Source organism: Anaerocolumna xylanovorans DSM 12503 (genome assembly GCF_900143645.1).
GTDB classification, from domain to species: Bacteria; Bacillota; Clostridia; order Lachnospirales; family Lachnospiraceae; genus Anaerocolumna; species Anaerocolumna xylanovorans.
Window position 1 is genome coordinate 230,686 of the sequence record NZ_FRFD01000006.1, and the last position, 112,565, is coordinate 343,250.

General features: G+C 41.0%; 103 protein-coding genes, 2 tRNA genes, 1 rRNA gene, 2 pseudogenes, 1 riboswitch and 1 other annotated feature (1 of these 110 running past the window's edge). Of the genes and pseudogenes, 101 read left to right on the forward strand and 7 right to left on the reverse strand.

Features of this window, described 5'->3' with window-relative positions; translation table 11 throughout:
• The 6 genes and pseudogenes from spoIIID to BUF11_RS11510 form a co-directional block, all read left to right on the forward strand.
• A protein-coding gene (spoIIID, locus tag BUF11_RS11485) for a sporulation transcriptional regulator SpoIIID (protein ID WP_073588993.1) crosses the window boundary here: on the forward strand, positions 1-50 show its 3' portion. Its footprint begins 220 nt before the window's first position; only the last 50 of its 270 coding nucleotides appear in the window; its start codon lies off the left edge, out of view; its stop codon occupies positions 48-50.
• Between the two features lie 75 nt (positions 51-125).
• A complete protein-coding gene (locus BUF11_RS11490; RefSeq protein ID WP_242952363.1) occupies positions 126-509 on the forward strand; it encodes a NusG domain II-containing protein in 384 nt (127 codons plus the stop codon).
• Between the two features lie 147 nt (positions 510-656).
• A pseudogene (locus tag BUF11_RS11495) lies at positions 657-782 on the forward strand (sporulation transcriptional regulator SpoIIID); the annotation flags it as partial.
• Positions 783-882: 100 nt separating this feature from the next.
• Positions 883-1,146, forward strand: a complete 264-nt coding sequence (locus tag BUF11_RS11500; protein ID WP_242952364.1) for a DUF3791 domain-containing protein — start codon at positions 883-885, stop codon at positions 1,144-1,146.
• Positions 1,136-1,651, forward strand: a complete 516-nt coding sequence (locus BUF11_RS11505; protein WP_073588994.1) for a DUF3990 domain-containing protein — start codon at positions 1,136-1,138, stop codon at positions 1,649-1,651. Before BUF11_RS11500 ends, BUF11_RS11505 begins: the two co-directional genes overlap by 11 nt.
• A gap of 199 nt (positions 1,652-1,850) precedes the next feature.
• A complete protein-coding gene (locus tag BUF11_RS11510; RefSeq protein ID WP_242952365.1) occupies positions 1,851-2,087 on the forward strand; it encodes a hypothetical protein in 237 nt (78 codons plus the stop codon).
• Here BUF11_RS11510 and BUF11_RS11515 read toward each other — a convergent pair.
• Positions 2,082-3,035, reverse strand: a complete 954-nt coding sequence (locus BUF11_RS11515) for a magnesium transporter CorA family protein (protein ID WP_073588995.1) — start codon at positions 3,033-3,035, stop codon at positions 2,082-2,084. The two genes, BUF11_RS11510 and BUF11_RS11515, sit on opposite strands and share 6 nt — an antisense overlap.
• A gap of 220 nt (positions 3,036-3,255) precedes the next feature.
• Here BUF11_RS11515 and BUF11_RS11520 point away from each other — a divergent pair, with 220 nt between their 5' ends.
• The 3 genes from BUF11_RS11520 (at position 3,256) to BUF11_RS11530 (ending at position 6,499) form a co-directional block, all read left to right on the forward strand.
• Complete coding sequence (locus tag BUF11_RS11520) at positions 3,256-4,680, forward strand: NCS2 family permease (protein ID WP_073588996.1); 1,425 nt, start codon at positions 3,256-3,258, stop codon at positions 4,678-4,680.
• A 164-nt stretch (positions 4,681-4,844) separates the two neighbouring features.
• Positions 4,845-5,012 (forward strand): hypothetical protein, encoded by a 168-nt coding sequence (locus BUF11_RS24345; protein ID WP_175562043.1) that lies wholly within the window; start codon positions 4,845-4,847, stop codon positions 5,010-5,012.
• Positions 5,009-6,499: a recombinase family protein gene (locus BUF11_RS11530; protein WP_073588998.1), complete on the forward strand. Its 1,491-nt coding sequence runs from the start codon at positions 5,009-5,011 to the stop codon at positions 6,497-6,499. Before BUF11_RS24345 ends, BUF11_RS11530 begins: the two co-directional genes overlap by 4 nt.
• A gap of 65 nt (positions 6,500-6,564) precedes the next feature.
• Here the strand turns inward: BUF11_RS11530 and BUF11_RS11535 are convergent, their stop codons facing one another.
• On the reverse strand, positions 6,565-6,789 hold the full coding sequence (locus BUF11_RS11535; RefSeq protein ID WP_073588999.1) for a helix-turn-helix domain-containing protein: 225 nt from the start codon (positions 6,787-6,789) through the stop codon (positions 6,565-6,567).
• Between the two features lie 177 nt (positions 6,790-6,966).
• On the opposite strand from BUF11_RS11535, the pseudogene BUF11_RS11540 reads away from it, so the two are divergent.
• From BUF11_RS11540 to BUF11_RS11575, 8 genes and pseudogenes are all read left to right on the forward strand, one after another.
• Positions 6,967-7,131, forward strand: a pseudogene (locus BUF11_RS11540) (sporulation transcriptional regulator SpoIIID); the annotation flags it as partial.
• A 320-nt stretch (positions 7,132-7,451) separates the two neighbouring features.
• Positions 7,452-9,443: an NAD(P)/FAD-dependent oxidoreductase gene (locus BUF11_RS11545; RefSeq protein ID WP_073589000.1), complete on the forward strand. Its 1,992-nt coding sequence runs from the start codon at positions 7,452-7,454 to the stop codon at positions 9,441-9,443.
• A complete protein-coding gene (locus BUF11_RS11550) occupies positions 9,436-10,416 on the forward strand; it encodes a polyprenyl synthetase family protein (protein ID WP_073589001.1) in 981 nt (326 codons plus the stop codon). The genes BUF11_RS11545 and BUF11_RS11550 overlap by 8 nt, the downstream gene beginning before the upstream one ends.
• A 13-nt stretch (positions 10,417-10,429) precedes the next feature.
• The gene (locus BUF11_RS11555) at positions 10,430-11,332 is read left to right on the forward strand and encodes a UbiA family prenyltransferase (RefSeq protein ID WP_073589002.1); all 903 of its coding nucleotides are present in this window, start codon (positions 10,430-10,432) and stop codon (positions 11,330-11,332) included.
• Positions 11,333-11,418: 86 nt separating this feature from the next.
• A complete protein-coding gene (locus tag BUF11_RS11560; RefSeq protein ID WP_073589003.1) occupies positions 11,419-12,432 on the forward strand; it encodes a hypothetical protein in 1,014 nt (337 codons plus the stop codon).
• Between the two features lie 214 nt (positions 12,433-12,646).
• Entirely contained in the window at positions 12,647-13,693 is a 1,047-nt protein-coding gene (locus BUF11_RS11565) for an FAD:protein FMN transferase (protein ID WP_330393876.1), read from the forward strand.
• Positions 13,694-13,772: 79 nt separating this feature from the next.
• Positions 13,773-14,285, forward strand: coding sequence for a Gx transporter family protein (locus BUF11_RS11570; protein WP_073589005.1), 513 nt, complete (start codon positions 13,773-13,775; stop codon positions 14,283-14,285).
• 29 nt (positions 14,286-14,314) lie between these two features.
• On the forward strand, positions 14,315-15,322 hold the full coding sequence (locus BUF11_RS11575) for a LacI family DNA-binding transcriptional regulator (RefSeq protein WP_073589006.1): 1,008 nt from the start codon (positions 14,315-14,317) through the stop codon (positions 15,320-15,322).
• 196 nt (positions 15,323-15,518) lie between these two features.
• Here the strand turns inward: BUF11_RS11575 and BUF11_RS11580 are convergent, their stop codons facing one another.
• The gene (locus tag BUF11_RS11580; RefSeq protein ID WP_073589007.1) at positions 15,519-16,091 is read right to left on the reverse strand and encodes a hypothetical protein; all 573 of its coding nucleotides are present in this window, start codon (positions 16,089-16,091) and stop codon (positions 15,519-15,521) included.
• Positions 16,092-16,172: 81 nt separating this feature from the next.
• Complete coding sequence (locus BUF11_RS11585) at positions 16,173-19,889, reverse strand: cellulose binding domain-containing protein (RefSeq protein WP_073589008.1); 3,717 nt, start codon at positions 19,887-19,889, stop codon at positions 16,173-16,175.
• 309 nt (positions 19,890-20,198) lie between these two features.
• Here BUF11_RS11585 and rpmG point away from each other — a divergent pair, with 309 nt between their 5' ends.
• From rpmG to BUF11_RS11745, 32 genes are all read left to right on the forward strand, one after another.
• Positions 20,199-20,348 carry a 50S ribosomal protein L33 gene (gene rpmG, locus BUF11_RS11590; protein ID WP_084558626.1) on the forward strand — a complete coding sequence of 50 codons (150 nt, stop codon included), beginning with the start codon at positions 20,199-20,201 and terminating at the stop codon, positions 20,346-20,348.
• A gap of 74 nt (positions 20,349-20,422) precedes the next feature.
• Positions 20,423-20,632, forward strand: coding sequence for a preprotein translocase subunit SecE (gene secE / locus BUF11_RS11595; protein WP_073589009.1), 210 nt, complete (start codon positions 20,423-20,425; stop codon positions 20,630-20,632).
• Positions 20,633-20,647: 15 nt separating this feature from the next.
• A complete protein-coding gene (gene nusG, locus BUF11_RS11600; RefSeq protein ID WP_073589010.1) occupies positions 20,648-21,163 on the forward strand; it encodes a transcription termination/antitermination protein NusG in 516 nt (171 codons plus the stop codon).
• 103 nt (positions 21,164-21,266) lie between these two features.
• Positions 21,267-21,692: a 50S ribosomal protein L11 gene (rplK, locus tag BUF11_RS11605; RefSeq protein ID WP_073589011.1), complete on the forward strand. Its 426-nt coding sequence runs from the start codon at positions 21,267-21,269 to the stop codon at positions 21,690-21,692.
• 98 nt (positions 21,693-21,790) lie between these two features.
• The gene (rplA, locus tag BUF11_RS11610; protein WP_073589012.1) at positions 21,791-22,486 is read left to right on the forward strand and encodes a 50S ribosomal protein L1; all 696 of its coding nucleotides are present in this window, start codon (positions 21,791-21,793) and stop codon (positions 22,484-22,486) included.
• A 55-nt stretch (positions 22,487-22,541) separates the two neighbouring features.
• Positions 22,542-22,682, forward strand: a sequence feature (ribosomal protein L10 leader region).
• 20 nt (positions 22,683-22,702) lie between these two features.
• Positions 22,703-23,197, forward strand: coding sequence for a 50S ribosomal protein L10 (rplJ, locus tag BUF11_RS11615; RefSeq protein ID WP_073589013.1), 495 nt, complete (start codon positions 22,703-22,705; stop codon positions 23,195-23,197).
• 76 nt (positions 23,198-23,273) lie between these two features.
• Positions 23,274-23,636 (forward strand): 50S ribosomal protein L7/L12, encoded by a 363-nt coding sequence (gene rplL / locus BUF11_RS11620; RefSeq protein WP_073589014.1) that lies wholly within the window; start codon positions 23,274-23,276, stop codon positions 23,634-23,636.
• Between the two features lie 418 nt (positions 23,637-24,054).
• Positions 24,055-27,888 carry a DNA-directed RNA polymerase subunit beta gene (rpoB, locus tag BUF11_RS11625; protein WP_073589015.1) on the forward strand — a complete coding sequence of 1,278 codons (3,834 nt, stop codon included), beginning with the start codon at positions 24,055-24,057 and terminating at the stop codon, positions 27,886-27,888.
• Between the two features lie 58 nt (positions 27,889-27,946).
• Positions 27,947-31,669, forward strand: coding sequence for a DNA-directed RNA polymerase subunit beta' (gene rpoC / locus BUF11_RS11630; RefSeq protein ID WP_073589016.1), 3,723 nt, complete (start codon positions 27,947-27,949; stop codon positions 31,667-31,669).
• 854 nt (positions 31,670-32,523) lie between these two features.
• Positions 32,524-34,602, forward strand: coding sequence for a ribonucleoside-triphosphate reductase, adenosylcobalamin-dependent (nrdJ, locus tag BUF11_RS11635; RefSeq protein WP_073589017.1), 2,079 nt, complete (start codon positions 32,524-32,526; stop codon positions 34,600-34,602).
• A 219-nt stretch (positions 34,603-34,821) separates the two neighbouring features.
• Positions 34,822-35,241, forward strand: a complete 420-nt coding sequence (gene rpsL, locus BUF11_RS11640) for a 30S ribosomal protein S12 (protein ID WP_073279882.1) — start codon at positions 34,822-34,824, stop codon at positions 35,239-35,241.
• 293 nt (positions 35,242-35,534) lie between these two features.
• A complete protein-coding gene (gene rpsG, locus BUF11_RS11645) occupies positions 35,535-36,005 on the forward strand; it encodes a 30S ribosomal protein S7 (protein ID WP_175562044.1) in 471 nt (156 codons plus the stop codon).
• A 153-nt stretch (positions 36,006-36,158) separates the two neighbouring features.
• Positions 36,159-38,279: an elongation factor G gene (gene fusA / locus BUF11_RS11650; RefSeq protein ID WP_073589019.1), complete on the forward strand. Its 2,121-nt coding sequence runs from the start codon at positions 36,159-36,161 to the stop codon at positions 38,277-38,279.
• Positions 38,280-38,455: 176 nt separating this feature from the next.
• Positions 38,456-39,649 (forward strand): elongation factor Tu, encoded by a 1,194-nt coding sequence (gene tuf, locus BUF11_RS11655; RefSeq protein ID WP_073589020.1) that lies wholly within the window; start codon positions 38,456-38,458, stop codon positions 39,647-39,649.
• Positions 39,650-39,861: 212 nt separating this feature from the next.
• Positions 39,862-41,025 (forward strand): PucR family transcriptional regulator, encoded by a 1,164-nt coding sequence (locus tag BUF11_RS11660; protein ID WP_073589021.1) that lies wholly within the window; start codon positions 39,862-39,864, stop codon positions 41,023-41,025.
• A gap of 216 nt (positions 41,026-41,241) precedes the next feature.
• A complete protein-coding gene (locus BUF11_RS11665; protein WP_278277144.1) occupies positions 41,242-42,657 on the forward strand; it encodes an aminotransferase class III-fold pyridoxal phosphate-dependent enzyme in 1,416 nt (471 codons plus the stop codon).
• A 181-nt stretch (positions 42,658-42,838) separates the two neighbouring features.
• Positions 42,839-43,990, forward strand: a complete 1,152-nt coding sequence (locus tag BUF11_RS11670) for an iron-containing alcohol dehydrogenase (protein ID WP_073589023.1) — start codon at positions 42,839-42,841, stop codon at positions 43,988-43,990.
• A gap of 117 nt (positions 43,991-44,107) precedes the next feature.
• A complete protein-coding gene (locus BUF11_RS11675) occupies positions 44,108-44,956 on the forward strand; it encodes an ABC transporter ATP-binding protein (RefSeq protein WP_084558615.1) in 849 nt (282 codons plus the stop codon).
• Positions 44,957-44,998: 42 nt separating this feature from the next.
• On the forward strand, positions 44,999-45,850 hold the full coding sequence (locus BUF11_RS11680; protein ID WP_175562045.1) for an ABC transporter permease: 852 nt from the start codon (positions 44,999-45,001) through the stop codon (positions 45,848-45,850).
• The gene (locus tag BUF11_RS11685; RefSeq protein ID WP_073589102.1) at positions 45,834-46,640 is read left to right on the forward strand and encodes an ABC transporter permease; all 807 of its coding nucleotides are present in this window, start codon (positions 45,834-45,836) and stop codon (positions 46,638-46,640) included. Before BUF11_RS11680 ends, BUF11_RS11685 begins: the two co-directional genes overlap by 17 nt.
• Positions 46,641-46,722: 82 nt before the next feature.
• Positions 46,723-47,907 carry an ABC transporter substrate-binding protein gene (locus BUF11_RS11690; protein ID WP_073589024.1) on the forward strand — a complete coding sequence of 395 codons (1,185 nt, stop codon included), beginning with the start codon at positions 46,723-46,725 and terminating at the stop codon, positions 47,905-47,907.
• 176 nt (positions 47,908-48,083) lie between these two features.
• Complete coding sequence (gene hydA / locus BUF11_RS11695; protein ID WP_073589104.1) at positions 48,084-49,454, forward strand: dihydropyrimidinase; 1,371 nt, start codon at positions 48,084-48,086, stop codon at positions 49,452-49,454.
• Positions 49,455-49,481: 27 nt separating this feature from the next.
• Positions 49,482-50,999, forward strand: a complete 1,518-nt coding sequence (gene preA / locus BUF11_RS11700) for an NAD-dependent dihydropyrimidine dehydrogenase subunit PreA (RefSeq protein ID WP_073589025.1) — start codon at positions 49,482-49,484, stop codon at positions 50,997-50,999.
• Positions 51,000-51,074: 75 nt separating this feature from the next.
• Positions 51,075-52,301 carry a Zn-dependent hydrolase gene (locus BUF11_RS11705; RefSeq protein WP_073589026.1) on the forward strand — a complete coding sequence of 409 codons (1,227 nt, stop codon included), beginning with the start codon at positions 51,075-51,077 and terminating at the stop codon, positions 52,299-52,301.
• 385 nt (positions 52,302-52,686) lie between these two features.
• Complete coding sequence (gene mreB / locus BUF11_RS11710) at positions 52,687-53,676, forward strand: rod shape-determining protein (RefSeq protein WP_073589027.1); 990 nt, start codon at positions 52,687-52,689, stop codon at positions 53,674-53,676.
• Positions 53,677-53,749: 73 nt separating this feature from the next.
• Positions 53,750-54,523, forward strand: coding sequence for a flagellar basal-body rod protein FlgF (flgF, locus tag BUF11_RS11715; RefSeq protein ID WP_073589028.1), 774 nt, complete (start codon positions 53,750-53,752; stop codon positions 54,521-54,523).
• 24 nt (positions 54,524-54,547) lie between these two features.
• The gene (locus BUF11_RS11720) at positions 54,548-55,360 is read left to right on the forward strand and encodes a flagellar hook-basal body protein (RefSeq protein ID WP_073589029.1); all 813 of its coding nucleotides are present in this window, start codon (positions 54,548-54,550) and stop codon (positions 55,358-55,360) included.
• Between the two features lie 17 nt (positions 55,361-55,377).
• Positions 55,378-55,713, forward strand: coding sequence for a rod-binding protein (locus tag BUF11_RS11725; RefSeq protein ID WP_073589030.1), 336 nt, complete (start codon positions 55,378-55,380; stop codon positions 55,711-55,713).
• 105 nt (positions 55,714-55,818) lie between these two features.
• Positions 55,819-58,107 carry an SF1B family DNA helicase RecD2 gene (recD2, locus tag BUF11_RS11730; RefSeq protein WP_084558616.1) on the forward strand — a complete coding sequence of 763 codons (2,289 nt, stop codon included), beginning with the start codon at positions 55,819-55,821 and terminating at the stop codon, positions 58,105-58,107.
• Positions 58,108-58,209: 102 nt separating this feature from the next.
• The gene (locus tag BUF11_RS11735) at positions 58,210-59,115 is read left to right on the forward strand and encodes a nucleotidyltransferase family protein (RefSeq protein ID WP_073589031.1); all 906 of its coding nucleotides are present in this window, start codon (positions 58,210-58,212) and stop codon (positions 59,113-59,115) included.
• 10 nt (positions 59,116-59,125) lie between these two features.
• The gene (locus BUF11_RS11740) at positions 59,126-59,848 is read left to right on the forward strand and encodes a ComF family protein (RefSeq protein ID WP_073589032.1); all 723 of its coding nucleotides are present in this window, start codon (positions 59,126-59,128) and stop codon (positions 59,846-59,848) included.
• Positions 59,849-59,860: 12 nt separating this feature from the next.
• Positions 59,861-60,292, forward strand: a complete 432-nt coding sequence (locus BUF11_RS11745) for a flagellar protein (RefSeq protein WP_073589033.1) — start codon at positions 59,861-59,863, stop codon at positions 60,290-60,292.
• A gap of 95 nt (positions 60,293-60,387) precedes the next feature.
• Here the strand turns inward: BUF11_RS11745 and BUF11_RS11750 are convergent, their stop codons facing one another.
• A complete protein-coding gene (locus tag BUF11_RS11750) occupies positions 60,388-61,227 on the reverse strand; it encodes a CvfB family protein (RefSeq protein ID WP_175562046.1) in 840 nt (279 codons plus the stop codon).
• A gap of 64 nt (positions 61,228-61,291) precedes the next feature.
• Positions 61,292-61,996 (reverse strand): acyl-[acyl-carrier-protein] thioesterase, encoded by a 705-nt coding sequence (locus BUF11_RS11755; RefSeq protein WP_073589034.1) that lies wholly within the window; start codon positions 61,994-61,996, stop codon positions 61,292-61,294.
• A 205-nt stretch (positions 61,997-62,201) separates the two neighbouring features.
• Here BUF11_RS11755 and BUF11_RS11760 point away from each other — a divergent pair, with 205 nt between their 5' ends.
• From BUF11_RS11760 to BUF11_RS11945, 39 genes are all read left to right on the forward strand, one after another.
• Entirely contained in the window at positions 62,202-62,579 is a 378-nt protein-coding gene (locus BUF11_RS11760) for a RidA family protein (protein WP_073589035.1), read from the forward strand.
• A 34-nt stretch (positions 62,580-62,613) separates the two neighbouring features.
• On the forward strand, positions 62,614-63,213 hold the full coding sequence (locus tag BUF11_RS11765; RefSeq protein ID WP_073589107.1) for a class I SAM-dependent methyltransferase: 600 nt from the start codon (positions 62,614-62,616) through the stop codon (positions 63,211-63,213).
• A 2-nt stretch (positions 63,214-63,215) separates the two neighbouring features.
• The gene (locus BUF11_RS11770) at positions 63,216-64,208 is read left to right on the forward strand and encodes a CPBP family intramembrane glutamic endopeptidase (RefSeq protein WP_073589036.1); all 993 of its coding nucleotides are present in this window, start codon (positions 63,216-63,218) and stop codon (positions 64,206-64,208) included.
• A gap of 136 nt (positions 64,209-64,344) precedes the next feature.
• Positions 64,345-65,268: a thioredoxin-disulfide reductase gene (gene trxB, locus BUF11_RS11775; protein WP_073589037.1), complete on the forward strand. Its 924-nt coding sequence runs from the start codon at positions 64,345-64,347 to the stop codon at positions 65,266-65,268.
• A 229-nt stretch (positions 65,269-65,497) separates the two neighbouring features.
• Positions 65,498-66,784 (forward strand): C40 family peptidase, encoded by a 1,287-nt coding sequence (locus BUF11_RS11780; protein ID WP_073589038.1) that lies wholly within the window; start codon positions 65,498-65,500, stop codon positions 66,782-66,784.
• Positions 66,785-67,467: 683 nt separating this feature from the next.
• Positions 67,468-67,995 carry a ribosome hibernation-promoting factor, HPF/YfiA family gene (gene hpf, locus BUF11_RS11785; protein WP_073589039.1) on the forward strand — a complete coding sequence of 176 codons (528 nt, stop codon included), beginning with the start codon at positions 67,468-67,470 and terminating at the stop codon, positions 67,993-67,995.
• 259 nt (positions 67,996-68,254) lie between these two features.
• Positions 68,255-70,825: a preprotein translocase subunit SecA gene (gene secA / locus BUF11_RS11790; RefSeq protein WP_073589040.1), complete on the forward strand. Its 2,571-nt coding sequence runs from the start codon at positions 68,255-68,257 to the stop codon at positions 70,823-70,825.
• A gap of 30 nt (positions 70,826-70,855) precedes the next feature.
• Positions 70,856-71,975, forward strand: a protein-coding gene (prfB, locus tag BUF11_RS11795; RefSeq protein ID WP_139243394.1) for a peptide chain release factor 2 whose coding sequence is annotated in 2 segments (ribosomal slippage) — positions 70,856-70,930 and positions 70,932-71,975 — 1,119 coding nt in all. Because the reading frame shifts where the segments join, the coding sequence is not laid out codon by codon here.
• A 38-nt stretch (positions 71,976-72,013) separates the two neighbouring features.
• Positions 72,014-72,487 (forward strand): chemotaxis protein CheW, encoded by a 474-nt coding sequence (locus BUF11_RS11800; RefSeq protein WP_073589042.1) that lies wholly within the window; start codon positions 72,014-72,016, stop codon positions 72,485-72,487.
• 294 nt (positions 72,488-72,781) lie between these two features.
• Positions 72,782-73,222 (forward strand): ACT domain-containing protein, encoded by a 441-nt coding sequence (locus BUF11_RS11805; protein ID WP_073589043.1) that lies wholly within the window; start codon positions 72,782-72,784, stop codon positions 73,220-73,222.
• 32 nt (positions 73,223-73,254) lie between these two features.
• Positions 73,255-74,472, forward strand: a complete 1,218-nt coding sequence (locus BUF11_RS11810) for a homoserine dehydrogenase (protein ID WP_073589044.1) — start codon at positions 73,255-73,257, stop codon at positions 74,470-74,472.
• A 56-nt stretch (positions 74,473-74,528) separates the two neighbouring features.
• Positions 74,529-75,734, forward strand: coding sequence for a cofactor-independent phosphoglycerate mutase (locus tag BUF11_RS11815; protein WP_073589045.1), 1,206 nt, complete (start codon positions 74,529-74,531; stop codon positions 75,732-75,734).
• 55 nt (positions 75,735-75,789) lie between these two features.
• Positions 75,790-77,076 (forward strand): aspartate kinase, encoded by a 1,287-nt coding sequence (locus tag BUF11_RS11820; RefSeq protein WP_073589046.1) that lies wholly within the window; start codon positions 75,790-75,792, stop codon positions 77,074-77,076.
• Positions 77,077-77,290: 214 nt separating this feature from the next.
• On the forward strand, positions 77,291-77,935 hold the full coding sequence (locus tag BUF11_RS11825; RefSeq protein WP_073589047.1) for a formate/nitrite transporter family protein: 645 nt from the start codon (positions 77,291-77,293) through the stop codon (positions 77,933-77,935).
• Positions 77,936-78,433: 498 nt separating this feature from the next.
• The gene (locus tag BUF11_RS11830) at positions 78,434-79,186 is read left to right on the forward strand and encodes a WecB/TagA/CpsF family glycosyltransferase (protein ID WP_073589108.1); all 753 of its coding nucleotides are present in this window, start codon (positions 78,434-78,436) and stop codon (positions 79,184-79,186) included.
• Positions 79,183-80,262 carry a glycosyltransferase family 4 protein gene (locus tag BUF11_RS11835; RefSeq protein WP_073589048.1) on the forward strand — a complete coding sequence of 360 codons (1,080 nt, stop codon included), beginning with the start codon at positions 79,183-79,185 and terminating at the stop codon, positions 80,260-80,262. Before BUF11_RS11830 ends, BUF11_RS11835 begins: the two co-directional genes overlap by 4 nt.
• A 152-nt stretch (positions 80,263-80,414) precedes the next feature.
• A complete protein-coding gene (locus tag BUF11_RS24935) occupies positions 80,415-80,762 on the forward strand; it encodes an acyltransferase (protein WP_175562048.1) in 348 nt (115 codons plus the stop codon).
• Positions 80,763-80,779: 17 nt separating this feature from the next.
• The gene (wecB, locus tag BUF11_RS11845) at positions 80,780-81,886 is read left to right on the forward strand and encodes a non-hydrolyzing UDP-N-acetylglucosamine 2-epimerase (RefSeq protein WP_073589050.1); all 1,107 of its coding nucleotides are present in this window, start codon (positions 80,780-80,782) and stop codon (positions 81,884-81,886) included.
• Positions 81,887-81,901: 15 nt separating this feature from the next.
• On the forward strand, positions 81,902-82,657 hold the full coding sequence (locus BUF11_RS11850) for a glycosyltransferase family 32 protein (protein WP_073589051.1): 756 nt from the start codon (positions 81,902-81,904) through the stop codon (positions 82,655-82,657).
• Positions 82,658-82,682: 25 nt separating this feature from the next.
• Positions 82,683-83,882 carry a polysaccharide pyruvyl transferase family protein gene (locus tag BUF11_RS11855; protein WP_073589052.1) on the forward strand — a complete coding sequence of 400 codons (1,200 nt, stop codon included), beginning with the start codon at positions 82,683-82,685 and terminating at the stop codon, positions 83,880-83,882.
• Between the two features lie 218 nt (positions 83,883-84,100).
• On the forward strand, positions 84,101-85,180 hold the full coding sequence (locus BUF11_RS11860; RefSeq protein WP_175562049.1) for an O-antigen ligase family protein: 1,080 nt from the start codon (positions 84,101-84,103) through the stop codon (positions 85,178-85,180).
• Between the two features lie 48 nt (positions 85,181-85,228).
• A complete protein-coding gene (locus BUF11_RS11865) occupies positions 85,229-86,740 on the forward strand; it encodes a lipopolysaccharide biosynthesis protein (protein WP_073589054.1) in 1,512 nt (503 codons plus the stop codon).
• 13 nt (positions 86,741-86,753) lie between these two features.
• The gene (locus tag BUF11_RS11870; protein WP_073589055.1) at positions 86,754-87,890 is read left to right on the forward strand and encodes a Coenzyme F420 hydrogenase/dehydrogenase, beta subunit C-terminal domain; all 1,137 of its coding nucleotides are present in this window, start codon (positions 86,754-86,756) and stop codon (positions 87,888-87,890) included.
• 75 nt (positions 87,891-87,965) lie between these two features.
• Complete coding sequence (locus tag BUF11_RS11875; RefSeq protein WP_073589056.1) at positions 87,966-90,110, forward strand: Tex family protein; 2,145 nt, start codon at positions 87,966-87,968, stop codon at positions 90,108-90,110.
• Between the two features lie 455 nt (positions 90,111-90,565).
• A complete protein-coding gene (locus tag BUF11_RS11880) occupies positions 90,566-91,222 on the forward strand; it encodes a hypothetical protein (protein ID WP_073589057.1) in 657 nt (218 codons plus the stop codon).
• Positions 91,191-92,609 carry a sugar transferase gene (locus BUF11_RS11885; protein ID WP_073589058.1) on the forward strand — a complete coding sequence of 473 codons (1,419 nt, stop codon included), beginning with the start codon at positions 91,191-91,193 and terminating at the stop codon, positions 92,607-92,609. The genes BUF11_RS11880 and BUF11_RS11885 overlap by 32 nt, the downstream gene beginning before the upstream one ends.
• A gap of 14 nt (positions 92,610-92,623) precedes the next feature.
• Positions 92,624-93,370 (forward strand): CpsB/CapC family capsule biosynthesis tyrosine phosphatase, encoded by a 747-nt coding sequence (locus BUF11_RS11890; protein WP_073589059.1) that lies wholly within the window; start codon positions 92,624-92,626, stop codon positions 93,368-93,370.
• A 39-nt stretch (positions 93,371-93,409) separates the two neighbouring features.
• Positions 93,410-94,183, forward strand: coding sequence for a YveK family protein (locus tag BUF11_RS11895; protein ID WP_073589060.1), 774 nt, complete (start codon positions 93,410-93,412; stop codon positions 94,181-94,183).
• Positions 94,170-94,871, forward strand: a complete 702-nt coding sequence (locus tag BUF11_RS11900) for a CpsD/CapB family tyrosine-protein kinase (protein WP_073589061.1) — start codon at positions 94,170-94,172, stop codon at positions 94,869-94,871. Before BUF11_RS11895 ends, BUF11_RS11900 begins: the two co-directional genes overlap by 14 nt.
• A gap of 68 nt (positions 94,872-94,939) precedes the next feature.
• A complete protein-coding gene (locus BUF11_RS11905; RefSeq protein WP_073589062.1) occupies positions 94,940-95,554 on the forward strand; it encodes a hypothetical protein in 615 nt (204 codons plus the stop codon).
• Between the two features lie 42 nt (positions 95,555-95,596).
• Entirely contained in the window at positions 95,597-96,322 is a 726-nt protein-coding gene (locus BUF11_RS11910) for a CpsB/CapC family capsule biosynthesis tyrosine phosphatase (protein WP_073589063.1), read from the forward strand.
• Entirely contained in the window at positions 96,288-96,872 is a 585-nt protein-coding gene (locus tag BUF11_RS11915) for a VanZ family protein (protein WP_073589064.1), read from the forward strand. The genes BUF11_RS11910 and BUF11_RS11915 overlap by 35 nt, the downstream gene beginning before the upstream one ends.
• Before the next feature lie 171 nt (positions 96,873-97,043).
• Positions 97,044-97,703, forward strand: a complete 660-nt coding sequence (locus BUF11_RS11920; RefSeq protein WP_073589065.1) for a YveK family protein — start codon at positions 97,044-97,046, stop codon at positions 97,701-97,703.
• A complete protein-coding gene (locus BUF11_RS11925) occupies positions 97,693-98,010 on the forward strand; it encodes a PqqD family protein (RefSeq protein ID WP_073589066.1) in 318 nt (105 codons plus the stop codon). Before BUF11_RS11920 ends, BUF11_RS11925 begins: the two co-directional genes overlap by 11 nt.
• Entirely contained in the window at positions 97,964-99,091 is a 1,128-nt protein-coding gene (locus tag BUF11_RS11930) for a radical SAM protein (RefSeq protein WP_175562050.1), read from the forward strand. Before BUF11_RS11925 ends, BUF11_RS11930 begins: the two co-directional genes overlap by 47 nt.
• Complete coding sequence (locus BUF11_RS24350) at positions 99,063-99,239, forward strand: hypothetical protein (RefSeq protein WP_175562051.1); 177 nt, start codon at positions 99,063-99,065, stop codon at positions 99,237-99,239. Before BUF11_RS11930 ends, BUF11_RS24350 begins: the two co-directional genes overlap by 29 nt.
• A gap of 15 nt (positions 99,240-99,254) precedes the next feature.
• The gene (locus tag BUF11_RS11935) at positions 99,255-100,085 is read left to right on the forward strand and encodes a phosphoenolpyruvate carboxykinase (ATP) (RefSeq protein ID WP_073589068.1); all 831 of its coding nucleotides are present in this window, start codon (positions 99,255-99,257) and stop codon (positions 100,083-100,085) included.
• Positions 100,073-100,528, forward strand: coding sequence for a S26 family signal peptidase (locus BUF11_RS11940; protein ID WP_073589069.1), 456 nt, complete (start codon positions 100,073-100,075; stop codon positions 100,526-100,528). Before BUF11_RS11935 ends, BUF11_RS11940 begins: the two co-directional genes overlap by 13 nt.
• 17 nt (positions 100,529-100,545) lie before the next feature.
• Positions 100,546-102,273 (forward strand): ABC transporter ATP-binding protein, encoded by a 1,728-nt coding sequence (locus tag BUF11_RS11945; RefSeq protein ID WP_073589070.1) that lies wholly within the window; start codon positions 100,546-100,548, stop codon positions 102,271-102,273.
• On the opposite strand, the gene BUF11_RS11950 is transcribed toward BUF11_RS11945, so the two are convergent.
• On the reverse strand, positions 102,260-103,492 hold the full coding sequence (locus BUF11_RS11950; protein ID WP_073589071.1) for a nucleotidyltransferase domain-containing protein: 1,233 nt from the start codon (positions 103,490-103,492) through the stop codon (positions 102,260-102,262). The genes BUF11_RS11945 and BUF11_RS11950 overlap by 14 nt on opposite strands.
• 211 nt (positions 103,493-103,703) lie before the next feature.
• Between BUF11_RS11950 and BUF11_RS11955 the strand changes: the two genes are divergently transcribed.
• The 13 genes from BUF11_RS11955 to BUF11_RS12015 all read left to right on the forward strand — a co-directional run.
• A complete protein-coding gene (locus BUF11_RS11955) occupies positions 103,704-104,822 on the forward strand; it encodes an LCP family protein (protein WP_073589072.1) in 1,119 nt (372 codons plus the stop codon).
• Positions 104,823-104,895: 73 nt separating this feature from the next.
• Positions 104,896-105,408 (forward strand): VanZ family protein, encoded by a 513-nt coding sequence (locus BUF11_RS11960; RefSeq protein ID WP_084558621.1) that lies wholly within the window; start codon positions 104,896-104,898, stop codon positions 105,406-105,408.
• 22 nt (positions 105,409-105,430) lie between these two features.
• Positions 105,431-105,579: riboswitch (FMN riboswitch) on the forward strand.
• Positions 105,580-105,746: 167 nt separating this feature from the next.
• A complete protein-coding gene (locus tag BUF11_RS11965; protein ID WP_084558622.1) occupies positions 105,747-106,367 on the forward strand; it encodes an ECF transporter S component in 621 nt (206 codons plus the stop codon).
• A 154-nt stretch (positions 106,368-106,521) separates the two neighbouring features.
• Positions 106,522-106,959, forward strand: a complete 438-nt coding sequence (tsaE, locus tag BUF11_RS11970; protein WP_073589073.1) for a tRNA (adenosine(37)-N6)-threonylcarbamoyltransferase complex ATPase subunit type 1 TsaE — start codon at positions 106,522-106,524, stop codon at positions 106,957-106,959.
• 23 nt (positions 106,960-106,982) lie between these two features.
• On the forward strand, positions 106,983-107,696 hold the full coding sequence (tsaB, locus tag BUF11_RS11975; RefSeq protein WP_073589074.1) for a tRNA (adenosine(37)-N6)-threonylcarbamoyltransferase complex dimerization subunit type 1 TsaB: 714 nt from the start codon (positions 106,983-106,985) through the stop codon (positions 107,694-107,696).
• A 167-nt stretch (positions 107,697-107,863) separates the two neighbouring features.
• Positions 107,864-108,292 (forward strand): ribosomal protein S18-alanine N-acetyltransferase, encoded by a 429-nt coding sequence (gene rimI / locus BUF11_RS11980; protein ID WP_073589075.1) that lies wholly within the window; start codon positions 107,864-107,866, stop codon positions 108,290-108,292.
• Between the two features lie 74 nt (positions 108,293-108,366).
• Positions 108,367-108,612: a hypothetical protein gene (locus BUF11_RS11985; RefSeq protein ID WP_073589076.1), complete on the forward strand. Its 246-nt coding sequence runs from the start codon at positions 108,367-108,369 to the stop codon at positions 108,610-108,612.
• A 271-nt stretch (positions 108,613-108,883) separates the two neighbouring features.
• Positions 108,884-109,798 carry a ribonuclease Z gene (locus BUF11_RS11990; protein ID WP_073589077.1) on the forward strand — a complete coding sequence of 305 codons (915 nt, stop codon included), beginning with the start codon at positions 108,884-108,886 and terminating at the stop codon, positions 109,796-109,798.
• Positions 109,799-109,847: 49 nt separating this feature from the next.
• Entirely contained in the window at positions 109,848-110,870 is a 1,023-nt protein-coding gene (tsaD, locus tag BUF11_RS11995) for a tRNA (adenosine(37)-N6)-threonylcarbamoyltransferase complex transferase subunit TsaD (protein WP_073589078.1), read from the forward strand.
• A gap of 20 nt (positions 110,871-110,890) precedes the next feature.
• The gene (gene ispD, locus BUF11_RS12000) at positions 110,891-111,610 is read left to right on the forward strand and encodes a 2-C-methyl-D-erythritol 4-phosphate cytidylyltransferase (protein WP_073589079.1); all 720 of its coding nucleotides are present in this window, start codon (positions 110,891-110,893) and stop codon (positions 111,608-111,610) included.
• Between the two features lie 114 nt (positions 111,611-111,724).
• A tRNA-Ser gene (locus tag BUF11_RS12005) sits at positions 111,725-111,810 on the forward strand.
• 81 nt (positions 111,811-111,891) lie between these two features.
• Positions 111,892-111,980: transfer RNA gene (locus BUF11_RS12010), tRNA-Ser, on the forward strand.
• Between the two features lie 395 nt (positions 111,981-112,375).
• Positions 112,376-112,565, forward strand: a 16S ribosomal RNA gene (locus tag BUF11_RS12015); the annotation flags it as partial.

Genomic DNA, 112,565 nt, shown 5'->3' on the forward strand with positions numbered 1-112,565 from the left:
CTACAAGAAGGAAATACAAGAAATTAAGCGGCACTTCTATTCTTGCATAAAACGGATTGCCAAGGTATAATAAAACTCTGCTATGCAATAATAATTACAAAAGTATATGGATAAGGAGCTGCATTTTGGATAAGAACACTTATGTGAAAAAGAAGGATATCATTTTATTGCTTATTATTCTCTTTATAGCGCTTGCCAGCCTGCTGATTTTTAAGATAACACAAAAGGACGGGAATATGGTAGTGGTAACGATAGACGGAGCGGTATATAAGGAATATCCTTTAAATAAAGATATTTCGGTTGACATACAAGGAGTAAAGGGCGGAACAAATCATCTTGTGATAAAGGATGGTTATGCGGATGTTACAGAAGCAAGCTGTCCTGATAAAATATGCGTAAAATCCAGAAAGATCAGCAAGACGGGAGAAAGTATAATTTGTCTGCCTAATAAGGTTGTGGTAAAAATCGAAGGGAAGGATTCTCCGGAGGTGGATGGTTCCACCAATTGAAAATAAAAACAGGAGGTAATATTTACATATTTATGGGGGCTGCCAAAAGCAGCTCCTTTTTCCTGTCTTTCATGCAAAGGAACAGGATATAATTTGCAGCAGTCATGCATACAATTATAGAAACAAGTACAATAGGGGGATATCCTTTTGAAAGGCTATATAGAAGAAAGGGCAGTAGAAATAGCCAACTACATAATTGATAATAATGCGACAGTAAGACAGACAGCAAAACAGTTTGGCATTTCAAAATCAACGGTACATAAAGACGTTACAAAGATGAACGGTTAGTTTGAAAAATAAAAGGCACTTCCAAATTTCTATTTAAGCAGTATCGCAGGAGGACCTGCGATATGCATGGAGGTTAGTTTAAAAAATGTGTGGAGTTAGTATATATCTTCAGAAAGGTGTGGTATGGATGGAAGAGTCGGAAAACGACAAGAATTTGATGGTGGTTGAAGCAATTGAAGGTTATGCCTGGAATCACGGGATGCAGCCATGGGAAGTCGTCCTGCTGTTTCGGAAGAACGGAATCTTAGATCTTTTGCGGACCCAGTATAAGACATTGCATACACAAAGTATGGAAGAAAGCATATACTTTGTTGAGGACATATTAAGGAGAGTGCTGGATGCAAAATGAAATTTATCTTTATCATGGAACAAATGTAAAGTTCGAAGAGGTAGATTTGAGCTTTTCAAAGGACAAAAGAGACTTTGGAAAAGGGTTTTATACGACAACCTTTAGGGAACAGGCAGAGGGCTGGGCAGAAAACATGTATATCAGGTATGGCGGAGAGGGCAGGTATGTCATGGAGTTTAAGCTGGAATTATCGGATGAGCTGTCGGTGATGAATTACCCCGGGCTTACCAGTGAATGGCTGACTATGATAAAGAACAACAGACTCTATGGCGGAATCCAGCATACATATGATGTGGTAATCGGACCTGTTGCAGATGATAATATCATGCGGACAATTGCTTTATATGTAGCAGGAATATACAGCCAGGAAACAGCACTCTCGCAGCTTCGCCCATACAAAGCCCATGACCAGATCTCACTGCACACTCAAAAAGCCCTAAACCATCTCACTTATTTGGGAAGAAAAGAACTTCCGCCTTTAAAAACCCTGTCATTGGCTGTATAGGATATCCAGGAAAGGAATTAGTTTGAAAAATGCATTGCATTTTTTAAATTTCTTATTTGGGCAGTATCGCAGGCAGGCCTGCGATATGTATGGGGATTAGTTTGAAAAATAAAGACATTTTTTAAATTTCTATTTAAGCAGTATCGTGTAGATTGCAAGCAATCTACTGGAAGACCTGCGATATGCATGGAGGATTAATATGATGAAGAACCAATATGTTTACAGAAATCAGGATATAACCCTTGATATTATGTTGAAAATTGAGCATGTTGTACGCTTGATATCAATAGAAACAGGAAAATCCTTTGACGATTGCCTTTATGACTTCTACCGGTCAAAGGCTTATGCCATGCTGCAAAAAACAAGCTCTCTGATGTGGGCAGAGAGCGCTGAATTTATCACAGATGAATTTTTCAGGGAAAACAAAGTGCTATAAGAACTTCTTTCTCTTAAAATACAAGATATTAACAATTACAACTACAATGCTTAAGATAATAACAAAGGGATAGCCAAACTGCCAGCTAAGTTCGGGCATATTATTAAAATTCATACCATACCATCCCACAATAAGAGTAAGGGGCAGGAAGATGGTAGTAATTACAGTAAAGAGCTTCATTATATTGTTCAAATTATAATCCATTCTGGCATGATAAGCATCTCTTACATGGATACTGTAATCGTCAAGCTTTTTGACATTGTTGCTTAGCCTTATAACACGGTCGGTAAAAAGCTTAAAATAGCGAAGGCGCCCTTCCTCAAAAATACCAATGGAATTATCCCTTAACTCTTCACCTATTAGAATAAGCTGTTCATAGTAATTATCCAAAAGCAGAAGTCTTTTTCTTACCTTTGTAATCTCATGGTAAAAATCTTTTGATAACCTGTTATCGTCAATACTGTCCTCAAATTCACTGATACTATCTTCAATCTCCTCTAACAGAGTGTAATTATTTAAAAGCAGGCGTTCCAGAAAACCGTATATAAGGCGTTCCAAAGAAATCTTAGTGAAATTAATCTGGTCCAGAGATTCAAATAAGTCCATATGGATACTGTTGTCCTGATCCTTAATAATAACGATAAGAAATAAATTTTCTTTTGTATAAATACCAATTCTATCCTCCAGATGGATAAAATACTTCGTATCAATAGCTGTTATAATACCAAAGTGGTAATCATCATAGATACCCATGATGCCATGAAGTTTTCTTGTTATATCCTGACATTCCATAACAGTTGTCTGTGAGAAGCCAAATACGGTATAACATTCCGTCAGCTCTTTTAAGCTGATAATACCAAGCGTCAGAATGGAAGGATCGTATTCCTTTATTGTAATTGGGCAGAGTCTGTCCTTAAGCTGGTAAAACATAAGTTTTTCCTTTCCCATAATCTTTTCTTTCAGTATAGCATAAAAATATGCAGTGTAAATATTTACAAAGTAAATATGAAAACTTTCCGTATATATAAGCTGATTATATTAATAATATTATTAAAAGTAATAAACGAAGAGTAAAACAGAACTTTTAAAAGTTGATAGAATCCATTATAATAAACTGTGTTCGCTTGTGTTGAAGCAGTTTTATATTATACAAAAAAAGGAGAAAGTTATGGAAAAGTTTTTTAAACTAAAAGAAAATGGTACCACAGTTTCTACGGAAATTATGGCGGGGATTACAACCTTCTTTGCAATGGCGTACATAATATTTGTAAATCCGCAGATTTTAAGCCAGACAGGAATACCTTTCGGAGCGGTATTTTTAGCAACAATTATTTCATCTGTTGTAGGCACTCTGGTTATGGGACTGTTTGCCAATGTACCTTATGCGCAGGCTCCCGGCATGGGGTTAAATGCTTTCTTTACCTATACAGTTGTATTTCTTCTGGGATTCTCCTGGAAAGAAGCTTTGGCAATGGTATTTTTATGCGGACTCATCAATATCCTTATCACAGTTACAAAAATACGTAAGTTGATTATAAAGGCGATTCCTTCCGGCCTTCAAAGCGCAATCGGAGGCGGTATCGGTATCTTTATTGCTTATATCGGAATAAAGAATGCAGGCTTAATCAAGTTCACATTAAATCCTGAAACTTATACCGATGTAGGCGGCGGAACAATTGTTGGAAACAGCAGTGCAGTTCCCGGATTGGTGGACTTTAATAATAAGGCGGTAATCCTTGCCTTGATCGGTATTGTTATTCTCTTTGTTTTACTAATTCTTAAAGTAAAAGGTGCCATTCTGATTGGTATTGCAGTTACAACGATTATCGGTATCCCTATGGGTGTTGTTAATGTTTCGGATTTACAAAACACCAAAGGATTGGGTGAATCATTTAAACATTTAGGAGAAGTATTCGGAGCCGCTCTCGGAGCAGAAGGAATCGGTTCACTGTTTAAAGATGCGTCCAGAATACCTCTTGTATTAATGACTATTTTTGCTTTCAGTTTATCCGATACCTTTGATACCATCGGAACCTTTATCGGAACCGGTAAGAGAAGCGGTATCTTTGATGCAGAGGATGAGAAGGCACTCCAGGAAGGAAATGGATTTAAGTCCAAGATGGACAAGGCATTATTTGCAGATTCCATCGCAACCTCCATCGGAGCAATTTTTGGTACTTCCAATACTACGACCTATGTAGAGAGTGCTGCGGGAATCGGAGCCGGCGGACGTACCGGTCTTACAAGTGTTGTAACGGCGATTTTATTTCTTCTTAGTATTTTCCTTGGACCTATCGTTAATATCGTACCTACCCAGGCTACCGCACCTGCTCTGATTGCAGTCGGTATCATGATGATGTCCTCCTTTAAGGAAATTGACTGGACTGACTTAGATATTGCTATTCCTGCTTTCTTTGCTTCCATCTTTATGGCGTTCAGCTACAGCATTTCCTATGGTATTGCTGCGGGATTTATCTTCTACTGCATCGTAAAGGTTTGCAAGGGAAAAGCAAAAGAGGTTCATCCCATTATGTGGGTTGCAAGTGCGTTATTTGTTTTGAACTTTGTTGTGTTGGCGCTTATCCAGCACTAAAGAGGATCTGTAAAATATAGTTTGCCCCGCAAGGGGGACAGAAGAAACCCTATGACTTTCCATTCACACTGTATGATGGAAAGTTATAGGGTTTCTTCTATACAAAACAATCATATCATAAGGAGGGGTGTCATAAGATTAAATAAAAACAATTGGTCGGAAAAATGAAACAATTAAAACAAGACAAGCAATTTTCAAATAAGCAAAAATTAAAGGTCAGCATACAAAATCCCAACCCGCCTTTACAAACTGCAAAATACCTGGCTGCAATCATTCTGGAAGAGCTTAAGGAGGGGGAGAGGCCCCATAGCGGGAAGGATGAAGAATATTGAAAGCGGCAGCATACTGCAGGGTCTCTACTAAAAGCGAAGAACAGCTTGACAGTCTGGCTAGCCAGCAGAAATTCTTTTTGGATTATGCGGGAAAATATGAGTTTGAGCTGGTACATATTTATGCGGATGAGGGAAAGAGCGGCACCAAAATGAAAAACCGGACAGAACTGCTAAGGATGTTAAAGGATGCGGGAGAAGGAGAGTTTGAAGTCGTCCTCATAAAAGACATTTCAAGGCTTGCAAGGAATACGGTAGATTTTCTTACCAGTATACGAAAATTAAAAGCATGGGGAATAAAGGTTGTCTTTGTAAATTACGATCAGACCTCTTCTGAAAGTTCAGAATTTATGCTGACTATGCTAAGCGCTATTGCCCAGGAGGAAAGTGCCAATACTTCAAAGCGTGTAAAGTTTGGCAAAAAACAAAATGCCCGGCTTGGCCGTGTGCCCAACCTGGTATATGGTTATGATAAGGTACCCGGGGAGTATTTTGATTTACGGATAAACGAACAGGAAGCAGGAACGGTAAAAAGGATCTTTTCATTATATACCAAAAGCGGGAAAGGTGCTTTCCAGATAGCGAATATTTTAAACAGTGAAAGGATAAGAACCAAGAGAGGATGCTTGTGGAACCAGGCAAGTATATGCAGGATACTTGACAATGAAATTTATACCGGAAAGGTTATTAACGGAAAAGAAGAAATAGAAGATTTCCTTACGGGAAAAAGGAAGAAGAATACAAAGAATGACTGGTACATAACCGATAAACCGGAATTAAGAATTATAGAAGAAGAAACTTTTAAAGCAGCTCAAAAGATTAAGCAAAAACGCAGGAAAGATGAAAAGGAATTAAAGTTTCGGGAATCCTATAAGCATCCTTTCAGTAAGCTGATAGTGTGCTCTCACTGCAAGGGCTATTTTAGAAGGATTACAAGAACATACAAAAACACTGTCAATTCATGGGTATGCGGTACCAGAAACCAAAATGGAGCGCAAAGCTGCCAGAATGCTCTTTCAGTGAAAGAGGAAGAACTTTTAAGTATTCTATATCAATATTTTAAAGAAATATTAGAAGCATATCCGTCTACAGCAGCAGCGTTGCTAAAGGAAGGGGAGGCCGTTACGGCAAGTGAATTCCTTTTCTACATACAGGAATTAGAAAGAGAAAAAGTAAAAAGAGAAAAAGAACGGGACCGGTACATAGAGCTCTACACCCATGAGGTAATAAGCCTTGAAGAGCTGAAGTTACATACGGACAGAATAACCGAAGCTCTTGATAAGCTGAAAGAACAGCTGAAAAAAGAAACAAATTTAAAAAGAGACAGCAGCATTTCCAAAGAAGCCACAGAAAATTCAGAGGAAAATAAAAGGCTTGAGTCTTATATAACGCAAACCTTTTCAAAGAATATGAACTTAAAACGGATACTAAAGAAAGTTGAGGCAGACAAGGAGGGGAATATTGTAGTTTACATAAAGAATATCGGGTGACTTGTTCGTACGCTGCACATACCAGCCAGGTATTGTATGTGCAGCTTTTGGTTGGATACCGGTATTCATTCTCTGTTTAAGAGCCATAATATACTGACATTTAAAGAATCGGCCAATGCTACCAGTTCGACATCCGTAACCGGTCTTTTGTAGGACTCAATTTTAGATATGGAGGTACTTTCCATATAAACACCTCTTATGGCTAATCTGGCAAGTAAGTCAACCTGCGTAATTTTCGGGCTTTTTTTATATCTGGCCTCTCTGACCCGGTCTCCTATTAGATTTTTCATACTATCACTCCGTTTAAGTTTATTTGGCAACAACTTGATTATAAAAGATGTAAACGATAATATATTGCTCGAAGAGCAAATCATTCGACAAAAAATAATAAAATAACTATAAAAAGCGTTACTATTATAACCTAAAGTATGAGACTTATCTCCTGGAAATAGTTCTTTCTTGTTTTTACTGTACATAAAGATGTAACAGAACGTTTGGGGCAGATCAATCCTTCTCTGGCCAACAGAGCCAGAGTTGTGCTGGACTTAAACAAGTCTGAAAGGCATATCAGAGGCGGATTAGCCACAAAGGAGAAATATTTACATAAAACCAAGTATAGTCAGGTATACTAAGGTTGAATGGAGAATAAAGTTATAATCATGCATAAGGAAAAGGCTCTTCTAATATCCGGAAGAGCTTTTTTTATTCCAATGGTTCTTTACTGGAAGATATCATCTATGTATTTGATTTTTCACACATATCTGGTATAATCTAAATAAATATAAGATGTACAGTCGGAAACTTTTTATTTGGGCTGTTTCGCAGGTAAGCTTGCGAAGTGCATGGGTATTATTGAAAAACTTTATTAATTAATTAACGATATTACAAACATAGTTGACGAATCAAGTTTTATTTGATACAATGCATCTGTAAATCAGCAAAGGAGAAGAAAATGGAGAAAAATATTGTTATCGTCGGTGCCGGATATTCAGGTATTCTGACAGCGAAAAAACTTGCGAAAAGATTTAAAAAAAATCCTGAAGTAGCCATTACCATTATAGATAAGAACCCTTTCCATACAATGCTTACGGAGCTTCATGAAGTTGCGGCAAGCCGCGTAGATGAAGATAGTATCAAGATAAGCTTAAAGAAAGTTTTTGCCGGAAGAAGGGTGAAAGTAGTACATGATACCGTAACATCCATTGACTATACGGATAAGAAGGTTGTTGGAAATTTAGGCGAATATCAATATGATTTCTTAGTTCTTGCTGCAGGTTCCAAACCAACCTTTTATGGAGTACCGGGAGCGGATGAACACTCCTACAAGTTATGGTCTTATGAAGATGCAGTGAAGTTAAAAGACCGTATTCATAACGTTTTCAGACAGGCTGCTTGTGAAACAAATGTCGAGGAAAGAAAGAAGCTTTTAAGCTTCTATGTTGTGGGAGCAGGCTTTACAGGCGTTGAAATGGTGGGAGAACTGGCAGAATATGTTCCTATCCTTTGCGAGAAGTATGAAATTGACAGAAGAGAAGTAACTCTTTTTGATGTAGATGGTTTAAGCCGGGTAATTCCGAATCTGACAGAAAAACTTTCTGCCAAAGTAGCAAGACGCCTTGACAAAATGGGCGTATCTCTTATCTTAAATGCTACTGTTTCAGCGGTTGGAAACGATTTCATAGAATTAAAACAGGGTGATAAAGTGAATCACTATACCGCGGGAACTATTGTCTGGGCAGCCGGTATCCAAAGTGCCGATATTACCCAGGAAGCCGGTAAGAACTTAGAGCTTACCCGAGGAGCCCGTGTACAGGTAGACAGCTATTTGCGTTCAACAAAAGATGAGAAGGTTTATATCGCCGGAGATAATATGTACTATGTACCGGAGGGAGAAGAACGTCCTGTTCCCCAGATGGTAGAAAACTGTGAACAGTGTGCGGATACCATTGCCCACAATATTGTATGTGCAGTAAATGGACAGGGTGAAATGGAGTCTTATAAACCATCCTTCCACGGCGTTATGGTCAGCATCGGAGGCAGGTACGGAGTAGCTTATGTAGGAACTCCAAAGCATATGTTCAGCCTGGCATCCTTCTTTGCAATGTTTACAAAACACTTTATCAATATTATATATTTTATCCAAGTGCTCGGATGGAACAAAGTGTTCAGCTACATTAAGCATGAGTTCTTTACCATAAGAAACTGCAGAAGTTTTGTAGGAGGACATTTCTCCAACAGAACACCAAGTTTCCTTTTAATCTTTTTAAGAATATGGCTTGGTGCCGTATGGGTGTATGAAGGCGTTATGAAGATCGTAGAGGGCTGGTTTAATTCTCCCAAGCTCAATGATTTCTTTGGCGGAGCCAATACCTGGTACAATAGTATTTTAAATGCAGCAACAAACGTAGCAACAAAAGCGGTGGAATCCGGAGCTGCTGATGCGACCTCCTCTGCAACGGCAAGCGGCGGCGGTGAAGGTGCTGCCCAGGCAGCAGGTCAGGTATTGATGAATTTTAATTTTCTTGGATTAGTAAAATTTATCTTTGTAAGCGGTAAGAAACTGTCGGAATCCACACTGAATGATTTAGCGTTCAAATTAGATATTCCTCTTATGAACTGGTTTGTAAATCACTTAATTCTGCCTTACAATGGAATGCAGATGTTTATGCAGATATTTATTGTAATTGCAGAGGTTCTTATAGGACTTGCATTAATAGGAGGACTTATTACAGGTCCGGCAGCTGCCGTATCCTTAGTGCTTCAATTCATGTTTGTCTGCACAACCGGCTTGTACTTAAATACCTTCTGGATGATATTTGCAGGAATTGCTATGTTAATTGGCGCAGGAAGAACCTTTGGCATAGATTATTACGCTATGCCGGGACTTAAAAAATGGTGGAAGAAATTACCTTTTGTAAGAAAGTTGTATATCTATAATGATTAAAGAAAAGATAAACAGTAAGAATGAAACTGTTCTGATACCGGCTGACGAAGCTTTTGAAATGACAGTAAAAGAAATGGAAGAGGCTATTGCGAAAGCACCAAGGGTGGTTCGCCAATACACGACCCACCTGCTCTCTTCCAGAGGCAAAAATATCCGCGCTGGCGCTCTGATTACCTGCAGCCAGAATGAAGAAGGATTTGTGCATCCTAATACTGTTAAAATCGCGGCGGCAATTGAAGTCCTGCATCTGGCTACACTGGTCCATGACGATGTAATAGATGATGCGGATTTACGCCGCGGCGAGATGACTCTGCAAAAAAAGTACGGCAAGAAAACAGCTGTAATATGCGGTGATTATTTGCTGTGTACAGCCCTTGTCCTTGCAGCTTCCATATCAGAAAAAGAAAAATACCTTAATCTGACCTTGCCGGATTATGCCGGAAAGATATGTATGGGTGAACTAGAGCAGCATATTAATAATTTCAATTTGAATTTAACAATATATCAGTACCTTAAGATTATATCCGGAAAGACAGCTGCATTATTTGAAGCATCTTTCTATGCAGGAGCTGTTTTGGCGGGATATGATAAGAAGGAGTGTAACCGTTACAAGCAATTGGGTTTTTATGTAGGAATGATATTCCAGCTTACGGATGATTTGATGGATTTCGAATCTACCAAAGAAATAAGCTTAAAACCCGTACAATCTGATTATGAACAAGGAGTAATAACGCTTCCTTTAATCCATACGCTAAAGAGTGCGGTAGATTTTAAGCAAAAGGCAGAGAAAAAAGACATCACCAGGCAGGAAATAAACACGGCTGTTAAACACTCCGGAGGACTTTTCTTTACGAAGCAGATTGTTGACAAATACTATAAAAAAGCAGTAAAAACGATGGATGAGCTGTCTCTTGACTCTGTAAAAAAAGCAAAGCTTACAGAAGTATTAAATAAAGCATCCCGGTTAAATTAAAGGAGCAGCGGGTATGATAAAACGGTTTTTGGATTATGTAGAAATCCGGACTAAGATTACCAGCCTCTTTGCGTTTGTGATGTCTCTTGGACTTTTGCTGTATAAAGGGCATACAATAAGCTTGGTGAATACATTGGTATTCTTTTGCTCCATGTTTCTGATAGACTTAGCAACTACGGCTGTTAATAATTATATTGATACCAAAGATGGCAGTCAGGCACTGCCTTTTGAGCGGAAAACGGCATTGTTTATTATTTATGCACTGCTGTCTGCCGGGGGGATGCTGGGAATTTATTTGGCTTACCGCACGGATTTGATCGTTTTGTTTGTTGGAGGACTTTGCTTCCTGTGTGGTGTTTTTTATACTTACGGTCCGGTGCCGATATCAAGACAGCCTTTGGGAGAAATCCTTTCCGGAGTATTTTATGGTTTATTTATTCCGTTTTTAATGTTTTATATTAATACACCGGCAGGAACTTTTTTAGAATACCATTTAAGTTTTGAAGAAATTGATTTAAAGCTTAAAATTGTGCCGATATTTGCATTATTGTTATTTGCTGTGATACCTTTTTGCTGTACGGCAAATATCATGCTGGCAAATAATATTTGCGATGTAGAGAAGGACATTCAGGTAAAAAGACATACATTGCCTTATTATATTGGTAAAAGATCCATACACCTGTTTGCCGGTCTTTATTATTTATGCTATATAGCAATTATTATAATGTGCATTGTTAAAATATTGTCACCCTTGTGCCTGCTTTCTTTGCTGACGGTATATCCGGTAGAGAAAAATATACGTACATTCAAGAAAAAACAGGTAAAGAGCGAAACCTTTGCAGTTTCCATAAAAAATTATATCACAATTATGGGAAGTGTAACTCTACTTATATTAATAAGCGCATTTCTTTCCTGATTAAGTTTTAAAAATTAGTTTTAACGTTTATTTTTATCAGCAAATGCTGGTATTAAAATAAAAATAATTATATGGAGGATAGAATTATGAAAAAAGGTTTAGCACTTGTATTAATTTTCGTTTTAGCGTTTGCCACTTTAACAGCTTGCGGCAAGAGCGGCGGTTCTAATGGCAAAGCAATCAAAACAGGTCTTGGGGTGGTTACATCCGTAGCAAGTTCCAAGAACGTAGAGGACAAAGATGGTGTTGCAGAGACAGATTCCTATGTTGCTGCCGTAACAGTAGGCTCTGACGGAAAGATTATTGACTGTAAGCTTGATGCTGCCCAGACACAGATTAATTTCTCAAAAGAAGGAAAGATTACTAGTGACAAAACAGCTGCTGTTCAGACAAAGCAGGAGAAAAAGGAAGCTTATGGCATGAAATCACAGTCTGGTATTGGAAAAGAGTGGTATGAGCAGGCTGATTCATTTGCAAAATACTGCGTTGGCAAAACATTAGACCAGATTAAAGGCATTGCCGTAACAGAGGAAGGCACAGCAAAGGATGCTGACCTTGCTTCTTCCGTAACCGTACATATCGGTGACTTTATCTCTGTTGTAGCAAAAGCTGTAGAAAATGCACAGGATTTAGGTGCAAAGTCCGGAGACAAATTAGGTCTTGGAATTGGCACAACGATTGACAAGTCCACAGATGCAGCAGCAGACACTGACGGTTTAGCAGAGGCTTATTCCTATTATACCGCTGTGACAGTTGATTCTTCCAGTAAGATTTCAAGCTGTGCTATCGATGCATCCATTTCTGATATAAACTTCAATGCAACAGGCGCTATTACTTCTGACCTTACAGCTGCTGTTCAGACAAAGCAGGAAAAAAAGGATGCCTATGGCATGAAATCACAGTCTGCTATTGGAAAAGAATGGTATGAACAGGCAAATTCCTTTGCAAAATATGTAACGGGCAAGACAGTTGAACAGGTTAAGGGTATTGCTGTAAGTGATGAAGGAACTCCTTCTGATTCAGATCTTTCAAGCTCTGTAACCGTTCATATTGCACCTTTCACCGGTGTAATCGAAAAAGCTGTAACAAACGCTAAATAATTTAGGAAAACGGCTTAACTTTCAGACGGGTGTCCTAAAAGTCCGTTTAATCAGTTATGAGGTACCGGATATTGAAATTAGAATATAGCTATTTTCAATATCTGGTATATACTCATAGGATTAGGAGACTTTTGAGGCACCCTCTATTTTAAACAGAGAATATATGAGATAGAACAGATTTAAGAATAATTCGTTCTATAGAATGGAGACTAACGTGGGGAAGCGGCTATTGGCTATCGTACTGATTTTTATTAATGTAATTTCTCTCACCTCCTGCGCTTTTTCAAAGCCAAAAAGATATGAAGCAGAATTTCTGGTTTTATTTGATACCGTAACAAAAATCGTCGGATACGCCGACAATAAAGAAGAATTCGATAAATACGCCCATATGATCTATGATGAGCTTAAAACATACCATGAGCTATATGATATTTATAATGATTATGATGGGGTTAATAATATAAAGACAATTAATGATAATGCCGGTATCAAGCCGGTAAAGGTAGATAAAAAGTTATTAGATATGCTTTTATATGCGAAAACAGCCTACACAGAAACAGACGGCAAGTTGAACATAGCATTGGGGGCAGTTTTACAGGTATGGCATCAATACAGGGAAGAAGGTATCAATGACCCTGAAAATGCGAAAGTACCCCCTATGGAACTCTTGGAGGAAAAAAATAAACATACGGATATTAATAATCTTATTATTGACGAAAAGGCTTCTACCGTATATCTCAAAGATTCGGAGATGTCACTTGATGTCGGCGGAGTAGGCAAGGGATACGCTACCGAACAGGTGTGCCAGTATGCAGAGGCTCATGGCTTTGTTAATGGAATGGTCAGTGTCGGCGGTAATGTCCGTGTAATCGGAAGCAGAGACGGCAAGGGAGAGCCTTGGCGTGTGGGAATACAAAATCCTGATTTGACCAGTGAAAAGACGAATCTTAAAGTCCTTAACCTGACAGATGCTTCCCTGGTTTCAAGCGGTGATTATGAGCGGTATTATATGGTGGATGGAGTGAAGTACCACCATATTATTGATCCTCTGACTCTTATGCCTTCGGTATATTTCACTGCAGTAACGATTGTCTGCAAGGATTCCGGTATGGCAGATGCCTATACAAAAGCAATTTATAATATGCCTTATGAAGATGGACTTAAGTTTGTGGAAAAACATCCGGAAATACAGGCTCTTTGGGTATTTAAGAACGGTGATATAAAATATAGTCCCGGTTTTGAAAAATATATCAGGGAATAGTGTGAATTACTGGAAAGCATAATTCACACAAGTTTGTGCTTGCGATATGCAGGAAGAATAGTTTAGAAAGGGTACCGTAATGAGGAAATCTACAGCAAGAAAGGTAGCGTATTATGGAATATTCGTTGCCCTTGCGTTTGTGTTTAGTTTTGTTGAGGTGCTGGTTCCGGTTTCTTTAGGAATTCCGGGAATTAAGCTAGGGCTTGCCAACATTGTTGTACTTACGGCCCTTTATGCCATGGGGCCAAGAGATGCCTTTTTTATATCCTGTGTAAGAATAGTGTTGGTGGGCTTTACTTTTGGAAATATGGCAAGTCTTTTGTACAGTATGGCAGGAGGACTCTTAAGCTGGCTGGTAATGTGCCTGCTAAAGAAGATAAAAGGCTTTAGTATGATTGGAGTCAGCCTGGCAGGAGGGATATCTCATAACATAGGGCAGATAGCAGTAGCCGCCCTTATGCTAAAGACTGTCAGTGTGATATATTACCTTCCGGTTCTTCTCATTGCAGGTACTATAACCGGAATATTAATTGGAATTCTCGGGGGAATGCTGCTTAAAGTCCAGCTAAGGCTTAAAAACAGCATAGGATAATAAAAAATTAGAGAAACGGTGATGGAAACGTGGCAACCATTAAGGATATTGCAAGGAAATGCAAGGTTTCGACTTCTACAGTCAGTAAGGCACTAAACGGTTACAGGGATATTGGCGAGGAGAAAAGGGAAGAGATAAAAAAAGCAGCTATCGAGCTGGGATATTTACCTTTAGACGGCAGGAAAGCAGAAAAATCAAAGAAGACCTATAACATAGGTGTTTTATTCTCTACCTTATTTGACTATGGACTTCGGAACGAATATTTTGCACATATTCTGGCTGCTTTTAAAGAAAAAGCTGCCATCAAAGGATATGATATTACTTTTATAGAGCACAATATGGGAAAACGCAGAATGAGTTATCTGGAGCATTGCAGATACCGAAACTTTGACGGTGTTTTTATAGTGTGTGCTGACTTTGCGGAAGCGGAAGTAATTGAGTTAGTAAACAGCCTTATTCCTATAGTGACCATCGACCAGGTATTTAATGAAGCAATCTCCGTATTGTCTGACAACTATGACGGAATGAGGCAGCTGACCCAGTATATTATAGACTGCGGGCACAAAAGGATAGCTTATATTCATGGAAACAAGTCCTCAGTCACCCATAACCGCCTGGTTGGATTTTATAATACAATGAAAGAAAATGAGCTTTCCATACCGGAAGAATATCTGGTAGAAGGCATATACAGAAATGCAGAAGTCTGCGAAGAACTGGCAAAGCACCTTATCAGGCTTTCCGGCCCGCCTACCTGTATTATTGCACCGGATGATTACGCTGCTCTTGGCGTAATGAACTGTGTCAGAAAGATGGGGCTTAAGGTTCCGGAGGATATATCGGTTGCAGGCTATGACGGAATCTCTGTCTCACAGGCCATAGAGCCAAGGCTTACTACGGTGAAACAGGATACTGACAAGATTGGAAGTGAAGCGGCAAGGCAGCTTATCAATCTGATTGAAAGCCCCATGATGACTTCTTTGGATTCCGTATGCCTGGAGGTAGAGCTAATAAAAGGTGGAACTGTTAAAAGAATATGATAAACATAATACTTTACAACATTTGTTTATCATTGGTGAAATGCCGGTACTGCACGCAGTACCGGCATTTCAGGTTCAAAATATTGCGGTTAGTCTATCTCTAAAGTTGTCATGGTAAGTGCTTCCTTTATAAGCTTACATTAGAACCATCGTTTTTTTATAAATCACCTGCTCCTTTCACAAACAGTTACCTGATCTAATAAAGCTTACGGGTAATCCGCTCCTTTATTATCCCTATATTATCAGAACTAAATGTCATCGGATATTCTCTACCCTTAAAGACAATCATAATATCTAAATCTGGTCTTTGGTGGGAGGCTCCGTATTCATTCAGGTATCCTTGCGCATTCTTAATAAGTAAGGATATATTTTCCGACGCTTCCTTTACGGTGATGTCTGTTATATCATATCTGGAATATCTGGATTTAGCCACTGTATAAGCGCTTATTGCTTTTGGGAAATTGTCAACAACATGCCGGGTCTGAATCAAAGGCTGCCCACCCCAGGGAGTTGATAAGGCACCAATCCAGTACTCCACTTCAAAGTTTATCTTTCTCTCATCCTTTGTTGTAAAAAGATAAACATATTTCTTACCATCCCTGCCCAGACTCTTTATATATTCAAAATCCCTGTCGTAGCGTATATATAACATTTTTCTAACATGAGTTATAATGTGTTTTTCTCCCAGATATTTTACATTATACAGGGCAATAACTGTAATGAGAAGAATTGCAATAACAGATATCCGTACGAACCATCGCTTTTTCATAAATTACCTGCCCTTTCATAAAAACTTCCAGACTTAATTAACCTTAACTACTTATTGCATTTGCCTATTGCAGGGTGTCAATTAATTAGCAGAACGTTTGCCTTGAGCTAAGTAATAATAAAAACTATCTGTCTCATGGGTTACCCAGAAATATTCCATAACCGATTTTACATGATAATATTCATAATATTGGGCCAGATTTTCTCCGGTAAAAACACATAACCATCCGATTGCAGACTTTGATAGAAAGTCGGTAAGAGCGCCTGAACCGTAGTTTCCGGAATGATGTTCCAAGGTATCTGTGCTGGCTAAAAAGCCGATTTTCTGACCGGAATGGACACCCAACGCTGACACCACATCACCTTTGACATAATAGCTGATTAATTCTCCCTTGTTGTTGTAGTCCTTTAAATAATCCATGGCTTTATCTTTTGTCCAGAAAAGCAGTTTGTTATACTTTAACCCAATTCCGTTGAAGTAGGCCACTTTTTCAAGACTGACAGAACGCTTTTCCAAAAGCTCTGCCGCACCAATCTGCGCAAGATAACCGCCCAGTGAATGACCGGTAATGTATATGTTGCAGCCAGGATAGCGGTCGGCAATTTTTAAGGCATATTCTCTTGCATGGCCTTCTTCTGAATGATAATTAAGCAAGCCTACGCCTACTATATTATTAACCCATTCACCTATTTTTTCATTTGTTCCCCGGTAGGCTATGACAATATCATTTCCATTTTTAAAAGTACTTGCGCTGAAATAGGTATCTATATCCGCCCACTTATTTACATAATCAACGAGCTTCCATTTTAAAGAGATGCCCTCATCTTGATCGGCTATACTTGCGCCGCGGTAAAAGTAATATTGTTCCCCTGCTTCACCGTCAGCGCCCACAATATCCGGTGCCGTATACATCTTATTTACAAAGTTGGTTCCGTTCTCATATGCCAATGCTGCAAAAATGGCCAGATCCCTGTCGCACACATTCCAAACCAACGGTTCCTGGTCTTCGCTGTCCCACAGCCCGTCGTAATCCGTATCTTCCTGAACAGGGGATGAGTTAACCTTCAGGTACACCTTATTATCGCTGCCTTTTACAACATATACTTCTTCGCCATTTGGAACGGAATCACCGTCATAATCACTATTTGCCTGAACAGCTGCATAGGATTGTCCGGCGAATAATTTAATTCCACTCCCGCTGGTTAACCTGCCCTCGCACATTAACTTTGTATAATAGTCCGATATACCGTCATTATTGGAATCTGTCGTATAATCAACTGTCTCTTCCTTTAGGAAATCAAAGCATTCCTCAAGATCAGTGATGACGGATGCAAGATAATATTTTCCTCCGGTTTGCTCTGCTATCTTTGTTAACAGTGCCGTATCTACCGTATTGATGCCGATTGTATAAATGGTTGCTTTATTTTGGACGGCTTTCTTTACTAAATCGGCATATTTATTATCATATGTAACAGATGGTTCATCATAGCCGTCTGTCAGTACAATAATAGTATCATATACATCTGCGGCATCAGAGAATTCATCCAGGGCTTCTCCAATACCGGTATATATTGCTGTTAACCCGTTTGCAGATAAATAATTCACACCACTTGCCAGTGCTGTCTTATCAGCAGTCATGGGTACGACGGTAGAGGCGCTGCTGTTAAATTTAATAATAGATGCCTGATCCTTATCACCAAGAATATTAATGAAGTTGTTTAAAACGGTCTTAACAGTACTGAGCTTTGTACCGCTCATACTGCCGGAAACGTCGACAACAAATCCAATCCTAAGGTGTTTGGCATTGGTACCCGGACCTTTTATATCATCTTTCCAGACTTTCTCAAATGCAGTTTTATTTAACAGTATATAGGTTGAAAAATGTTTTGTCACTGCTGATATGGCATTACCGGTTATTGTCTGGTTTTCTAATTCTTCCAATGTCTGCTGGTCTTCGTTATAATAGTAGATAGCAGGGACGAAAGTTTTATCCGTTAATAAGTTTTTATCAAACTGAAATGAAATAACGGCAGACTCAAAGCTTCCGTTTATGTTAAAGTCATAGGCAGAGCCCATATATCCGGGGATTTTATCATTAATCAGCGGATTATCCGTAACCTCTTCGATGGTCAAAGAATCCAATTGGCTGCCCCTTACATTTTTCACTACTACACTTGGAATAACTGACTGGTTATCGGCTTCGTAGGTTGCTGTGGCGGTAAAGGTACTGTTGGCAGTTAAAGGGTCTGTTCCGTTTTTAAGTTCCAGGCTATCGGAAGCTCCATCACCGTCCGTATCTTTTTGTAAGGGATTGGTCTTGTATATGCCCACTTCATCATAATCACTTAGGGTATCATAATCACTGTCATAATAGGCAGGGTCAAGACCCAGGGCAAGCTCCTCCTTATTTGAGAGTTTATCTAAATCACGGTCTTCGTCGGAATCCGGAATCCCGTTACCGTCTGTATCAGTTACCAGAGGATTTGTATTAAGAATTGCGAGTTCTACATAATCATTCAGTCCGTCTCCGTCCGTATCGGCATTTTCCTTATCTGTTCCATAATAAGCTTCCAGATAATTAATAAGCCCGTCTCCATCCGTATCACCGGTGTCGATTTCTAATCCATGGGAATAATCCCAGTTGCCGCATGCCAGCTTTATACTCTTGCTTATGCTGGTGCCGTCTGTATCCTGAACACTGACAGTGAGTACATTGATACCAAATATCAGGCTAAAATCTGCAATCGCCCAATCTTTTGCCGCATTAATATCGCCCTTTTTTATAATATTGCCATTCTCATCGGCTATTGTGTATGCAAAACTTTTAACTTTTTTCATATCATATAGTAAGGTTCCATTGATTGAACTTATTTTTTCACTTCCCACTGCATAAAAATCCTTGTCCTGGTAGTATACAAAGGGTAAGGTATTTATGGTAAGTTCACGATTATCGGAAGTGGTATCGGTACTGTGTAAGATGATATTTTGTGCCTTTTTTGAAGCACTGCCGGATTGGACGATAAATCCAAATGATACAGAAGCTTTTGCAGCTATATTCTGATTATAACCTGCATTATAAACAACATAATGATTGGCGCTGTGTTCTTTGATTTTGGCGTTCCATATGCTGCTTATATTGTTTTCCATATCGAATTCCAGATACCAGTCTTCAATCGGCTTGTCAGTATTATTAATAATTTCAATCCTTCCAGTGAAACCGCTTCCCCAGTCACTGTCGATTATGTAATTGACAGAATAACGGTTATCCTTTACCTGCCCTGCTGTCCCAAGCAAGGAGTAGGCACTTGGAATATCAACCGTATTTCCATTTGCGGTAAAGCCGAAACTTACCGACTCATTCGGCCTTATGTCCTGGTTCCATTGTACATTTTTTATTGTATAGATAGTATCGTCATAACTGACGACAGAAGCATTCCATATATTTGATATCCTGTTGGATGACTTAAAAGAAATGCACCAATTTTCAATTGCTGTATTACCGGTGTTCTTTATTGTAATACTGCCATTGTAAGCACCTTCCCACTGACCGGTAATATTGAATTCAACATCAAAACCATTTCCAGAGAATTTGTTATTGCCAGGAGTGATTGCCCCTCCTGTCACAGTCCGGAGGCCGGGTTCACTGCTAAAGGCTTTCGTGCTTGTCTTTCCTTCTGCCGATGGCATGGTTTCTGATGTTTCGGCGTTTGCCTGAAGATTTGCAAACGGTAATAACAGCATTGACAGTACCAGTACGATTGATAAGATACTTTTCTTAACTCTCCCTCTTACTTTCATTTTACTTTTCTCCCTTCATACGTTATAATTCAGTATAAATATACAGATAATGCATAGCCTTTAAAAAAATTAGTTCTAATATCAGCGAAAGCACAGTAGAATAATGGGACTAAAAGTAATATTTATACTATAAATGGAATTATAAGGTAAAACAAAGACACTGTCAATGATTATCCTATTATTGCGGCATTTTATCGTCAGTAAAAAAATTTATTGACTGGGGTTGTAAAGTATGGTATATTAGATTGGCGATGGAAGAGGTCTTTTTTTTATGCTCAAAATTTTAAAATTCAAGCGGAGGTGGAAGCTGTGCGCGTAAAGATCACATTGGCATGTACTGAGTGCAAACAACGTAATTACAATACAACAAAAGAAAAGAAAGCACATCCAGACAGAATGGAAACAAAGAAGTACTGCAAGTTCTGCAAATCACACACATTACACAAAGAAACAAAATAACGGTATCTTAAATTCTATTCGGTTAACTTAAAAGTAATTTTTGGGACAGACTGATAGGAAAGGAAAGAGAGAATATGGGAGAAAACTTAACTGCAGCAGAAAAGGCTCCAAAGAAAAGCAGGTTTAAAGGACTGAAAGCTGAATTCTCAAAAATAGCCTGGCCTGACAGAGATACCCTTATTAAACAGTCATCAGCAGTGCTGGTAGCATCTGTTGCATTAGGGGTAATAATATCTGTAGTAGATTTAATCATAAAATTCGGTGTCGGTTTTATAATTAAATAGAATAAGGATGGTCATATGTCAAAGACGAATTGGTACGTTGTTCATACCTACTCAGGATATGAGAATAAGGTGAAAGCCAACATTGAGAAAACAATTGAAAACAGAAAACTTCAAGATCAGATCTTAGAGGTATCCGTTCCCTTACAGGATGTCATTGAGGTAAAGAACGGTGTTAAGAAAAAAGTTCAGAAGAAAATGTTCCCTGGATATGTTTTACTTAACATGGAAATGAACGACGATACCTGGTACGTAGTTCGTAATACACGAGGCGTTACCGGATTTGTCGGTCCTGGCTCTAAACCGGTTCCCTTAACGGATATAGAAATGAAAGCTATGGGAATCAAGAAAGACGACGTTGTTGTTGATTTTGAAATCGGCGATATGGTGGAGGTTGTTTCCGGTGTGTGGGAAAATACAACGGGCATCATTAAGCAGATTAATACTCACAAGCAGATCGTCACAATCAGTGTCGATATGTTTGGACGTGAAACTCCTGTCGAAATAAGTTTCACGGATATCAGAAAAATGTAAACAAAGAACATCCGGTACTTACAAAAAGCTTCTGTTGCACGAAAGAAACCGGATGGTGGGAGGGCAATCCCGATAAAACCACAAATTCAGGAGGTATGCTATAATGGCAAAGAAAGTTACAGGTTATATTAAATTACAGATTCCCGCTGCAAAGGCAACACCCGCACCGCCTGTTGGACCTGCTTTAGGCCAGCACGGTGTTAATATTGTGCAGTTCACAAAGGAATTCAATGCAAGAACCGCAGATCAGGAAGGAATGATTATTCCTGTTGTTATTACTGTATATGCAGACAGAAGCTTTAGCTTCATCACAAAGACTCCTCCGGCTGCTATTCTTTTAAAGAAAGCTTGCAATTTAAAATCAGGTTCTGCAGTTCCTAACAAGACTAAGGTTGCAACCATAACCAAGGCTGAAGTAAGAAAGATTGCAGAATTAAAAATGCCAGATTTAAATGCTGCGAACATTGATACAGCTATGAGCATGATAGCTGGTACTGCAAGAAGTATGGGAATTACCGTAGTTGACTAATTTTTAATAAAATGTGGGAGGGTAATGGGTGCTTTGGCACACCATGAAAAAGGATATTTCTTTTAAGCTCCCGATAATACCACTAGGAGGTTAATGTAATGAAAAGAGGAAAGAAATACGCAGAAGCTGCAAAGCTTATCGACAGGGCTGTTCTTTACGATGCAGATGCTGCTATCGGCTTAGTTAAGAAAACAGCTGTTGCTAAATTTGATGAAACAGTAGAGGCTCATATCAGACTTGGTGTTGACGGACGTCACGCTGACCAGCAGGTTCGTGGTGCAGTAGTACTTCCCCACGGAACCGGTAGAACAGTTAAAGTATTAGTATTTGCAAAGGGTGATAAGCTTTCTGAAGCAGAAGCAGCCGGTGCAGACTATGTAGGCGGAGAAGAATTAGTGCCTAAAATCCAGAATGAAGGCTGGGTTGACTTTGATGTAGTTGTTGCTACTCCTGATATGATGGGTGTTGTAGGACGTTTAGGACGTGTACTCGGACCTAAGGGCTTAATGCCTAACCCTAAAGCCGGAACTGTTACCATGGATGTAGCAAAGGCTGTAAAAGAGATTAAAGCAGGTAAGATCGAATACAGATTAGACAAAACAAATATCATTCACGTGCCGTTGGGAAAAGCTTCATTTAGCGAAGATCAATTAGCGGACAACTTCCAGACGCTTATTGGTGCAATTAATAAAGCAAAACCTTCTGCCGCAAAAGGACAGTATTTAAGAAGCGTTACACTGACATCCACTATGGGACCTGGTGTAAAATTAAATACAGCAAAGCTTGCACAGTAATCTTTTTGCAGAAGATTTTAATTTATGGTTGACACCATAATAGATTAATGTTATGCTAGTTTAGCAATATCTGCCGAAGACAGTAGGTGCCGTAAGGCATAAGGTGAGAACGCCTACCGAGGGAATAAATTTTTATGAGTTTAAGAAATTTATGGAATCCCTTACTGTTCGGCAGTGAGGGATTTTTTTTGAAAATCTATAAGGAGGTATACCAGAATGGCAAAAGTAGAATTAAAACAACCTGTTGTTGATGAAATCAAAGGCTATGTTGATCAGGCAAGGGCAATCGTTGCTGTTGACTACCGTGGTCTTACGGTAGAAGAAGATACAAAGCTTCGTAAGCAGTTAAGAGAAGCCGGCGTTGTATATAAAGTATACAAGAATACTTTGTTAAAGCGTGCATTTGAAGGAACTGTATATGAGAGTCTTGCAAAACACTTGGAAGGACCTACTGCAATCGCTTTCGGAATCGAAGATGCAACTGCTCCTGCAAGAATCATCAATGATGCAATTAAGACTTCTCCTAAGTTAGAGTTCAAGGCCGGTGTTGTTGAAGGAACCTATTATGATGAAAAAGGTATCCAGGTTATCGCAACAATTCCTTCCAGAGAAGTACTTATTTCCAAGTTGCTTGGAAGCTTACAGTCACCTATTACCAATTTTGCTCGTGTTCTTAAGCAGATTGCTGAGAAACAGTCAGAAGTGGCATAAAGGCTAATGAACTGAAAATATTCAGTCGCAAAACTTTTATTCAGTACAAATAAATTATTAAACGGAGGTATTTCAAATGACAACTCAAGAGTTTATCGAAGCTATTAAGAGCTTAACAGTATTAGAATTAAATGATTTAGTAAAAGCATGTGAAGAAGAATTCGGTGTATCCGCAGCAGCAGGTGTTGTAGTTGCTGGTCCTGCAGCGGCAGCAGAAGTTGAAGAGAAGACAGAATTTGACGTTGAATTAACAGAGTGCGGCCCTAACAAGGTTAAGGTTATCAAAGTTGTTCGTGAAATCACAGGATTAGGCTTAAAAGAAGCTAAGGATCTCGTAGATGGCGCTCCTAAGACATTAAAAGAAGCTGCATCCAAGGATGAATCCGCTGATATCAAGGCTAAACTTGAAGCTGAAGGCGCTAAAGTTACAATTAAATAATTTAACTTTAACAGTAAAGGTCTGTCCTGAAGATAATTGGGACAGACCTTTTTTGTGCAGCCATATGAGTGCGGCAAAGTGCCTGTTCGATCAAATTTATGAGGGGATAAACAGATAACACAGGCAGTTTTTCACCGGTAAAAAGAAATAAGGGGCCCCTGGTATAGATTGTATTATTTTGGGAATAAGATATAGATAGGGAAATCCTTGGCATTAGGGATAGAAAAAGGTGAAAAAAAGGACAAAAACATATTGACAACTTGACATTCCTATGATAGTATGAAAGATGCACTATTGTGCGAAGATGTGCCTACAGTATCTATTATAGCACATATCTAAGCAAAAGAAAAGTAGTTTAAACAAATTATTCTAGATTATTTCTGGAAATAAAAATAAAATTCAAGGGGTGAAAACGTCAATGGATAAAAACAGGATACGTCCAATCAAAGTTGGAAACGGCGTAAGAATGAGCTACTCTAGGCAAAAAGAAGTACTGGAAATGCCAAATCTGATTGAAGTTCAAAAAGATTCCTACCAATGGTTTTTAGATGAAGGTTTGAAGGAAGTTTTTGATGATATTTCTCCGATTGAAGATTACAGCGGGCATTTGAGCTTAGAGTTTGTGGATTTTGTGCTGTGCGAAGATGATGTAAAATATTCAATTGAAGAGTGCAAGGAAAGAGATTCTACCTTTGCAGCTCCTTTAAAGGTGAAAGTCAGACTTCACAACAAAGAGAACGATGAAATCAATGAGCACGATATTTTTATGGGTGACTTGCCTTTAATGACGGAAACCGGAACCTTCGTGATAAACGGAGCGGAAAGAGTTATCGTTAGCCAGTTGGTACGCTCCCCCGGAATTTACTATGCCATCGGGCACGACAAAATCGGTAAAAGGCTTTTTTCTTCCACTGTTATCCCCAACAGAGGAGCATGGCTGGAATATGAAACCGATTCTAACGATGTATTTTATGTTCGTGTGGACCGAAACAGAAAGGTTCCGATTACAGTACTGATTCGTGCCTTGGGAATTGGAAGCAATATTGAGATTCAGGAACTCTTTGGTGAAGAACCTAAGATTTTAGCAAGTATTACAAAGGATCCATCTGATAATTATCAGGATGGTTTACTTGAGCTGTACAAAAAACTGCGCCCCGGTGAACCGCTTTCCGTTGAAAGTGCTGAGTCTTTAATCAACAGCATGTTCTTTGATCCCAGAAGGTATGATCTTGCCAAGGTGGGAAGATTTAAGTTCAACAAGAAACTTGCGTTAAAGAACAGAGTTATAGGATGCACATTAGCAGAAGATGTAGTAAATAAGGAAACCGGAGAAATATTAGCTGAGGCAGGTACAGTTATTACAGAAGAACTTGCCATCACCATACAGAACGCGGCTGTCCGCTCCATAATGGTACAAGCGGAGGAGAGAAACGTTAAGGTTCTTTCCAGTATGATGGTTGATTTGAATTGCTATCTGGATGTGGATAAGAAGGAACTGGGTATAACGGAAGAAGTTTACTATCCGGTATTAAAGAGTATTTTAGAGGAATATAAGAACATTGAGGACATTAAGCTTGCCATTAAGAGAAACATCAGTGAATTAATTCCCAAACATATAACAAAAGACGATATCATAGCCTCCATTAATTACAATATTCATCTGGAATATGGCATTGGCGGTGCCGATGATATTGACCATTTAGGAAACAGAAGAATCCGTGCGGTAGGCGAATTATTGCAGAATCAGTACCGTATTGGTCTGTCCAGAATGGAACGTGTGGTAAGAGAAAGAATGACTACACAGGACTTAGAGGGTGTAAGTCCCCAGTCCTTAATTAATATTAAGCCTGTAACCGCAGCTGTAAAGGAATTCTTTGGAAGTTCCCAGCTGTCACAGTTCATGGATCAGCATAACCCTCTTGGTGAATTAACACATAAGAGACGTCTTTCCGCTTTAGGACCCGGTGGTCTGTCCCGTGACCGCGCCGGATTCGAGGTTCGTGACGTTCACTATTCCCATTACGGAAGAATGTGCCCCGTAGAGACTCCCGAAGGTCCTAACATCGGTCTTATCAACTCCCTGGCTTCCTATGCAAGGATTAATGAGTATGGATTTATTGAAGCACCTTACCGTAAAGTAGACAAAACAGATCCTAAGAACCCCAGAGTTACTGATGAGGTTGTTTATCTCACAGCTGATGAAGAGGATAGGTATGTTGTTGCACAGGCCAATGAACCCCTGGACGAGAACGGATACTTTACTGACAGTAATATATCAGGCCGTTATAAGGAAGAAACGCTGGAATATCCCAAGTCAAGAATTGACTTAATGGACGTTTCGCCTAAGATGGTATTTTCCGTAGCGACAGCTATGATTCCCTTCCTTGAAAATGATGATGCTAACCGTGCCCTTATGGGTTCTAACATGCAGCGTCAGGCGGTTCCTCTGTTAATTACAGAAGCCCCTGTTGTCGGTACCGGTATTGAGTTAAAGGCAGCTGTTGACTCCGGTGTTTGCGTGGTAACTGAAAAAGCAGGTGTGGTTGAAAAATCCACCTCCAGAGAAATCATTATTAAAAACAGTGACGGAACCAAGAATACTTATAAATTATTAAAATTTGCAAGAAGTAACCAGGGAACCTGCATCAACCAGAGACCTATTGTAGTGAAGGGTGACAAGGTTGAAGCCGGTCAGGTTATAGCAGACGGTCCGTCCACTTCACAGGGTGAATTAGCTTTAGGTAAGAATCCTCTTATTGGATTTATGACCTGGGAAGGTTATAATTATGAGGATGCGGTTCTCCTAAGTGAAAGACTGGTCCAGGAAGATGTATATACCTCTGTTCATATTGAAGAATATGAAGCCGAGTCCAGAGATACCAAATTAGGACCCGAAGAAATCACAAGAGATGTTCCGGGTGTTGGTGATGATGCCCTTAAGGATCTGGATGAGCGCGGTATCATAAGAATAGGTGCGGAAGTACGTGCCGGAGATATTCTGGTTGGTAAGGTAACTCCCAAGGGAGAAACAGAGCTTACGGCAGAAGAAAGACTTCTTCGCGCTATTTTCGGCGAGAAGGCAAGAGAAGTAAGAGATACCTCCCTTCGCGTGCCTCATGGGGAATATGGTATCATCGTAGATGCAAAAGTATTTACAAGAGAAAACGGTGATGAACTCTCTCCCGGAGTAAATCAGACTGTTAGAGTATATATTGCCCAGAAAAGAAAGATTCAAGTCGGAGATAAGATGGCTGGCCGTCACGGCAATAAGGGTGTTGTGTCCCGTGTATTGCCTGCGGAGGATATGCCTTTCCTGCCCAACGGAAGACCGCTTGATATCGTGCTTAACCCTCTGGGTGTGCCTTCCCGTATGAATATCGGTCAGGTACTTGAAATCCACTTAAGCCTTGCTGCCAAGGTACTTGGCTTTAAGGTGGCCACACCTGTATTTGATGGTGCCAATGAGTATGACATTATGGATACTCTGGAGCTTGCCAACGATTATGTCAATACGGAGTGGGAAGAGTTCTATAACAAATACAAGGATATCCTTGACCCGGAGGTTATGGATTATCTGGAAAATAATAAAGCTTACAGAGAGCAATGGAAGGGTGTTCCTATCAACAGGGACGGTAAAGTAAGACTTCGTGACGGCAGAACCGGTGAATTTTTTGACGGAGCTGTTACAGTTGGATTCATGCATTACTTAAAACTCCACCATCTGGTAGACGATAAGATTCATGCCCGTTCTACAGGACCATATTCCTTAGTAACACAGCAGCCTTTAGGCGGTAAAGCCCAGTTCGGCGGACAGAGATTCGGTGAAATGGAGGTTTGGGCGCTGGAAGCTTACGGTGCTGCTTATACTCTTCAGGAAATCCTTACGGTAAAATCCGATGATGTTACCGGACGTGTAAAGACCTATGAAGCTATTATTAAAGGTGAGAATATTTCCGATCCCGGAATTCCGGAATCTTTCAAAGTACTCTTAAAAGAACTTCAGTCACTGGCACTGGATGTAATCGTGTTGGATGAAAATGGTCATGAAGTTAAGATGACAGAGAATATTGATTACGGCGATGGCGATTTAACACCTCTTATTGAGGGTGATAACAACTTCCATTATGACGAAGATTATAGTGAAGCCGGATACCGTGAGACGACTGCCGAAGAAGAAGACAGCTTCTTTGATCCGTTTGAGGAGGATACGGTAGACCTTAGCGATGTGGACGATGAAGATTTAGAAGAATAGTCTACTGTAATAAGAGCGGATTTGAAAAATCCGTCACTATGAAAGGGAGTGCCAGATGATGCCAGAAGTGGTAAATAACCAAAGTAGTCAGGATATAACCTATGATGCTATAAAAATCGGCCTTGCTTCTCCTGAAAAAATCAGAGAGTGGTCCAGGGGCGAGGTAAAGAAACCGGAGACTATTAACTACAGAACCTTAAAGCCTGAAAAAGACGGACTGTTCTGTGAAAAAATCTTCGGACCCAGCAAGGATTGGGAGTGTCATTGTGGAAAATACAAAAAAATTCGTTATAAAGGTGTTGTATGCGACAGATGCGGTGTTGAAGTAACAAAAGCGTCTGTCCGCAGGGAGAGAATGGGGCATATTGAACTTGCTGCCCCCGTATCCCATATATGGTACTTTAAGGGTATCCCCAGCCGTATGGGCTTAATTCTGGATTTATCCCCCAGAACGCTTGAAAAAGTACTCTACTTTGCATCCTATATTGTACTGGATAAGGGAACCAGTGACTTACAGTACAAGCAGGTTCTTAATGAAAAGGAATACCGTGAAGCCTATGAGAAATATGGCAACAGATTCCGTGTAGGCATGGGTGCGGAAGCAATTCAGGAGCTTTTAATGGCAATTAACTTAGAGGCGGAATCCAAAGAGCTAAAGAAGGGCTTAAAGGATTTTACCGGACAGAAGAGAGCCAGAGTTATCAAGAGACTGGAAGTAGTAGAAGCTTTCCGTGAATCAGGAAACAGACCGGAATGGATGATACTTTCCGTTGTTCCTGTAATTCCTCCGGATTTAAGACCTATGGTTCAGCTGGATGGCGGACGTTTCGCTACCTCTGATATGAACGACCTGTACAGAAGAATCATCAACCGTAACAACCGTTTAAAGAGACTTTTAGAGCTCGGAGCACCTGACATTATCGTAAGAAATGAAAAGAGAATGCTTCAGGAAGCAGTAGATGCTTTAATTGATAACGGAAGAAGAGGAAGACCCGTTACAGGACCCGGAAACCGTGCCTTAAAGTCCTTATCCGATATGTTAAAGGGTAAGCAGGGACGTTTTCGTCAGAACTTACTTGGTAAGCGTGTTGACTATTCCGGACGTTCCGTTATCGTAGTTGGTCCCGAATTAAAGATTTATCAGTGCGGTCTCCCCAAAGAAATGGCAATCGAATTATTTAAACCCTTTGTTATGAAGGAATTAGTTGCTAAGGGAACTGCCCATAATATAAAATCCGCCAAGAAGATGGTGGAAAGACTTCAGTCCGAGGTATGGGATGTGTTAGAAGAGGTAATCAGAGAGCATCCTGTAATGCTTAACCGTGCCCCGACACTTCACAGACTCGGTATACAGGCTTTCGAGCCGGTACTGGTAGAAGGTAAAGCTATCAAGCTTCATCCTCTTGTTTGTACTGCTTTCAACGCTGACTTCGACGGTGACCAGATGGCTGTGCATTTACCTTTGTCCGTAGAGGCACAGGCAGAGTGCAGATTCCTTCTGCTTTCCCCGAACAACCTCTTAAAGCCCTCCGATGGTGGTCCCGTAGCCGTTCCTTCACAGGATATGGTTCTTGGTATTTACTATCTGACTTTACAGAAGCCCGGAGATTTAGGAGAAGGACACTTCTTTAAGAGTGTAAATGAAGCAATCTTAGCTTATGAAAATGGTGCTATCACACTTCATGCAAGAATTAATGTAAGACGTACCGGAGTGAACAGTGAAGGTGCAACAGTTACCAAGACCATTGAGTCCACCTTAGGACGTTTTATCTTCAATGAAATTATAAGCCAGGATTTGGGATTTGTAGACAGGAGCAATCCTGATAACTTTCTTTTACCGGAAATTGATTTCCATGTAGGAAAGAAGCAGCTTAAGAAGATTCTTGAGAAATGCATCAATACTCATGGAGCTACAAAGACTGCGGAAACACTGGATGCCATTAAATCCTTAGGATACAAATATTCCACAAGGGCAGCCATGACCGTATCCATTTCCGACATGACCGTTCCTCCTCAAAAGAAGACCATTATTGCAGGAGCAGAAGCAAGAATAGAAGAGATTTCAAAGAACTTCCGCCGCGGTCTTATGACAGAGGATGAAAGACATAAAGCAGTTATTGATACCTGGAAGGTAGCCGATGATGATATTACAGAAGCTCTTCTTACGGGACTTGATAAATACAACAATATTTACATGATGGCTGACTCCGGTGCCCGTGGTTCCGATAAGCAGATCAAACAGCTTGCCGGTATGCGTGGTCTTATGGCGGATACATCAGGACGTACCCTGGAGCTTCCTATTAAGTCCAATTTCCGTGAAGGTCTGGACGTTTTGGAATACTTCATGTCTGCTCACGGTGCCAGAAAGGGTCTCTCCGATACTGCTCTTCGTACAGCCGACTCCGGTTACTTAACCCGTCGTCTGGTAGACGTATCACAGGATCTCATTATACGTGAAGTTGACTGCTGTGAAGGAAAAGAAGTCCCTGGAATGTGGATTAAGGCCTTTACAGATGGCAGTGAAATGATTGAAAGCTTAGAAGAGAGAATCACCGGAAGATATTCCTGTGAGACGATCAATGATGATGACGGTGAGGTTATTGTAAAGGCTAACCATATGATAACCCCTAAGCGTGCTGCTAAGATTGTAGCAACAAAGAAAATCCAGGAACAGGGCTATGGCGCTAAGGTAAGGATTCGTACCATCTTAACCTGTAAATCTCATATTGGTGTATGTGCGAAATGCTATGGCGCTAACATGGCAACAGGTGAAGCAGTACAGGTAGGTGAGGCAGTTGGTATTATCGCGGCACAGTCCATTGGTGAGCCCGGTACACAGCTTACTATGCGTACTTTCCATACCGGTGGTGTTGCTGGTGATGATATCACACAGGGTCTTCCCCGTGTTGAAGAGTTATTTGAAGCAAGAAAACCCAAGGGACTTGCAATTATTGCAGAGTTCGGCGGCGTTGTAACGATAAAGGATACCAAGAAAAAGCGTGAAGTCATTGTAACAAACAATGAAACCGGAGAGGCCAAGACCTATCTGATTCCTTACGGTTCCCGTATAAAAGTATTAGACGGAGATGTTTTGGAAGCTGGTGATGAACTGACAGAAGGTAGCGTAAATCCTCATGATATCTTAAAGATCAAAGGAGTTCGTGCCGTTCAGGACTACATGATCCAGGAAGTTCAGCGTGTATACCGTTTACAGGGTGTTGAAATCAATGATAAGCATATTGAGGTTATCGTTCGTCAGATGTTAAAGAAAATCCGTATCGAGAATAGCGGAGATGCTGAATTCTTACCTGGTAAACTTGTGGATATACTGGAATTTGAAGATGTCAATGAAGAGTTAAAAGAGAGAGGATTAACCATTGCAGATGGCAAGCAGGTAATGCTTGGTATCACAAAGGCATCCCTTGCAACCAACTCTTTCCTTTCTGCCGCTTCCTTCCAGGAAACTACGAAGGTATTGACAGAGGCTGCCATTAACGGAAAAGTCGATCCATTAATCGGACTTAAGGAAAACGTTATTATAGGTAAACTGATTCCTGCCGGAACCGGTATGAAGAGATACCGCTCTGTAAAATTAGACAGCGATATGGAAGAAGAGATTATCCTTTCTGAAGATTTTGAAGACAGTAGTTATCAAAATTTCAATTATTCAGATGATGCCATGGACGATGATTTAGATAGTATTGAGCTGGATGAGTTCGAGGATGAAGAATTTTCAGATGAGGAATTCGAGGAAGAACCTTCCGATGATTCTGAGAAATAATCGAAACAATAGAGAATGATTATTTTACAAAAATTAAATAAATAACAGCAAAGGGAGTTGTTTCAAAACTAATTGATTAGTTTTGAAGCAGCTCTTATTTTTATGTCAATAAGCGTCTTTGTTCTTTTCATCCGTATCTTTTGCATCCAGTTCGTATAATAGGCCTTCCCAGAGTTTTCTATCTTTTAGTTGGGCAAGGCTAATTCCTTTTTCCTGAAACTAATTTATGTAAGGCTGATTCTTTTTCGAGGCTTGGCTCCTAGTAAAGCGGAGAACCAATTCTATTCATTATCGTTAGTGTACCTTCTTTCAAAGTTATTTTAAATAAAAATTACAAGCTGCCAAAAGTTTGCTTTATCCTCTATTGCATAGGGGGTTGCCAAACTGCCAATATGGGCATCTTTAGCAGAGACCTTAGCAGCTTGTAATGGCGTTATAGAAAATAATTTCCAAAATGACTACTGTAGAAGTCTGATCTATATAATCTTTGTCTAATCTGCATATTCTCTCCAATAAAATGTATCCGCCTGAAAAGTGCTTAATACGAGAGGATTGATATTAAGTTATCCGGCAATACTTTAATTGATGACAGGGATAATATATTCTAAAGGGGCCACTTGATTAGATTGACATACATATTGTGTTGGCGTATAATATTTACACAATATATAGTGCTATTGCGAGGCGTGATAAAGCCAGTGTGAAAATTAAAATACAATTTCCCCTTTTATCTGTGCGCTACTCCAGGCAAGCTTGCGATATTCAGAGGGATTGTGTAAAAAGTACAATATATATTTCGACTACATATCCAGGAATATCAAATGGAAGATTTGATATTCACGAAAGGAGCTTACATGAAAGAACTGTTATCAAAAGAATTTTTATCTAAATACATGGATGTAGAGAGTCCTCTTAAAGGCATTGGAGAGTTTATATATTTGAGGACCTATTCGAGATACATAAATGAAAAGGGCAGAAGGGAGAACTGGTTTGAAACTGTCCTTCGAACAGTTAATTACAATGTAATGCTGGGAGTTGATTATAAGAAAAAGCATGGCATTGAGATTGATTGGGAGGAAGAGAGAAAAGAAGCGGAGAGATTTTTTGAAGCCTTATTTTACTTAAAGACCTTTCCAGCCGGCAGAACCCTTTATATGGGAGGTACGGACATTGTAAAGGAATATCCCCTCGCCAATTATAACTGCTGCTTTACGACCATTGAAAATCTGAAGGATTTTACGGATGTTTTTTATTTGCTGATGTTAGGCTGTGGCGTTGGCGTCCGCTTGGAAAAGAAGGTAACAGGATCATTGCCCGGAATCAGAAAAGTCGGGATGACAGGAAGATATGAGGAAGGTGTGAGGTCCCTTTTGACAAAAGAAGAAAGGGAAAACACTACCCTTGCGCTTAAGAAGGATACGGCAACACTTTCTATTGGAGACAGCAAAGAAGGCTGGTGCAAAGGACTGGAACTGTATTTTGAACTTATAAGCAGTGAGATTTATCAGGATGTTAAAACGATAACCATAGACTACAGTTATGTCAGACCGGAAGGGGAACGACTCAAGCGGTTTGGCGGAAGGGCCTCCGGCTATAAATCCTTAAAGAGAATGTTTGAAAAAATAAATGAAGTAGTAGCAGATTCCAATGGAGAGTTAAAGACAATCCATCTTTTGGATATCGCTACAATTATCAGTGAAAATGTAGTATCCGGCGGTGTCAGAAGAAGTGCTATGATGGTAATCTGTGAGGAAGATGATAAAGAGGTCATAAATGCCAAGAGAAATCTCTATAAGGTGGTAGATAACCAGTGGATAGAGGATACGAAAATATCCCACCGGAAAATGAGCAATAATTCCGTGCTTTATAATCGAATACCCACAAAGGATGAAATTAAGGCAATTCTTAACTCGATACGGATTAACGGTGAACCCGGTTTTCTAAATAACAGAGAAGCCCTGCGCAGAAAGGGAACCTTTCAGGGCTGCAACCCCTGCGGAGAAATACTGTTACGTTCCAAACAATGCTGCAATTTGTCCACTAATAACCTGTTGAGCTTTGTAAAAGAAAATAACACTCTTGATATGGAAGCACTGTTAGAGGTAATCAGGCTTTCTGCCAGGCTTACTCTTAGGATGACACTGGTAGATGTAGAACTTCCTGCCTGGAATAAGGTCATGCAGGAGGATAGGATTGTAGGAGTATCCTTGACAGGGATGATGGATATGATGAACAGAACCGGTATGGGTTATGAGGAGTTAAGAAAATTACTCATAGTTTTAAAGAAAGCAGTTCATGAAGAAGGAGAGAAGTACTGCAGGGAACTGGGGATAGAGAAACCAAGGCTTATGACTACCATCAAGCCGGAGGGAACCCTGTCCAACCTGCCGGGAGTCAGTTCAGGTGTGCATTATTCCCATGCTCCTTATTATATCAGAAGGGTCCGGATTTCCGTAACAGATCCTCTGTATAAAATGATTGAACAGCAAGGATGCTATCCTGTCTATAACGAAGTGGGACAGAGTGATGAAAATTGCACGGTTAAGGTTATTGAATTCCCTGTGAAGTCACCGGCCGGTAAGACAAAGTACCAGGTGAGTGCATTAGAACAGCTTAATCTTTATAAGCTTACAATGGAAGCATGGACTGACCATAATACTAGTATCACCGTACATGTAAGGGAAAATGAATGGGAAGATGTTGCGGAATGGCTTTCTGAAAATTTCGACAAGGCAGTTGGAATTACCTTTCTTCCATTAATGGAAGAGACTTACCCCTTGCTTCCATATGAATCCACAACGAAAGAAGATTATGAAGAACGTATCAGATTAAGCAGACCTGTTGATTATACGCTATTAAATAAATTGGAAAATGAGGGAGACAATGAACTTCTGGATGAGGATTGTGAGTCCGGGGCATGCCCGGTAAGATAAAGAAAACGAAGAATTTATTAAAATTTTACATGAAATTATCACAAATAAGCGGAATTTAACAGTCTTAGTGGTATTTTCATTTGAAAACCCTTGACAAAAAAAAATGTTTAAAGTATAATCATAAGGCGCGATTTTATATTGCGTCAATGTTTATGTTTATTTTAAGCAAAAGGCAAGGCGGCTCAATGAAATCTTATAATAATCAGGAGGTGAAAATTAATGCCTACATTTAATCAATTAGTTAGAAAAGGTAGAAAGACGGTTGAGAAGAAATCTACTTCTCCTGCTCTTCAAAAAGGATTTAACTCCTTAAACAAGAAGTCTACTGACGTATCCTCACCCCAAAAAAGAGGTGTGTGTACAGCAGTTAGAACTGCAACTCCTAAGAAGCCTAATTCAGCTCTTAGAAAAATCGCCAGAGTCCGTCTTTCTAACGGAATCGAAGTAACAAGCTATATCCCCGGAGAAGGCCACAACCTTCAGGAGCATAGTGTTGTTCTGATCAGAGGTGGAAGGGTTAAGGATTTACCCGGTACCCGTTACCACATTGTCAGAGGTACATTAGATACAGCAGGTGTTGCTAAGAGAAGACAGGCTCGTTCCAAGTATGGAGCGAAGAGACCTAAAGCAGGTAAATAATTAAGTTTTTCGCTAATCATTAAGTGCCGGATTAATTTTTATTTCAGATTGGGGTAAAATAAAGGAGCCGCGTTTTATCACCGCAGAGGAAGAACATTTTGTTTCACCAACGGAATAGATTTGAAAGATAAGTTAAACTGTGCGCGAACACAACCATCCGGTTAAGCCGGGGATGTGAGTACCGATGATTTAAGGGAACTTATGCAGGACAGAACAGGTAAAGCCTGTTTGTCTATCCGGAATAAGCATTTCTTTATTTCCGGGCAATAAGGATTATTAAGGAGGGAAGAAACGTGCCACGTAAAGGACATATACAAAAAAGAGATGTATTGGCAGATCCTATTTACAAGAGTAAGACTGTAACAAAGCTTATCAATAACATCATGTTAGACGGTAAGAGAGGAACTGCACAGAAGATTGTGTACGGAGCCTTTGAAAGGATAGCAGAGAAGTCTGGAAAAGAAGCTACCGAAGTTTTCGAAGAAGCTATGAATAACATCATGCCGGTTCTTGAAGTAAAAGCAAGACGTATCGGCGGTGCTACCTATCAGGTACCAATCGAAGTAAGACCTGACAGAAGACAGGCATTAGCACTTCGCTGGTTAACACTCTACTCCCGTAAAAGAGGAGAGAAGACCATGGAAGAGAAGTTAGCAAACGAGATTTTAGATGCTGCGGGCAATACCGGTTCTGCTGTTAAGAAAAAGGAAGATATGCATAAGATGGCAGACGCTAATAAGGCATTTGCACATTACCGCTGGTAATCTTCTGAACTGGGTTATGGTCTATACCAAAACCCACGCAGCTTTATAAATGCAGGCAAACTGACATGGCATAGGCTGATGCAGTTGACTGCGGATAAATTTATTCTGTGATTGCTTAATCGCAGGTGACTATTAAGATAAGGAGGAATTTCCTTGGCTGGAAGAGAATACCCGTTAGAAAGAACCAGAAACATCGGTATCATGGCTCATATTGATGCCGGTAAGACTACGCTTACAGAGCGTATCTTATACTATACCGGTGTTAATTATAAAATTGGTGATACTCATGAAGGAACTGCTACTATGGACTGGATGGAGCAGGAACAGGAAAGAGGTATCACAATTACTTCAGCCGCCACTACATGTCACTGGACACAGGAATTAGAGCACCAGAAACTGCCCGGAGCACTTGGTCACCGTATCAATATCATTGATACACCGGGACACGTTGACTTCACAGTAGAAGTAGAACGTTCTTTGCGTGTTCTTGATAGTGCCGTTGGTGTATTTTGCGCTAAGGGCGGTGTTGAACCTCAGTCTGAAACTGTATGGCGTCAAGCTGACAAATACCACGTACCCAGAATGGCTTTCGTTAATAAGATGGACATTTCCGGTGCGGATTTTTACAATGTAATTAGCATGATCAAGACAAGACTTGGTAAAAATCCTGTTGCTATCCAATTACCTATTGGTAAAGAGGATGAGTTTAAGGGTCTTATCGACTTGTTTGAGATGAAGGCTTATTACTACAATGATGATAAGGGTGATGATATCAGCATCACTGAAATACCTGCTGATTTATTAGAGCAGGCAGAGGAATACAGAGCAGCTATGATTGAGTCTATCTGTGAGACAGATGATGATTTGCTTGAAAAATTCCTGGAAGGTGAAGAACCTACAACAGTTGAATTAAAGGCAGCTCTTAGAAGAGCAACGATTGCAACGACCATTATTCCTGTAACCTGCGGTTCCGCATATAGAAACAAGGGTGTACAGAAGTTACTGGATGCCGTTATTGAATATCTGCCAGCTCCTACTGATATCGCTGATATCAAGGGTATGGACGAAGAAGGTAACGAAGTACACAGAAAGTCTTCTGATGAAGAGCCTTTCGCAGCTCTTGCCTTTAAGATTATGGCCGATCCTTTCGTAGGAAAACTTGCATTCTTCCGTGTATACTCCGGTACCTTAAATGCAGGCTCCTATGTTCTTAACTCAACAAAGAATAAGAAGGAACGTGTTGGACGTATCTTACAGATGCATGCCAATAAGAGAGAAGACCTGGAGAAAGTATATTCCGGTGATATTGCAGCAGCAGTTGGTTTAAAGGGCACCACAACAGGTGACACTATCTGCGATGAAAAATCTCCTGTAATTCTTGAATCCATGGAATTCCCTGAACCTGTTATCGAGGTTTCTATCGAACCTAAGACAAAAGCAGGTCAGGACAAGATGGGTGAATCTTTAGCGAAGTTAGCAGAAGAAGATCCTACGTTCAGGACTTACACCAATGAAGAAACCGGACAGACAATTATTGCCGGTATGGGTGAGCTCCATCTTGAAATTATCGTAGACAGACTTCTGCGTGAATTTAAGGTTGAGGCAAATGTAGGTGCACCTCAGGTTGCTTACAAAGAAACCTTTACCAAAGCTGTGGAAGTTGACTCTAAATATGCTAAGCAGTCCGGTGGACGTGGACAGTACGGTCACTGTAAAGTTCGCTTTGAGCCTATGGACGCCAATGCAGAAAAGACTTTTGAATTCGTATCAACCGTTGTAGGCGGTGCTATTCCGAAGGAATACATCCCCGCGGTAGGTGCCGGTATTGAAGAAGCTACTAAAGCCGGAATCCTTGGCGGATATCCTGTACTTGGTATTAAGGCTACTGTATACGATGGATCCTACCATGAAGTAGACTCCAACGAGATGGCATTCAAGATTGCCGGTTCCATGGCATTTAAAGATGCGATGCAGAAAGCAGGGGCTGTTTTATTAGAGCCCATCATGAGAGTAGAAGTAACAGTTCCAGAAGAATATATGGGTGATGTTATCGGTGATATCAGCTCACGCCGTGGACGTATCGAAGGCTCTGAAGATATCAATGGTACAAAGCTTATCAGAGGATTTGTTCCCCTCTCAGAAATGTTTGGTTATTCCACTTCCCTTCGTTCCAGAACACAGGGCCGTGGAGCTTACTCCATGTTCTTCTCAAACTATGAATCTGTTCCTAAGAGCGTACAGGAAAAGGTACTTGCTGCAAAGAGTAAGAACTAGTCCACAAATATGCGTGGAATCGTTAATTATGCTTGAAAATATTTCTAAACTGAAATATAATATAAGCATATAAGCTAAAAATCAAATGCCCGCAGGTGGGCTTGGTCCATTACCTGACAGGCAATTAAAAAGTATATGCACAAAGATGCATTTATTTAAAGGAGGACGTTAAAAAAATGGCTAAAGCTAAGTTTGAAAGAAACAAACCCCATTGTAATATTGGTACCATCGGACATGTTGACCATGGTAAAACTACTTTAACAGCTGCTATCACAAAGACTCTTCATGAGAGATTAGGTACAGGTCAGGCTGTTGCTTTCGACCAGATCGACAAAGCTCCCGAAGAAAGAGAAAGAGGTATTACAATCTCTACAGCTCACGTTGAGTATGAATCCAAGAAGAGACATTATGCTCACGTTGACTGCCCTGGACATGCCGATTATGTAAAGAATATGATTACCGGTGCTGCTCAGATGGATGGTGCTATCCTCGTAGTTGCTGCTACTGACGGTGTTATGGCTCAGACAAAAGAGCACATCCTGTTATCCCGTCAGGTAGGTGTTCCTTACATCGTAGTATTCATGAACAAGTGTGATATGGTTGATGATCCCGAATTACTTGAATTAGTAGAGATGGAAATCAGAGATCTGTTAACAGAGTATGAATTCCCCGGAGATGACACACCTATTATCCAGGGTTCTGCTTTAAAGGCTCTTGAAGATCCTAACGGACCTTGGGGAGACAAGATTATCGAATTATTCGATGCAGTTGACACTTGGATTCCTGATCCTCAGAGAGAGACAGATAAGCCTTTCTTAATGCCTGTAGAAGATGTATTTTCTATTACAGGACGTGGTACTGTTGCTACAGGCCGTGTTGAGCGTGGTGCTCTTCATGTATCTGAAGAAGTTGAAATCGTTGGTATCAAGGAAGAGACACGTAAAGTTGTTGTTACTGGTATCGAAATGTTCAGAAAACTTCTTGATGAAGCACAGGCTGGTGATAACATTGGTGCACTTCTTCGTGGTGTTCAGAGAAACGAAATCGAAAGAGGACAGGTTCTTTGCAAACCCGGTTCCATCAAGTGCCACAAGAAATTCACAGCTCAGGTTTACGTTTTAACCAAAGATGAAGGTGGACGTCATACTCCTTTCTTCAACAACTACAGACCTCAGTTCTATTTCAGAACAACTGACGTTACTGGCGTTTGTAACCTTCCTGAAGGTGTTGAAATGTGCATGCCTGGTGATAATATCGAAATGAACATCGAATTAATCCATCCTATCGCTATGGAGCAAGGTTTAGGCTTCGCTATCCGTGAAGGTGGACGTACAGTTGGTTCCGGTAAAGTTGCTACAATCATTGCTTAATTAAATATGAGCCTAGATCCTGTTAATGAAGGGGTCTAGGCTCTTTTTTTTGCAAATTAATAAGGCGGCCTTCAGGAAATGCACAGTAATCTCCTTATTTACTTTATCTCCTGTATTATGTTATAATTTCTGCATATTTTTATTTTTAACAGGAAAATTATAAGCAGGCAATATGCCTGGAGGATTAAGACGGTAAGTTGGAGGTGATAAGGATGGCAATTGCAGTCAGTAAGCTTTATCGGAATTGTGCTTCGCTTTATCAGATGCAGCTTCTTGCAGGACATAAGGGATTGGGGAATCTTGTTGAGTGGGTGCATATAGTGGAAGATCAGGAGGTATCCTCCTTCCTTCATGGGCATGAGCTGATTTTTATAGCTGGCTATATGTACCGTGACGATGGATGGCTCCTGAATTTTACAAAGGAGCTTTATAAGAGTGGGACAAGTGCTTTTGTCATTAATCTGGGTCCCTATATAAAAAGTGTACCAAAGGAGGTAGTCGACTTTTGCAACGAAGTAGACATGCCTCTTTTTACTATTCCATGGAAGATAAGGCTGGTGGATGTGACCCGTGATTTTTGCACTCGCATTATGCACAATGAGAGCGTAGAAGCAAGCGTTGCATCAACAATTAAGGATATCATATTCAAGGTTGGAGACATTGAGACACAGATACAGCATATGGAGCGTAACGGTTATAAGCGCGACTGTCACCTCTGCTTTGTTAATATGTCCATTCATAGCGTGGATGAACAATATAACAGTGAAAACATGGAGAAGTTAAGGCTTTTTGTGGAGCAGATTGCAAGGACCAGCCAGCGGATGTTTATTTCCTTTACCTATCAGGCAAATCTGGTGGTGGTCCTGTCAGAAAGTGATATGTATAATGTCCGTAAATTCGTGGAGGAACTCATGAATCTGATTCGCAAAAAGAAGGACAGCTTTTCCATAAATATGGGAGTAAGCTCTATTATGCAGGGTCTTATGAATCAGGATATCAATTTTGAAAAAGCCATAGCTGCTAATGAGATGGCAGAAAAAAGAAAGGTTCGGGTCACCTACTATGATGAGCTTGATATCTATAAGGTGCTCCTGGCAGTAAAGGATAAAAAGGTTCTGAAAGAATTCTATCATGAGGTCTTTGGCAGGCTTGAGCAGTATGATGCAGAAAATGGAACAGACCTGATGGGATTTTTACGCTCCTACTTGGATAACAACGGAAGTCCTCAGCTGGTATCGGAGCAGCAGTTTATTCACCGCAATACAGTGAATAACCAGTTAAAGAAAATTGAGAAAATTACCGGCTATAATCTGCTCAATCTGGAAGAAAAGGTACGCTGCAGCATCGGATATATGATACAGGATTTAATAACTTAACCGGAAGAAAGGTATAGAAGAAAGGAACTTTTACCGCACCATGTGCAACCGCACAACAAAGAGTGGTCACTCACTTATTGAATATGAAAGAGCGTACACTTATAATGATACTACATGAAAGGGTACAGCAACGGAGCGGTTCTTAGGAACAGCTCCCTTTTTATCTTATAGGAAAATTATGTCCTATAAGATAAAAGCCCTGCGGGCAGGATGCACATGATGCGCCAAGGAAGTTGTCACTGCGTGACGGTGCATCAGCACCAGAGTCTGGCAAGCCAGACTCTTTCTTGTAAGGAGGATGATGATATGACAGGTGAAGAAGTTAAGAGCATGCAAAAAGAGTATAGCCTACAATCCTGGAGTAAGCAAAAGGGGCTTAATCCAATTCCCGTAGAGAAAGGGGAGGGAATTTATTTTTGGGATTATGAGGGAAACCGCTATACGGATATGTCTGCCCAGTTGGTTAATATGAATGTTGGCTTTGGGAATAAGGCAATTAATGATGCTATCAAGGAGCAGGTGGATAAGTTCTGCTATGCGGCACCTTCCTATGCAGTTGAAGCCAGGGCAAAGCTTGCAAAAAAGATTATTGAGTTGATGCCGGATAACATGGGGAAGGTTTTCTTTACCAATGCCGGTGCGGAAGCCAATGAAAATGCCGTTAAGATGGCACGTATGTATACCGGTAGATTTAAAATCTTCAGCAGGTACCGCAGCTATCATGGTTCCTCCTTCGGAGCGGGGAATCTGACCGGTGAGCCAAGAAGGTATCCCTTAGAACCGGGGATTCCGGGGTTCGTTAAGTTTTTTGATCCGTATATCTATAGAGAGGCAGTCCCCTTTGAATCAGAGGAAGCAGCTACAAAATACTATATTGCAAAGTTAAGAGAGCAAATCCTTTATGAAGGACCAAACAGTGTGGCTGCTATTGTAATTGAGACTATAACCGGCTCCAACGGTGTATTGATTCCGCCCAAGGGTTATTTGCCGGGGATGAGAGCACTTTGCGATGAATTCGGTATCCTTTTAATATGTGATGAGGTAATGGCAGGCTGGGGAAGGACCGGCAAGATGTTTGCTTTTGAGAATTTTGATATAAAGCCGGATATCGTAACCTTTGCTAAAGGGGTGACCTGCGGCTATGTACCTCTTGGCGGAGTGGTGGTCAGCAAAAAGATTGCAGAATATTTTGACGATAATCTGCTGTCCTGCGGTTTAACCTACAGCGGGCATCCGCTGGCCTGCGCAGCGGGAGTTGCCTGTGTGAATTACTACGAGGAAGTAAATATCCTTGAGCATGTCAATGAGGTCGGGGAGGTTCTTGGCGAAAAATTAGAAGAATTAAAAGCAGCCCATTCCTGTGTCGGAGATGTACGCTATATAGGACTGTTCTCTGCCGTTGAGCTGGTAAAAGATAAGACTACAAAGGAAGCCCTTGTGCCTTATGGAAAAGATCCGGAGGGCACTATGGGGAAGATTCTTGGAAAATTAAAAGAAAGAAAATTCATGACCTATACCCATGAGAACATGATTCTGATTGCTCCTCCCTTAATCATAACAAAGGAGCAGATTCTGGAAGAACTGGAAAAGCTTGATGAAGTACTTTCAATTGTAGATAAGGAGTTTATCTAATTAAAGAAGTGATTGTGCAGTTGAACAGATAATATTGGTCATATAGTAATTGATTTTCCGCTTGTCCATGATATATAATTCGTCTATATTAATTCTGAAGTATAAATAATTGATTTTAAACAGCGACGGAGCTATTTTAGGAAGATTCCGCCGTTGTTTTTTTTATTATCAGGAGGTTATTATGGCATATCAATTTACATTACCACGCAATGTTTTTATAGGAAAAAATGCTCTGGAAGCCAGTGAAACAGCCATAAAAGCTCTTGGAAAGAAAGCATTTGTGGTTACGGGCAGGATTGTTACCAGGGCAGGCATAGTTGGCACACTTACCGGTTATCTGGAAAGCTGGGGAATTGAATATGTTGTATTCAATGATATCACCGGAGAACCTACGGATGTGATGATTGAGGCTGGTGTGAAAGCTTATAAGCAGACCGGCTGTGATTTCCTGATCGCTATCGGAGGCGGAAGTCCCCTTGACAGTGCAAAGGCTATTGCAGCCATGACAGTGCTTCCCGGTAAGATATCCGATTATATGGGAAGAGATATCATGGGTAAATTTCCGCCCATGGTATTAATCCCTACTACAGCAGGTACCGGTTCCGAGGCGACAAAGTTTACGGTAATAACGGATTCTGTAAAGGGTATTAAGATGCTTTTAAAGGGGAATTCCTTATTGCCCGACCTTGCAGTAATTGACCCGACCTTTACCCTGACTTCACCGCCCGACATCACTGCGGCAACGGGGATGGATGCATTGACCCATGCGGTGGAAGCCTATACTTCCAGAAAAAGTACTCCGTTGACAGAAAATTATGCTCTGTCGGCAGTGAAGAGGATTTTCAAATACCTTCCCATAGCCTACAGTAACGGAAGTGATGAAAAAGCAAGGGAAGAGATGCAGCTTGCAGCATTTGAAGCAGGGGTTGGTATCAATAATGCTTCCGTAACCCTGGTCCACGGTATGAGCAGACCCATAGGAGCCTTGTTTCATGTTCCACATGGTATTTCCAATGCAATGTTAATAAAAGAATGTCTTACCTTTGCACTGGATGGCAGCTATGAACGGTTTGCCAGACTGGCAAGGGCAATCGGAACGGCAGAGGATACCACGGGTGATATTAAAGCCGCCGGGGCTTTTATCGAAGAACTGGTTAAGCTTTGTAAGCACTGCAATATCCCAACCTTGGAAGAGTATGGAATAAACAAGAGTGCATTTGAAGCAGTGGCTGATAAGATGGCAGAGGATGCTATGGCAAGCGGGAGCCCGTCAAATACAATCAAAGAAGTGACAAAAGAAGATTTACTGAAAATATATGAAAGACTTTGGTAAGTGAATAGGAATTATAATTTACGATGGCGTAGAGTAGAAAACTTTACGCCATTTTTGTTATTACCAAAACTTATTGCAGAAGAAGTATAAAGCCAAGGAAATGTAAGGAGGTATTTTATGGCAGTATCAAATTTAGCAGCAAAGGATGAAGCAGAGATTGATAAGGAAGATAGAGATTTGTCAATGGAGAAAGATTTTGATATTGAAATTAAAATAAAAGATTTATGCATAAGCTTTCCGGATAAGGAAGGCGGAGCACCGATTACAGCATTGCAGAACATTAATCTGGATATCAGGCAGGGAGAATTTATTTCCTTACTGGGGCCTTCCGGATGCGGAAAGACTACATTGCTTCGTACTATAGCAGATCTACAGCAGCCTACCTCGGGAGGTATTTCTGTCAGAGGGCAGTCACCCAGGGAAATCAGACTCCAGAAGAAATACGGAATTGTATTTCAAAATCCTGTGCTGTATGACTGGAGAAGCGTAAGGCGGAATGTCTGCATGCCCATGGAAATGATGGGAATACCGAAAAAGGAAAGAACAGCGAGGGTTACAAAGATGCTGGAATTAGTGGGATTAATGGAATTTGGCAAGAAGTATCCCCACCAGTTAAGCGGCGGTATGCAGCAGAGAGTAGGAATTGCAAGAGCCCTGGCAATTAAGCCTGAAATCCTTCTGATGGATGAACCCTTTTCCGCATTGGATGAATTTACAAAGGAAAAGTTACACGAGGATTTACTTCGTATTTGGAAGAAGACAAATAAGACGATTTTATTCGTTACCCATAACATCCAGGAGGCAGTATTTCTATCCGACCGGGTAGTGGTGTTATCGCCCCATCCGGGAAGAGTATCCGCAGTGGTTGATATTACCCTTGAAAGACCAAGAAGCTTGGAAATCAAGAACACACAGGAATTCAATGAATTGGTGGTTAAGGTACGAAAAAGCTTTGAAAGCCTGTAGGGAGCAGAAAATCCCTGGCTTTAACTAAGAAAGGAAGATTACATGAACCTGATTAAGAAAGCTCTTAACTCAAAAAAGATGGTAACAGTCGTATGGGTTATCGGTCTTATTATCTTATGGGAAATCGGAGCAGCCATCGTAGCACAGACGAAGCGTTCGCCGGAAAATGTTCTGCCTCATCTGTATCAGATTTTGGAATCCGTCTTTAGCACAAATAAGGTAAACAGTACCCAAACTGCATTGCAGATTGTACTAAGCAATGCCGGAATTACTCTGTTGCGGGCGGGAATCGGATTTCTGATTGGTACGGCAATTGGTTTTATATTAGCTCTGTTAATGAACATGTTCCTGACTGTTGAGAAGACCGTATTTCCTTATCTGATGATTGTTCAGATGATTCCGATTCTTGGTATGGCACCTATTGTACTGGCAATTACCAAGGATATCAATAAAAGCCGTATTGTGATTGCGGCAATTTTGACCTTTTATCCGGTAGCAACGAATACCCTGGCTGGTTTTAAGGCAGTGGAAAAGGAAAAGCACGAGCTTATGTATTCCATTGCCGCTACCAAATACCAGATTTACAGCAAGTTATTAATACCCTCCTGTATGCCATATTTCTTTACCGGGCTTAAAATATCCGCTCCAATGGCAATTACGGCTTCCATCTTAGTAGATACCCTGCAGGGAGGAGGGGGGCTTGGAACTATGCTGTCCCAATCCTTAAAGCATGCCATGTCCATCTATGTATTTTGGCAGATAGTATTCTTCAGTGCAATTATTGGAATTCTTAGCTACTATCTGATGATGGTAATTGAAAAAATACTCTCCCCTTACAAGCGTAAGGGACCAAAAGTGAAAGCAGAGGTGAATGCAGATGAAAAAACTGCGTAGCAAATTCAACCGGCAGACAATCACCACAATTCTATATCCGGTATTATTTGGCGTGTTAATAGCAGTTCTGTGGCAGACACAGCTGCTTCATAAAATCATCGGAGCGGACACCTTTACCTTACCGCTTCCCAAAAGGATCTTTGGAATCATTACGGATAATTGGAGTAACATTCTGATAAATGTAAGAGCGACGGTTATTGTTGCTCTGGGTGGTTTGGTTTTAGGCTCGTTATTTGGATATTTGCTTGCAATTGTAGCAACGGTATTTCCTAAATGGGGTTCGGGAGGACTTACCATAGCATCTGCCTTTAATGCAATACCGATTATTGCTATAGCCCCTATCCTTAACAATCTGACCAAGGATTTCAGCAAGGACCCCAACATCAGAAGTATGTTTGCAAAAATGCTGGTGGTTATGATTACCTGTACCGTCTCCATGAGTATTAATTCCTATCGTGGCTTTACAGAATTAAAACCTTTTTCACTGGATTTGATGGAATCCTATGCTGCAAAAAAGACGGCTATATTCTTTAAGCTTCGTGTTCCAAACAGCATTCCCTATGTCTTTACTGCTCTAAGAATCAGCGTACCGGCCTGTGTAATCAGTGCCCTGGTCAGTGAATACTTTGCCGAATATGTTATTGGGGTAGGACGCCAGATTCGTGAGAATATCGTGCTTGCACAATATGCAACTGCCTGGGCTTACATTGCCATAGCCTGTGGGATTGGAATTGTAATGTATGTAATTCTATTAATCGTTGAAGGTGTTTTATTGAAGGGACGCCGTTAATCAAAACAAACTTTTGATTATAAAAGCTATCTTGCTTTTTATAATAAATAACCGCAGATTACACTAAAAGGAGGCTTAATTTATGAAAAGATTATATTTAAGAAAAATCAGTGCATTACTTATGATGTGTGTACTTCTGATTACCGCACTTGCCGGCTGCGGCAAGAAGGCAGAAAATGTATCCGATAACGCTGCAACAGAGGCACCTACGGCAACGGAAGAAGCTTTGACACCGACAGAAGCACCTGCTGCAACTGAAGCAGCCGGACCTTATTATTCGGCAGATGCATCCGTAGAAAGTGTTGTAACCGATGCGGCAGGAAAGGGTATGGTTGGTAACTGGGGGCTTGGCAACGAGTATGAAATACAGGCTCTTTTAACGAAATACAATCAGCCTACTACTTACCTAAGCCAGGCATTTGATATGGACGGCTTTGATGATGATTCCATTCTCTTAGCATCTGCCATGACCTACAACGAACTTGGGCTGGTAAAAAACTCCTATGACGGCGGCTACGGTTACGGCGATGGCGTAAAATACATCGACATGAATGATGAAGGGGTAGCAATGCTTGAGGATAACATCTTTACAACAGGCAAGTTTGCAAAAGAGAACCCCGAGACAGTAAAAGCATTTATTTATGCTTCCATGAAGGGCTGGGCATATGCCTGTGCCAATCCTGATGAAGCAGCCCAAATCGTCTACAAATACGGTTCGTCCGTATCGGCAGACCATCAGGCATACATGGCAGGAGAGGTTAAGAAGTTAGTGGAAACAGATATGACCGGTGCAGCTGTTACCAATTACGGAAATATGGATGACACAGCCATGCAGCAGACACTGGATCTTGCTAAGAAGTATATTAAGTTAGACGACTCTGCAGCAGCCGATAAATTACAGACACTTACCCTCGATGATATCAGAGATACTTCTTTCTTTACAGCAGCAGCCGCATCCGACGGTAAATTCACTCCGGAGAAAAAAGATGTATCCATTCAGTTGAAATGGCTGCCCCAGGCGCAGTTCATGGGATATTACGTGGCACTTGACAAAGGCTACTACAGCGAAGCTGGTTTAAATGTCAAGATTGTTCCCGGCGGCGGTGACATTGGTGAAACAACAGCAGTATATACCGGTCAGGTTGACTTTGGTGTAACCTGGGTATCCAACCTGATTGCGGCAAAAGCAGGCGGCATGGACTTAGTGGAAGTAACACAGGTATACCAAAGATCCGGTCTTGTACTGGTGTATAAAATTAATAAGTAATCCTCTGGATTTCTTGTGATAGGGCTGCTGGAAATAACGGCTGTTATAACAGCCGTTGCGGCAGGTCTATTGATATTCTTAAACTGCACAAACAGGAAACAGATATAGAATTGTCTGAAACAGCAGGCGGATTGATTGGCCGTATGGCGGCAGAAGGATTAGGAGGTGCGGTAATAATGGATCTGATTATTAAAAACGGAACGATTGTAACAGCAAAGGAGAGCTTTGTTGCCGATATTGCAGTAAAGGATGGCAAAATTGCCTGCATCGGATCAAATCTTTCCATGGAGGCAGCAAAAACAGTAGATGCAACGGGAAAGCTTGTATTACCCGGGGCTATTGATGCTCATACCCATCTGGCAATGCCATTTGGCGGAACGGTATCGGCAGACGGTTATTTATCAGGAACAAGGGCGGCTGCCTGTGGGGGTGTTACTACCGTATTTGACTATCCCATGCAGAGAAAGGGAAAAGGCATCTTAGGAACAATTGAGTCAAGAAAAGCAATGTGTGATCCGGAGGCTTGCGTGGATTATGCCTTCCACTGTATTATCACAGACTTAAACGGCGGAGAATTACTGGAAGAATTTCAAGCTTCCGTGGATTCGGGTGTCACCAGCTTCAAATGCTTCTTTGTGTATAAGAAGGAAGGCATGATGGTGGATGACGGTACTTTTATAAAGATTTTATTAAAAGCGAAAGAAGTTGGTGCGATTACAAATATTCATGCGGAAAATCCGGATGTAATTGACCTGAATATAGAGAAATTCTTAAAGGAAGGCAAAACCTCTGCCTGGTACCATTACTTGAGCAGGCCGGAATTTGTAGAAGCAGAAGCTGACAAAAGAGCTGTTCACTGGGCAAAATCCGTGGAAGCTCCTTTATACATCGTTCACATGGCAGATAAAGAGGGGCTTTTAGCAGCAGTGGAAGCAAAGACAGCTGGACATCCGATTTTTATAGAAACTTGTCCCCAGTACCTGGAGTTTACCAATGAGGTGTACAAAAGAGAGGATGGAAGGAACTTTGTATGCTCCCCTCCGATAAAAGGACAGGAAAGCCAGGATGCCTTATGGGACGCAATTAAGAAAGGAACCATTGATACCGTGGCTACGGATCACTGCCCTTTCCAAAGCTATGAAAAGGACTGGGGAAAGGATGATTTCACCAAGATTCCCAATGGATGCGCAGGGGTAGAAAATCTTTATCCCTACATGCTGGCAGCAGCTAATAGCGGGAAGATAAGCTTTAACCGTGCCGTTGAGCTGTGTTCCACAAATCCGGCCAAAATCTTTGGGTGTGATACGAAGGGTTCCTTAACCGTCGGTAAGGATGCAGATATTGTTATTTACGACAAGGAGAAAGACTTCACAATATCGGTAAACACGATGCATTCTGACTATGACCATACCATATGGGAAGGCAAGAAGCTTCACGGGTATCCGGTTCAGACCTATGTCAGAGGCAGAATGGTATATGATAACGGTGAATTTACCGGGGAGCCGGGATATGGGCAATTTGTAAAACGCAAGACAGCATTGAGCTAATGCCTTAAGCAGGAGGGAGATGTAATTTTGAACAATTTAGTATATCGAGATATTTCAATTATGGAAGAAGCAGGAGGATGCCTCCTCTGTAACAATCCTCCCTGTACCAAAGCCTGCCCTCATAACCTGCCGGTGGACACCGTTATCCGGTCACTGCGATTTGAGAATAAGGCGGGAGCGGCAAACAGACTTCCCCAGAAAATACCCTGCGGTACCTGTACATCAAAAGCCTGTATGGAGGCCTGCCTTAAGAAAAAAATCAACCGTCCGGTGCCAATTGATGAGATGATGGAAGAAACGGTATCCTATCAAAAGGTAAAGCCAGAGAATGCAGACTTATCTATTATTTTTTGCGGGGTACCTTGTGAGAATCCGTTTTTCCTGTCTTCCTCTGTGGTGGGAAGCAATTATGAAATGGTTGCCAAGGCTTTTGAGATGGGCTGGGCCGGGGTTGCATTTAAAACAATCGGGACCTTTGTGCCAAAAGAGGTATCTCCGAGATTTGATGCATTACGCAAGGAATCAGTGCCTTTTATTGGCTTTAAGAATATTGAGCAGATTTCAGACCATTCCCTTTTGGAAAATTTGGGCTTTTTAAAACATCTGAAGAGGGATTATCCTGCCAAGGTAATCATTGCTTCCATTATGGGTCAGACAGAGGAGGAGTGGACCTATCTGGCGAAGCTGATGACAGAGGCAGGAGCGGATATTATTGAATGTAACTTTTCCTGTCCCCATATGGCAGCAGATGGGCTTGGCTCCGATGTCGGTCAGAATCCCGAATTAGTCAGTGCCTATACCAGAGCTGCAAGAAAGGGTACTCATCTTCCGATTCTTGCAAAGATGACTCCAAACATCGGCAATATGGAGATTCCGGCCGTTGCGGCAGTCAAAGCCGGGGCGGATGGAATAGCTGCCATTAATACGATTAAAAGTATCATGAACATAAATCTTGAAACCTTTTCCTCCGGGCCGGATGTGGAGGGAAAGACCAGTGTCGGCGGATATTCCGGAAAAGCAATAAAGCCCATTGCACTTCGGTTTATCCATTCCATGAAAACCTGTGATAAGCTGAAAGAGGTACCCATCAGCGGTATGGGAGGAATTGAAACCTGGCGGGACGCGGCGGAATTCTTAAGCCTTGGCTGTGAAAATATTCAGGTAACCACCTCCGTCATGCAATACGGTTACCGTATTATTGAAGATATGATAGAGGGAATGCAGTTGTATTTAAGCATCCACGGTTTAAAAAGTGTTACCGAAATTATTGGGAAAGCCCTGCCTAAGATTATTCCGGCAGAAGAACTAAACCGTGACAGCATCTGCTATCCCAGATTCGATAAGAGTAAATGCATTGGCTGCGGAAGGTGCTATTTATCCTGCTATGACGGCGGACATCAGGCTTTAAGACAGGATGAGGAGACAGGGAAGCCAATTATGAATCCGGGGAAATGCGTAGGCTGCCATCTTTGCCTGGCGGTTTGTCCGGCAGGGGCAGTTAGGCAGGGAGTAAGAGTAGCCAAATTAGAAGAAGCAACAGGTTAAATAACCGATCAGGTAACAAATATGTTTTTTCTATGGAATGAACCGATGTGCAAGCGAAAAGGGAGGTAGAATAATATGACATGCAGCTTAGAAAGAATGGAAGAAAAAATAAAAACCTTTAGTAAATTTGGAGATACCGGAAGGGGAGGAATCACAAGGTTTTCCTTATCGGAGGAAGCTCTGGCGGCAAGAGCGGAATTTGTAAAGAGAATGGAGGCAATCGGCGCCATTGTCGTGACTGATGATATGGCGAACATGTACGCAACGATTCCCGGAGAAGAAGATCTGCCTGCCATTTATTCCGGTTCCCATATGGATTCCGTAAGACAGGGAGGCAATTATGATGGAATCCTGGGTGTCCTGACAGCCATGGAGGCGGCAGAAACCATTGTGAAAGAAAAGATTCCGCACAGGCATCCCATTACTGTGGTTGTGTGGACCAACGAGGAAGGCGCACGCTTTGAGCCTGCCATGATGTCTTCCGGTGTTATCTGCGGCAAATTCGACAAAGATACCATGCTTGCCTCCGCTGCAAAGGATATCCCCGGGTATACTTTTGGTGAGGCACTGGATGCCAGTGGCTACAAAGGAGAAGAAAAGAACCGGATTACCCCGGAGAAATGCACTGCGCTTGTAGAGCTGCACATTGAACAGGGGCCGGTACTGGAAGCAGAAAAGGTGGATATTGGAATTGTAGAAGGCGTCTGCGGTATGATTAATTATGAGTTCACCCTTTCCGGTCAGGCCGGTCATGCGGGCACAACACCGATGCCCTACCGCAGAGATGCCCTGTATGCTGCGGCAAAGACGATACAATATCTTCACGACGAACTGGATAAACTGGATAAAAAGCTGGTTTACACCACAGGAAAGATTTCCTGCCATCCCAATATCCACACCATCATTCCGGATGAAGTGAAATTTACTCTGGATGCAAGACATCAGGACCCGGAGGTCATTAAGCAGGTGCTTGAGATAATAGAAAGCTTTCCGCCGGTTATCGAAAAATGCGAATTAACTTATGAGAAAGCCTGGTCCAGAAATACCGTTACTTTTACACCTGAATTAGTAAGCATAGTGGAAAAGAGCGCAAAGGAATACGGATACCTGGGCCGCAGAATCTACAGCGGTCCGGGACATGATGCCCAGTTCATGATTGATATGGTACCTGCTACCATGATATTTGTACCAAGCATCGGCGGGCACAGCCATTGTGAGATTGAATATACACCTGTTGAAAATTGTTATAAGGGAGCGAATGTACTGCTTCGTACCTTATTATATATTGATGAAACAAAATAAAGAAAAGCTGCTCTGCAATCAGCCCTGTTATTCCGTAAGAAATACTGGAATAGCAGGGCTTTTAAGGTGTATTTTGTCACATTTTTTATCTGAAATCTTAAGATTCTATTATTTCTAAAAATTCCTTTGAAAAAAACTATAAATATGTATATAATAGAAAAGAGTATGTTTAATTGACAGGTTTATGGAAAAAATTAGAGTGAAAGCTGTAATGCTGTCAAAATATATCCAGAGTCTATAAATTTTATGCCTATGAGAGAAAGATACTGGATACTGTGTACTGGAAATTGTTAAATTATTAGACATTATATAGATGCCGGCTGGAAGAGAAGAAGCTGACTACAAAGTCGCAAAAGAACAGATAGAATCTGAAAGGAGATAAGATATGTTAGGCAGTGATATAGGAATTGATTTAGGAACGGCAAGTGTATTGGTTTATCTAAAGGGTAAAGGCGTGGTATTAAAGGAACCCTCAGTGGTTGCTTTTGACAGAGATACAAATAAAGTAAGGGCAATTGGAGAAGAAGCAAGGCTTATGCTTGGAAGAACACCCGGTAATATCGTGGCTGTCCGTCCTTTAAGACAGGGAGTTATATCAGACTATACGGTTACAGAAAAGATGCTTAAATATTTTATTCAGAAGGCTGTTGGCAAGCACCGTTTTCGTAAGCCTGTAATAAGTGTGTGCGTACCCAGCGGAGTAACAGAAGTAGAAAAGAAGGCAGTTGAGGATGCTACTTATCAGGCAGGTGCCAGAGATGTTAAGATTATTGAAGAGCCTATAGCTGCAGCCATTGGCGCGGGTATTGAAATTTACAGACCCTGCGGTAATATGATTGTAGATATCGGCGGCGGCACAACTGATATCGCAGTAATTTCCTTAGGAGGAACGGTAGTAAGTACTTCTATTAAGATTGCCGGTGATGATTTTGATGAAGCAATCGTAAGATATATGCGTAAGAAACACAATCTTTTAATCGGTGAGAGAACTGCCGAAGAGATTAAGATAAATATCGGCTCTGCATTTAAGAGACCGGAAGTTGTTACCATGGACGTAAGGGGCCGTAACCTGGTTACAGGACTTCCCAAGACCATAACGGTCAGCTCCGATGAAACGGAAGAGGCTTTAAAAGAAACAACATCCCAGATTGTTGAAGCGGTGCACAGTGTATTAGAGAAAACTCCTCCGGAACTGGCAGCAGATATTGCCGACAGAGGTATTGTGTTAACCGGCGGCGGATGCCTTCTTTATGGACTGGAAGAATTGATCGAGAATAAAACAGGTATTAATACCATGACAGCCGAAGACCCCATGACAGCAGTTGCTATCGGTACCGGAAAATATATTGAATATTTAAGCGGCTCCAGGGATTAAGAAAAAGAGCAATATATCCGATAAATAAATATATGGTTTTTGGATTTGATATTCAGAAAAGAGGGCAGTTAAAATGGTTAAGGGTTTATTCACATCCTGGACTGGCATGGCTAATGAACAAAAACGTCTTGACGTAATAACAAATAACCTTGCCAATGCAGCTACGACCGGTTATAAGAAGGACGGTGTTACCAACCAGTCATTTCGTAATTTATTAACTTATAAAGTAAAAGATATGTCCGAAAATTATACGGACAAGCAGATAGGAAAGATGAGCCTTGGTGTGAAGATTGGGGAAGTCTACACAAATTATGACCAGGGTTCCTTTCGAAGCACAGGTAATACCTTTGATTTTGCCATTCAGGGAAAAGGCTTTTTCAACGTATCCACCACCGATAAAAACGGAAATGAAGTTGTAAAGTATACAAGAGATGGTTCTTTTACGATGGATCAGAGCGGCAAGCTTGTGGATGTCAACGGCAATACTCTGATGGGTGAAGGCGGAGAGATTACAATTCCAGACAATACGGCAAATGTCAAGGTGGATGAAAACGGAGGCATTTATGCCGACGGAGTATTTGTTGATAAAATAAAGCTGACGGATTTTACCGATTACAGCTACTTAAAGAAGCAGGGAGACAGCTTCTATCTGGCACAGGACGGTGCTACCCAGTTGGATAGTACTGCTAAAATCCAGCAGGGATATACAGAGCAGTCCAATGTTAATGTTGTGGCAGAAATGACCAGCATGATAGCTATAACAAGAGCTTATGAAGCAAACCAGAAGGTGATACAGACCATAGACGGGACCCTTGACCTGGCTGCCAATTCTGTAGGTAAAGTATAGTACAATAGAAAGGAATAAAAACCTATGATGCGTTCATTGTGGACAGCAGCTTCCGGAATGATTTCCCAGCAGACCAATGTGGATACCATATCAAACAATCTGGCGAATATCAATACAACCGGCTATAAGAAGGAAACTGCCCAATTTAAGTCTTTGCTATATCAGACAATTCAGAATAAGTCAACTGACAGCACAGGCGGTACAAAGCCTGTCGGAGCGCAGACAGGACTTGGCGTGAAGAACTCTGCCATTGTATCACAGTATACCCAGGGTGTATTAAAACAGACAGACAATGACTATGATTTTGCAATAGAAGGAAATGGATTTTTTATGGTACAGACCGGTGATGGAAGCGTCGGATACACAAGAAGCGGTACTTTTGGGCTTTCTATGGGACCTAATGGACTTACCCTTGCTACTACGGAAGGTTACCCGGTACTTGATACCTCGGGATCGCCAATTGTATTTGGTATTGATAAAGATCCCTCATTGCTTACGTTGGATGAAAACGGTAATTTTCTTTATCCCCAAAATGGAACCGTAGAGCCTTTAGGCATTCAGATAGGGCTTGTACAGTTTAATAATCCGGCAGGACTTGAGAAGACTTCAAACAGTATTTTAACGGAAACAGCATCTTCCGGAACAGCCAGGCTGGAAAGCCAGGATGCCGCTTTAAAGAAGAGCACCGTTAAGAGGGGCTATCTTGAAAATTCAAACGTACAGGCAGCAACCGAGATGGTGGATTTAATTGTTGCCCAGAGAGCTTATGAAATGAATTCCAAAGCAATTAATGCAGCGGATGAGATGCTTCAGCAGGCGAATAACCTTCGCAGGTAGTGTAAAGGAGGCAGAGTATGAGTATTAGTATTGGCGGCAATTATTCAGTTGATGCAGCTTTAGCCCAGGCAGATTCCTCAAAGGGTACTGCTAAGCTTGAGAATACCTTAAATAAAAATCTTAAAAATGCGACAGATGATGAATTGATGGATGTCTGCAAAAGTTTCGAATCCTATCTGGTTGAGCAGATGTTTAAGGAAATGAAGAAAACTGTTGGTTCGGAAGAAGAGGAAAGCCCCTATGTTTCTTATTTTGGAGATACCCTCTATGAGAAGTACGCAGATGATGTAATGGAAAACGGCGGTTTGGGCATAGCCCAAATGCTTTATGAATCCATGAAACGCAATGCTTAATGAAAGTTACATATGATATATTCTTGCGCCTAGAAAACCGCCGCACTTTGTTTCTGAATGAAGAAATGAGGGATAGCCGCTTTCTGGGCGCAATTTGTAATCCATATGAAAAGATATCACAGAGAAATCTGGAATTTATATATTTTAGAGGTAACAGGCAGAAAGCAGGTGAAAGATAAGTTGGCGGAAGAAATAGAAGGGTATGTAGAACGGATAGTATTTCGAAATGCCGAGAATGGTTATACCGTTTTGACCCTCGTAAAAGATGAAGAAGAGACCACCTGTGTTGGAACGTTTACCTTTATCAATGAAGGAGAGCTTATACGGTGCAGCGGCAAATACACGGCGCACCAGATTTATGGAGAGCAGTTCCTGATTGAGACCTATGAATTTAAAGAACCTGAAGATATTGACTCTATTGAGAAATACTTAGGCTCCGGGGCGATTAAAGGGGTAGGAAGTGCCCTGGCAGCGCGTATTGTCAGAAAGTTTAAGGGAGATACCTTTCGAATTATAGAAGAAGAGCCGGAACGCCTGGCGGAAGTAAAAGGCATCAGTGACCATATGGCAAGAGAAATTGCGAAGCAATTCAATGAGAAAAGAGATATGCGCGGAGCAATGATATTTTTGCAGCAATATGGGATTACCACAGCCCTTGCAGTCAAGATATATAAAGAGTACGGTACCAGAATGTACCAGGTCATAAAAGAAAACCCCTACAGGCTGGCAGAGGATATTAATGGGGTGGGATTTAAACTGGCCGATGAAATAGCTGCCAGAGTCGGAATCGGGACAGAGTCAGATTACCGTATTAAGGCTGCCATTTTGTATGTTTTGCTTCAAGGCAGCAGCAATGGACATGTATATCTGCCGGAGGAATTATTGTACCGGAAGGTATGTGAATTGTTGGGAATTTCAACTGCGGGCATATCGGAGCAGATTAATAACCTTTCGGTAGAGAAAAAGATTATAATAAAAGCAAATGGTGAAGAAAAACAAATTTACAGTGCAGGACTGTATTATCTTGAGCTTAATACTGCAAAAATGCTAAGTGATTTGAATATTAAGTATGATTTGCCCCTTATAGAGATTGATTACCGCCTGAAATCCGTAGAAAAGCAGTTTCAGATAGAATTGGACGAGTTGCAGCGGACTGCCGTAATAGAAGCAGCAAGAAATGGTATACTAATAGTAACAGGAGGACCTGGAACCGGCAAGACCACCACAATTAATGCAATTATCCGCTTCTTTGAGGCGGAAGGGATGGACTTACTTTTAGCGGCACCTACCGGCAGAGCTGCCAAGAGAATGACGGAAACCACAGGCTATGAAGCAAAAACTATTCATAGGCTTTTAGAAATCTCAAAGATGTCAGGGGACATGGAGGGCAAGCTGGTATTTGAGAGAAATGAAGGCAACCCCCTGGAAACAGATGTAATTATTATTGATGAGATGTCCATGGTGGATGTCACGTTGATGCATGCACTTCTTAGAGCCGTGACGGTAGGCACCAGGCTGATTCTGGTAGGAGATGTCAACCAGCTTCCGTCGGTGGGACCTGGGAATGTATTAAAGGATATTATCAATTCCCATGCTTTTAATGTGGTAAAACTTACAAAAATTTTTCGGCAGGCAAAAGAAAGTGACATTATTGTAAATGCGCATAAGATAAATGCGGGAGAGCAGATAGAGCTAAATAACAAGTCCAAGGACTTCTTTTTGTTAAAGCGAGAAGATGTCAAGGATGTTATTGGTGTCACTATTGCGCTTGTCAGGGACAAGATGCCGGGATATGTAAATGCATCTCCCTTTGATATACAGGTATTAACTCCTATGAGAAAAGGGGAGCTGGGAGTAGAAAAGCTGAATGGAGTCTTGCAGCAGTATCTGAATCCGCCTGCCGATGAAAAGCGGGAAAAGGAATATCACAACATCATTTTCCGCGAAGGCGATAAGGTCATGCAGATTAAGAATAACTACCAGCTTGCATGGGAAAGCAAAAGCCGCTATGGTATTACGACGGAGAGCGGAATGGGAATCTACAACGGGGATACGGGGATTATTAAAGAAATTAACCATTTTGCAGAACAACTGACCGTAGAATTTGATGAAGGGAGAATGGTTGAATATCCCTTTAGCCAGCTGGAGGAGTTAGAGCTTGCTTATGCCATCACCATCCATAAGTCCCAGGGCAGTGAATATCCGGCAGTGGTGCTTCCGCTTTTAACAGGCCCCAGGATGCTGCTAAACAGAAATATCCTGTATACGGCCGTTACCAGGGCCAAAAATTGTGTAACCATTGTAGGCAGTACCGATACGGTTCAGATAATGATTGACAACGAAAGTGAACAGAGAAGGTATTCCGGACTTACAGAGAGAATAAAAGAGCTGTAATATGCAAAAAATTAGAACATGGCTAATATAGCCAAAAAGAAATAGTGCATGTTTTACAATTTTAAGGTATAATCTTCTTATAATATTAGTATGGAGGAAATTATGGAAAAAACAACACTAGTAATCATGGCAGCCGGGCTTGGCAGCAGATATGGGGGAATCAAGCAGCTTGAGCCGGTAGGTGTAAGCGGCGAAATAATAATGGATTATTCCATCTATGATGCAATTAAGGCAGGTTTTAATAAAATTATATTTATCATCAGAAAAGACCTGGAAAAAGATTTTAAGGAAGTAATCGGAAACCGTATAGCAGAAAAGGTTGAAGTGGAATATGCATTTCAGGAAATAGCAGATCTGCCGGAAGGTTTTAAGGTACCGGAAGGTAGAACAAAACCCTGGGGAACAGGACAGGCTGTTCTTAGCTGCAAGGATATGATAAAGGAGCCATTTGCTGTTATCAATGCCGATGATTATTATGGTAGCGAGGCTTTTGTCAAGATACATGACTATTTGGTACAGGCAGATGTACAGAGCAGTGACTACTGCATGGCTGGATTTGTTCTTGGAAATACCTTAAGTGAGAACGGAACTGTAACCAGAGGGGTATGCCAGGCTGACAAAGACGGGTATCTGATAGATATAAAAGAAACCAGATCTATCGAAAGAAAAGGAAATTCCGCAGTTTCAAGGGAGAAGGAAGGCGAAGAAGTTCTCATTGATTTAAACAGCCCTGTATCCATGAATATGTGGGGCTTTATGCCAGGACTCCTTCCCAGGCTGGAGACAGGTTTTGTCAGCTTCTTAAAGACGGAAGGTGAAGAATTAAAGTCAGAATATCTTTTACCGGAAGAGGTAGGAAGGCTTATAAAGAGGGGAGAAGTTTCTGTTAAGGTACTTTCTACCAATGATAAATGGTTTGGCGTAACTTATAAAGAGGATAAGCAGACCGTAATGGATTCTATCAGTGAGCTTGTGAAAAAGGGCCTTTATCCGGAAAAGTTATATTAAGGAGCAGTACATGTTGGAAACACTGCTTGATATTCTATATCCGAGAAGATGTCCCGTATGCTCTGAGATTGTAGATAAAAGAGGTGAGCTTTCCTGTACTGGGTGCAGGAACAGGCTCATAACCGTGGAAGAACCGAAATGCAAAAAGTGCGGAAAGCCCCTGGAGCAGGAAACAAAAGAATACTGTTATGATTGTGACAGGCGCAGGCATTATTTTGAAAGGGGTTTTAGCTTATGGCTTTATAACGAAGACATGCAAAAATCCATGGCAGATTTTAAGTACAAGGGAAGGCGGGAATATGCCGCCTTCTATATAAATGAGTTATTAAAGAAATACCAGAAAGAAATAGAAGATATTTCACCGGATGCATTGGTGCCAGTACCTATTCATAAGAAAAAGAGACAGACAAGAGGCTATAACCAAGCGGAAATCCTGGCGGATGAGCTGGGGAAAAGACTTAATTTACCGGTGTTATCAGAACTGCTTATCAGAAAGAAGGATACTCTTCCCCAGAAGCAGTTAAATGATAAAGAACGTTTCCGTAATATTTCAGAGGCATTTGCCTTCTCCCAGGAAGAGAGATGTAACTATAAGAAGGAGCTTCAAAGAGTACTTCTGGTGGATGACATCTACACTACGGGAAGTACAATAGAAGCATGTGCAAGAGCACTTAAAATGAATGGTATAGAAGAAGTTTATTTTGTCAGTATATGTATAGGCAAAGGTTACTAAGGAGGATTTAGAATGGATGTTAGAAACTGCAAAAACTGCGGCAAATTATTCAATTATATAGGCGGGCAGCCTTTATGCCCTACCTGTATGAAGGCATTGGATGACAAATTTGACCAGGTAAAGGAATATATTTATGACCATCCAAGGGCAGGAGTGCAGGAGGTTGCGGAAGAAAATGATGTCACTACGATGCAGATACATAAATGGATCAGGGATGAGAGGCTTTCCTTTACAGAAGACTCCATGGTTTCACTGGAATGTGAGATGTGTGGGGCTTCCATCAGAACAGGGCGTTTCTGCAAGAGCTGCAAAGACAAATTATCCAGCCACTTTGGCAGCCTGTATGAACAGATTCCGGAAGAAAAGAAGAGGGAATTTAAGGAAGAGTCAAAGATGCGCTTTCTGCAAAACCGTGGCGGTAATAAAGGGAAAGGACCCCTTTAAGAAAAACCAACCGTTTATAAAAAGGGTTCTATCATAAATGCCGGTGTGCGGACTTTATGATAGAACCCCTTTTATGATGATATAATACTGCCAGGCTATTTTATTTTCTCTATTCCTTCGGTGGTTATGCGGATTTTCTGCTCCTTCATAAGCCTTCCGACAGCTCTTTTATAAGCATTTTTACTTAGACCGAACTTTTCTGCAATGAGGGAAGGCTCGGTTTTATCGTGATAGGGAAGAAAGCCGCCGGCTTCTTCTAATAACTTATAAACTAATTCGGCATCCGCATCAATCTGGATGGGAATTTCCTCTCTAAGACTTAAATCCAGCTTGCCATCTTCTTTAACAGAAGTAACTCTGGCTTCTACGCTATCTCCTGCTTTTAAATTCGTTTTCAGCTCCTTTTCGGGAACAAGGGCACTGTAGCAATTGTCAACAGCAACAAAGGCCCCAAAGCTTTTAATAATCTCATAAACGGTACCGATAACCTTGTCCCCTTTTTTATAGGGGGAATCCTGTTTCAGGTAGTCATATATCTTCATGGTCGCGCAAAGCCTGGTACTCTTATCAATGTAGAGGGCAACAAGAACCTGATCACCTGTATGAACACGCTCTGTCTGTTCCTTAAAGGGAAGCAAAAGATCCTTTGCAAGTCCCCAGTCAAGGAAAGCGCCAATAGGAGTAACTTCTTTTACCTGCAAAAGGGCAGTGCCGCCCAATGTGATTTGGGGAGTAAGAGTAGTGGCTATAGGCCTGTCATCGGAATCCTTATATACGAAAACAGGAAGGACATCTCCGGCCTTTATATCTTTTGGAACCTGTGCCTTGGGTAGGAGAATACGTTCTTCGGCCTGTGAGCCCGGCTCCTTTAGATAGATCCCAAAATCAGTGCTTTTAACCATTTCAAGTTCCTGCAATTCACCTAGCTTTATCATAAAATTCCTCCATGCAGCGCGCTTTAGCGCGTATTCAAATCAAAAGTGAAAAATGTTCTATATTCTATAAGGTGTATTCTATAATGGTATATGGTTTATAGTTCATATCGGAAAGTACAACCAACAAGGTATTGTCACTTTGATGGATGCGGGGAATAATTTCATCGCCAAGGACAGCGGACTTTCTGTATTCTGCCCTCATGCCGGTAGCTTTAAAATTCTCTGGAATATACTCTTCGGCCATACGGATGTATTCACCATTATTTACATGGTTGTTGGTATCCAGGTTTCTTCGCTGTACGGAAAAAACGGGAGCATCTGAAAAATCCTTTGGAAGAAGAATTTTACGCGGAGCATACTCCATGGGATATGCCTCTTCCTTTTGATACGCCTCTGTTACCGTATCATCGATTCTTGCGGGACAATTGTTTAATGTATCCATATATACCCAGACAGAGTTAGCCACAGCTAAGACCTGTTCATTAGCATCTTGTATCATGAAATTCCGGTAACCGTAGAAAGTGTTAAAATCATAGGCCCAGGTAGAAACGGCAATATCTTCTCCAAAAACAGGAAAGCGGTTCACGTTGATCTGCCAGGCATTCATAAGCCATAGACGGTGGTGCTTCTCAAGGTAATCCAGTCCTACTCCGATATCTTCTGAATGAAATATACTGCAATCCTGAAAATAATTTATAATCGAATAAAAATCCAATTCTTTATTGGTACAGACCTCGCTGTATCGTACTCTGCTGTTGAAACTGTACATAATAACCTCTTTCCAATTTTTCGCATATCTGCCAACATAGATTATTGTACCATATTTTTTTCTATTATGATACAAGTTCTTTAATGTTTTACTGGCTGTCCACATAAAAATATAGAAATAGAGTTATTTTTATAAAAAGTAGTGAAAATCTTTTTCGTATAGTATATAATAATTCTTAATAATGAATAAAGCGGAGGGTATATCAATGAAGAGACTAATTAGCACATCCAATGCACCGGCAGCAATTGGCCCTTATTCACAGGCTGTTATCATAAATGATATGGTTTATACCTCTGGTATAATTCCCATTAATCCCGAGGATGGTACCATCGTTAACGGAGGCATAAAAGAACAGGCCAATAGAGTGTTAAAAAGCCTTGCTGCTCTTTTAAAGGACAGCGGCACAGATCTTAGTAAGGTAATAAAGACAACTGTTTTTATCAAGAACATGGAGGATTTTCCCCTGATCAATGAGGTATATGCTTCTTTCTTTACAGAGAATTTTCCGGCCCGCTCCTGCGTAGAGGTTGCCAGGCTTCCGAAAGATGTGCTGATTGAAATAGAAGCAATAGCTTATATATAAATTCGTTGGGGGTTATATTGAAAGGATGGATTTTTTGGACTCGATAGACTATTATAATAAGAATGCAAATCTTTATTTTGAGAATACTGTTGATAGTAATACACAGGAAAGCAGAGAGAAATTTTTATCAGTTCTTTCAGAAGGCGGAGCCATATTAGACTTAGGGTGCGGTTCAGGCAGGGACAGCCTTGAATTCATACAAAGCGGCTATGATGTAACTGCTATTGATGGAGCCGAAGAGCTTTGCGAACTGGCGTCCATTCATATTGGCCAGGACGTGCTGTGCATGCAGTTTAAGGAACTGGATTTTGATGAGGTTTTTGACGGCATATGGGCCAGTGCCTCCCTTCTACATATCGTTCCGGATGAATTTGATGAAATATTTCAAAAGATCATCAAGGCGTTAAAACCGCAGGGTGTGCTATATATGTCTTTTGGACATGGAGACTTTGCGGGATACCGTAACGGAAGATATTTTAAGGATTTTAAAACGAAAGCCATGAAGGATTTCCTGACGGGATATCCGGAAATTGAACTGCTTGAAATCTGGAAAAGCACAGAGGACCTGGGAGAGGCAAATCTTGATGAGTGGCTGCATGTATTATTAAAAAAGCATGAAGATAAACAGGAGTAGGTATGAATCAGGTAAAATCAGTCAACAGGGTTTTTCTCGCTACGGTATTAATTACATTTGCAGGTATTTTTATAAATCCCTGGGTATACTATGCTACTGATAACTACTTATATACCCTTATCATTTCGCAGTTTTTGCTGATTATACCTTCTGTTATCTATCTGGTAAGGCAAAAGAGGGGAATTGCAGATATCATTGGTTTTCGGCGGATCAGCTTTGGAAATGTTGTGCTCTTAATGATTTTTACTTTCCTGATATTACCGCTTATGGGGCTGATCAATGCTATTTCCATGCTCTTTGTAAGAAATGATACGACACAGGTGATTGAAAGCCTTGTGGGAGGAAATGGACTTATCATCGGCCTTATTATGGTAGGACTGGTGCCGTGTATTATGGAAGAGAGTGTTTACCGCGGAGTTCTTTTTCAAGGTTACCGTACCACAAGTACGTTAAAAGGGATTCTCTTGAGCGGATTGCTGTTTGGCCTTATCCACCAGAATTTCAATCAATTTTCCTATGCATTTGTAATGGGTGTGATATTTGCTTTTGTAATTGAAGCAACGGGTTCTATACTGTCTACCATGATAATACACTTTATTATCAACAGCACTTCTGTTATCAGTTTGATCCTGTCGACTGGCCCCAATGGCCTGGCGGACTCAAAAGCAGTTTCCGAATATGCACAGAAATTAAGCGCAGGCTATATCATTACGGTCCTTTTGCCCATAGCTGCCGTTTCTACCTTGCTTGCTTTTTTTGTATTCCGCGTTTTGGCTGACAATTCCGGCAGATGGGAACATATAAAGGAGATATTTAAAAAGAAACCAAAGGCGCATCTTATTACCCCAAGTTTGGTGATAGGAATAGTCCTTTGTCTGATTATTATGATAGCAAATGAATATGTGGGAAGGATTAACGGGGGAGCCCAAAATGATGAAGGTTTTGTGACAGTCCTATATGGATTGGTACAAACCATTCATAATTTCTTTCTGTAGCTATTGCCTAAGGTGTATATCAAATACGCCAAGGGCTTTTCTTTTTCATAAAATGTGTTAAAATATAAATGCAATTAGATTGTGAACAATTTTTATCAATCGATGCAATACAGAAAAGAAACGGAGGAATTGATGTATGGATAAAATATATGAACTGGCAGTGATAGGCTCTGGTCCCGCAGGGCTGACAGCAGCTTTATACGCAGGAAGAGCAGAGCTTGATACGGTAGTAATCGAAAAAGCGCCAATCAGCGGAGGGCAGATTATAAATACCTATGAAGTGGATAATTATCCCGGAATCCCCGGAATCAGCGGCTTTGAGCTTGCCAACAGGTTCAGGGAACATTGCGACAAGATGAATGTTCCTTTTGTCACCGGAGAGGTAAAGAATTTTCAGGTAGAGGATGGTATTAAGATTATAACTCTGGATGACGGAACAATATACCGTGCCAGGGCAGCTATCATAGCAACAGGGGCCAATCCGAGAAAGCTTATGGTGGAAGGGGAAGAAAGACTCGCCGGTATGGGTGTATCCTATTGTGCTACCTGTGACGGAGCTTTCTTTAAAAATAAAATAACGGCAGTAGTAGGCGGCGGAGACGTTGCAGTAGAGGATGCTATATTCTTAGCGAGACTTTGCAAAAAGGTCTATGTCATCCATAGAAGAGATGAATTCAGGGCTGCCAGGGCTTACACTACCAAGCTTCTTTCCATGGAGAATGTAGAGGTACTCTGGGATAGTGTTGTAGAAGAAATACAGGGTGGTGAAGTGGTTGAAAAAATTCAGGTGAAGAATGTAAAGAACAATGAGAGCAGGGAATTGGCTGTAGACGGAATATTTATTGCGGTTGGCTATAATCCCAGCTCGGAAGTTTACAAGGATATTCTGGAATTGGCCGGCGGCGGATATATCAAGGCAGATGAATCCTGTCAGACCAATATTCCGGGAGTATTTGCAGCAGGCGATATCCGCACAAAGGAATTAAGGCAGATTATAACGGCTGCTTCCGATGGTGCCAATGCGATTACCGGAGCAGAAAAGTACCTAAATAGTTTATAATTGACACTATTAATAGAAAGTTTTAAAAATATTATCGGATTATAAGAAAATGGATAAATAAACCATATAATTTATTAATTTATGCGTTGACAGCAGTAGTATGCTTTGATATAATAACCTCATGATATTTAATAATTTCGTAACATTTAATAAAGAGTTATACTAACGATAACATACATTTAATTGAATTGTTACATTCGCATAAAACCGTAAGGAGGTTACATGTCAAATGCTAAAGAGTACTGCTGTTAAGGTATCTTTGTGTACTGCTGCATTGTTCTTTTCCCTGGGTGCGGGAATAAGGGTTCAGGCAGCAGAGAGTATTTCGGACACTGGGCTGGCAGGAATAACGCCTGTTCTTGATAGTTATTACGTGGCTACTGCAGAGGTAGAAAAGGGAGAAGCGGAAGAATTACTGGATTCCTTTGCAAAACAGAAAGAAGAGCCAAGCAGCAATGAAGTGAAAAAGGTAGTATCGCCTTACGCAAATCTGGGAATTTCCGTAGCAGACAATTATGTTAATATCCGAAAGGAAGCCAATACGGAAAGTGAAATCGTAGGTAAGCTGTATAAGGGATGTGCGACAGACATTCTTGCAAGAAAAGGTGACTGGGTTAAGATTAAATCCGGTAAGGTAAAAGGTTATATCAATGCAGATTTTTTAGCTATTGGTACGGAAGCAGAAAAGCTGGTTGATGAATATGCAGATAAATATGCTACTGTAAATACACAAACCTTATTTGTAAGAGAAAAGCCCGGAACGGATAAGACCATAGTTACCATGGTACCGCAGGGTGAAACCTATTATATATCAAAAGAATTCAAAAAATGGGCCAAAATTGAAATCGATCAAGGCGAAAGCGGATTCGTATCGAAGGATTACATAACAATAGATGTAAAATTTAAGTATGCTATCTCCATTGAAGAAGAAATGGCTAAGATAGCGGCAGAAAAGGCAGCGAAGAAAGCAGAGGCTGACAGGCTTGCAGCTCTTGCACAGGAACGTGAAGAGCGGAGACAGAGGGAAGAGGCATCAAAGTCAACCCAAAGCTCCAGTAATTCAAGCAGTTCCAGTAATTCAAGCAGCTCCAGTAATTCAAACAGTTCAAGCAGCTCCTCCGGAAGTTCATCGGGAAGCTCCTCTGGTTCCGGAAGCGGGCAGTCTGTTGCAAATTATGCATTAAACTTTGTTGGAAATCGCTATGTATGGGGAGGAACAAGCTTAACAAACGGAGCGGATTGTTCCGGCTTTGTATATGCCGTATATTCCCACTTTGGATATGATATTCCAAGGACCTCCAGAGATCAGGCAGCAAGTGCAGGACATGAAGTAAGCATAAGCAACTTACAGCCGGGAGATTTGATTTTCTACACGAACTCCGGCGGATCGGTAAATCATGTTGCAATGTACATAGGCAATGGCCAGGTAGTAAATGCCAGCAATGAAAGAGATGGTATTAAGATATCCAGATATAATTACCGTACACCATATAAGGCAAGAAGAATAACGAATTAGTATATTTGTACCGCAGATAGGTTAAACTAGCTGCGGTACTTTTTCGTTTGTTTAAAAGAATTTTGGCAAGGGTAATTTTCAAAAAATGACTGTCAAAAGGTGTTTTTGATAGAATTTTTTGATAATTAACAAAAATTATTTCATTTGAAGAAAATAATTTTCCTGAGAAATTGGGATTGACAAAACCCGGATTGTACAATGTGCACAAAATATCATCCTACGCAATTGTAAAAATATGGGCATTGAGTAGAGGGGAATCTTTATCCAAAAGTTATCCACAATAAAAAAGCCTGATTTTTTCCGCTAATGAAAGTTATACACAGAGTTATCCACATTATCCACAGGTATAAACCACTATTGTGGAATGTGGAGGGAACTGTCAAGGTAGAAAATTTGTTTTGTAAGTTATGATAATATGAAAAGCATGTAAAATATTTGTAGATAAATGGAAACGAATGTAATTGTCGAAAAACTATCAGATATGACATACAATGATAGGACGATAGTCTGATATTTTAGATGAAGTCGGAACAAGTAGGATAGTAGGAACAGTTCTCTTTTTAATTAACAAAGGAGCGTCATGCGTTAGTCCTACTATTCGGAAATAGCTTGTCACATATACGGGCGTGTGTTATAATAATGTTAAGCAATAGTAATATAAAAGTTAAAAGGAGTTGATTCATATGCGTTTTATAATAAGCGGCAAAAACATCGAGGTAACAGAAGGTCTCAAAACAGCGGTATATGAAAAGATTGGAAAGCTTGAAAAATATTTCACTCCTGATACTGAAATCCATGTAACAATGAGTGTCGAAAAAGAAAGGCAGAAAATAGAAGTAACCATACCCATGAAAGGAAGCATGGTAAGAGCGGAACAGACCAGCACGGATATGTATGTTTCTATTGATCTTGTAGAAGAGATTATAGAGCGTCAATTAAGAAAATATAAAAATAAGCTGATTGAACAAAAGCAGGCTATCATAAATTTGAATCAGGAATTTATTGATGATTCTTATGAGGAAGAGAATAGCATTAAGATTATCCGTACAAAGAAATTCGCAATCAAACCCATGGATCCGGAAGAAGCTTGCGTTCAGATGGAGTTATTAGGTCACAACTTCTTTGTATACCGCAATGCGGAAACCGATGAGGTGAATGTGGTCTATAAACGTAAGGGCAATACTTATGGTTTAATTGAACCGGAATTCTAGACAGGATAAAGAAGCAGTAATAGTAAAGAAAATATCAGATTAATCAGGGGGACTGTTAGTACAGCCCCCTTTTTAGTGTTAATTCTGAAATAATATCGTTTAATGCTATAAATTATAGGAATAAATGGTAAGTAAAAGGGCTTTTCTTATAAAATGGTTGCTAACTAACTGGGGAAATGATACAATGTATTTTATGAAAAAATTATTTGACCAGAATTAAATCTTAGCACCCATTGAAATAAATACAGGAGTGAATAATATGAGTCTCGTAACGAAAATTTTTGGTACACACAGTCAAAGGGAAATTAAGCTTATTATGCCCATTGTAGACCAGATCGAGGCATTGGAACCTTCCATTAAGGCATTATCCGATGCAGAACTAAGAAATAAAACCGTTGAATTTAAGAATAGGCTAAAGAACGGTGAAACGCTGGATGATATCCTGCCGGAAGCTTATGCGGTAGTAAGGGAAGCGGCGGTAAGGACACTGGGACAGAGACCTTTTCCTGTGCAGATATTAGGAGGCATTATTCTTCATCAGGGAAGAATCTCCGAAATGAAGACTGGTGAAGGTAAGACACTTACTTCAACATTTCCCGCCTACTTAAATGCACTTGAGGGTGAAGGCGTACACATTGTTACTGTAAATGATTATCTTGCAAAGCGTGACTCCGAATGGATGGGACAGATTCATGAATTTTTAGGTCTTAAAGTAGGTGTTATCCTAAACAACATGGACAACGACCAGAGAAGAGAAGCCTACGCCTGTGATATCACTTATGCAACCAACAATGAACTTGGATTTGATTATTTAAGAGATAACATGGTTATCTATAAAGAACAGCTTGTACAGCGGAAACTGCACTATGCCATTATCGATGAGGTGGATTCCGTATTAATTGATGAAGCCAGAACTCCTCTTATTATATCAGGACAGAGCGGCAAATCCACAAAGCTCTATGAAGCCTGTGACATCTTAGCAAGACAGCTTACGAAGGGCAAAGTAAGCGGAGAGCTTACCAAAATGGCTGCTCTTATGAATGAGGATGTAGAAGAAGAAGGCGATTTCGTAGTAAATGAAAAGGACAAATTAGTCAATCTTACTGCGGAGGGTGTGGAAAAGGTAGAGAATTTCTTCCATCTTGAGAATCTTGCGGACCCGGAGAATTTGGAAATACAGCACAATATTATATTAGCCCTAAGAGCCCATTACCTTATGGCAAGGGATAAGGACTATGTGGTAAAGGATGATGAAGTCCTCATTGTAGATGAGTTCACAGGCCGTATCATGCCCGGACGAAGATATTCAGACGGTCTTCACCAGGCCATTGAAGCCAAGGAAAAGGTTAAGGTAAAGAGAGAAAGTAAGACCTTGGCAACGATTACTTTCCAGAACTTCTTCAATAAATATGCCAAGAAATCCGGTATGACAGGTACTGCCCTTACAGAGGAAAAGGAATTCCGTAACATCTATGGAATGGACGTTATTGAAGTGCCTACCAATATATCGGTAGCACGTATTGACAGACAGGATGCGGTTTATAAGACCAAAAGAGAGAAACTGAATGCTGTCGTAGAAGAGATTGTAGAATCTCACAAAAAGGGCCAGCCGGTGCTGGTTGGTACCATTACCATTGAAGCTTCCGAGGAATTGAGTGAGCTCTTAAAGAAAAAGAACGTTCCTCATAAGGTATTGAATGCCAAATTCCACGAGCTGGAAGCTGAAATTATAGCAGATGCCGGACAGGCAGGCGCTGTAACCATCGCTACCAATATGGCAGGCCGTGGTACCGATATTAAGCTTGGTGCCGGTGTGGTAGATCTTGGCGGACTTAAGATAATCGGTACAGAGCGTCATGAATCCAGACGTATTGATAACCAGTTAAGAGGACGTGCCGGTCGTCAGGGAGATCCGGGTGAATCCCGCTTCTATATTTCCCTGGAAGACGATTTAATGAGACTCTTTGGTTCCGAGCGTTTGATGAGTATGTTTAACTCCTTGGGTCTTCCGGAAGGAGAACAGATTGAGCATAATATGTTAAGCAGTGCCATCGAAAAGGCACAGACGAAGATAGAAAATAACAACTATGGTATCCGTAAGAATCTCTTGGAATATGACCAGGTAAATAATGAGCAGAGAGAAATTATCTACAAGGAAAGAAGAAGAGTTCTTGACGGCGAAAGCATGAGAGATACTGTATTCAAAATGATAACCGATACGGTAGAGGATTGTGTAAACACTTGTATCAGTGATGACCAGCTTGCAGAAAACTGGGATTTGAATGAGCTTAATGATATGCTGCTTCCTATCATACCCCTGGAGCCGATTGTATTGGATGCACAAGAGCTTGACCGCATGAAGAAGGCTCCCCTGATGCAGAAGCTAAAAGAAGATGCTATCAAGTTATATGAAGATAAAGAAGCAGAGTTCCCTGAAAAAGAGCAGCTTCGTGAGGTAGAGCGTGTAATTCTGTTAAGAGTTATTGACCGTAAGTGGATGGACCATATTGATGATATGGATCAGTTACGCCAGGGTATTGGTCTTCAGGCATATGGACAGAGAGATCCTTTGGTGGAATTTAAGTTCATGGGCTTTGAAATGTTTGACGAAATGACAAATGCTATCAGAGAAGATACTATTAAGGCCCTGATGCATGTAAGAATTGAGCAGAATGTAGAAAGAGAGCAGGTAGCAAAGGTTACAGGAACCAATAAGGATGATTCTCTTCAGCAGGGACCTGTAAGAAGAACCGGCAAGAAGGTACAGCCTAATGATCCCTGTCCTTGCGGAAGCGGCAAGAAATATAAGTTCTGCTGCGGAAGGAACTAAATACCGGGCTTTTGGGAAAGAGGTGATAGAGTGGTTGAATTAGACCAGATGAAATATACGTTAAATACGTACAAACAGCCATTACTTGAAGTGGGGGATTCACTTTGACCTGGCTAATAAGCTAGAGCGTATCGATATGATTGAGCATATCATGGAGGAGCCGGGCTTTTGGGATTCGCCGGATAAATCTTCGGGATATGTGAAGGAATTAAAGAACCTGAAGGATATTGTAGGAGAGTACAATGGTCTGAAACAGGGATATGAGGACATAGAGACTCTGCTGGAAATGGCATATGAAACAGAAGATGGGTCTTTGATTCCGGAAATACAGGCGGAGCTTGATAAATTTACCGAAGATTTAGAAGAGATGCGGCTTAATACACTGCTCTCCGGTGAATATGATAAAGACAATGCCATAGTAACCCTCCATGCGGGGGCTGGCGGAACAGAGAGCTGTGACTGGGCAAGCATGCTGTTTCGAATGTATCAGAAATGGGCTGATAAAAAAGGTTTCGAAACCCAAGTGCTGGATTATCTGGATGGGGAGGAAGCTGGAATTAAGTCGGTAACCTTTCAGATAAACGGATTGAATGCCTTTGGACATTTAAAATCCGAAAGAGGTGTTCACAGGCTGGTTCGTATATCACCTTTTAATGCAGCAGGAAAACGCCAAACCTCTTTTGTGTCCTGCGATGTAATGCCGGACATTGAAGAAGATACGGGAATTGAGATTGACGAAGGGGACTTAAGGATTGATACTTACCGTTCCAGCGGTGCCGGCGGGCAGCATGTTAACAAAACTTCGTCCGCTATCCGTATAACCCATATCCCTAGCGGGATCGTCGTTCAATGCCAGAATGAACGTTCACAGTTCCAGAACAAGGATAAAGCGATGCAGATGTTAAAGGCAAAGCTATATCTTTTAAAGCAGCAGGAGAATCAGGAAAAGGAATCAGGAATCCGCGGTGAAATAAAAGACATTGCATGGGGAAGCCAGATAAGATCCTATGTTATGCAGCCTTATACCATGGTGAAGGACCATCGCACCAATATGGAAATCGGAAATGCAGCCAGTGTTCTGGACGGTAATCTGGATCCTTTCATTAATGCTTATTTAAAGTGGGCCAGCATTGGCCAGACAAAAGAATAACAGACACAGTTTGTTCAAATGAAAAGGGGGTACCGCATATGATTGCAAAACAGTCTCTGCAGACAAAGCAGGTTATATTTACTTTGAATGATGAAGAATTTGGACTGGATATTATGGTTGTTAATGCTATTGAAAAATTCACGGATTTAATTCCTGTTCCTAATGCACCAGCTTATATTCACGGCATAATGAATTTAAGAGGGGATGTAATTCCGGTTTTCTCACTAAGAAGAAAATTTGGCTTACCAGATAAACCTGTCACAGAAGACTCCAGACTGATTATCACAAAATCGAATGGAATACTTATGGCTTTTGAAGTGGATGGTGTAAAAGAAATCATCGAAATACCCCCTGAAAATATCAGTGAGACCCCTGCTATTGTAAGAGGAATCAATACAACCTACATTCGAAATGTTGCCAATATGAATGGAAGAATGGTAATATTACTGGATCATGACGGGATTTTGTCCTCAAATGAGCAGGAAAAAATCGAAAATATATTGGCTAGGTAAGCTTATCAAACTGTTGTAAAAGTAAAGTAAATATTTATAGAAGCTCCATGGCTTTCCGGCAATCTAAAGGAAGGACATGGAGTTTTTTGATTTACAGGAAGATTTTGAATTGTGCATTTTGAGCAAAAGGAACAGTTAAAAACTTAAAAAATGCATATTTTGTCTTAAGATTGATAATTTATTCAAAAACTGTTGCATTTGAGCATAATATATGCTAAGATATCTTTCTGTGAAAGACAGTTGTATCTCATATACATACAATAGATAACAGGAATGATAAGGAGAAGCGTCCATATGGATGAAGGAAAATACTTCATTGTCAAGAAAAAAGCAGTACCGGAGGTTCTTCTAAAGGTAGTGGAAGCAAAAAGGCTTTTAGACTCTGAGAAGGTGTTTACGGTACAGGAAGCAGCTGATATAGTAGGAATCAGCAGAAGCTCCTTTTATAAATATAAAGACGATATCTTTCCTTTTCATGAGAACACAAGAGGAAAGACAATTACCTTTATGCTGCAAATTGATGATAAGCCGGGTATCTTATCCGGTGTGTTAAATTGCATATCACAAAATGGTGTAAATATATTGACCATACATCAGAGTATTCCTGTTAATGGGATTGCATCCCTGACATTAAGCATAGAGATACCGGGTCAATTTGAAAATACGGCAATAATTTTTGAGGCCATTGAGGCTTTGGATGGAATACATTATACCAAAATCTTAGCAAGAGAGTAGCAGGGAATAATAACTGATAGAAAGGAGTTTACATGGTAAATATAGCGGTTTTAGGTTATGGAACAGTAGGGTCCGGAGTGATTGAGGTATTGAATCTGAATGGTGAGAGCATCAGTAAGCGCTGCGGGCATGATATTAATGTGAAGTATATATTAGACCTGAGGGATTTCAAGGGTGAGCCGGTTGAAAAGCTGATTGTTCATGATTACAATGTTATTGTAAATGACCCGGAAATTAAGATTATAGTAGAGGTAATGGGTGGAGTTGAACCGGCCTATACCTTTGTGAAAGAAGCTATTTTAAAGGGAAAAAGTGTTTGTACCTCCAATAAAGAGCTGGTAGCAAAGCATGGTGCGGAACTATTGGAGTTATCTAAGGCCCAGAAGGTGAATTTTCTCTTTGAAGCAAGCGTAGGAGGCGGAATACCGATTATCCGCCCCCTAAACCAGTCCTTAACAGCAGATGAGATAGAAGAAATAACAGGCATATTAAACGGCACAACCAATTATATTCTAACAAAGATGAGCGCAGACAACGAAGGTTTTGATTCAGCCTTAAAGGAAGCGCAGGCTTTAGGGTATGCGGAGCGCAACCCGGAGGCTGATGTTGAAGGATATGATGCATGCAGAAAGATTGCAATTCTTTCTTCCCTGGCCTTTGGCATGCAGGTGGACTTTGAAGATATTTATACGGAGGGTATTTCACAAATATCGGATATCGATGTTTTATATGCCAAAGCGATGGGAGCAAGCATTAAGCTCCTTGCCACCAGCAGAAAAGTGGGGAACCGGGTTTATGCCATGGTTGCTCCTATGCTGATTAAGCCTACCCATCCCTTATTCAGTGTAAATGGGGTATTTAACGGGATATTCGTCAGAGGAAATGTCATTGGTGATGTTATGTTTTACGGAAGCGGTGCCGGAAAGCTTCCAACTGCCAGCGCAGTGGTAGCCGATGTGGTAGACGCAGCAAAGCATGTGGGTACCAATATTATGACTTTCTGGAGCAGTAAGAAACTGGAACTGGCGGATGCAAAGACAGCCCCGCACCGTTTCTTTGTCAGAATATCTGACTGCGATGATAACACACGGGAGTTAATTAATCAGGTCTTTGGTAAAATAGAAGAGATTAAGGTAAATGCAAGGGAGAAGGATTATGCCTTTTTAACAGAAGCTTTAAGTGAAGCAGAATATGATGAAAAGGCAGATAAGATAGGAAAGACCTTAAACCGTATCAGAGTCATGTTTTAAACATTTCACATTTTTTCATATACGGAAAAAAGAAGAATTCCGGGAAAGAAGGCTTTATGAAATACGTTATTGTACTTGGAGATGGAATGGCAGATGAACCCTTAGAAGAATTAGGCGGTAAGACACCGCTTGCTTATGCACATACCCCTTATATGAACGAACTGGCCAGGATGTCAGAAATCGGTCTGGCAAAGACTGTACCAAATGGTATGAAGCCAGGCAGCGATACTGCCAATCTGTCAGTTTTAGGATATGATCCCAAGGAGAATTATACAGGACGTTCCCCTTTGGAGGCATTAAGCATTGGTGTTGATATGAAGCCGGAGGATATTGCTCTGCGTTGTAATATTGTTACACTGTCAGAGGAAGATGTGCCCTACGAAGAAAGAACAATAATAGATCACAGCTCCAGCGAAATAACCACTGAGGATGCAGCGGTACTGCTGGCAGCTGTTAAGGAAGCACTGGAAACGGAAAGCTATAAATATTATGTGGGCACCAGCTACCGCCATTTAACCATATGGGATAAGGGCGAAGTTGTGGAATTAACGCCTCCTCATGATATTTTAGGTAAGGTAATCAAAGAATATCTGCCGGAAGAAAAAGCGTTAAAAGAGATGATGGTAAAGAGCTATGAAGTCCTGAATAATCACCCTCTTAATATAGAAAGGGTGGAGAAAGGGCTACATAAGGCTAATTCTATCTGGTTCTGGGGAGCTGGTACTAAACCGGATCTGGCAGGCTTTGAAGGTAAATTCGGGAAAAAAGGTTCTATGATATCAGCTGTGGATTTGTTAAAGGGAATTGCTGTGGGAGCCGGAATGAAAGTAGTTGAGGTAGAAGGGGCGGACGGAACTCTTCACACCAATTATGAGGGAAAGGCCATGGCAGCCGTTAAAGAGTTGACAGAAAATAATCAGGATTTTGTATATATTCATGTAGAAGCTCCCGATGAAATGGGTCATCAAGGCAGTACTGTGAATAAAATAAAAGCAATAGAGTATTTAGATAAAAGGATAATAGGGATAGTAAAGGAGCAATTGGAAAAAGAAGGAGTGGAATACAGGATGTTAATAATGCCTGACCATCCGACGCCGATTCATTTACGTACCCATACTGGAAACCCTGTTCCTTATATGCTCTATGACAGTACCAAAAAGCTTGATAACTCCTGGGAATACACAGAAGAAGCTGCACTTATGAGCGGCAGCCTGGTGGAAAACGGGTATGAGATGATTCAAAAGCTGTTTGAAATGAAATAATATTTTTTCCGCAGGAGCATGAACGGCCTTTTGTGAATATAAAAGGAGGCATTATATGCTTATTGTTAAAAAGTTCGGAGGGACATCAGTAGCTGACAAGGAGAGGATACTGCATGTTGCCGGGATATGTGCCGAAGAATATAGCAAAGGCGATGACGTAGTGGTGGTACTCTCCGCAATGGGAAAGCAGACCGACGTCCTTTTAACACAGGCTGAAGAGATAAATCCAAATGCACCAAAAAGAGAAATCGATATGCTGCTCACCACAGGAGAGCAGATATCCGTAGCATTAATGGCCATGGCTCTTGAATCGAGGGGAGTCCCGGCCATTTCTTTTCATGCTTTTCAGGCAGGTATCTATACCACCAGAGCCTATGGAAATGCAAGAATTCAAAGAATTGATACGGCCAGGATGGAGGAAGCCCTGGCACAGAGAAAGGTAGTAATCGTAGCGGGTTTCCAGGGAATAAGTGAAGAAGGAGATTATACCACCTTGGGCCGCGGCGGCTCTGATACAACGGCAGTAGCACTGGCAGCAGTGCTAAAGGCGGATGTCTGTGAGATATTTACAGATGTGGACGGCGTATATACCGCAGACCCCAGATTGGTTCCGGAAGCAGTAAAGTTAAAGGAAATCACCTATGACGAGATGCTGGAACTGGCCTCCTTAGGTGCCGGAGTTCTTCATAACCGGTCTGTTGAACTGGCCAAACGATTTGGAGTAGAACTGATTGTAAAATCCAGCTTTCAAAATGCGGAAGGTACAAGAGTCTGCGACAGAACCAGAAAAAAAGAAACTACGCATATATTGGAAGACGGCATCCTTAAAGCAGCCCAAAGCCTTGAGGGAACCACCATGGAGGAGATGCTTGTAAGCGGAGTTACAGCGGATAAGAATGCCGCCCGTATTCAATTAAAGGGCATTAAAGAAACGACGAAGGAAATGTATAAAATATTCGTAAAGCTGTCAGAACAGCACATCGGAGCAGATTCAGTGCTCATGTCTCCAAATAGTGATAATACGACGGACATCAGTTTTACGGTTCCAAGAGACCGGCTAAAGGAAACCGCAGAAGTTCTAAACCTGTACAGCAAGGAAGGCTCTTCGGACGTGGAAATTAAAATAGAAGATAAGATAGCCAAGGTATCTGCTGTAGGCGCAGGAATGATGTCAAATCCGGCAATTGCAGTAAGCATGTTTGAAGCGCTTTATGAAGCAGATATCACCATTGAGATGATTTATGCTTCAGAACTTCGCATTACAGTGCTGGTAAATGAAGAAGATACCTTAAAGGCAATAAGGGCAATACACGGGCATTTAATCGAAAGACCATTACGATAAGAGACTATATTCCGGCATTTTTTAAAATATAAGGAATTTATCTTTGAATTGAATAAATTACAAGAGGTGCAGAAGTTTTCTGTGAGCCTTCTGCACCTTATTAAGAAATATTTATTAATAATAGAGCGTTATCTTTTTAAGAAGATATGCTATAATGTTAATGTTCTTTGCCTGAAATAAAGAATACTATAAAGATAAAAAGACTGGAAGGGGCATGGCTATAGATATGAAAACTTTTATACGGTCAGTCATGGGCGGAGTTGCCATTAGTATTGGCGGAATGATATATATTAGAGCAGAAAATCACGTAGTAGGAGCATTCTTATTCTCCATCGGATTATTTACCATCTATACATTTGGTTTGGATTTGTATACCGGCAAGGTATGTTTAATCCCAAACAAACCTCTTAAATTTTTAGGTACCGTATTTCTTGTATATCTTGGAAATGCTGTGGGAACCGCGGCAAGCGGATATCTCTTGCGGGCTACGAAAGAGTCCCAGTACATAGAGCATGCAGCGGAGGTGGTTGGTCTTAAGCTGGCGGATAATTTATTCAGTACATTTATTATGGCAGTTATGTGCGGGCTGCTAATGTGCATAGCAGTACTTGGTTTTATGAACATCAAAGACGGAATTGGCAGGTATCTGGCATTGATACTGCCTGTAATGGTATTTATTCTTTCCGGCTACGAACATAGTATTGCAGATATGTTCTATTTTTCATTTGCAAATGCCTGGGGAGGTAAAGCTTTTGTGTATATTAATGTGATAGCCATTGGCAACCTTATTGGTGGATGTATACTGCCCCTGGCAGCTAAAATCACAGGAGAAGCTTCAAATGCCTCTGGTGCTCACTAGAAGGAACAGAATATTGATTCAAAAAGCGTCTGACTACTTAATGTAGCCGGGCGCTTTTTTGTCTTATAGGAAATTACGTCCTATAAGACAAAAAGCCCTATGGGCGGGATGCACATGATGCGCCAAAGAAGTTGTCACTGCGTGACAGCGCATCAGCGCTAGAGTCCGGCAGGCCAGACTCTTTCTTATTGCAGGGAAAATTCTTTTACCGGCTGACGCTTTCTGGAGGCTGTATTTTGACTCATACCCTGCCAGTCTGCTCCAGGTTCAACTCCAAATTATGAAGAATGGGATGTGCAGAAGAAGCAAAAAAATCAGGATTTCTTGACGAAAAAAACATGGGAGTTATGAAATACATAGAGATTGACAATTTATGGAAATAAAAGTATAATGACTTTACTGCATAAATATATGGCAAAATATGTAAATACAGATATCGGTAATAACCCGAAAACAGGGATAAGGAAGTACTGCCGGACAAGCAAAAGGGGAGCTGGTATGGATAGGAAAAATAAGCGCATTGTGATTTTGGATACCAATATAGATGCCTTAACAGCAAGGGAAACGGTGGATGTAGTTGAACAATATGTCATAAAGAAAGAACCGCTTCATTTGATGGGAGTAAATGCAGATAAAATCAATATGCTGAATGAAAATAAACGGCTAAAGGAAATCGTAAACGGCTGCGGCGTAATTAATGCGGATGGAATATCAGTCATATTAGCCGGCAGATTTCTTGGAAAAGCCTTGCCAGAGCGGGTTGCAGGCATTGATTTAATGCAGGATTTAATTGACTTGTGTGCCAAAAGAGGATATAAAATCTATCTTTTAGGTGCCAAAGAGGAAATTGTAAAAAGAGTGGCGGAGATTCTGAAAGAAAAATATAAAGGATTAAATATAGTTGGCTTTCATAACGGTTATTTTAAAGAAGACCGGTGGTTTGAAATAAAAGAAGAGATAGAAGCGAAACAGCCGGATTTTGTGTTTGTGGGAATTACTTCACCGTTAAAAGAATATCTTGTTGATTATTTGCAGGGACAAGGTTTGAATTGTGTATTTATGGGAGTAGGCGGCAGCTTTGATGTCATCTCCGGGGCAATTCCACGGGCACCGGAATGGATGCAAAGAATGAATTTAGAGTGGCTTTTCAGAGTGATGCAAGAGCCAAGGCGGTTATTTAAAAGATATTTTGTAGGTAACTGGAAATTTCTGATGCTGTTAATGAAGGAGAAGAGGAAATTGAAGCGATGAATGTATTAATGGTTGGAGTAAGTGAAGAAACAAAAGGCGGTATGTGGACGGTAGTGGAAAACTACCTGGAAGATGAGGAATTTATCCAAAGAACAAATTTAATTTATATAGCAACTGCCGGTTTAGGCTCGATTCCCCATCGCCTTTGGATGACCTTGAAAGCATATATCAGGATTTTATTTGTACTGCTTACAAAAAAAATTGATATTATTCACGTACATATGGCGGAAAAGGGAAGTGTATTCCGAAAGGGGATAGTCATAAGGATGGGGAGGGTTTTTGGCTGTAAAATCGTATGCCATCTCCATGGTGCTACATTTGAAGTCTGGTATAAGGAGTGTAGTGAAAGGAAGCAAAAGTTAATTAAAAAAATACTGGACCAATCGGATAAGGTTATTATCCTTGGTGAGTATTGGCTGGATTTTATAGGGCAGCTAATAAGGAAAGAAAAGATATGTGTAGTCTATAATGCTGTGAAGGAATTAGAGAGAAATCCCTATAGTATGGACAATAAGGATCTGCTCTTCTTAGGAGCCCTGAATCAGAGAAAAGGCATTGATGATTTGCTTTCTGCAATGAAAATAGTCAAAGAATCAAAGTGCTTTAAGGGAAAACTCTATTTGTACGGCCCTGACAGTGAAAATAAGATAGAGAAAAAGATTGAAGAAAATAATCTTACGGATGTGGTCGAATATAAAGGCTGGTTAAACAATCAGGACAAGCAGGGAGTATTTAACACCATAGCGGTTAATATCCTGCCTTCTTATAATGAAGGCCTGCCAATGACAATATTAGAAACAATGTCTTATGGAATTCCCAATATTTCAACCAATGTAGCTGCCATTCCGGAAGCAATAACCAACCATGAAAATGGGATATTAATTGAACCGGGTGTTACCGGACAAATCGCAGATGCGGTTATTTCAATGGTTTCGGATGATTCAAAGCGCTCTTTCTACAGTCAATCGGCATTTCTAAGAATAGCAAAGGAATTTTCCCTGGATATACATAGAAACAAAATCCTGACTATTTATAATGAACTGATGGGAGGGAAAGAGCTATTATTCGAAAAATAATTGGATATTTATTTTATAATTTCTTCGCAGGCTGGTTACCTCATTACCAGTTGGGAATGAAATGGAGGATATCAAAGTGGCTAAGGGCTCTTTGCGGTAAACTTATTTTTGAAAATTGCGGAAAAAATGCAGACATTGGAAGAAAGGTTACAATGTCATCGAAAATATCCTTAGGTGATAGGAGCAGCATCGGTGATTATTCCTATTTTCAGGGTGAAGTGGTAATTGGCAATGATGTAATGGTGGCACCAAACTGCTCCTTTATTGCTGCAAACCATAATTACAGCAGGATCGATATACCCATGAATCTACAGGGAAGCTGTTATGAAAAGATAATTATTGAAAATGATGTATGGATTGGTTACGGAAGTATTCTCTTATCCGGGGTCAAAATCGGGAATGGATGTATCATTGCCGCCGGAAGTGTTGTTACCCATGATGTTGATGATTATTGTATAGTGGGCGGTGTGCCTGCACATGTCATTAAGAAAAGACGATAGAGGAAGAACGAGAGATTATGAAAAAAGTAATGTTGGTATTTGGCACCAGACCGGAAGCTATAAAAATGTGCCCATTAGTGAATGAATTAAAAACAAGGAAGGACATTATAACGATTGTATGTGTTACCGGCCAGCACCGGCAAATGTTAGACCAGGTATTGGAAGCTTTTAATATCGAACCGGATTATGATTTATCCATTATGAAAGAACGTCAGACTATGTTTGATATTACATCGGGTATACTTCGTAAAATCAAAGGAATACTGGAACGTCAAAACCCGGATATTGTTCTGGTCCATGGTGATACTTCTACTACCTTTGTTACAGCCCTTGCATGTTTTTATCTGCATATTCCGGTGGGCCATGTTGAGGCGGGCTTAAGAACCTATAATATTTATTCACCCTATCCGGAGGAATTCAACAGACAGGCGGTATCCATTATAAGCAAATATAATTTTGCACCTACAGAACTGGCAAAGGACAATTTGCTAAAAGAAGGGAAAAAGGCGGAAACAATCTATGTCACGGGCAATACGGCAATTGATGCGCTAAAGACTACAGTGAGTGCAGATTATACCCACCCGGAACTTGAATGGTCAAAAGACAGCCGTTTAATTATGATTACAGCACATAGAAGAGAGAATCTGGGCGAGCCTATGAGGCATATGTTTCGGGCTATTCGCAGGGTAATGGATGAACATAGGGATGTAAAGGCAATATACCCTATTCATATGAATCCGGCAGTCAGGGAGGTTGCAGATGCTATTTTAGGGAGGGATGAGAGAATTCGCATTATTGAACCCCTGGATGTTTTGGATTTTCATAATTTTTTAAACAAAAGTTATTTGATTTTAACAGATTCGGGAGGGATTCAGGAAGAGGCGCCAAGCCTTGGAAAGCCGGTTCTGGTTATGCGGGATACAACCGAGCGCCCTGAAGGGATAGCAGCAGGGACCCTTAAATTAGTTGGAACGGATGAAACAGTAATTTATGAGAATTTTAAATTGCTTTTAGAAAATCAGGAAGAATATGAAAAAATGAGCCAGGCATCGAATCCATATGGAGATGGATTTGCAAGTATAAGAATTGCCGATGTGCTGGAACAATCTTTTTTAGAAAAATAGCAGAGGAGACGGTCTATGGAAGGTATACCACATATAATTCATTATTTTTGGTTTGGTGGGAATGAGAAACCCGGGATTGTCTTAAAATGCATTGCCAGCTGGAGGCGTTATTTCCCGGATTGGGAAATAATTGAATGGAATGAAAGCAATTATGATATTCATAAATGTACCTATATGGAAGAAGCCTATGAACAGAAAAAGTGGGCCTTTGTGTCAGACTATGCGCGGTTTGACATGTTATACCGCTATGGGGGTATCTATTTTGATACGGATGTAGAAGTGATTCGTAAACTGCCAAAAGAGTTTTTAAACTTAAATGCTTTTACAGGGGTAGAGGGAGGCGCGCAGTATATAGCACCGGGACTTGTGTTCGCATCTGTGAAAGAACACCCGTATATCAAAGAAATCCTGGAGGTTTATGAAAACTCCCATTTTGCCTGTAATGGACAGCTGAACTTAAAAACGGTGAATGAAATCACCACAACAATTATGCAAAAAAAGGGATATGTGATAAACGGTGAGTATCAAAAGATTGGGGATCTATGTATCTATCCGGCAGAATACTTTTGCGGGTATGACTTAAATATTCATGAACCGGCTGTGACAGAGAATACAGTATCCGTACATCATTATGCTGCTTCCTGGTGTAAGCCGTCCATCAAAAGAAAAATCAGTGGGTACATAAAAAAGCGCTTTGGAATAGGTGCTTATAAAAAGGCGTTGATAGTCAAACGGTTTCTGTTTGGAAGCAGTTTAAAGAGCAGGGACTAAAATCCTTAGGGAGGAAGGGATAGATATGAAAATTGGTATCATAACATTTCATTTTGCGGAAAACTATGGCGCGGTACTTCAATGCTATGCATTGCAGGAATATTTAAAAAGCAGGGGGAATGAGGTAGTAATTATTAATTACCGTCCGAAGTACCACACAATTCGGTATCAGCTTATCCCAAGCCCTGTAAAGGTAATAAAAAGCGTAGAGGTGAAAGCTTCCGGAACAAAGGGCAGGATATTGAAAACAGCAAAAGAAATTCTTCTATATTTTAGGGATATTGTATATATAAAACAGCGCTATAAGAAAAAGATGGCCTTTCAAAACTTTGAAAGGTCATACCTTAATCAGACGAGGCGGTATAGCAGTCTTGAGGAATTGCGTAAAAGGGTACCAATCTGTGATATCTATATTTCAGGCAGTGATCAGCTGTGGAATCCGATGCTAACGGAAGGAAAACTGGACCCGGCTTATTTCCTGGACTTTGGAATGGATAATAGTATCCGGGTAACCTATGCGGTATCCGCCTGCCAGCTGGATGAAGAAAAGCATGCGGATAGTTTAAGAAAGCTGCTTAAACGTCTGGACTTTATTTCTTTAAGAGAATATGAAAAGGCGGAAAAGATTCAGGCACTTAGTAATAAGCCTGTAATTTTAAATGTTGATCCGACTTTATTGCATAACGCATGCCAGTATAATCTTATCCGAAGCCAAAGTGAGATAAAAACGCCGTATATACTGTTAATGCTGTTTTCTAAAAATTCGCAGAAAACAGTAAATGAAGTATTAGCAGAAGTAAAAGAAGAAAAAAAGGCAGAGCCTTTAATTTTCCATCCGACAGTATCAAATATGAAATGGAATGTCCCAACCATCAGACCGGTGGGGGTTGGACCGGGCGGGTATCTGGATTACATTGCGAATGCGGAATTTATTATTACGGATTCCTTTCACTGTACTGCTTTTTCAATAATCTATAAGAAGAACTTTGTAACGTTGTCGATAGAAGGAAAGTCTTCCCGCATGGAAGAACTGCTTATGAAGCTGAATTTAGAAGAGAGATTGGTAAAAACGGGCGAAGAGGTTCTAAGAGCTTTAAGGACAGGGATTCAATATGACAGGCCCCAGCAGTATTTATATCACTTAAGAAATATGACGGATGTATATTTTAATCAGATAGAGAATCTAAGTAAAGAAAAACAGCAGGAAAGTAATCAGGTGTTATGATGTATAGTAATTCCGGAACAATTAGGACGAATAATACAAAAATCTCATTAACCAGGCTTTCGGCATGGTGTTTGGCATTAAATTTCGGGTTTTCGCCATTATTGAAAGGCATTTTGCCATCGCCCTTTGATTTAATATTCTTATTCATGGCATGTGCGGTTTCCCTTGTAATGTTCATAATTAATAAAAATTATAACAGGAAGGATACCTTCCAGTGGATGTTATTGTGGCTATGTGTGACAGCCAGCACGCTGCTGGTAAGTAATGAATCTCTCTATGCCTCTAAGACATATTTATTGTCATTTATCTGTATGTTTGCCTTAATACAAAGTGAAAACTGGTATAAATCAATTATAAAGAATGTAACGATTGTTTCCCTGGTGCATGTAACGGCAACTTTTTTCTTTTTTATAGTGCCGAAGGCATATTCCCTGACCATGGTAAAAATCTGGGGTTCCCATGTTATCGGGACATTAGACGGAACAGAGGGATATCGGGCTGGTTTAAGCTCACACTATTCCACCAATGGAGTTTTTTGCTCCATTCCATTTTTAATATGCGGCGGATTATTTTTTATGGGTAATGTCAAAAGAAAACAAAAAAAGCAGCTGCTGGTGATTATGGCAGTTTCCATAGTTGCGGTATTGCTTACAACGAAACGGGCGCATTTGATATTTTCCATACTTACTTTGGCTATTTGTTATTACTTGGGTGTAAGCGGACAAAAGATAAATAAGGTAATTAAAATGCTTGGTACGGCTGTCATTTTAGGTGGCCTATTTTTGATATTGATGAGGGTATTTCCTGTCCTGTATGAAACCTTTAACAGGTTTTCTGAAAGCGACGATATTAGTACGGGACGCTTTGATATGTGGAATTTAGCCTGGGGGTTGTTTAAAGAACATCCGATAATAGGAATTGGATGGGGAAGGTATGTTCATATTATGGCCGGACCTCTGGGAATCAATCCTGACTTTGCAACCAGTGTGCATAATGTTTATTTGCAGCTGCTATGTGAGATTGGATTAGTGGGCTTTGTGATTTTTTTGTATGCAATGCTTTCCTGCTATATCAAAACAATACAGTGTTTAAAAAGCGGTGCGTTAAATGATGCATCTTATAATGCCCTTGTGGTTTCTTATGTATTACAGACCTTTGTGCTTTTGTATAATTTTACGGGAAACTGTATTTACGATTTTACCTGGTATATTTATATAATCGGCTGTACCCTGGCAATTTCTATCAATCACAAAATGAAAAAGGTCAAAGCAGTTGCTTTAGCTGCAGCAAGCTATTGATACAGGAGCAGTATCGCAAGCAGACTTGCGGTATACATGGAGAGTAAAATGTCACGGTCGCAAAGATTTTTGAATAATGCATGGTCAGCGGCATTATTTCAGGTGTTAATGGTGATAACAGGCTTTATATTGCCGAAAGTAATGTTAAGCTGCTACGGTTCAGAGATAAATGGTTTGGTGTCCTCAGTTACCCAATTCGTAAACTATTTTACATTGGTGGAAGCTGGGTTGTCCGGTGCTGCAGTTTATGCTCTTTATAAGCCCCTTGCGGATAAAGACTATTTTCAGATAAGCCGTGTTGTTGTTGCAACAAGAAATTTTTATAACATTTCCGGTTGGATTTTTATAGTACTGGTAATCGGGTTGGCAATTATATATCCGGTATTGTTAAGAACTCCTGTTCTATCTCCTTTTGGTGTGGCAGCATTGGTGCTGATAGTTGGAGTTAACGGTGCCCTGGAATTTTTTACCCTTGGGAAGTATAGGGCCATCCTTACGGCAGATCAGCGCCAATATATTATTTCTTTATCTTCCTCCATTTATTGCCTGATAAATACCGGAATCGTAGTTTTTTTAGCAATATTTGGAGTGAACATTGTATTAGTCCGCCTCATAGCAGTCAGTGCTATTTTTTTAAGGTCTCTTATACTGGCGGTTTATTGCAGGCGTAAATATTCCTACATTGATTATAGTGTCAGCCCTGATAATATGGCATTAAGTAAAAGATGGGATGCACTCTTTCTTCAAATTCTGGGAACCTTTCACCGCGGGGCACCGGTTGCATTGATTACTATTTTTGCAACGTTAAAAGATGTCAGCATTTATACAATTTTTAATATGGTTCTTTCCGGCGTAATGGCTGTGCTGGACATTTTCTCCAGCGGACTGGGAGCTTCTTTTGGAGATATCATTGTCAAAAAAGAAAGAGATATTTTAAAAAGAGCATATAGTGATTTTGAAATGGCATATTATTCGCTGATTACATTTGTGTATGCAATTGCAATGCTGCAAATTATGCCCTTTATCCGTTTATATACTGCCGATGTTGTTGATGCAAATTATAATCAGGCAATTTTGGGTGTTATATTTGTACTCAACGGCTATTTATACAATATGAAAACTCCGCAGGGTATGCTGGTAATATCGGCGGGTTTGTATAAAGAAACACGGTATCAAACGGCCGCCCAGGCAGCCATTGAAGCACTTGTGGGTGCTGTCTTAGGATACCGGTATGGTTTGGCAGGGGTTATGCTTGGCTCATGCCTGTCTAATCTGTACCGTGTAATTGATTTGATGTTCTTTATACCGCATAATGTTACCTATTTACCGGTCAGAAACACGTTAAAACGCTTGCTGCTTTCTATTGGGGACATGGGGGTAATAATCTTAATCGGAAAATTGCTCTTATGGGAATGTACCGGCGTTCTGGTCTGGATTATTCAGTCCTTTCTATTGTGCTTTGTAGCCGGAGGTGTGATTATACTTAGCCTGTTCCTGTTTGACCGGAAGTGCTTCATAAGTATTATTAACAGATTAACCTGTATGGTACATAAAAAGTAGGAGGTGTCCGGTTATGCAATTATGTGAGCATATAAAATGTTCAGGGTGTAATGCCTGTATTAATATCTGCTCCAGGGCTGCTATAGCAATGGTTCATGAGGAAGACGGTTTTTTTTATCCGGCTATAGAACCATCCCGGTGCGTTGAGTGTGGAGCATGCCGGAAGGTATGTACAGCCTTTAATGAATACATAAAAGAAAAGAATAATTATCTGAAGGTGGTTGCAGCAGTTCACAGTGAGTCCAAGGAAAGAAATAACAGCCAGTCCGGCGGCTTATTCTTTGCGCTTGCAGAACAGATAATTGCAGAAAAAGGTGTTGTGTATGGGGCTTCCTATGATGAAGAATTTAATGTCTGCCATACCCGTGGGGAAACATTAGAAGATGTTCAAAAGCAGCGGGGTTCTAAATACGTACAAAGTAACACAGGCAGGACCTTTCAAGAAGTTGAGGCAGACCTGAAGGCAGAAAGAAAGGTACTGTACTCCGGGACTTCCTGCCAGATCGCAGGGTTACTTTCGTTCTTAGGAGTAAAACGGTGCAATAAGGAGGGGTTGTTTACCGTTGATTTGGTCTGTCATGGGGTACCCAGTCCATTAGTGTTTCAAAAATACCTTGGTTTCTTAGAAAGAAAATGGAATAGCAAATTGGCTTCCGTCAATTTAAGAAATAAAAAATTCGGCTGGCATAGTTGTGAGGAAACCTATGAGGATAGGAATAATAAGAGTTATCAGATGCATTTGTGGAGAGAATTATACTTTGCAAATTATATGCTTAGACCCAGCTGCGAGGAATGCCGGTATGCAGCAACAGATAAGCCGGCCGATATCACCATAGGGGATTACTGGAACATTGAAAATATCTATGATAATTTTTATAATGATAATAAAGGGATTTCTCTGGGAATCATCAGAAGTGAGAAGGCATGGAACCTTCTTGAAAAATCGAAAGTAGTCTATAAGGAGACAAAGCTTACCGAATGTTTGCAGCCAAGGTTAGAAACACCGTCAAAGCTTTGTAAACAAAGCAAAACATTCTGGAGTGATTATTATCAAATGGATTTTAAAGCGCTCATGAAAAAATATTCGGAATACGGCGGTATTATATTCCGGGTAAAAAGAAAGGCAATGAAACTGGCCGGGAAATGGTAGATATTGATTTTACTGCTCTTTTTATGTTATTATAAGAAGTATGCAATAGAGAAAGTAAGGAAAAAGGAGTAAACAATGGATATTTTAAAGCAGCTTGCAAGTGAGCTTTCTATCCGCCCGGAACAGGCAGAAGCTACCGTAAAGTTAATAGATGAGGGAAATACCATCCCTTTTATTGCCAGATACCGTAAGGAAGTTACGGGCTCTTTAAATGATGAGGTACTTCGTAATTTACATGAACGCCTTTTATACCTGCGAGGCTTAGAGGAGAAGAAGGCAAGTGTATTAGCAAGCATAGAAGAACAGGGAAAGTTGACCGCGGAGTTAAAAGCGCAGATTCTTGCTGCCGAAACCCTTGTAGTAGTAGAGGACCTTTACCGCCCTTACCGTCCTAAGAGAAGAACCAGGGCGACCATTGCCAAGGAGAAAGGGCTGGAACCTCTGGCAAATATCATACTTTTGCAGATGACGGACAAGCCCGTTGAGAAAGAAGCGGAAAGCTTTCTGGACCCTGAAAAGGAGGTTAATACCGTAGCGGAAGCCATAGCAGGAGCTATGGATATTATTGCCGAGAATATTTCAGATGAAGCCGATTACCGTATTCATATCCGTAAGGTTACCTTCACAGAGGGAAGCATTATTTCCGCCGCCAAGAATGAGAAGCAGGAAAGTGTTTACGAGATGTATTACCGGTTTGAAGAGAAGCTAAGTAAGCTTGCCGGACACCGGGTGCTTGCCTTAAACCGCGGTGAGAACGAGAAAATCCTCACAGTTAAAATTCTGGCTCCGGAAGAGAAAATCCTGCTCTACCTTGAGACAAAAGTAATTGTAAGAAACAATCCCCATACTACAGATATCTTAAAGAATACAATTGCAGACAGCTATAGCCGTCTGATTGCACCTGCCATTGAAAGAGAGATTCGAAATGAACTGACAGAGCATGCAGAGGACGGAGCGATCAAGGTATTCGGAAAGAACTTGGAACAGCTCTTAATGCAGCCTCCCATTGTCGGACAGGTAGTGCTTGGCTGGGACCCGGCCTTTCGTACCGGCTGTAAGCTTGCGGTGGTGGATGCTACCGGAAAGGTATTAGACACGGTGGTAGTATATCCGACAGCGCCTCAGAATAAGGTGGAAGAGGCAAAGGCTACCGTTAAGAAAATGATTCAAAAGTATGGAATCACCCTGATATCGGTGGGGAACGGAACTGCCTCCAGAGAGTCGGAGCAGATTATCGCGGACATGCTAAAGGAGTACCATGGCAAGGTACAGTATATTATCGTAAATGAAGCAGGTGCTTCCGTTTACTCTGCAAGTAAGCTGGCAACGGAAGAATTCCCGAACTTTGATGTGGGACAAAGAAGTGCGGCGTCCATTGCAAGAAGACTGCAGGACCCTTTAGCAGAGCTGGTTAAGATAGATCCGAAAGCTATCGGAGTAGGCCAGTACCAGCATGATATGAACCAGAAGAAGCTCTCCGAAGCTTTAACAGGAGTAGTAGAGGACTGTGTAAATAAGGTCGGAGTGGATTTAAACACGGCTTCCGCTTCCCTCCTTGAATATATCTCTGGCATCACGAAGGTCATAGCCAAAAATATTGTAACCCACAGGGAAGAAAACGGTCCCTTTACCGACCGCAGGAAGCTTTTAAAGGTTGCAAAGCTTGGACCCAAGGCCTTCGAACAGTGTGCCGGCTTTCTCCGTATCCTGGATGGGGAGAATCCACTGGATGGCACCAGTGTCCATCCGGAATCCTATGAAGCAGCCTTAAAGCTGTTAGAAAAATTAGGGCTTTCCTCTTCTGATATCCGGGCAGGGAAGCTTTCAGGCCTTTCGAAAATAGTAAAGAATAAAAAAGCCATGGCAGCAGAGCTTGGAATCGGAGAGATTACCCTGGCAGATATTATGAAGGAGCTTGAAAAGCCTGGCAGGGACCCGAGAGAAGAGATGCCTAAGCCGATACTAAGAACGGATGTACTTGAGATGAAGGACTTAACAGAGGGTATGATATTAAAAGGTACAGTGCGCAATGTCATAGACTTTGGAGCCTTTGTAGATATCGGAGTCCATCAGGACGGACTTGTGCATATATCGGAACTTACGGATAAAAAGTTCGTAAAGCATCCCTTGGAGGTAGTAAGTGTAGGAGATATCGTTGACGTAAAGGTAATGAGTATTGATCTTTCAAAGAAACGTATTCAGCTTACCATGAAGCTATAAAGCGTAAGTGAAAGGTAAATTGTTATGCTATATAATACCAAATAACACGGGCGGAATATCTTAAAATATATAAGGAATTGCCATTAATGGAAATTCCATACCGCGTAATTAGAAAGAAAAGCAGCAGACCTGTTACTTTTTAGACTGTAGAAGTCGGAAAAGTAGCAGGTCTGCTGCTTTTTTACTCCCTGCAAGGGTAGGAAAAAACAGAAATTCGTAAAGGAAAAGCAATTGCTGTAAAAAGTATTGAAATGGGCTGTTTTATTGGAAAATACTGCGATGAAAAGATGGAGGGAAATGCACATTGCAACTTGTGAAATGAAAAAGTGTGTTTTATAATCGTAGAAGTTGGTAAATATTTACTTTCCGAAACATAAGAAGAACGCAGCCTGTAGAATTCCTGCAGCCGGTGAAGTGATAAATTGACCTGATATTATAGGAAAGGAGGAAATATATTGAAAAGGTTAAAGAATATGATAATACCTATCCTGTGTGTGCTGGCACTGCTTCTCTTTGCAGGGGAGCCATTAAGAGAAGCAAATGCCAAGACCTTGAACCAAACAGCCGAAGCCGTCAGCAGAAACGGCACTCCAAGCGGCAGTATAAACCAGCAGGAAGCCAATATAGTAAGGGTGCTGACAGACAATATCAGCATTGCAGGTATTGGAAAAAATGATTATGAAAGCTTTCTGCTCCGGTACTTCGGACAGAATGGGATGGATGCAGGCACTGATACATGGGGGCAAGCGGAAGCAAAGGCAGCGGAGCTTAATAATCTTATGAAGCTTGAAAAGAAAGCAACTCTAAAAGAACTGCCTGCCGACGGAAGGGAAATTGCGATAGGGCTTACCAAAGACATTTTTTCTGCATGCGGCCTTTCGGCAGGTATTAGTCCGTCGGGAGAATTAATCAGTCTGTCTGATAAGACCGGAAGCCTGACATTGGTAAATGGGAAGACATACAAACAGCATATCAATTCCGGTGTTTTGATGCTGGTAATTTCAATTGTGGGAATTCTTCAGATAATCTGCTATATACTCTCAAGGAAATCCCGAATAATGATAAAGGATGTGAAGCACAATGGCTTTCATAAAGAGGAATTTGCCGGGTAGGTATCTGTTATTAACAGACTGCTTAAGCATCATTGTATCCTATATACTGGCTGCCTGTATCCGCTACAGTGAGATAACCAGGTATTGGTATTACAATACATTCGGCTGGGTTTTAGTTTTTATGGTGGTCTTATACAGTGCAGTCTTTGTTGCCTTTGATACCTATAAGGAATTTTCACGAAGAGGTTATTTTGATGAGTTTGCAGAGGTCTGCAAATTAAATACCATATTATCCTTATCTGTAACAGCTTTTTTATTTTTGACCCAGGAAGGAGCTGCTTTTTCCAGGCTGTTCTTTCTTTTGTTCTTTTTGCTGAATATAGTAATAACCTACACCATACGCCAATATTTCAAATGGCTGCTTTTAGGGGTATACAAAAAATGCAGGTCCAACAGCAAGATAATGATTGTAACTACCTTTCACCAGGCAGAAGAAGTATTAAACCGGATTAATAATGAGAATACCTGGGAATATGTAGCCACCTATCTTACAATATTGGACCGGGATATGGTAGGAAAAAGAATCCTTGGAGTGCCGGTAAAGGCAAATGAAAATAATATGTTTGAGGTGGCAAGGCAGGAGACTTTGGACGGTGTATTTATCCATCTCCCAAGCGATTATCCGGTAACCTTCCAACTGGAAGAGGCCATCAACCAATTCAAGAACATGGGTGTGGATGTAAGTTTAAGCATACATATTTTCGGACTTAAGCTTTCCGAACAAAATATTCAGAATATGAGCGGGTATCATGTTTTGACCTTCAATAACAGGGTCTTTAATGAATACCATTTACATATCAAAAGACTTATTGACATACTGGGGGGACTGGTAGGCTGTATATTGACAGTTCTTTTGGGGATTTTCATTGCACCGGCTATTGTGATAGAGTCACCGGGACCTGTTTTTTTCTCCCAGACCCGAGTGGGAAAGAATGGAAGACGCTTTCGGATTTATAAATTCCGTTCCATGTGTATGGGGGCGGAAGAGAAAAAGGTACAGCTGCTGGCGCAAAATGAGATATCAGGCCAGATGTTTAAATTAACCCATGATCCCCGTATAACAAAAGTGGGGAATTTTCTTAGAAAGACCAGCTTGGACGAATTTCCGCAGTTCTTTAATGTCTTAAAGGGGGATATGAGCCTGGTAGGAACAAGACCTCCTACCGAAGAGGAATTCCTTCAATATGAGGGAAGGCATAAAAGAAGACTTGCCTTAAATTGCGGATTAACAGGACTTTGGCAGGTGAGCGGAAGAAGTGATATAAAGGATTTTGAAGAGGTTGTAAATATGGACTTAAAATATATAGATAACTGGTCCTTGCGTATGGATCTTAAGATTATTCTTAAGACCATTTATGTTGTATTATTCGCAAGGGGATCAAGGTAGCAGGAGGAAAAAGCGTGGAGCGGCTTATTGACATCCACTGTCATATACTTCCGGCAGTAGATAATGGTTCCGTAAGTATGGACCAGACAAAAAGAATGCTTAAAATAGCCTATGAGGAGGGTATTACTTATATAATAGCTACACCCCATTATGGAGCCGGCTGTGTTAACACAGGAAAGCTTGAACTGGAGGATAAGCTTGAACAAGTGCGAAGAGCGGCGAAAGAGATAGATACAGAATTTCAGATAGAGCTTGGAAATGAATTGTATTACAGCCAGGACATTGCAGAACACCTAAGAAAGGGGAAGGCGCGTACATTGGCCAACACCCGCTACTGCCTGGTCAAATTTCCGGAGGATGAAGAGTATGCGCTTATGAGGGCAGGGCTTCACAGCCTGCTGGTTCAGGGATACTATCCTGTGCTTTCCCACGTAGAAGGCTACCGTTGCTTTTATGAGAATTATGAGGACATTGCCAGGCTTATTAATCTGGGAGTTTATATGCAGATGAACATTAGGAGCCTGACAGGAAATTCCCTCGATCCCCGCGTAAGGTTTGCAAGGCGCTTAATGGCCTATGGAATGGTACATTTTATAGGGACAGGTTCCCGCTCGGACTATACCCAGTCCCTCCATGTGAGAAAAGGGCTTGCTTTTATAAGCAGAGGATATGGGGAAGAGGTAAAAAGAACATTATTGGAGAATACAAACAAGCTGTTATTGAACCGGAAAATAGAAAGAAAAACATTCCCCTATGTGTAACTTAGCAGGAGGAAGAAAGAGAAGAAAAGAGAGGTTATAATGGAGCTGGAAAAAACAGAAGAGATTGAAATTAATTTAAAGGAAATATTTTATGTGCTGCTTGATAAGATTTGGGTGCTGTTCTATGCCGCGCTTATCTGCGCACTTCTTGGCGGTATTGTAACAAAGTTAACTGAAGTACCGGTATACTCCTCCATAACAAAGCTTTATGTAATTAACAGGCAGGACCCGGATAAGACCATAACCAGTACGGATTTGTCAGCGGGAAGCCTCTTGATTAAAGATTTTGAAATATTAGTAACCAGCAGACCGATTTTAGAGCAGGTATTACATAACCTGAACGTTAAGATGAGCCAGGAAGAACTGGCCGGGGAAATTTCCGTTAATATACCGGAGGAAACAAGAATATTGGAGATAACCGTAAAGGATAAGGACCCCTTTATGGCAAAGAGGCTTGCGGATGAGATTGCAGACGTTTCTGCAGAGCAGATGATAAGCGTAATGGATATTGAAAAAGTAAGTGTAGTAGAAAGAGGACGGATACCAACCTTACCGACCGAAAATAAATTTGCAAAGAATATACTGCTTGGCGGTGTTTTGGGGATTGGGATATCCATAGCGGCAATTATAATAATCTATCTTGGCAATGACCGTATAAAAAACAATGAGGATATTGAGAAGTATCTGGGCATCATTCCTCTGGCGGAAATTCCCCTGGAGGAAGATATCTTAAATACAAGAAGAGTCCGGGCAGAATTAAAAAAAGCATATAAGAAAGGTTACAAAGGAGGGCTTAACAATGCAGTCGGTTAATATAGAATTAACGGCAAGCCTGGATTTTAGGAGCTATGAAGCGTATAACACCTTAAGAACCAACATCCAGTTTTGCGGCAGGGATACACAAATTATATGTGTAACAAGCTGCACACCGGGAGAGGGAAAGTCTACCGTAGCTTTGCGCCTGGCAGCATCCCTTGCGGAAACGGGAAAGAAAATACTCTTTATCGATGCGGATTTAAGGAAATCCGTACTGGTAAAGAGGTTAAAGGTCAATCAGTCCATTACGGGCCTATCCCAGTATCTGTCGGGTATGAGCAAACCCGAAGAAGTTATCTATGCAACCAATACAGCCGGACTTGACATTATTTTCAGCGGCCCCATGCCCCCGAATCCCTCGGACTTATTAAGCAATAAATATTTCAGGGCTTTACTTGAAGATCAAAGGAAAGTTTATGATTACATCATTATAGATACGCCGCCTTTAGGGCTTGTCATAGACAGTGCAAATGTGGCGGAAAACTGTGATGGTGCAGTTATTGTAATACAGGCGGATGCCAACAGCTATAAATTCGTACAAAAAATAATCAAACAGCTGGAGAAGAGTAATTGCCGTGTCCTGGGAGCTGTACTGAACAAGGTGGATGAAAAGCACCAGAAAAGATACTATGGCAGGCGCTACAAACAGTATTACGGAAGCGCATATGCTTCTGCAGACGTGTAGCAGACCGATTGCTATAGTGTTGAAGACCGGTCAGGAGAAATGTAAAAGAAAATTCAGAGGGTGTAATTATGAAAAAGTTTATGATACTGGCAGGAGTAGTAACAGCTTTGCTCTTTTCTGCCCTGATATACATTGTTATGGGAGAGGATAGGACGGTACCTGTGATAATGCAGGATAATAAGAATTTAATTTATAGAGAGGGGGAAGACCTTAATCTCTTATTATCCGGTGTCAAAGCTGAAGATGATGTGGATGGTGACATTACCTCTGCAGTTATTGTTGGAGATGTTGTAACAATGGCTGATAAAACAGCGGCCAAGGTAACGTATTTTGCAAAGGATTCCAGTAACAATGTCGGAGAATTGGACGTTATTGTACCCTATGAGGGAAAGCCCCAGGCAGCAGAAAAAGCAGAGGCAGAGAAAATAACCGGCAGCGCACCTGTTATCGTTCTTACGGAAAAGGAAGCAGAGATAAAGGTTAGGGGAGAATTTCATCCCGAAGAATATATAAAAGATATAAAGGACGATAAGGATTCTATTGGAACACTGCTTAAGAACATAATGGTGACAGGGGATTACGATATAAAAAAACAGGGGACTTATGTACTGCTCCTTGCTACAAAGGACAGTGACGGCAATCAGTCAGAGGAAGCTTCCCTTATTCTGAAAGTAACACCCTGACAGCCGACGGTTTCTGTCAATATGGATATACAGGAGGAGCCGATGGAAGGATACATAGATATACACAGTCATATTATTCCTGGGGTGGATGACGGTGCCCGTAATATGGAGGAGGCTCTTCTTATGCTGGCTGCAGCATACAGGGAAGGAATCCGTTCTATCATAGCAACACCTCATGTATCCTACCGGAGAGATGAGGACAGATACCGGAAATTAGAATCTGCCTTTTTGGAATTGAAAGAAAGGGCAGAAAAAGAAATTCCTGAATTAAAGCTATACCTTGGAAGTGAGATAAACTACAGCCAGGATACTGTTTATGGGCTTTGCAAAAAAGAAATTCCGACACTGGCCGGCACAAGCTATATTTTAGTTGAATTCCAGCCATTTTGTGAGTACCGCTATATAAAGGGCGGTATCCAAAGTCTTATTATGGGAGGCTATAAGCCTGTTATCGCCCATGTTGAACGCTATCACAGGCTGCGGGGAGAAGTAGAGATGTTTGAGGAGTTAATTTCGATGGGAGCATATCTCCAATCCAATGCTATGAGTATTACCGGAGGAGCCGGAAGGGAATCAAAAAAACTTACAAAGAGACTGTTGCAAAAAGGACTTTTGCATTTTATAGCCACAGACAGCCATAATGTATTGTCCAGACCTCCGGATATAGCAAAATGCCTGACGGCAACAGCCAGAAAATACGGTGAAAAATATGCAAAAGAGCTATCAATGCATAATGCAGATAAGTTACTTCGCGACCGGTATATTTAACCGGCTGTTTCTGCTCATTTATACGGACTTTCACACAGCGGTAAGCTCCTACCTGCCATCCTCTGTATTTTTGGGGTCTCTGGCTCTTGTAACCTTTGACGTAACCTACCTGCTCCTTTACAGGAAAAGAAAGAAGGATTACCGGATATTTCTTGGAAAAAACCAGCTTATCCTTTACATATCATTTCTATACCTTGCTTTTGTGATATATCTCACAATATTATCAAGGCCTTCCGGCTCCAGAACAGGTGTAGATTTAATGCCCTTTGCAACCATTTCACCCCAAATAGCAGGTAATATTTATGCGGCGGAAAATATCTTATTGTTCCTGCCCTTTGGCATGCTCGGCTGCATGTTACCTTTTTTTTCCAGAAACCCGTCGCGGTGTATGGCGGGAGCTTTTATAGCCAGTATCCTGATTGAGCTGGTTCAGTATATAACAAAAAGAGGGTACCTCCAGACCGATGATGTTATTTTAAACGTTCTTGGCTGTTATGTTGGTTATGTGATAGGAAAGCAATTAGCAAGGCTTATACGAGGAGTAGTTTGAAAAATCAAGATTTTTCAAACGTAACTTTGTGCCTGTGGCCCAAAGTTTGCAGTTTTTGGGAAAGGCATGAGGAGCAGTGTGAAATAAAAAACATTTCACTTTCTATTTGGGCAGTATCGTGTAGATTGCAAGCAATCTACTGGCGAGCTTGCGATATGCATGGGGTATCTTATGAATAAAATAAACGGCAGCATAAAAGAAAATTTTATAGAGCTATACAGGCATCTTAAGAAAAAAATAATAAGGATTCTGCTTATTGCCACATTTACCGGAACATTAATCTGCGGTATCAATCATTTCCTTTTACCGGATTATTATTATGCTAAGGCCAAATTCCAGGTAGGAATGCAGGTTAGCAATGACTATATGATATTAGTAAAAAGCCAGCCTTTTCTTGAAATGGTTATTTATGAAGCAGGGGTTGATATGACAGCGGAAGAGCTTGAAAAGGAAGTCTATTTGACTGTTCTTAAGGAAACCAGAGTAATGGAAATAGAGATAAGCGATTATAGTCCCAAGAGAACGAGAGCCTTGATTCAGGCTTTTGTCAGGGTAACAGAAATGGAATACGGGGGTATCTTCGGATTAAAGGTTGTAGAAGATGCCGGTGCAGAGGTTCCCCTTCCTAAAAGGGATGCAGAAAGTTTTTTAAGGGGATTTATACTTGGCGGAATAATAAGCCTTATTGTTATTTCCATAAAGTATATCCGCGGCAGCAGGATAAGAAAGCCGGAGGAAATTGAAAAACTGTTACAACTTTCCGTTCTGGCGGTATTGCCTGCAATGGTGGTTAATAGACAAAAAAGAAGGAGGATTAGACATGAAGATTAAGGAAGGATTCTTACTTCGTGAAATAGCAGGCTCTTTTGTCGTAGTGCCTATCGGACAGAGAGTAATTGATTTTAACGGACTTATGAGCCTTAATGAGAGCGGTGCGCTGCTTTGGTCAAGGTTAGAGAAGGGGGTAGAATCAATCAATGAGTTGGTAGGACTTCTTTGCGGTAATTATCTGGTAGAAGAGGAAAAGGCGCGGGAAGACATAGAGGCTTTCATAAATAAAATCACAGAGAGAGGATTGATGGAGGATGGCAATGAACTGGGGGCAATTAAGTGCACAGCTGACAATGAACTCGTATAGCCTGCAATTGCCGTTTATAGGGCAAATGGAACTGACGACCCGGTGCAATTTTGGCTGCCGTATGTGCTATGCCTGTTCCGGTTTGAGCCATCGTGCTTTAAAAGAGAAGGAACTTAGTGCCAGGGAATGGATACATCTTGCGAAGGAGGCTTTTGATGCCGGGACACTTTTTCTGCTTCTAACCGGCGGAGAAGTTTTTTACAGAGAGGACTTTCGGGAAATTTATGAGGAAATTGCCCGTATGGGATTTATCGTAAGCCTGTATAGTAACGGCTCCCTCATAACGGAGAAAGTAATGAAGTGGTTAAACAAAATTCCGCCCGCCCAGATTGATATTTCCCTTTACGGGGCTTCCGCGGACACTTACAAAAGAGTGTGCGGAAATGCGGACGGGTTTTATAAGACCATGGGGGGAATCAGGCTTCTTAAGGCAGCAGGAATCAATGTTCAGATAAGAACAACTGTCATTAAGGAAAATATAGCAGATATTGACAGCATGATAGAAATAGCAGAAGAATTTGATTTAAAGCTAAATATTACGGATTATATATCTCCGGGAAGAGAAAGCAGAAAGAAGGATACCGGAAGATTATCACCGGCTGAGCAGGCACAGCTTCTAAAGAAGATGGATGCTTATTATAACAGGGAGGAGCCGGAATTTAAGCTGGAAGATTTGTATCAGGATAAGGAGCTCTTTAACAAAGCAAGGGAATGTTTCCGCGCCTATGAGAACGGCGGTGCCTTTCCCTGCAACAGCGGAAAAAATTCTTTCTTTGTTACCTGGGACGGCAGGATGATACCCTGCCCCATACTAAATACTCCAGGCTCTTATCCGTTAAAGCAGAGCTTTTCCGGCGCCTGGAGAGATCTGGCGGCAAAATGCAGTGAAGTGCCAACCTGCAGGACCTGCAATAAATGTGCTCTAAAGGAAAACTGTAATTCCTGTCCGGGAAGACTGCTAAATGAAACAGGGAGCTTTAACGAACCGGCCTTGTACCTGTGTGAACTGACAAGGGAAACCATAAAGCTTTATAATAAAAAGGAGGATATCTATGAAGGATTATGTGAAGCCAGCAATTGAAATCGTAGAACTAAGAGCAGAGGAGCGCTTAGCCACCTGTCATGGCGGTTATATAAACTATAATATTTGGTTGAATTTATTAAGTCTGGTTTTCTGCGGACTTAAAAAATGCGCCAAGAGCACTTCACAGGCACATGGCTGCAGCTAAGAAAAGGACTGAAAAATGATAAATACATTAAAGATAGCAGGTATTCCCATTACCCTTGAAGCAGACACTACAAAGGGCAGGAAAAGGAAGTTCAGAGTCTTTGAAGCAGACGAAAAAGCAGACGGAATGAAAGTATCCTATAAAAGGGAGAGAAACCTGGAGCTTCCTGAAACGTCAGTTTCCTTTGATGACACCATAAAATGGTCCGATTCGGCACTTTATATCATCGACCGGGATTTAGGGGAGGTGGTATATAAGGCGTCAGCGGATGCAGGCTGGAAGGAGGTCATAGTTTCCTGCGGCATAAAGGAGGCCAGACCCATTAACTCCTTTCTATGCTCTTTAGGTGAGATAGCCTTCAGAAACCGGATATTATATTATGACGGCCTGGTTATCCATGGGTCCGCCATACAGTGGGAAGAGAAAGGGATTGTATTTTCCGGTCCCTCCGGGATGGGAAAGACCACCCAGTCGAAGCTGTGGAAAAAATATAAAAAGGCGGAAATGATTAATGATGACAGGCCGGCCATACGCGTAATTGACAGCCGGCCTTATGTGTATGGTACCCTGTGGAATGGCGCAAGAGGGAAAGGCAGGAATAAGTCAGCCCCTCTGTCCGCTATTGTGCTTCTGGAACAGAGTAAGCAGAATACAATCGTTCGGCTTAGCAGGGAAGAGGCCGTAAATAAGCTGATGCCAAGAAGCTTTCTGCCCTATAACAGCGGAGAGAGTATGGATAGGGCTCTTAAAAATCTTGAAATGATAGTAACTGTCACGCCGGTATTTTATTTAAAATGCAGGCCTGACAGGGAAGCAGTGGAGTTGTTGTACCAATGTCTGAAATAAAGAAAGTAAAAGCGGTCAGCATGATGCCTGCCATAAATAATCTGCTAAAAGAAGGCAAAGGGGTACGTATTACAGTAACAGGAAACAGTATGTATCCCTTTTTGCGTGATAAAAAGGACTGTGTGGAGCTTTATAAGACCTCCTTTGACAGGATAAAAGCCGGAGATATCATATTGGTGCAAAGAAAAGAGGGCGGCTATGTATTACACAGGGTGCTGTTAAAGCTAAAAAAGTCTGTCTATATACTGGGAGATGCGCAGAGACGGATGGAGGGACCGATATACGGCAATCAGATACTTGCAAAGGCAGAGGTGATATTCCGGGGAGATAAGAAAATAGCAGGGGACAGCCTGTTAATCAGAAAGCTGTCATTGCTGTGGACGCTTGTGCTTCCCTTTCGGGGAATTATAATGAAAAGCTACCGCAGACTTCGCAATCTGTGATATGCATGGAGGTTACAATGAAACAAAAAATACAAATACTAAAATGGATGGGGGCTAAAACAAAGCCATATATAAAAAATTTAATACTCCTTATTCTGATGGGAGGAATTCTGTCCTTTGCAAGGGTTTACATGGCGTACATATCAAAGGACCTTATTGACTCGGCCCTGGAAAGAAATCAGGAGATATTAATAAAAACCGGAAGCATATTCTGCCTCACTGTTCTTGTACAAATAATAATCAAGTGGATATCTGCTGATTTGTCGGTGCGTACCACTGAAAATATGTCAGGGAGTTTAAAGGAAAAAATGTACCGTCATCTGACAAAGGCCGGATGGAGGGAATATACAAAATATCATACCGGAGACATCCAGATGCGGGTAGTAGGGGATACCCAGGTTACTGTAAATGGAGTGATAGACGGTATCCCAAAGGGGACGACCCTGTTTACAGGACTGATAGCAGCCTTTCTTGCCCTCTTGTACCTTAATAAAGAAACGGCATTGATAACCTTATTCCTTGGTCCCTGTTCTCTGATTTTTGGCGGGCTTGTGGGTTCACGATATATGTCCTTTCACGAAAGCACCCAGGAGGCAGAGGGACGCTACCGGGCATATCTTCAGGAATGCTTGTCCCACATGCTTATTATAAAGACATTTTGCAGGGAAGGAGACAGCATAGAGAAATTAAGGCAGATGCAGAGCGAGAAGAAGAGGCTTTCCGTAAAGCGCAACTTTTCCACAACCTTAATCAATACCGCTGCAATGATGGGAGTGGGCTTAAGCTTTCTTGTGGTGTTTGTCTGGGGGATGTCGCATATATTTGATAAAACTCTTACCGTTGGCACCCTGACGGCATATGTCCAGCTGATCGGACAAGTGCTGATGCCCTTTGTGGACATGGCAGTATTATTTACTTCCTTTCTTTCGGCAGCCGGTTCCGCTAAACGCCTGATGGAAATAGAAAGGATACAGACAGAAGATACGGAAAACAAACTAGGTGTTAAGGAGTTTGATGAGATCGTTCTGGATAACCTCCACTTCTCCTATGATAAAGACAGGCCGCTGTTAAAGGGAGTATCAGCGTCTATAAAGAAAGGTGAGATCGTAGGTCTGATAGGGGCTTCAGGGCAGGGAAAGACAACCCTTATCAACCTTATAATGCAGCTGCTAAGACCAGAAAAAGGCTGTATGCTTGTAAAAAATGAAAATACTATCTATAACATGGACCAGTTTTCAGTAAGGGACTTAATATCCTATGTGCCCCAGGGAAATACGCTGTTTTCCGGTACCATAGAAGAAAATTTAAATATTGGCGGCGCAGAAACGAAAACAGAGGAGAAAATAGAAGCATTAAAGGACGCATGCGCATGGGATTTTGTAAATGCGCTGAAGGAAGGGCTTACAACCGTAATCGGGGAATATGGAATCGGTCTCTCAGAGGGACAGGCGCAAAGAATTGCAATAGCAAGAGCGCTGTTAAAAAAGGCCCCCCTGCTTATACTGGATGAAGCAACTTCTGCCCTGGATATGAATACTGAAAAAGTGATACTGCAAAACATCAGCAGCCAGGAAGGAGAAAGAACCTGTATTATCATAACCCACAGGCTCTCTGCCCTTAAGTACTGCAACAGAGTATTCAGGCTGGAGAATGGGACCCTGAAAGAGAGAGAGCCGGTTAAGATTTTAGCAGAATTAAATGAAAGCATCGGATTTTCCTGCTTTTACAGTGTTAACGAAGCTTAAGCCAGGAAAGAAGCGCCGCCCTCTCTGCATACGCCGCTGCTGCCTCTTTGTTATAGAAAAAGGAAAGCAGGGAGAGCTGTCTTATGTTATAAAAAGCCCTGTGTATCCAGGCAAGAGGAAGCAGCACCGGGAATTTTTTTGCATACCGGTATTGGCAGTTAAGCTTACCGGGGGAGGGAAAGAAAAAGCAGCAAAGATTAAGGAGTACGGAAAGCTTTGGGGGAGAGGGAGCTGTTACTGCTTCTGCTGTTCTGGCGTGCCAAAGAATGTGCCGTGAGGCTTCACGCTCTTTTGTGCGTTTGCCATATACGCCGGAATTAATAATGTCCTCTGTAAAAAGCGCTTTGTAAGCACAGAATTCAACATCTTCCTCTGTTAAAATATCCTCCGGTACGGAAAGGCCAAACAGTTCCCGGCAAATAGAGAGAAGCACAAGAGTGAATTTATCGTAGCCATAAGGCTCCAGTTCGTAAAGAATGTTTTCCCAGATTATTTCCTCGGAATGATAAGCCGCAAAAAGGGTAAGGTCGCACAGCTGCCTGATGCCGACACCGCTTAAGAGGACGTGATGAATAATATGAAAAAGCTGATGCATAAGCTGATCCTTTATGGACAGGCAAAGGACAGGTGCGTGGCCTACCAATCCGGGAACCGCATTTTTCCATACCTGAAAGGTAAAATGATTCAGGTTTTCCATGTCCGTATTGTCCGTAAGGATTTCATGAAGCTCTATATCAGGATATCCGGTTAAGGAATAAGTGGTATGACGCTCGGCGGATTTTCCCCTTTTATAGCCCAGAAAAACCAGAACCTTATGAGCCTTCTTAAAATCCTCCTTATGTATCAGAATATCGGCATCTCCCATGGTGCGAAGCTCGGGATTGGGATAATAGTTCCGTAACATCAGGCCTTTTAATGCGATTACAGGAATACTGGCCTCATGAAGGAGAAGAAGAACCTTTTCCATCTGCTCTATATGAAGGAGCTGGAGCGCTGCTTCCCTTAAGGTATCATATTTCCAGGACTCCAAAAGAGAAGGCGAGGGTCTTACGTGTTTTGGCAGCTCTTCTAACAGGGGAAATAATAATGTATGAACCTGGTGGGCTTTTGCCTCCTCATAAATTAGATTCCAATCAGGGCAGAAAGTAAGGAAGTCAGGGGCTTTCACAGAGATGGCCGCGGATAAAAGTTTTATAAAAATATGGGAATGTTCGTTCATATTAACCCCTTTCGTGAATATCCAATCTTTGATTGGATATTTGTTAATTCGTAGTTGAAAAATTTATTTTTCAACCGAGTGATTCCTAAATATTTACATACATTATAAACCACAGGAGTAAAATGGACAATCTTTCCAGTAAGACAAAAAAAGAGTTAAATATACAAAAAATACAGCAATGGGCTGCAGCCATGTAAAGTTGAGGTGGATAATGGAGAAAATATCCGGTCGAAAAGGAAAAAGATATACAAAAATAATAGGAATAATACTTGCCGTCTTTGTTTTTGCCGCATTGTGCATCTTCCTTTTAGCACACAGCTATATCAGTAAATTAAACAAAACGCCTGCACTTTCAAAAGATGTGGTAAAAGAAGAAAATGCAGTAACGGATATACCGAAGGAAGATAACGGGAAGAAAGAGGATTCCTTAGCAGGTTCATCTGCCGATTCATCGGCTAAGCAGATTGCCTCTGCACAAGAAGCAATCCGAAAAAACATGGTGGATAAGAGTACACCTGTTTTATCTGATAAAAATGTATTTAACATACTCTTAATCGGAACGGATAACAGGGTAAAGGGAGAGAACTCCCGTTCCGATGCCATGATACTGGTATCCATAAACAAGAAGGACAAGAGCATAGCAGCAACCTCGCTGTTAAGAGATATTTATCTTCAGATACCGGGTAAGAACAATAACCGCTTAAATGCCGCCTGTGCCTATGGGGGGCCTGCGCTGTTAATGGATACTATAGAACAGAACTTTAAAGTCAGCGTGGACCGGTATGCCTCCGTGGATTTCTATGTGTTCATGGATATCATAGATGCTGTGGGAGGAGTGACGGTAGAGGTTACCGGGGAGGAAATATCCGTAATAAATGATTATATTGCAGAACTGAATAAACTAAGAGGAGAACAGGAGAAAAGTGATTATCTGACAGAGCCCGGGGAACTCAAATTAAACGGAAAGCAGGCCCTTGCCTATGCCAGAAACCGCTATATCGGAACGGATTTTGAGAGGACGGCAAGGCAGAGGCGAGTATTAAATGAAGCCTTTCAGAAAATTAAGAAGCTAAACCTGATTCAGTTAAATAGTCTGTTAAATAAGGTGCTGCCGCAGGTTACAACAAACCTTACAGAGGGTGAAATATTTTCCATGATACTTTCCCTGCCAAAGTATGCAGGCTATGATATCAGACAATGCCATATACCGGTGGATAATTCCTATGAATTTATGCGTATAAGGGGAATGGATGTCATCACGCTGGATTTTGATAAAAACATCAAGGCCCTTAAGGAGCAGATATATCCCGATAGAAACATACAGGGTTAAGGAAGTCCCCCTGTTGACTATATGGCTGAAATGGTTTAATATGGGGTAAAACGTTATAAGCGGGGCATAAATTGTGAATAAAAAACGGTGGTTAGCCTGGATACCGGCAATTCTGGTTATGTTAATGATTTTTTCCTTTTCCTCTGAAAATGGCAGCGAGTCTTCCGGTTTAAGCGGATCTCTGACAAAATCAGTGGTGGAATCAGTTATTAACATGGCTGATTTAAAAGTAACAGTGGCACAAGAAGAGCATATCATAGAGAGTATACACACCCCTGTAAGAAAGCTGGGACATTTATCGGAATATGCACTGCTTGGCATAACAATTGCCCTGGCACTTACCCTTAGCCATTATCTGAAAGGAAAAAAACTGTACTTAATAAGCTTATGTCTTTGCATTCTCTATGCTTCCAGTGATGAGATACACCAGCTTTTTATTCCCGGACGTTCAGGCATGGTAACTGATGTGGGAATAGATACAATTGGTGCTCTGGCGGGTATTTGTATTTTCACATGTATTTGCAGAATCATCCGAAATAAACAAAATGAAAATTTTGCTATTGACAAAAAGCAAAAACGGTACTAATATAAAGACACAAAAAAATAAGGAAATTCTTCGGGGCAGGGTTAAATTCCCGACCGGCGGTATAGTCCGCGACCTGATACAGGATTATAAGTTAAACAACAACTTACCGGTATCAGCTGATTTGGTGCAATTCCAAAACCGACAGTAAAGTCTGGATGTGAGAAGAAACTGATTGCAGAATTTGCAGCAATGAATGTACTTAACAAGCCTCGAACTAATGTTCGGGGCTTTTGTTTTTGTCATTCATAAATTCCCTTGGTCAGGGTGAGAATAACAGTTAACAGAAGTGTTTTCCACACATAACACCAGGAATTTCCTCAAAAAAAGGAGAGAATATTATGAAGGCATCAGAAAACAACACAATGAATGGAAACTATGTAAGAAGGTCGGTTTTTACTACGAGGGCAATGGTTACGGTAAGTCTTTTATCAGCCTTGTCCTATGTACTAATGCTGCTGGAATCCCCTCCGTATATCGGCTTTTTAAGACTTGAATTCAGCGATATTCCGGCAATTTTAGGCGCTTTCTGGTTCGGACCGGCAGCAGGGATCGTAATAGAGTTTATTAAGAACCTCATAAAGGCAATTACAGCCACAAAAACCTTTGGAATCGGAGAGCTTGCCAATTTTGTTGTAAGCGTTGCCTACGTAGTACCTGCAAGCCTTTTATTCCGTAAGCTGAAAGGAAAATACAAATCCGTTCTGGCGTTTAGCGTGGCTACCCTTTCCATGATGGTTATAGGCTTTTTAATGAATTACTTTGTAACCGTACCTATGTATGCAAAGATGTATGGCGGTATTGATAATATCGTTGCAGCAGCCTCCATGGTACCGGGAGTCAAGAATATGTTTACCTTAATCCTTATTGGAATCACCCCCTTCAACCTGGTAAAAGGTATTTTTCTTGGCATAGTGGGGCACCTGACCTATGAAATGCTGAAAAAGGTAATACATGAGTAAATAGGTCTTTTTAATTTTCGCACAATCTGCTATAATTGTCCCATAATCCCCATGCATATCGCAGGCTTGCCTGCGATACTGCCTAAATAGAAAGTGAAAAATGTTTTTCATTTTTCACACTAACTTAAGGAATAACAGAGGACTGTGAGAAGAAATGATAATAGAAACCAACAACAGGGAAGAAACCTTTGAACTTGGAAAAAACTTGGGAGAACAGGCAAAACGGGGAGAAGTATACTGTCTGTCGGGAGATCTTGGAACCGGAAAGACGGTCTTTACCCAGGGTTTTGCCAGAGGGCTTGGAATAACTGAGCCGGTAAACAGCCCAACTTTTACGATAGTCTCCGAATATGAGGAAGGCAGACTTCCCCTGTACCATTTTGATGTATACCGCATTGAAGATATCGAAGAGATGGAGGAGATTGGATACGAGGATTATTTCTATGGAGAGGGTGTATGTCTTGTAGAATGGGCAGAATTAATAAAAGAGCTGCTTCCTGAAACCTATGTCCTGGTAACCATAGAAAAGAATCCTGAAAAAGGCTTTGATTACCGTAAAATCACAGTAACAAACAGCAGTCTGCTAGATTGAGAAATATTCAGAAAAGAGGATACATGAAGATATTAGCATTGGACAGTTCCGGACTTGTTGCTTCTGTGGCTGTGGTAACAGAGGATAAAGTACTGGGTGAATTTACTGTCAACAATAAGAAAACCCATTCTCAAACCCTTCTGCCGATGGTAGATGAAGTTTTTAAGATACTTGATATGGATATAAAAGAATTGGATGCAATTGCAGTTGCAGGGGGCCCCGGCTCCTTTACAGGACTTCGAATTGGTGCCTCAACTGCCAAAGGTCTGGCTCTGGTTCTAAATATCCCCATTATAAATGTCCCTACGGTAGATTCCCTGGCATATAATTTATATGGAACGGATAAACTAATCTGTCCCATGATGGATGCCAGAAGAAACCAGGTATATACAGGGCTTTATGAATGGAAGGAAGGGAAATTTAAGGTACTTCTTCCCCAATATGCAGCGGAAATAGAAGAACTGGCAGAAACGATAAATGAATATAACAGAGAAGTCATTTTCTTAGGGGACGGAGTAGAGGCGCAGCTTTGTAAGTTTGCTCCCTTACTCAAGGTTTCCTACTCTGTAGCACCCATACATCTTTCCAAACAGAGGGGGGCATCTCTTGGAGCTTTAGGGATAGAATACTACAAGGCAGGTATTACAGAAGACGGTGACAGCTTTGAACCCGTATATTTAAGAATGTCCCAGGCAGAAAGGGAAAGAGCTGAAAAGCAGGAAACTACTTTTCAATAATTCACACTATGTAACAGCAAAATACGACCTAAGAAAAGCAACCCGGCAATGTTGGAATGTTATTCTTAGGTCCCTTTCATGATAGGAGTTAGGTTGAAAAATAAATTTTTCAACTACGTATTCAGGAATATCAAATCAAAGATTTGATATTCACAAAAGGAGCTAAAATGATAATACGGCAGATGATGGAAGAGGATATGGAGCAGGTATATTCAATTGAGAGCAGTTCCTTTACAAGACCCTGGAGCAAAGAATCTTTCCTTAGCTCCTTAAAAAATCCGCAAAACCTTTATCTGGTAGCAGAAGAAGAAGGAACTATCCTTGGTTACTGCGGTCTGTGGGGAATCGTCGGAGAAGGAGAGATAACTAATGTTGCCGTTGATAAAAGATTTCGAAACCAGGGGGTAGGAGAAGCCATTCTAAGGGAGTTGATAAGGCAGGCAGAGGAGAATGGCATTACAGCCTTTACTCTGGAAGTACGCCAAAGCAACCAGTCTGCGATTCATCTCTATCACAAGCTGGGTTTTGTCGATACGGCAGTAAGAAAGAATTATTACGAAGCGCCTATAGAGGATGCACTGATTATGTGGTTGTAATTCCCACTGTAAATTTTCTGGATTTCAAGTTATAATAAGAACAAGAAGGCGGACAAGTTGGCGGGAGGAAAGTTATGGATAAAATCAGGAAAGCACCAATCATCAGGCATGATATTTACTGTAACGTCTGTGGAAGAAAAATTACAGTTGAACATGGTATTATGAAAGAAGACGTATTTGAAGCGGCAAAAGAGTGGGGATATTTTTCAAAATACGACTTGGAGGTTCACAAATTCAATATCTGTGAAGATTGCTATGATCAGCTTATCTCCTCCTTTAAAATACCCATTCAAAAGATTCATAAAAGAGAAGCATTATAAGAAAAATAAGCAGGCAATCCGAGAGAAAAAGGATTGCCTGCTTATTTTTATACGTGTGTCATTTGCCCAGCAAAGATAAACTGCACTGGCATCATAGGGGCAGGGTACTGGTACGCTGTAACCCTTTATATGTTTGGCGTGACAGGTAATCTGTGCGGGGCTTGATAACTGAAAAAGGTTGTGGTACTATTTAGAAAACGCTGTATTGTACTATAAAGGCGATAAAGAAAAATAATTGCAGGAAAGCTGTGCAGTAAAGTGAGGAAAATACATGTTAGATGTTTGTTTACTTGGAACCAGTGGAATGATGCCCCTGCCAAACAGATGGCTGACGGCATTAATGACCAGATACAACGGTTCCAGTCTTTTAATAGACTGTGGGGAAGGAACCCAAATTGCAATCAAAGAAAAGGGCTGGAGCTTTCACCCCATTGATGTGATATGCTTTACTCATTACCATGGAGATCATATCAGTGGTCTGCCGGGCTTATTGCTGACCATGGGGAATGCCGACCGTAGGTCACCTGTAACCATGATAGGACCAAAAGGCTTAGAAAGGGTAGTAAGTGCCCTGCGTGTCATCGCTCCGGAACTGCCTTTTGATATAAACTTCATAGAGATCAACGGGGCAGAAGAAGAATTCCGGATAAATGGGTACGTAATACAGGCATTTAAAGTAAATCATAATGTACTTTGCTATGGGTATAATATCCTGATAGAACGCGGCGGAAGGTTTTACACTGAGAAGGCCATGGAAAACGAGGTACCTCAAAAATATTGGAACAGGCTTCAAAAAGGTGAGACAATAGAAGCCGATGGAAGGGTATTTACACCAGAGCTGGTTTTAGGACCGGGAAGAAAAGGAATTAAGCTTACCTATTGTACGGATACAAGACCGATTTCCTCCATTAGTGATCATGCAAAGGACGCAGACTTATTCATTTGTGAGGGCATGTACGGAGAAAAGGATAAGGATGAAAAGGCAGCAGAGCATAAGCATATGACCTTTTATGATGCGGCAAGGCTGGCAAAGGCAGCAGAGGTAAAGGAAATGTGGCTTACTCATTACAGCCCTTCCTTAATAAGACCTGAGGAATATATGGCAGACACTCGCGCAATCTTTGCGAATGCCAAAGCCGGTACGGATAAGAAAAGTGTTACACTGGAATTTGACCCAAATGAATAAAGTAAGAATGAAATAGAAAGGGATTGCATTAAAAGCAATTATTAAGAAAATGGATAAGGATATACTGATTCTGGCGATAGAATCTTCTTGTGACGAAACGGCGGCAGCTGTTGTGAAAAACGGCAGGATTGTACTTTCCAACGTGATATCGTCCCAGATAGCACTTCATACCCTCTACGGGGGGGTTGTACCGGAGATAGCGTCCAGAAAACACATAGAAAAAATAAATCAAGTAATTAAAGAGGCATTAAAAGAAGCAGATGTCACTTTGGAAGAAATCGATGCCATTGGCGTGACCTATGGGCCGGGCCTTGTAGGGGCCTTGTTAGTGGGAGTGGCAGAGGCAAAGGCTATCAGCTATGCGGCCAAAAAGCCTTTGGTAGGAGTGCATCATATAGAAGGGCATATCTCTGCCAATTTCATAGAGCATAAGGACTTGGAGCCTCCCTTTTTATGTTTGATTGTATCAGGGGGGCATACTCATCTGGTTATTGTAAAAGATTATGGAAAATATGAGATTATCGGAAGGACTCATGATGATGCAGCCGGCGAGGCCTTTGACAAGGTAGCAAGAGCCATAGGACTCGGATATCCGGGAGGACCGAAGGTAGACAAGCTTGCAAGGGAAGGAAATAAGTATGCCATAAGCTTTCCAAGAGCGAATATAGCGGATTCTCCCTATGACTTTAGTTTCAGCGGAGTAAAATCTGCTGTGTTAAATCATCTGAATTCCTGCGAAATGAAGAAAGAAGAAATAAACCGGGCTGATATTGCAGCTTCTTTTCAGGAAGCCGTTGTAGATGCCCTTGTGACCAAGACCATGACTGCGGCAAAAGACTTGAAGCTATCTAAGGTTGCTATGGCAGGAGGCGTTGCTGCAAATTCTGCCTTAAGAGAAGCAATGGGAGCAGAGTGTGCTAAGAGAGGAATAACACTTTATTATCCTTCTCCTATATTTTGTACGGATAATGCAGCAATGATAGGAGCAGCGGCTTATTACGAATTCATAAATGGAACAAGGCATGGGCTGGACTTGAATGCTGTACCGAATTTGAAAATCGGCCAGCGGTGAGGAATAAAAAGGAGGTTGAAATGCGTCAAGAGAAAATAAGCGCCATCCTATTAGCAGGGGGAAGCGGCAAAAGAATGCAGTCTGACATTCCCAAGCAATATATGGTTCTTGGAGATAAGCCTGTTTTAAGCTATTCTCTGGCGGCATTTGATGAAAGCAGTGTAGATGAAATAATTTTAGTAGTGAATGAGAGTGATATGGAATATCTGAAAGATAATATCTTAAAGCAATATCCGGTTAAAAAACCAGTGCACTTGGTACCGGGAGGAGAAGAACGATATCTCTCTGTTTATAACGGGCTAAAAAGTATAACTGACACTGATTTTGTTTTGATACACGATGGGGCAAGGCCCTTTATAACAGTTGAAATGATTGAGCGTGTAATAATCTCTTTAAGAGAATATCCTGCCTGTGCAGTAGGTGTTCCAGTTAAAGATACAATTAAAATTGTTGACACAACAGGAACAATTATTGAAACACCGGACCGCAGTATGGTTTGGGCAATACAGACGCCTCAGGCGTTTTCTGTCCCATTAATTGTCCGTGCTTATGAGATGCTTTTATCACATTTGCAGAAAGAGGAGCATGATAAGAAAGTTCCTGTAACAGACGATACTATGGTGATTGAATATACATTAAAATATCCGGTTAAAATGATAATGGGCAGTTATAGCAATATAAAAATAACAACGCCAGAGGATATGATAATGGGAGAGGCCCTCTTGTACAGTGGGAACTGAGAATTAAATATAAATTTTAGAAAAATTGAAACAAAAGGTACAAAAAAACGAAAAATACGGTGAAAAGTGCTTGACATGCTTCACAAGTTTTGCTATACTGTTCAAGCAATGTTCGGAGAGGTGTCCGAGTGGTTTAAGGAGCCGGTCTTGAAAACCGGTGATTCCGAAAGGGACCGTGGGTTCGAATCCCACCTTCTCCGTTGATAAGATTTCCTATTATAATAGCATAAAGGAACTTTTATTGGAGTAATAATATGTAGATTTACACAATCAGCCATTATGGAGAAGTACCCAAGCGGCTGAAGGGGCTCCCCTGGAAAGGGAGTAGGTCGTTAATAGCGGCGCGAGGGTTCAAATCCCTCCTTCTCCGTCGGTTTTACCCATGAAAATAACCTCTGAAAAGTAAATAAAAAAAGTGGTTGACAACCTCTGGTAAGTATGATAAGATAGTCGAGCTGGTGCAAAACACCGCTGCCTTACAGAAGAGGAAACGCGGATAAAACCTAGCAAAACAGAAAAAAGAACCTTGATAACTGAACAGTGAAACAACCCTGAAATTTTCTTTAAAATTTCATTCAAAATAGAAAGCCTCGGCTTTGGATTTTGAAAAGAACAGTATCAGAAATGATACGACCTAAAAAAACAGTAAAATAGTGTGTGATTTGCATCACAGACTAACGGAAATTAACGATTGTTTAAAGTTTGGTTTATGTTATAAACCAAAGCTTCTAAATAGCCAATGTTAATTCTGAAATGATTAAACTTTAATTTGAGAGTTTGATCCTGGCTCAGGATGAACGCTGGCGGCGTGCTTAACACATGCAAGTCGAACGGAGTTAAGAGTGGAAGTTTTCGGATGGAAGCTTTTAACTTAGTGGCGGACGGGTGAGTAACGCGTGGGTAACCTGCCTTACACAGGGGGATAACAGTTGGAAACGACTGCTAATACCGCATA

What these genes read in the sequence shown, in the direction of transcription:
- BUF11_RS11500 (WP_242952364.1), top strand. Translation starts at nt 883, where the DNA reads ATGTGTGGAGTTAGTATATATCTTCAGAAAGGTGTGGTATGGATGGAA.
- BUF11_RS11505 (WP_073588994.1), top strand. Translation starts at nt 1,136, where the DNA reads ATGCAAAATGAAATTTATCTTTATCATGGAACAAATGTAAAGTTCGAA.
- BUF11_RS11510 (WP_242952365.1), top strand. Translation starts at nt 1,851, where the DNA reads ATGATGAAGAACCAATATGTTTACAGAAATCAGGATATAACCCTTGAT.
- BUF11_RS11515 (WP_073588995.1), bottom strand. Translation starts at nt 3,035, where the DNA reads ATGGGAAAGGAAAAACTTATGTTTTACCAGCTTAAGGACAGACTCTGC.
- BUF11_RS11520 (WP_073588996.1), top strand. Translation starts at nt 3,256, where the DNA reads ATGGAAAAGTTTTTTAAACTAAAAGAAAATGGTACCACAGTTTCTACG.
- BUF11_RS24345 (WP_175562043.1), top strand. Translation starts at nt 4,845, where the DNA reads ATGAAACAATTAAAACAAGACAAGCAATTTTCAAATAAGCAAAAATTA.
- BUF11_RS11535 (WP_073588999.1), bottom strand. Translation starts at nt 6,789, where the DNA reads ATGAAAAATCTAATAGGAGACCGGGTCAGAGAGGCCAGATATAAAAAA.
- BUF11_RS11545 (WP_073589000.1), top strand. Translation starts at nt 7,452, where the DNA reads ATGGAGAAAAATATTGTTATCGTCGGTGCCGGATATTCAGGTATTCTG.
- BUF11_RS11550 (WP_073589001.1), top strand. Translation starts at nt 9,436, where the DNA reads ATGATTAAAGAAAAGATAAACAGTAAGAATGAAACTGTTCTGATACCG.
- BUF11_RS11555 (WP_073589002.1), top strand. Translation starts at nt 10,430, where the DNA reads ATGATAAAACGGTTTTTGGATTATGTAGAAATCCGGACTAAGATTACC.
- BUF11_RS11560 (WP_073589003.1), top strand. Translation starts at nt 11,419, where the DNA reads ATGAAAAAAGGTTTAGCACTTGTATTAATTTTCGTTTTAGCGTTTGCC.
- BUF11_RS11570 (WP_073589005.1), top strand. Translation starts at nt 13,773, where the DNA reads ATGAGGAAATCTACAGCAAGAAAGGTAGCGTATTATGGAATATTCGTT.
- BUF11_RS11580 (WP_073589007.1), bottom strand. Translation starts at nt 16,091, where the DNA reads ATGAAAAAGCGATGGTTCGTACGGATATCTGTTATTGCAATTCTTCTC.
- BUF11_RS11585 (WP_073589008.1), bottom strand. Translation starts at nt 19,889, where the DNA reads ATGAAAGTAAGAGGGAGAGTTAAGAAAAGTATCTTATCAATCGTACTG.
- secE (WP_073589009.1), top strand. Translation starts at nt 20,423, where the DNA reads ATGGGAGAAAACTTAACTGCAGCAGAAAAGGCTCCAAAGAAAAGCAGG.
- nusG (WP_073589010.1), top strand. Translation starts at nt 20,648, where the DNA reads ATGTCAAAGACGAATTGGTACGTTGTTCATACCTACTCAGGATATGAG.
- rplK (WP_073589011.1), top strand. Translation starts at nt 21,267, where the DNA reads ATGGCAAAGAAAGTTACAGGTTATATTAAATTACAGATTCCCGCTGCA.
- rplA (WP_073589012.1), top strand. Translation starts at nt 21,791, where the DNA reads ATGAAAAGAGGAAAGAAATACGCAGAAGCTGCAAAGCTTATCGACAGG.
- rplJ (WP_073589013.1), top strand. Translation starts at nt 22,703, where the DNA reads ATGGCAAAAGTAGAATTAAAACAACCTGTTGTTGATGAAATCAAAGGC.
- rplL (WP_073589014.1), top strand. Translation starts at nt 23,274, where the DNA reads ATGACAACTCAAGAGTTTATCGAAGCTATTAAGAGCTTAACAGTATTA.
- rpoB (WP_073589015.1), top strand. Translation starts at nt 24,055, where the DNA reads ATGGATAAAAACAGGATACGTCCAATCAAAGTTGGAAACGGCGTAAGA.
- rpoC (WP_073589016.1), top strand. Translation starts at nt 27,947, where the DNA reads ATGCCAGAAGTGGTAAATAACCAAAGTAGTCAGGATATAACCTATGAT.
- nrdJ (WP_073589017.1), top strand. Translation starts at nt 32,524, where the DNA reads ATGAAAGAACTGTTATCAAAAGAATTTTTATCTAAATACATGGATGTA.
- rpsL (WP_073279882.1), top strand. Translation starts at nt 34,822, where the DNA reads ATGCCTACATTTAATCAATTAGTTAGAAAAGGTAGAAAGACGGTTGAG.
- tuf (WP_073589020.1), top strand. Translation starts at nt 38,456, where the DNA reads ATGGCTAAAGCTAAGTTTGAAAGAAACAAACCCCATTGTAATATTGGT.
- BUF11_RS11660 (WP_073589021.1), top strand. Translation starts at nt 39,862, where the DNA reads ATGGCAATTGCAGTCAGTAAGCTTTATCGGAATTGTGCTTCGCTTTAT.
- BUF11_RS11665 (WP_278277144.1), top strand. Translation starts at nt 41,242, where the DNA reads ATGATGCGCCAAGGAAGTTGTCACTGCGTGACGGTGCATCAGCACCAG.
- BUF11_RS11670 (WP_073589023.1), top strand. Translation starts at nt 42,839, where the DNA reads ATGGCATATCAATTTACATTACCACGCAATGTTTTTATAGGAAAAAAT.
- BUF11_RS11675 (WP_084558615.1), top strand. Translation starts at nt 44,108, where the DNA reads ATGGCAGTATCAAATTTAGCAGCAAAGGATGAAGCAGAGATTGATAAG.
- BUF11_RS11680 (WP_175562045.1), top strand. Translation starts at nt 44,999, where the DNA reads ATGAACCTGATTAAGAAAGCTCTTAACTCAAAAAAGATGGTAACAGTC.
- BUF11_RS11685 (WP_073589102.1), top strand. Translation starts at nt 45,834, where the DNA reads ATGAAAAAACTGCGTAGCAAATTCAACCGGCAGACAATCACCACAATT.
- BUF11_RS11690 (WP_073589024.1), top strand. Translation starts at nt 46,723, where the DNA reads ATGAAAAGATTATATTTAAGAAAAATCAGTGCATTACTTATGATGTGT.
- hydA (WP_073589104.1), top strand. Translation starts at nt 48,084, where the DNA reads ATGGATCTGATTATTAAAAACGGAACGATTGTAACAGCAAAGGAGAGC.
- BUF11_RS11705 (WP_073589026.1), top strand. Translation starts at nt 51,075, where the DNA reads ATGACATGCAGCTTAGAAAGAATGGAAGAAAAAATAAAAACCTTTAGT.
- mreB (WP_073589027.1), top strand. Translation starts at nt 52,687, where the DNA reads ATGTTAGGCAGTGATATAGGAATTGATTTAGGAACGGCAAGTGTATTG.
- flgF (WP_073589028.1), top strand. Translation starts at nt 53,750, where the DNA reads ATGGTTAAGGGTTTATTCACATCCTGGACTGGCATGGCTAATGAACAA.
- BUF11_RS11720 (WP_073589029.1), top strand. Translation starts at nt 54,548, where the DNA reads ATGATGCGTTCATTGTGGACAGCAGCTTCCGGAATGATTTCCCAGCAG.
- BUF11_RS11725 (WP_073589030.1), top strand. Translation starts at nt 55,378, where the DNA reads ATGAGTATTAGTATTGGCGGCAATTATTCAGTTGATGCAGCTTTAGCC.
- recD2 (WP_084558616.1), top strand. Translation starts at nt 55,819, where the DNA reads ATGAAAAGATATCACAGAGAAATCTGGAATTTATATATTTTAGAGGTA.
- BUF11_RS11735 (WP_073589031.1), top strand. Translation starts at nt 58,210, where the DNA reads ATGGAAAAAACAACACTAGTAATCATGGCAGCCGGGCTTGGCAGCAGA.
- BUF11_RS11740 (WP_073589032.1), top strand. Translation starts at nt 59,126, where the DNA reads ATGTTGGAAACACTGCTTGATATTCTATATCCGAGAAGATGTCCCGTA.
- BUF11_RS11745 (WP_073589033.1), top strand. Translation starts at nt 59,861, where the DNA reads ATGGATGTTAGAAACTGCAAAAACTGCGGCAAATTATTCAATTATATA.
- BUF11_RS11750 (WP_175562046.1), bottom strand. Translation starts at nt 61,227, where the DNA reads ATGATAAAGCTAGGTGAATTGCAGGAACTTGAAATGGTTAAAAGCACT.
- BUF11_RS11755 (WP_073589034.1), bottom strand. Translation starts at nt 61,996, where the DNA reads ATGTACAGTTTCAACAGCAGAGTACGATACAGCGAGGTCTGTACCAAT.
- BUF11_RS11760 (WP_073589035.1), top strand. Translation starts at nt 62,202, where the DNA reads ATGAAGAGACTAATTAGCACATCCAATGCACCGGCAGCAATTGGCCCT.
- BUF11_RS11770 (WP_073589036.1), top strand. Translation starts at nt 63,216, where the DNA reads ATGAATCAGGTAAAATCAGTCAACAGGGTTTTTCTCGCTACGGTATTA.
- trxB (WP_073589037.1), top strand. Translation starts at nt 64,345, where the DNA reads ATGGATAAAATATATGAACTGGCAGTGATAGGCTCTGGTCCCGCAGGG.
- BUF11_RS11780 (WP_073589038.1), top strand. Translation starts at nt 65,498, where the DNA reads ATGCTAAAGAGTACTGCTGTTAAGGTATCTTTGTGTACTGCTGCATTG.
- hpf (WP_073589039.1), top strand. Translation starts at nt 67,468, where the DNA reads ATGCGTTTTATAATAAGCGGCAAAAACATCGAGGTAACAGAAGGTCTC.
- secA (WP_073589040.1), top strand. Translation starts at nt 68,255, where the DNA reads ATGAGTCTCGTAACGAAAATTTTTGGTACACACAGTCAAAGGGAAATT.
- BUF11_RS11800 (WP_073589042.1), top strand. Translation starts at nt 72,014, where the DNA reads ATGATTGCAAAACAGTCTCTGCAGACAAAGCAGGTTATATTTACTTTG.
- BUF11_RS11805 (WP_073589043.1), top strand. Translation starts at nt 72,782, where the DNA reads ATGGATGAAGGAAAATACTTCATTGTCAAGAAAAAAGCAGTACCGGAG.
- BUF11_RS11810 (WP_073589044.1), top strand. Translation starts at nt 73,255, where the DNA reads ATGGTAAATATAGCGGTTTTAGGTTATGGAACAGTAGGGTCCGGAGTG.
- BUF11_RS11815 (WP_073589045.1), top strand. Translation starts at nt 74,529, where the DNA reads ATGAAATACGTTATTGTACTTGGAGATGGAATGGCAGATGAACCCTTA.
- BUF11_RS11820 (WP_073589046.1), top strand. Translation starts at nt 75,790, where the DNA reads ATGCTTATTGTTAAAAAGTTCGGAGGGACATCAGTAGCTGACAAGGAG.
- BUF11_RS11825 (WP_073589047.1), top strand. Translation starts at nt 77,291, where the DNA reads ATGGCTATAGATATGAAAACTTTTATACGGTCAGTCATGGGCGGAGTT.
- BUF11_RS11830 (WP_073589108.1), top strand. Translation starts at nt 78,434, where the DNA reads ATGGATAGGAAAAATAAGCGCATTGTGATTTTGGATACCAATATAGAT.
- BUF11_RS11835 (WP_073589048.1), top strand. Translation starts at nt 79,183, where the DNA reads ATGAATGTATTAATGGTTGGAGTAAGTGAAGAAACAAAAGGCGGTATG.
- BUF11_RS24935 (WP_175562048.1), top strand. Translation starts at nt 80,415, where the DNA reads ATGTCATCGAAAATATCCTTAGGTGATAGGAGCAGCATCGGTGATTAT.
- wecB (WP_073589050.1), top strand. Translation starts at nt 80,780, where the DNA reads ATGAAAAAAGTAATGTTGGTATTTGGCACCAGACCGGAAGCTATAAAA.
- BUF11_RS11850 (WP_073589051.1), top strand. Translation starts at nt 81,902, where the DNA reads ATGGAAGGTATACCACATATAATTCATTATTTTTGGTTTGGTGGGAAT.
- BUF11_RS11855 (WP_073589052.1), top strand. Translation starts at nt 82,683, where the DNA reads ATGAAAATTGGTATCATAACATTTCATTTTGCGGAAAACTATGGCGCG.
- BUF11_RS11860 (WP_175562049.1), top strand. Translation starts at nt 84,101, where the DNA reads ATGTTATTGTGGCTATGTGTGACAGCCAGCACGCTGCTGGTAAGTAAT.
- BUF11_RS11865 (WP_073589054.1), top strand. Translation starts at nt 85,229, where the DNA reads ATGTCACGGTCGCAAAGATTTTTGAATAATGCATGGTCAGCGGCATTA.
- BUF11_RS11870 (WP_073589055.1), top strand. Translation starts at nt 86,754, where the DNA reads ATGCAATTATGTGAGCATATAAAATGTTCAGGGTGTAATGCCTGTATT.
- BUF11_RS11875 (WP_073589056.1), top strand. Translation starts at nt 87,966, where the DNA reads ATGGATATTTTAAAGCAGCTTGCAAGTGAGCTTTCTATCCGCCCGGAA.
- BUF11_RS11885 (WP_073589058.1), top strand. Translation starts at nt 91,191, where the DNA reads ATGGCTTTCATAAAGAGGAATTTGCCGGGTAGGTATCTGTTATTAACA.
- BUF11_RS11895 (WP_073589060.1), top strand. Translation starts at nt 93,410, where the DNA reads ATGGAGCTGGAAAAAACAGAAGAGATTGAAATTAATTTAAAGGAAATA.
- BUF11_RS11900 (WP_073589061.1), top strand. Translation starts at nt 94,170, where the DNA reads ATGCAGTCGGTTAATATAGAATTAACGGCAAGCCTGGATTTTAGGAGC.
- BUF11_RS11905 (WP_073589062.1), top strand. Translation starts at nt 94,940, where the DNA reads ATGAAAAAGTTTATGATACTGGCAGGAGTAGTAACAGCTTTGCTCTTT.
- BUF11_RS11910 (WP_073589063.1), top strand. Translation starts at nt 95,597, where the DNA reads ATGGAAGGATACATAGATATACACAGTCATATTATTCCTGGGGTGGAT.
- BUF11_RS11915 (WP_073589064.1), top strand. Translation starts at nt 96,288, where the DNA reads ATGCAGATAAGTTACTTCGCGACCGGTATATTTAACCGGCTGTTTCTG.
- BUF11_RS11920 (WP_073589065.1), top strand. Translation starts at nt 97,044, where the DNA reads ATGAATAAAATAAACGGCAGCATAAAAGAAAATTTTATAGAGCTATAC.
- BUF11_RS11925 (WP_073589066.1), top strand. Translation starts at nt 97,693, where the DNA reads ATGAAGATTAAGGAAGGATTCTTACTTCGTGAAATAGCAGGCTCTTTT.
- BUF11_RS11930 (WP_175562050.1), top strand. Translation starts at nt 97,964, where the DNA reads ATGAACTGGGGGCAATTAAGTGCACAGCTGACAATGAACTCGTATAGC.
- BUF11_RS24350 (WP_175562051.1), top strand. Translation starts at nt 99,063, where the DNA reads ATGAAGGATTATGTGAAGCCAGCAATTGAAATCGTAGAACTAAGAGCA.
- BUF11_RS11935 (WP_073589068.1), top strand. Translation starts at nt 99,255, where the DNA reads ATGATAAATACATTAAAGATAGCAGGTATTCCCATTACCCTTGAAGCA.
- BUF11_RS11940 (WP_073589069.1), top strand. Translation starts at nt 100,073, where the DNA reads ATGTCTGAAATAAAGAAAGTAAAAGCGGTCAGCATGATGCCTGCCATA.
- BUF11_RS11945 (WP_073589070.1), top strand. Translation starts at nt 100,546, where the DNA reads ATGAAACAAAAAATACAAATACTAAAATGGATGGGGGCTAAAACAAAG.
- BUF11_RS11950 (WP_073589071.1), bottom strand. Translation starts at nt 103,492, where the DNA reads ATGAACGAACATTCCCATATTTTTATAAAACTTTTATCCGCGGCCATC.
- BUF11_RS11955 (WP_073589072.1), top strand. Translation starts at nt 103,704, where the DNA reads ATGGAGAAAATATCCGGTCGAAAAGGAAAAAGATATACAAAAATAATA.
- BUF11_RS11965 (WP_084558622.1), top strand. Translation starts at nt 105,747, where the DNA reads ATGAAGGCATCAGAAAACAACACAATGAATGGAAACTATGTAAGAAGG.
- tsaE (WP_073589073.1), top strand. Translation starts at nt 106,522, where the DNA reads ATGATAATAGAAACCAACAACAGGGAAGAAACCTTTGAACTTGGAAAA.
- tsaB (WP_073589074.1), top strand. Translation starts at nt 106,983, where the DNA reads ATGAAGATATTAGCATTGGACAGTTCCGGACTTGTTGCTTCTGTGGCT.
- rimI (WP_073589075.1), top strand. Translation starts at nt 107,864, where the DNA reads ATGATAATACGGCAGATGATGGAAGAGGATATGGAGCAGGTATATTCA.
- BUF11_RS11985 (WP_073589076.1), top strand. Translation starts at nt 108,367, where the DNA reads ATGGATAAAATCAGGAAAGCACCAATCATCAGGCATGATATTTACTGT.
- BUF11_RS11990 (WP_073589077.1), top strand. Translation starts at nt 108,884, where the DNA reads ATGTTAGATGTTTGTTTACTTGGAACCAGTGGAATGATGCCCCTGCCA.
- tsaD (WP_073589078.1), top strand. Translation starts at nt 109,848, where the DNA reads ATGGATAAGGATATACTGATTCTGGCGATAGAATCTTCTTGTGACGAA.
- ispD (WP_073589079.1), top strand. Translation starts at nt 110,891, where the DNA reads ATGCGTCAAGAGAAAATAAGCGCCATCCTATTAGCAGGGGGAAGCGGC.